The sequence below is a fragment of the Plantimonas leprariae genome (genome assembly GCF_008802405.1).
Taxonomy (GTDB): Bacteria; Pseudomonadota; Alphaproteobacteria; order Rhizobiales; family Rhizobiaceae; genus Plantimonas; species Plantimonas leprariae.
On sequence record NZ_VZDO01000014.1, the window covers coordinates 1 to 108306 of the forward strand.

The 108306-nt window shown below is 67.6% G+C and carries 121 protein-coding genes, 3 tRNA genes, 1 other RNA gene, 1 pseudogene and 2 riboswitches (1 of these 128 only partly in view); of the genes and pseudogenes, 68 read left to right on the top strand and 58 right to left on the bottom strand.

Going from position 1 to position 108306, the window contains the following annotated elements; all coding sequences use genetic code 11:
- Nucleotides 1-123: 123 nt before the first annotated feature.
- Nucleotides 124-378 carry a Trm112 family protein gene (locus tag F6X38_RS16170; RefSeq protein ID WP_425482873.1) on the bottom strand — a complete coding sequence of 85 codons (255 nt, stop codon included), beginning with the start codon at nt 376-378 and terminating at the stop codon, nt 124-126.
- Nucleotides 379-445: 67 nt separating this feature from the next.
- Between F6X38_RS16170 and F6X38_RS16175 the strand changes: the two genes are divergently transcribed.
- Together F6X38_RS16175 and F6X38_RS16180 are read left to right on the top strand one after the other, a co-directional pair.
- Nucleotides 446-2116 carry an AMP-binding protein gene (locus F6X38_RS16175; RefSeq protein ID WP_150971407.1) on the top strand — a complete coding sequence of 557 codons (1671 nt, stop codon included), beginning with the start codon at nt 446-448 and terminating at the stop codon, nt 2114-2116.
- Between the two features lie 92 nt (nt 2117-2208).
- Nucleotides 2209-2285 (top strand) — tRNA-Met (locus F6X38_RS16180).
- A gap of 345 nt (nt 2286-2630) precedes the next feature.
- Here the strand turns inward: F6X38_RS16180 and F6X38_RS16185 are convergent.
- Both F6X38_RS16185 and F6X38_RS16190 read right to left on the bottom strand, forming a co-directional pair.
- Complete coding sequence (locus F6X38_RS16185) at nt 2631-3875, bottom strand: recombinase family protein (RefSeq protein ID WP_246191388.1); 1245 nt, start codon at nt 3873-3875, stop codon at nt 2631-2633.
- A 31-nt stretch (nt 3876-3906) separates the two neighbouring features.
- Nucleotides 3907-5013, bottom strand: coding sequence for a tyrosine-type recombinase/integrase (locus tag F6X38_RS16190; protein WP_150971409.1), 1107 nt, complete (start codon nt 5011-5013; stop codon nt 3907-3909).
- A 170-nt stretch (nt 5014-5183) separates the two neighbouring features.
- On the opposite strand from F6X38_RS16190, the gene F6X38_RS16195 reads away from it, so the two are divergent.
- On the top strand, nt 5184-5597 hold the full coding sequence (locus F6X38_RS16195; RefSeq protein WP_202618000.1) for an FtsK/SpoIIIE domain-containing protein: 414 nt from the start codon (nt 5184-5186) through the stop codon (nt 5595-5597).
- Nucleotides 5597-5833, top strand: coding sequence for a sulfurtransferase TusA family protein (locus tag F6X38_RS16200; protein WP_150971413.1), 237 nt, complete (start codon nt 5597-5599; stop codon nt 5831-5833). Before F6X38_RS16195 ends, F6X38_RS16200 begins: the two co-directional genes overlap by 1 nt.
- On the opposite strand, the pseudogene F6X38_RS23440 reads toward F6X38_RS16200, so the two are convergent.
- Nucleotides 5830-6067, bottom strand: a pseudogene (locus F6X38_RS23440) (transposase); the annotation flags it as partial. The gene F6X38_RS16200 and the pseudogene F6X38_RS23440 sit on opposite strands and share 4 nt — an antisense overlap.
- Before the next feature lie 282 nt (nt 6068-6349).
- On the opposite strand from F6X38_RS23440, the gene F6X38_RS16210 reads away from it, so the two are divergent.
- The gene (locus F6X38_RS16210) at nt 6350-6604 is read left to right on the top strand and encodes a FitA-like ribbon-helix-helix domain-containing protein (RefSeq protein WP_150971417.1); all 255 of its coding nucleotides are present in this window, start codon (nt 6350-6352) and stop codon (nt 6602-6604) included.
- Entirely contained in the window at nt 6601-7023 is a 423-nt protein-coding gene (locus tag F6X38_RS16215) for a type II toxin-antitoxin system VapC family toxin (protein WP_150971418.1), read from the top strand. The genes F6X38_RS16210 and F6X38_RS16215 overlap by 4 nt, the downstream gene beginning before the upstream one ends.
- A 362-nt stretch (nt 7024-7385) precedes the next feature.
- Here F6X38_RS16215 and F6X38_RS16220 read toward each other — a convergent pair whose 3' ends face one another.
- The 4 genes from F6X38_RS16220 to F6X38_RS16235 all read right to left on the bottom strand — a co-directional run bounded on the left by F6X38_RS16220 (nt 7386) and on the right by F6X38_RS16235 (nt 11031).
- On the bottom strand, nt 7386-7820 hold the full coding sequence (locus F6X38_RS16220; protein ID WP_150971420.1) for a type II toxin-antitoxin system VapC family toxin: 435 nt from the start codon (nt 7818-7820) through the stop codon (nt 7386-7388).
- A complete protein-coding gene (locus F6X38_RS16225) occupies nt 7817-8074 on the bottom strand; it encodes a type II toxin-antitoxin system prevent-host-death family antitoxin (RefSeq protein WP_150971421.1) in 258 nt (85 codons plus the stop codon). Before F6X38_RS16225 ends, F6X38_RS16220 begins: the two co-directional genes overlap by 4 nt.
- A gap of 534 nt (nt 8075-8608) precedes the next feature.
- The gene (locus F6X38_RS16230; RefSeq protein WP_150971423.1) at nt 8609-9790 is read right to left on the bottom strand and encodes a CaiB/BaiF CoA transferase family protein; all 1182 of its coding nucleotides are present in this window, start codon (nt 9788-9790) and stop codon (nt 8609-8611) included.
- Entirely contained in the window at nt 9790-11031 is a 1242-nt protein-coding gene (locus F6X38_RS16235) for an acyl-CoA dehydrogenase (RefSeq protein WP_150971425.1), read from the bottom strand. Before F6X38_RS16235 ends, F6X38_RS16230 begins: the two co-directional genes overlap by 1 nt.
- Nucleotides 11032-11406: 375 nt before the next feature.
- A riboswitch (glycine riboswitch) is annotated at nt 11407-11497 on the top strand.
- A 4-nt stretch (nt 11498-11501) separates the two neighbouring features.
- A riboswitch (glycine riboswitch) is annotated at nt 11502-11599 on the top strand.
- Nucleotides 11600-11652: 53 nt separating this feature from the next.
- Between F6X38_RS16235 and F6X38_RS16240 the strand changes: the two genes are divergently transcribed.
- The 7 genes from F6X38_RS16240 to F6X38_RS16270 all read left to right on the top strand — a co-directional run bounded on the left by F6X38_RS16240 (nt 11653) and on the right by F6X38_RS16270 (nt 18125).
- On the top strand, nt 11653-12936 hold the full coding sequence (locus F6X38_RS16240; protein ID WP_150971427.1) for a D-amino acid dehydrogenase: 1284 nt from the start codon (nt 11653-11655) through the stop codon (nt 12934-12936).
- 85 nt (nt 12937-13021) lie between these two features.
- A complete protein-coding gene (locus tag F6X38_RS16245; protein WP_150971429.1) occupies nt 13022-13684 on the top strand; it encodes an N-acetylmuramidase domain-containing protein in 663 nt (220 codons plus the stop codon).
- Nucleotides 13685-13719: 35 nt separating this feature from the next.
- Nucleotides 13720-14463, top strand: coding sequence for a trehalose-phosphatase (otsB, locus tag F6X38_RS16250; protein WP_150971430.1), 744 nt, complete (start codon nt 13720-13722; stop codon nt 14461-14463).
- Nucleotides 14463-15890, top strand: coding sequence for an alpha,alpha-trehalose-phosphate synthase (UDP-forming) (locus F6X38_RS16255; RefSeq protein ID WP_150971432.1), 1428 nt, complete (start codon nt 14463-14465; stop codon nt 15888-15890). The genes otsB and F6X38_RS16255 overlap by 1 nt, the downstream gene beginning before the upstream one ends.
- 36 nt (nt 15891-15926) lie before the next feature.
- The gene (locus F6X38_RS16260; RefSeq protein WP_150971434.1) at nt 15927-16565 is read left to right on the top strand and encodes a bifunctional 4-hydroxy-2-oxoglutarate aldolase/2-dehydro-3-deoxy-phosphogluconate aldolase; all 639 of its coding nucleotides are present in this window, start codon (nt 15927-15929) and stop codon (nt 16563-16565) included.
- A gap of 16 nt (nt 16566-16581) precedes the next feature.
- A complete protein-coding gene (locus tag F6X38_RS16265) occupies nt 16582-17445 on the top strand; it encodes an alpha/beta hydrolase (RefSeq protein WP_150971436.1) in 864 nt (287 codons plus the stop codon).
- Complete coding sequence (locus F6X38_RS16270; RefSeq protein ID WP_150971438.1) at nt 17442-18125, top strand: GNAT family N-acetyltransferase; 684 nt, start codon at nt 17442-17444, stop codon at nt 18123-18125. Before F6X38_RS16265 ends, F6X38_RS16270 begins: the two co-directional genes overlap by 4 nt.
- 3 nt (nt 18126-18128) lie before the next feature.
- Here the strand turns inward: F6X38_RS16270 and F6X38_RS16275 are convergent, their stop codons facing one another.
- The 5 genes from F6X38_RS16275 to F6X38_RS16295 form a co-directional block, all read right to left on the bottom strand.
- Complete coding sequence (locus F6X38_RS16275) at nt 18129-18479, bottom strand: GFA family protein (protein WP_150971440.1); 351 nt, start codon at nt 18477-18479, stop codon at nt 18129-18131.
- 31 nt (nt 18480-18510) lie between these two features.
- Entirely contained in the window at nt 18511-18957 is a 447-nt protein-coding gene (locus tag F6X38_RS16280) for a hypothetical protein (protein WP_150971442.1), read from the bottom strand.
- A gap of 97 nt (nt 18958-19054) precedes the next feature.
- On the bottom strand, nt 19055-20029 hold the full coding sequence (locus F6X38_RS16285; RefSeq protein WP_150971444.1) for a 2-hydroxyacid dehydrogenase: 975 nt from the start codon (nt 20027-20029) through the stop codon (nt 19055-19057).
- Nucleotides 20030-20051: 22 nt separating this feature from the next.
- Nucleotides 20052-21062 (bottom strand): LacI family DNA-binding transcriptional regulator, encoded by a 1011-nt coding sequence (locus F6X38_RS16290; protein ID WP_150971446.1) that lies wholly within the window; start codon nt 21060-21062, stop codon nt 20052-20054.
- Nucleotides 21063-21164: 102 nt separating this feature from the next.
- Nucleotides 21165-21635, bottom strand: a complete 471-nt coding sequence (locus F6X38_RS16295; protein WP_150971448.1) for a MarR family winged helix-turn-helix transcriptional regulator — start codon at nt 21633-21635, stop codon at nt 21165-21167.
- A gap of 172 nt (nt 21636-21807) precedes the next feature.
- On the opposite strand from F6X38_RS16295, the gene F6X38_RS16300 reads away from it, so the two are divergent.
- Together F6X38_RS16300 and F6X38_RS16305 are read left to right on the top strand one after the other, a co-directional pair.
- Nucleotides 21808-22950 carry a CobW family GTP-binding protein gene (locus F6X38_RS16300; protein ID WP_150971450.1) on the top strand — a complete coding sequence of 381 codons (1143 nt, stop codon included), beginning with the start codon at nt 21808-21810 and terminating at the stop codon, nt 22948-22950.
- The gene (locus tag F6X38_RS16305; RefSeq protein ID WP_150971452.1) at nt 22950-23930 is read left to right on the top strand and encodes a WD40 repeat domain-containing protein; all 981 of its coding nucleotides are present in this window, start codon (nt 22950-22952) and stop codon (nt 23928-23930) included. The genes F6X38_RS16300 and F6X38_RS16305 overlap by 1 nt, the downstream gene beginning before the upstream one ends.
- Here F6X38_RS16305 and F6X38_RS16310 read toward each other — a convergent pair.
- A complete protein-coding gene (locus F6X38_RS16310; RefSeq protein ID WP_150971454.1) occupies nt 23927-24838 on the bottom strand; it encodes a class I SAM-dependent DNA methyltransferase in 912 nt (303 codons plus the stop codon). The two genes, F6X38_RS16305 and F6X38_RS16310, sit on opposite strands and share 4 nt — an antisense overlap.
- Nucleotides 24839-24987: 149 nt before the next feature.
- Here F6X38_RS16310 and F6X38_RS16315 point away from each other — a divergent pair, with 149 nt between their 5' ends.
- Nucleotides 24988-25779, top strand: coding sequence for an SDR family oxidoreductase (locus F6X38_RS16315; protein ID WP_150971456.1), 792 nt, complete (start codon nt 24988-24990; stop codon nt 25777-25779).
- Nucleotides 25761-26807 (top strand): ligase-associated DNA damage response exonuclease, encoded by a 1047-nt coding sequence (locus tag F6X38_RS16320; protein ID WP_425482875.1) that lies wholly within the window; start codon nt 25761-25763, stop codon nt 26805-26807. Before F6X38_RS16315 ends, F6X38_RS16320 begins: the two co-directional genes overlap by 19 nt.
- A 194-nt stretch (nt 26808-27001) precedes the next feature.
- On the opposite strand, the gene F6X38_RS16325 is transcribed toward F6X38_RS16320, so the two are convergent.
- From F6X38_RS16325 to gap, 3 genes are all read right to left on the bottom strand, one after another.
- Complete coding sequence (locus F6X38_RS16325) at nt 27002-28852, bottom strand: potassium/proton antiporter (RefSeq protein WP_150971458.1); 1851 nt, start codon at nt 28850-28852, stop codon at nt 27002-27004.
- Nucleotides 28853-28995: 143 nt separating this feature from the next.
- Nucleotides 28996-29562 carry a putative glycolipid-binding domain-containing protein gene (locus F6X38_RS16330; protein ID WP_150971699.1) on the bottom strand — a complete coding sequence of 189 codons (567 nt, stop codon included), beginning with the start codon at nt 29560-29562 and terminating at the stop codon, nt 28996-28998.
- A gap of 7 nt (nt 29563-29569) precedes the next feature.
- Nucleotides 29570-30583: a type I glyceraldehyde-3-phosphate dehydrogenase gene (gap, locus tag F6X38_RS16335; RefSeq protein ID WP_150971460.1), complete on the bottom strand. Its 1014-nt coding sequence runs from the start codon at nt 30581-30583 to the stop codon at nt 29570-29572.
- Nucleotides 30584-30801: 218 nt separating this feature from the next.
- Here gap and F6X38_RS16340 point away from each other — a divergent pair, with 218 nt between their 5' ends.
- The 3 genes from F6X38_RS16340 to F6X38_RS16350 all read left to right on the top strand — a co-directional run bounded on the left by F6X38_RS16340 (nt 30802) and on the right by F6X38_RS16350 (nt 32813).
- Nucleotides 30802-31086, top strand: coding sequence for a DUF4164 domain-containing protein (locus tag F6X38_RS16340; RefSeq protein WP_150971462.1), 285 nt, complete (start codon nt 30802-30804; stop codon nt 31084-31086).
- A gap of 3 nt (nt 31087-31089) precedes the next feature.
- Nucleotides 31090-31452: a cell division protein ZapA gene (locus F6X38_RS16345; RefSeq protein ID WP_150971464.1), complete on the top strand. Its 363-nt coding sequence runs from the start codon at nt 31090-31092 to the stop codon at nt 31450-31452.
- A 92-nt stretch (nt 31453-31544) separates the two neighbouring features.
- On the top strand, nt 31545-32813 hold the full coding sequence (locus tag F6X38_RS16350; RefSeq protein WP_246191389.1) for a chloride channel protein: 1269 nt from the start codon (nt 31545-31547) through the stop codon (nt 32811-32813).
- Here the strand turns inward: F6X38_RS16350 and F6X38_RS16355 are convergent.
- A complete protein-coding gene (locus F6X38_RS16355; protein ID WP_150971468.1) occupies nt 32795-33556 on the bottom strand; it encodes an ABC transporter permease in 762 nt (253 codons plus the stop codon). The genes F6X38_RS16350 and F6X38_RS16355 overlap by 19 nt on opposite strands.
- On the bottom strand, nt 33553-34527 hold the full coding sequence (locus tag F6X38_RS16360; RefSeq protein ID WP_150971470.1) for an ABC transporter ATP-binding protein: 975 nt from the start codon (nt 34525-34527) through the stop codon (nt 33553-33555). The genes F6X38_RS16355 and F6X38_RS16360 overlap by 4 nt, the downstream gene beginning before the upstream one ends.
- A 120-nt stretch (nt 34528-34647) precedes the next feature.
- On the opposite strand from F6X38_RS16360, the gene ssrS reads away from it, so the two are divergent.
- A non-coding RNA gene (gene ssrS / locus F6X38_RS16365) (6S RNA) lies at nt 34648-34806 on the top strand.
- 15 nt (nt 34807-34821) lie between these two features.
- Here ssrS and F6X38_RS16370 read toward each other — a convergent pair.
- Nucleotides 34822-35040: a ribbon-helix-helix domain-containing protein gene (locus tag F6X38_RS16370; protein WP_150971472.1), complete on the bottom strand. Its 219-nt coding sequence runs from the start codon at nt 35038-35040 to the stop codon at nt 34822-34824.
- Between the two features lie 72 nt (nt 35041-35112).
- Between F6X38_RS16370 and F6X38_RS16375 the strand changes: the two genes are divergently transcribed.
- Nucleotides 35113-35676, top strand: a complete 564-nt coding sequence (locus tag F6X38_RS16375; RefSeq protein WP_150971475.1) for a 5-formyltetrahydrofolate cyclo-ligase — start codon at nt 35113-35115, stop codon at nt 35674-35676.
- Here F6X38_RS16375 and F6X38_RS16380 read toward each other — a convergent pair.
- Nucleotides 35645-36202 (bottom strand): CAP domain-containing protein, encoded by a 558-nt coding sequence (locus F6X38_RS16380; protein ID WP_161992786.1) that lies wholly within the window; start codon nt 36200-36202, stop codon nt 35645-35647. The genes F6X38_RS16375 and F6X38_RS16380 overlap by 32 nt on opposite strands.
- Before the next feature lie 115 nt (nt 36203-36317).
- Here F6X38_RS16380 and F6X38_RS16385 point away from each other — a divergent pair, with 115 nt between their 5' ends.
- The 3 genes from F6X38_RS16385 to F6X38_RS16395 all read left to right on the top strand — a co-directional run bounded on the left by F6X38_RS16385 (nt 36318) and on the right by F6X38_RS16395 (nt 38944).
- Complete coding sequence (locus F6X38_RS16385; protein WP_150971479.1) at nt 36318-36935, top strand: glutathione S-transferase family protein; 618 nt, start codon at nt 36318-36320, stop codon at nt 36933-36935.
- Nucleotides 36936-37760 (top strand): TIGR00282 family metallophosphoesterase, encoded by an 825-nt coding sequence (locus tag F6X38_RS16390; RefSeq protein WP_150971481.1) that lies wholly within the window; start codon nt 36936-36938, stop codon nt 37758-37760.
- A 110-nt stretch (nt 37761-37870) separates the two neighbouring features.
- Nucleotides 37871-38944, top strand: a complete 1074-nt coding sequence (locus F6X38_RS16395; RefSeq protein ID WP_246191390.1) for a TerC family protein — start codon at nt 37871-37873, stop codon at nt 38942-38944.
- Nucleotides 38945-38961: 17 nt separating this feature from the next.
- On the opposite strand, the gene F6X38_RS16400 is transcribed toward F6X38_RS16395, so the two are convergent.
- Nucleotides 38962-39777, bottom strand: coding sequence for an MBL fold metallo-hydrolase (locus F6X38_RS16400; protein WP_150971483.1), 816 nt, complete (start codon nt 39775-39777; stop codon nt 38962-38964).
- 170 nt (nt 39778-39947) lie between these two features.
- On the opposite strand from F6X38_RS16400, the gene F6X38_RS16405 reads away from it, so the two are divergent.
- The gene (locus F6X38_RS16405; RefSeq protein ID WP_150971485.1) at nt 39948-40697 is read left to right on the top strand and encodes a YebC/PmpR family DNA-binding transcriptional regulator; all 750 of its coding nucleotides are present in this window, start codon (nt 39948-39950) and stop codon (nt 40695-40697) included.
- A gap of 12 nt (nt 40698-40709) precedes the next feature.
- Here F6X38_RS16405 and F6X38_RS16410 read toward each other — a convergent pair whose 3' ends face one another.
- Nucleotides 40710-41783: a serine hydrolase domain-containing protein gene (locus tag F6X38_RS16410; RefSeq protein WP_150971487.1), complete on the bottom strand. Its 1074-nt coding sequence runs from the start codon at nt 41781-41783 to the stop codon at nt 40710-40712.
- Between the two features lie 153 nt (nt 41784-41936).
- Here F6X38_RS16410 and ruvC point away from each other — a divergent pair, with 153 nt between their 5' ends.
- From ruvC to serA, 20 genes are all read left to right on the top strand, one after another.
- Nucleotides 41937-42452 (top strand): crossover junction endodeoxyribonuclease RuvC, encoded by a 516-nt coding sequence (gene ruvC / locus F6X38_RS16415; RefSeq protein ID WP_425482877.1) that lies wholly within the window; start codon nt 41937-41939, stop codon nt 42450-42452.
- A 65-nt stretch (nt 42453-42517) separates the two neighbouring features.
- Nucleotides 42518-42787 carry an AbrB/MazE/SpoVT family DNA-binding domain-containing protein gene (locus F6X38_RS16420; RefSeq protein ID WP_150971489.1) on the top strand — a complete coding sequence of 90 codons (270 nt, stop codon included), beginning with the start codon at nt 42518-42520 and terminating at the stop codon, nt 42785-42787.
- A complete protein-coding gene (locus tag F6X38_RS16425) occupies nt 42765-43190 on the top strand; it encodes a type II toxin-antitoxin system VapC family toxin (protein ID WP_150971491.1) in 426 nt (141 codons plus the stop codon). Before F6X38_RS16420 ends, F6X38_RS16425 begins: the two co-directional genes overlap by 23 nt.
- Nucleotides 43187-43801, top strand: coding sequence for a Holliday junction branch migration protein RuvA (ruvA, locus tag F6X38_RS16430; RefSeq protein WP_150971493.1), 615 nt, complete (start codon nt 43187-43189; stop codon nt 43799-43801). Before F6X38_RS16425 ends, ruvA begins: the two co-directional genes overlap by 4 nt.
- A gap of 12 nt (nt 43802-43813) precedes the next feature.
- Nucleotides 43814-44860, top strand: a complete 1047-nt coding sequence (gene ruvB, locus F6X38_RS16435; RefSeq protein ID WP_150971495.1) for a Holliday junction branch migration DNA helicase RuvB — start codon at nt 43814-43816, stop codon at nt 44858-44860.
- The gene (gene ybgC / locus F6X38_RS16440; RefSeq protein WP_150971496.1) at nt 44853-45314 is read left to right on the top strand and encodes a tol-pal system-associated acyl-CoA thioesterase; all 462 of its coding nucleotides are present in this window, start codon (nt 44853-44855) and stop codon (nt 45312-45314) included. The genes ruvB and ybgC overlap by 8 nt, the downstream gene beginning before the upstream one ends.
- Before the next feature lie 218 nt (nt 45315-45532).
- Nucleotides 45533-46258 (top strand): protein TolQ, encoded by a 726-nt coding sequence (gene tolQ, locus F6X38_RS16445; RefSeq protein ID WP_150971498.1) that lies wholly within the window; start codon nt 45533-45535, stop codon nt 46256-46258.
- A gap of 27 nt (nt 46259-46285) precedes the next feature.
- Nucleotides 46286-46738: a protein TolR gene (gene tolR / locus F6X38_RS16450; protein ID WP_150971500.1), complete on the top strand. Its 453-nt coding sequence runs from the start codon at nt 46286-46288 to the stop codon at nt 46736-46738.
- A gap of 12 nt (nt 46739-46750) precedes the next feature.
- Nucleotides 46751-47872 (top strand): TonB C-terminal domain-containing protein, encoded by a 1122-nt coding sequence (locus tag F6X38_RS16455; RefSeq protein WP_246191399.1) that lies wholly within the window; start codon nt 46751-46753, stop codon nt 47870-47872.
- A gap of 15 nt (nt 47873-47887) precedes the next feature.
- Nucleotides 47888-49219, top strand: coding sequence for a Tol-Pal system beta propeller repeat protein TolB (gene tolB / locus F6X38_RS16460; protein WP_150971504.1), 1332 nt, complete (start codon nt 47888-47890; stop codon nt 49217-49219).
- 228 nt (nt 49220-49447) lie between these two features.
- Nucleotides 49448-49972 carry a peptidoglycan-associated lipoprotein Pal gene (gene pal / locus F6X38_RS16465; RefSeq protein WP_150971506.1) on the top strand — a complete coding sequence of 175 codons (525 nt, stop codon included), beginning with the start codon at nt 49448-49450 and terminating at the stop codon, nt 49970-49972.
- Between the two features lie 218 nt (nt 49973-50190).
- Nucleotides 50191-51171 (top strand): tol-pal system protein YbgF, encoded by a 981-nt coding sequence (gene ybgF / locus F6X38_RS16470; protein WP_161992787.1) that lies wholly within the window; start codon nt 50191-50193, stop codon nt 51169-51171.
- Between the two features lie 115 nt (nt 51172-51286).
- On the top strand, nt 51287-52513 hold the full coding sequence (tilS, locus tag F6X38_RS16475; RefSeq protein ID WP_281353076.1) for a tRNA lysidine(34) synthetase TilS: 1227 nt from the start codon (nt 51287-51289) through the stop codon (nt 52511-52513).
- Nucleotides 52514-52642: 129 nt separating this feature from the next.
- Entirely contained in the window at nt 52643-54562 is a 1920-nt protein-coding gene (ftsH, locus tag F6X38_RS16480) for an ATP-dependent zinc metalloprotease FtsH (RefSeq protein ID WP_150971512.1), read from the top strand.
- Nucleotides 54563-54721: 159 nt separating this feature from the next.
- Entirely contained in the window at nt 54722-56071 is a 1350-nt protein-coding gene (gene glmM / locus F6X38_RS16485) for a phosphoglucosamine mutase (RefSeq protein ID WP_150971514.1), read from the top strand.
- Nucleotides 56072-56227: 156 nt separating this feature from the next.
- Nucleotides 56228-57064, top strand: coding sequence for an outer membrane protein (locus tag F6X38_RS16490; RefSeq protein WP_150971516.1), 837 nt, complete (start codon nt 56228-56230; stop codon nt 57062-57064).
- Nucleotides 57065-57266: 202 nt separating this feature from the next.
- Nucleotides 57267-58094: an outer membrane protein gene (locus F6X38_RS16495; protein WP_150971518.1), complete on the top strand. Its 828-nt coding sequence runs from the start codon at nt 57267-57269 to the stop codon at nt 58092-58094.
- A gap of 159 nt (nt 58095-58253) precedes the next feature.
- Nucleotides 58254-59432 (top strand): phosphoserine transaminase, encoded by a 1179-nt coding sequence (locus F6X38_RS16500; RefSeq protein WP_150971520.1) that lies wholly within the window; start codon nt 58254-58256, stop codon nt 59430-59432.
- Between the two features lie 26 nt (nt 59433-59458).
- Nucleotides 59459-59911, top strand: a complete 453-nt coding sequence (gene alaE, locus F6X38_RS16505) for an L-alanine exporter AlaE (protein ID WP_150971522.1) — start codon at nt 59459-59461, stop codon at nt 59909-59911.
- Between the two features lie 96 nt (nt 59912-60007).
- Nucleotides 60008-61600 carry a phosphoglycerate dehydrogenase gene (gene serA, locus F6X38_RS16510; protein ID WP_150971524.1) on the top strand — a complete coding sequence of 531 codons (1593 nt, stop codon included), beginning with the start codon at nt 60008-60010 and terminating at the stop codon, nt 61598-61600.
- A 13-nt stretch (nt 61601-61613) separates the two neighbouring features.
- Here serA and F6X38_RS16515 read toward each other — a convergent pair whose 3' ends face one another.
- The gene (locus tag F6X38_RS16515; RefSeq protein WP_150971526.1) at nt 61614-62579 is read right to left on the bottom strand and encodes an NAD-dependent epimerase/dehydratase family protein; all 966 of its coding nucleotides are present in this window, start codon (nt 62577-62579) and stop codon (nt 61614-61616) included.
- Nucleotides 62580-62713: 134 nt separating this feature from the next.
- Between F6X38_RS16515 and F6X38_RS16520 the strand changes: the two genes are divergently transcribed.
- Nucleotides 62714-64006, top strand: a complete 1293-nt coding sequence (locus tag F6X38_RS16520; protein ID WP_150971528.1) for an adenylosuccinate synthase — start codon at nt 62714-62716, stop codon at nt 64004-64006.
- A gap of 190 nt (nt 64007-64196) precedes the next feature.
- The gene (locus F6X38_RS16525; protein ID WP_150971530.1) at nt 64197-65930 is read left to right on the top strand and encodes a hypothetical protein; all 1734 of its coding nucleotides are present in this window, start codon (nt 64197-64199) and stop codon (nt 65928-65930) included.
- A gap of 73 nt (nt 65931-66003) precedes the next feature.
- Here F6X38_RS16525 and rpoH read toward each other — a convergent pair whose 3' ends face one another.
- Both rpoH and F6X38_RS16535 read right to left on the bottom strand, forming a co-directional pair.
- Entirely contained in the window at nt 66004-66906 is a 903-nt protein-coding gene (gene rpoH, locus F6X38_RS16530; protein ID WP_150971532.1) for an RNA polymerase sigma factor RpoH, read from the bottom strand.
- A gap of 211 nt (nt 66907-67117) precedes the next feature.
- Nucleotides 67118-68179, bottom strand: a complete 1062-nt coding sequence (locus F6X38_RS16535) for an RluA family pseudouridine synthase (RefSeq protein WP_150971534.1) — start codon at nt 68177-68179, stop codon at nt 67118-67120.
- Here F6X38_RS16535 and F6X38_RS16540 point away from each other — a divergent pair.
- Nucleotides 68178-68528 (top strand): hypothetical protein, encoded by a 351-nt coding sequence (locus F6X38_RS16540; RefSeq protein WP_150971536.1) that lies wholly within the window; start codon nt 68178-68180, stop codon nt 68526-68528. The genes F6X38_RS16535 and F6X38_RS16540 overlap by 2 nt on opposite strands.
- A gap of 109 nt (nt 68529-68637) precedes the next feature.
- Nucleotides 68638-68712 (top strand) — tRNA-Glu (locus tag F6X38_RS16545).
- A gap of 73 nt (nt 68713-68785) precedes the next feature.
- Here F6X38_RS16545 and F6X38_RS16550 read toward each other — a convergent pair.
- The 3 genes from F6X38_RS16550 to F6X38_RS16560 all read right to left on the bottom strand — a co-directional run bounded on the left by F6X38_RS16550 (nt 68786) and on the right by F6X38_RS16560 (nt 69699).
- Nucleotides 68786-68861: transfer RNA gene (locus tag F6X38_RS16550), tRNA-Arg, on the bottom strand.
- A gap of 36 nt (nt 68862-68897) precedes the next feature.
- Nucleotides 68898-69290: a hypothetical protein gene (locus F6X38_RS16555; protein ID WP_210248892.1), complete on the bottom strand. Its 393-nt coding sequence runs from the start codon at nt 69288-69290 to the stop codon at nt 68898-68900.
- A gap of 46 nt (nt 69291-69336) precedes the next feature.
- Nucleotides 69337-69699 (bottom strand): hypothetical protein, encoded by a 363-nt coding sequence (locus F6X38_RS16560; RefSeq protein ID WP_150971539.1) that lies wholly within the window; start codon nt 69697-69699, stop codon nt 69337-69339.
- A gap of 109 nt (nt 69700-69808) precedes the next feature.
- Here F6X38_RS16560 and F6X38_RS16565 point away from each other — a divergent pair, with 109 nt between their 5' ends.
- Nucleotides 69809-70012, top strand: coding sequence for a helix-turn-helix domain-containing protein (locus F6X38_RS16565; RefSeq protein WP_150971541.1), 204 nt, complete (start codon nt 69809-69811; stop codon nt 70010-70012).
- 19 nt (nt 70013-70031) lie between these two features.
- Nucleotides 70032-70379, top strand: coding sequence for a hypothetical protein (locus F6X38_RS16570; RefSeq protein WP_150971543.1), 348 nt, complete (start codon nt 70032-70034; stop codon nt 70377-70379).
- A 63-nt stretch (nt 70380-70442) separates the two neighbouring features.
- Here F6X38_RS16570 and F6X38_RS16575 read toward each other — a convergent pair whose 3' ends face one another.
- Together F6X38_RS16575 and F6X38_RS23955 are read right to left on the bottom strand one after the other, a co-directional pair.
- Nucleotides 70443-70790: a hypothetical protein gene (locus tag F6X38_RS16575; protein ID WP_161992788.1), complete on the bottom strand. Its 348-nt coding sequence runs from the start codon at nt 70788-70790 to the stop codon at nt 70443-70445.
- On the bottom strand, nt 70787-72094 hold the full coding sequence (locus F6X38_RS23955) for a PAN domain-containing protein (protein ID WP_246191391.1): 1308 nt from the start codon (nt 72092-72094) through the stop codon (nt 70787-70789). The genes F6X38_RS16575 and F6X38_RS23955 overlap by 4 nt, the downstream gene beginning before the upstream one ends.
- 186 nt (nt 72095-72280) lie before the next feature.
- Between F6X38_RS23955 and F6X38_RS16585 the strand changes: the two genes are divergently transcribed.
- From F6X38_RS16585 to F6X38_RS16595, 3 genes are all read left to right on the top strand, one after another.
- Nucleotides 72281-72913 carry a phosphatase PAP2 family protein gene (locus F6X38_RS16585; RefSeq protein WP_161992789.1) on the top strand — a complete coding sequence of 211 codons (633 nt, stop codon included), beginning with the start codon at nt 72281-72283 and terminating at the stop codon, nt 72911-72913.
- The gene (locus F6X38_RS16590; RefSeq protein ID WP_150971549.1) at nt 72910-73347 is read left to right on the top strand and encodes a hypothetical protein; all 438 of its coding nucleotides are present in this window, start codon (nt 72910-72912) and stop codon (nt 73345-73347) included. Before F6X38_RS16585 ends, F6X38_RS16590 begins: the two co-directional genes overlap by 4 nt.
- A gap of 288 nt (nt 73348-73635) precedes the next feature.
- Nucleotides 73636-75024, top strand: coding sequence for a calcium-binding protein (locus F6X38_RS16595; RefSeq protein ID WP_161992790.1), 1389 nt, complete (start codon nt 73636-73638; stop codon nt 75022-75024).
- 56 nt (nt 75025-75080) lie between these two features.
- On the opposite strand, the gene F6X38_RS16600 is transcribed toward F6X38_RS16595, so the two are convergent.
- From F6X38_RS16600 to F6X38_RS16655, 12 genes are all read right to left on the bottom strand, one after another.
- Nucleotides 75081-75353, bottom strand: coding sequence for a DUF3572 family protein (locus F6X38_RS16600; RefSeq protein ID WP_150971553.1), 273 nt, complete (start codon nt 75351-75353; stop codon nt 75081-75083).
- Nucleotides 75247-76059 carry an outer membrane protein gene (locus F6X38_RS16605; RefSeq protein WP_150971555.1) on the bottom strand — a complete coding sequence of 271 codons (813 nt, stop codon included), beginning with the start codon at nt 76057-76059 and terminating at the stop codon, nt 75247-75249. The genes F6X38_RS16600 and F6X38_RS16605 overlap by 107 nt, the downstream gene beginning before the upstream one ends.
- 260 nt (nt 76060-76319) lie before the next feature.
- Nucleotides 76320-76916: a hypothetical protein gene (locus F6X38_RS16610; protein ID WP_150971557.1), complete on the bottom strand. Its 597-nt coding sequence runs from the start codon at nt 76914-76916 to the stop codon at nt 76320-76322.
- Complete coding sequence (locus tag F6X38_RS16615; RefSeq protein WP_150971559.1) at nt 76900-77799, bottom strand: hypothetical protein; 900 nt, start codon at nt 77797-77799, stop codon at nt 76900-76902. The genes F6X38_RS16610 and F6X38_RS16615 overlap by 17 nt, the downstream gene beginning before the upstream one ends.
- Before the next feature lie 114 nt (nt 77800-77913).
- A complete protein-coding gene (locus tag F6X38_RS16620; RefSeq protein WP_150971561.1) occupies nt 77914-78597 on the bottom strand; it encodes a M15 family metallopeptidase in 684 nt (227 codons plus the stop codon).
- Nucleotides 78597-80777: a hypothetical protein gene (locus F6X38_RS16625; protein ID WP_150971563.1), complete on the bottom strand. Its 2181-nt coding sequence runs from the start codon at nt 80775-80777 to the stop codon at nt 78597-78599. Before F6X38_RS16625 ends, F6X38_RS16620 begins: the two co-directional genes overlap by 1 nt.
- On the bottom strand, nt 80777-82195 hold the full coding sequence (locus F6X38_RS16630) for a hypothetical protein (protein ID WP_150971565.1): 1419 nt from the start codon (nt 82193-82195) through the stop codon (nt 80777-80779). Before F6X38_RS16630 ends, F6X38_RS16625 begins: the two co-directional genes overlap by 1 nt.
- The gene (locus F6X38_RS16635; RefSeq protein WP_150971567.1) at nt 82195-82926 is read right to left on the bottom strand and encodes a hypothetical protein; all 732 of its coding nucleotides are present in this window, start codon (nt 82924-82926) and stop codon (nt 82195-82197) included. Before F6X38_RS16635 ends, F6X38_RS16630 begins: the two co-directional genes overlap by 1 nt.
- A 13-nt stretch (nt 82927-82939) precedes the next feature.
- The gene (locus F6X38_RS16640) at nt 82940-83437 is read right to left on the bottom strand and encodes a hypothetical protein (RefSeq protein ID WP_150971569.1); all 498 of its coding nucleotides are present in this window, start codon (nt 83435-83437) and stop codon (nt 82940-82942) included.
- A 9-nt stretch (nt 83438-83446) separates the two neighbouring features.
- The gene (locus tag F6X38_RS16645) at nt 83447-83974 is read right to left on the bottom strand and encodes a hypothetical protein (protein ID WP_150971571.1); all 528 of its coding nucleotides are present in this window, start codon (nt 83972-83974) and stop codon (nt 83447-83449) included.
- Nucleotides 83975-84205: 231 nt separating this feature from the next.
- Nucleotides 84206-84613: an OsmC family protein gene (locus F6X38_RS16650; RefSeq protein WP_150971573.1), complete on the bottom strand. Its 408-nt coding sequence runs from the start codon at nt 84611-84613 to the stop codon at nt 84206-84208.
- 178 nt (nt 84614-84791) lie between these two features.
- Nucleotides 84792-84935 carry a DUF1127 domain-containing protein gene (locus F6X38_RS16655; RefSeq protein WP_150971574.1) on the bottom strand — a complete coding sequence of 48 codons (144 nt, stop codon included), beginning with the start codon at nt 84933-84935 and terminating at the stop codon, nt 84792-84794.
- Between the two features lie 294 nt (nt 84936-85229).
- Between F6X38_RS16655 and F6X38_RS16660 the strand changes: the two genes are divergently transcribed.
- Nucleotides 85230-85829 carry a recombinase family protein gene (locus F6X38_RS16660; RefSeq protein ID WP_150971575.1) on the top strand — a complete coding sequence of 200 codons (600 nt, stop codon included), beginning with the start codon at nt 85230-85232 and terminating at the stop codon, nt 85827-85829.
- A 363-nt stretch (nt 85830-86192) separates the two neighbouring features.
- Here the strand turns inward: F6X38_RS16660 and F6X38_RS16665 are convergent, their stop codons facing one another.
- The 3 genes from F6X38_RS16665 to F6X38_RS16675 all read right to left on the bottom strand — a co-directional run bounded on the left by F6X38_RS16665 (nt 86193) and on the right by F6X38_RS16675 (nt 90093).
- On the bottom strand, nt 86193-86936 hold the full coding sequence (locus F6X38_RS16665; RefSeq protein ID WP_150971576.1) for an HNH endonuclease: 744 nt from the start codon (nt 86934-86936) through the stop codon (nt 86193-86195).
- Between the two features lie 13 nt (nt 86937-86949).
- Nucleotides 86950-89685: a DUF3987 domain-containing protein gene (locus F6X38_RS16670; protein WP_150971577.1), complete on the bottom strand. Its 2736-nt coding sequence runs from the start codon at nt 89683-89685 to the stop codon at nt 86950-86952.
- Nucleotides 89686-89769: 84 nt separating this feature from the next.
- Nucleotides 89770-90093, bottom strand: coding sequence for a helix-turn-helix domain-containing protein (locus F6X38_RS16675; protein WP_161992791.1), 324 nt, complete (start codon nt 90091-90093; stop codon nt 89770-89772).
- A 257-nt stretch (nt 90094-90350) separates the two neighbouring features.
- Between F6X38_RS16675 and F6X38_RS16680 the strand changes: the two genes are divergently transcribed.
- The gene (locus F6X38_RS16680) at nt 90351-90929 is read left to right on the top strand and encodes an SHOCT domain-containing protein (RefSeq protein WP_210248893.1); all 579 of its coding nucleotides are present in this window, start codon (nt 90351-90353) and stop codon (nt 90927-90929) included.
- 60 nt (nt 90930-90989) lie between these two features.
- Here the strand turns inward: F6X38_RS16680 and F6X38_RS16685 are convergent, their stop codons facing one another.
- Entirely contained in the window at nt 90990-92012 is a 1023-nt protein-coding gene (locus F6X38_RS16685; protein WP_150971581.1) for an AraC family transcriptional regulator, read from the bottom strand.
- On the opposite strand from F6X38_RS16685, the gene F6X38_RS16690 reads away from it, so the two are divergent.
- The 3 genes from F6X38_RS16690 to ligD all read left to right on the top strand — a co-directional run bounded on the left by F6X38_RS16690 (nt 91954) and on the right by ligD (nt 97176).
- Nucleotides 91954-93306: an MFS transporter gene (locus tag F6X38_RS16690; protein ID WP_150971583.1), complete on the top strand. Its 1353-nt coding sequence runs from the start codon at nt 91954-91956 to the stop codon at nt 93304-93306. The two genes, F6X38_RS16685 and F6X38_RS16690, sit on opposite strands and share 59 nt — an antisense overlap.
- Before the next feature lie 385 nt (nt 93307-93691).
- On the top strand, nt 93692-94615 hold the full coding sequence (ku, locus tag F6X38_RS16695) for a non-homologous end joining protein Ku (protein WP_150971585.1): 924 nt from the start codon (nt 93692-93694) through the stop codon (nt 94613-94615).
- Between the two features lie 5 nt (nt 94616-94620).
- Complete coding sequence (ligD, locus tag F6X38_RS16700; RefSeq protein ID WP_150971587.1) at nt 94621-97176, top strand: DNA ligase D; 2556 nt, start codon at nt 94621-94623, stop codon at nt 97174-97176.
- Between the two features lie 115 nt (nt 97177-97291).
- Here ligD and F6X38_RS23445 read toward each other — a convergent pair whose 3' ends face one another.
- The 4 genes from F6X38_RS23445 to F6X38_RS16710 form a co-directional block, all read right to left on the bottom strand.
- Complete coding sequence (locus F6X38_RS23445; RefSeq protein ID WP_161992792.1) at nt 97292-97462, bottom strand: hypothetical protein; 171 nt, start codon at nt 97460-97462, stop codon at nt 97292-97294.
- 251 nt (nt 97463-97713) lie between these two features.
- Nucleotides 97714-97962: a hypothetical protein gene (locus tag F6X38_RS16705; protein WP_150971589.1), complete on the bottom strand. Its 249-nt coding sequence runs from the start codon at nt 97960-97962 to the stop codon at nt 97714-97716.
- A 13-nt stretch (nt 97963-97975) separates the two neighbouring features.
- The gene (locus tag F6X38_RS23715; RefSeq protein WP_202618002.1) at nt 97976-98146 is read right to left on the bottom strand and encodes a hypothetical protein; all 171 of its coding nucleotides are present in this window, start codon (nt 98144-98146) and stop codon (nt 97976-97978) included.
- Between the two features lie 76 nt (nt 98147-98222).
- Entirely contained in the window at nt 98223-98564 is a 342-nt protein-coding gene (locus F6X38_RS16710; protein WP_210248894.1) for a hypothetical protein, read from the bottom strand.
- A 100-nt stretch (nt 98565-98664) separates the two neighbouring features.
- Here F6X38_RS16710 and F6X38_RS16715 point away from each other — a divergent pair, with 100 nt between their 5' ends.
- Nucleotides 98665-98931, top strand: a complete 267-nt coding sequence (locus F6X38_RS16715) for a hypothetical protein (RefSeq protein ID WP_150971593.1) — start codon at nt 98665-98667, stop codon at nt 98929-98931.
- A gap of 264 nt (nt 98932-99195) precedes the next feature.
- On the opposite strand, the gene F6X38_RS16720 is transcribed toward F6X38_RS16715, so the two are convergent.
- The gene (locus F6X38_RS16720; RefSeq protein WP_150971706.1) at nt 99196-99549 is read right to left on the bottom strand and encodes a thiol-disulfide oxidoreductase DCC family protein; all 354 of its coding nucleotides are present in this window, start codon (nt 99547-99549) and stop codon (nt 99196-99198) included.
- 527 nt (nt 99550-100076) lie between these two features.
- On the opposite strand from F6X38_RS16720, the gene F6X38_RS16725 reads away from it, so the two are divergent.
- Both F6X38_RS16725 and F6X38_RS16730 read left to right on the top strand, forming a co-directional pair.
- Nucleotides 100077-100880 (top strand): MipA/OmpV family protein, encoded by an 804-nt coding sequence (locus F6X38_RS16725; protein ID WP_150971595.1) that lies wholly within the window; start codon nt 100077-100079, stop codon nt 100878-100880.
- Nucleotides 100881-100926: 46 nt separating this feature from the next.
- Nucleotides 100927-101652 carry a polyamine aminopropyltransferase gene (locus F6X38_RS16730; protein WP_150971596.1) on the top strand — a complete coding sequence of 242 codons (726 nt, stop codon included), beginning with the start codon at nt 100927-100929 and terminating at the stop codon, nt 101650-101652.
- A 218-nt stretch (nt 101653-101870) separates the two neighbouring features.
- Here the strand turns inward: F6X38_RS16730 and F6X38_RS16735 are convergent, their stop codons facing one another.
- Both F6X38_RS16735 and F6X38_RS23450 read right to left on the bottom strand, forming a co-directional pair.
- Complete coding sequence (locus tag F6X38_RS16735) at nt 101871-102092, bottom strand: hypothetical protein (RefSeq protein WP_150971598.1); 222 nt, start codon at nt 102090-102092, stop codon at nt 101871-101873.
- Entirely contained in the window at nt 102089-102247 is a 159-nt protein-coding gene (locus tag F6X38_RS23450) for a hypothetical protein (protein ID WP_161992794.1), read from the bottom strand. The genes F6X38_RS16735 and F6X38_RS23450 overlap by 4 nt, the downstream gene beginning before the upstream one ends.
- 152 nt (nt 102248-102399) lie before the next feature.
- Here F6X38_RS23450 and F6X38_RS16740 point away from each other — a divergent pair, with 152 nt between their 5' ends.
- Genes F6X38_RS16740 through F6X38_RS16745 form a run of 3 tightly spaced genes read left to right on the top strand, consistent with a single transcriptional unit; the run spans nt 102400 to nt 103292 of the window.
- Nucleotides 102400-102615 (top strand): hypothetical protein, encoded by a 216-nt coding sequence (locus F6X38_RS16740; RefSeq protein ID WP_150971600.1) that lies wholly within the window; start codon nt 102400-102402, stop codon nt 102613-102615.
- An 11-nt stretch (nt 102616-102626) separates the two neighbouring features.
- On the top strand, nt 102627-102899 hold the full coding sequence (locus F6X38_RS23455; RefSeq protein WP_161992795.1) for a hypothetical protein: 273 nt from the start codon (nt 102627-102629) through the stop codon (nt 102897-102899).
- A 51-nt stretch (nt 102900-102950) separates the two neighbouring features.
- Nucleotides 102951-103292, top strand: coding sequence for a CsbD family protein (locus tag F6X38_RS16745; RefSeq protein WP_150971602.1), 342 nt, complete (start codon nt 102951-102953; stop codon nt 103290-103292).
- A gap of 64 nt (nt 103293-103356) precedes the next feature.
- Here the strand turns inward: F6X38_RS16745 and F6X38_RS23460 are convergent, their stop codons facing one another.
- Nucleotides 103357-103530 carry a hypothetical protein gene (locus tag F6X38_RS23460; protein ID WP_161992796.1) on the bottom strand — a complete coding sequence of 58 codons (174 nt, stop codon included), beginning with the start codon at nt 103528-103530 and terminating at the stop codon, nt 103357-103359.
- Nucleotides 103531-103733: 203 nt separating this feature from the next.
- Between F6X38_RS23460 and F6X38_RS16750 the strand changes: the two genes are divergently transcribed.
- Nucleotides 103734-104078 (top strand): hypothetical protein, encoded by a 345-nt coding sequence (locus tag F6X38_RS16750; protein ID WP_150971604.1) that lies wholly within the window; start codon nt 103734-103736, stop codon nt 104076-104078.
- A 12-nt stretch (nt 104079-104090) separates the two neighbouring features.
- Nucleotides 104091-104447 (top strand): hypothetical protein, encoded by a 357-nt coding sequence (locus F6X38_RS16755; protein WP_150971605.1) that lies wholly within the window; start codon nt 104091-104093, stop codon nt 104445-104447.
- A 119-nt stretch (nt 104448-104566) separates the two neighbouring features.
- On the opposite strand, the gene F6X38_RS16760 is transcribed toward F6X38_RS16755, so the two are convergent.
- The 3 genes from F6X38_RS16760 to F6X38_RS16765 all read right to left on the bottom strand — a co-directional run.
- Nucleotides 104567-107455: a response regulator gene (locus tag F6X38_RS16760; protein WP_150971607.1), complete on the bottom strand. Its 2889-nt coding sequence runs from the start codon at nt 107453-107455 to the stop codon at nt 104567-104569.
- Between the two features lie 185 nt (nt 107456-107640).
- A complete protein-coding gene (locus F6X38_RS23785) occupies nt 107641-107781 on the bottom strand; it encodes a hypothetical protein (RefSeq protein ID WP_210248895.1) in 141 nt (46 codons plus the stop codon).
- A 1-nt stretch (nt 107782) separates the two neighbouring features.
- Nucleotides 107783-108306, bottom strand: the final stretch of a protein-coding gene (locus F6X38_RS16765) for a putative bifunctional diguanylate cyclase/phosphodiesterase (protein WP_150971609.1). 1003 nt of this gene lie beyond the right edge of the window; the window shows 524 of its 1527 coding nt (coding positions 1004-1527); its start codon lies beyond the right edge, outside the window; it ends in the stop codon at nt 107783-107785.

The following is a 108306-nucleotide window of genomic DNA, read 5'->3' on the forward strand; positions in this document are numbered from 1 at the left end:
CCTCCCGATCCACCAAATCAACCCCCGAACCCGAAACCAAATCCCCTAAAAACGCCCCAATCCGACAACGGGAACGGTCGGCATATCTGTCTCGCGACTGGCACGACCGCGTACCGGACGGTTTCAGATTTTCTTGTCGTCGCCATCCAGCCGCCGCGCTTCGGACGGTACCAGGATCGCCACGCCGGCGCGGATCGGATAGGCGAGGGCGCCCTGCCGTGACACGAGCTCGTCCGACTCCGGAACATAGATCAGCGATGCGCGCGTCAGCGGGCAGATCAGGACGTCCAGCGCGCGGGTGTCGAACGCGGCGCGAGTGACGCGGCTTCCGTTGCGGTCTTTCCCAATCACCATCGAACTCCCGACCGCGTGACGCAAGTGACGTTCCGGCTTCTTTCCGGAGCGAACGATCGTATAACGAAGGACGACGATTCGGGGGGATCGAATGTCCGCGCCTTGGCTGGCGAACTATCCGCCGGGCGTTCCGGCAACGTTGCCCGGCGTCGCCTATCGCTCGCTCGCCGAACTCATGGACGAGGCGTTCCGTCGCCATGCATCGCTGGCGGCTTTCCGTTTCATGGGGCGGAACCTCAGCTTCACCGAGATCGAAGTGCAATCGCGATGCTTCGCGGCCTACCTGCAAACGCTCGGCCTCGAACGCGGCGCGCGCGTCGCGCTGATGATGCCGAACGTTCCGCAATATCCGATCGCGGTCGCCGGCGTCCTTCGCGCAGGATTCGTCGTCGTCAACACGAACCCGCTCTACACGCCGCGCGAGCTTCAGCATCAGCTGCAAGATTCCGGCGCCCGCGTGGTCGTGGTGCTGGAGAACATGGCGGCAACGCTCGCCGCCTGCATCGGGGCGACCGCGGTCGAGCACGTGATCGTCACACGTGTCGGCGATGCGCTTCGCTTCCCGAAAGGTGCCGTCGTCAACTTCGCGATCCGCCATGTGAAGCGGATGGTTCCGGCATATGACTTGCCGACTGCCATCTCTTGGAACGGCGCTCTTCGTGCAGGGGCAAGGGCGACGTTCGCGCCGCCGACGCTTCAACCGGGCGATCTGGCGGTCCTGCAGTACACCGGCGGCACCACCGGCGTCGCGAAGGGCGCGATGCTGACGCACGGCAATATCGTCGCCGCCGCTCTGCAGGCCGAGGCCTGGCATCGCCCCGCGCTGGACCTGATCCCGGAGGGCGAGCGGCCGATGACGGTCTGTGCGCTGCCGCTCTACCATATCTTCGGGTTCACGGTGAACATGATGCTGTCCATGCGCACGGGCGGCTGCAACCTCCTGATCCCCAATCCTCGCGATATCGCCGCGCTCCTCTGGGACCTGCGCTCGGTCCGCTTCCATAGCTTCCCGGCGGTGAACACGCTCTTCGCGGCGATCGCTCGCCACCCGCAGGCGAGCCGCGTCGACTGGTCGAGCCTCAAGCTTTCCGTCGGCGGCGGCATGGCGGTGCAGGCGAGCGTCGCCGAGCGTTGGCGGAAGGTGACCGGCAGCGCGATCTGCGAAGGCTACGGCCTATCCGAAACCTCCCCGACGATCGCCTGCAACCCGGTTCTGTCCGACACCTACACCGGGGCGATCGGGCTGCCGCTGCCTTCCACCGAACTTCGCGTCGTCGATGAGGACGGCTGTGAACTCCCGCTCGGGCAGCCGGGGGAACTCGCCGTGCGGGGGCCGCAGGTCATGGCCGGCTACTGGAACCGTCCGGAGGAAACGCGGGCGGTGATGACGGCGGACGGCTTCTTCCGCACCGGCGATATCGGCTTGATGGACGAGCGCGGCTGGTTCCGGATCGTCGACCGGAAGAAGGACATGATCAACGTATCCGGCTTCAACGTCTATCCGAGCGAGATCGAGGACGTGGTGCTGCGCCTGCCCGGCGTCGCGGAGGCCGCGGTCGTCGGCGTGCCGGACGCCGCCTCCGGCGAAGCCGTGAAACTGTTCCTCGTCCGCGGCGAGCCCGGCCTCACGGAAGCGGCGGTGCGGGCGCATTGCCGGGCGAACCTCACCAACTACAAGCGGCCGCGCGCGATCGAATTCCGCGACGAGCTGCCGAAATCGAATGTCGGCAAGGTGCTCCGCCGCGCCCTGCGGGAGGAATGAGCGAAACCGCCGTTCTTCCGCGTTTTCGGGCTTTTCATTCACGCAACTGTCGCATATATGAAGCGCGTCGAAGCCGAACGGTTTCGCGATGGCGCGGGGTGGAGCAGCCCGGTAGCTCGTCAGGCTCATAACCTGAAGGTCGCAAGTTCAAATCTTGCCCCCGCAACCACTGTTGTAGAAGCCCCTTTGCGAAGAGCAGCGGGGCTTTTTTCGTTGGTGAGGGCGAGGATGCCCGCGAGGTCGCCGACGAGTTCGATCTCCAGTTTCCCGTCCTGCGGAACGAGCCTGATCTGGCTGAGCAGCGAACGTAGCGAGCCGGCGGCCTCGTCGCGCAGCGCTTCGTCGTTCAGCACGTGGGAAAGCGCCTCCACCTTCTTGCGATAGATTTCCGAGATGCCGGGATGGAGCCTCGGCAACTCCTCGTCCGGCACCAGCAGAGACGCTTCCAGTTCCGCCTTGCGCTGCTCCAGGCCCTCGGCTTCGGCTTTCATCGATGGGACGTAGAAGCCGTTCTTCACGGCATCGATGATTCGGGCGAGCTGGCGTTTGATCGAGGCGAGCTCGACCGTGTCGCGGCTCCGGGCGGCATCCTCCTCGCGGCGCAGCCTGTTCCACTCCTTCCCGTACTCGGCCATGAAGGCGGCGAGGAGATCGGGGTGAGCGAGGTTCTTTCGAAGACCGGAGAGCACCGACTCTTCGAGGATGTCGCGCCGGATGGTGAGACGGTTCTCGCAGGTGCCGCGATTGCTGACGTTCGCGCAGGCGTAATGTCGCTTACCGCAGGCGACGTAGCCGCACCGCAGGCGCCGCACTTGAGCAGGCCGGAAAACAGATATTTCGGCCGTCGCGCTCGCTCCGGACGGATGTCGTCGTCTCGCATGATGTTGGTCCGCACGCCCTCCTGCCGTGTCTTCACGCGGCTCCAGAGTTCGTCGTCCACGATGCGCATGCCGGGCACATCTTCGATGATCCACTCTTCCGGCGGGTTCGGGATGGCTTGGCGACGGCCGGTCTGCGGGTCCTTCACGAAGCGCTGCCTGTTCCAGACGAGCCGGCCGACGTAGAGTTCGTTATTCAGGATGCCGGTTCCGCGACGCCAGTTGCCGTAGATGGTCGATGCGCCCCACGGAACACCATGCGGGCCGGCAATGGCCTGCTTGTTCAGCTCGGACACGATCGTTCGCGGGCTCTTGCCGGAAGCGAAGCTCGAGAAGATTTGCCGGACGATGTCCGCCTGCGCGTTGTTGACGGCGCGCTCGCCCGTCTTCGGCTGCCCATCGGCACCGATCGCGCGAACGATGTCGTAGCCGTAGGCAATTCCCCCGGCCGACAAGCCTTGCCGCACGCGCCCTTCGAGCCCGCGATGCGTCTTCTGGGCGAGGTCCTTGAGGTATAGGCCGCTCATGGTGCCCTTGAGGCCCACATGCAGCTCGTTGATCTCTCCCTCCGCGATGGTGATCAGCGGGATGCGCCGGAAACTCAGTTGCTTGTAGAGCGAAGCGATGTGCTCCTGATCGCGGGAAAGGCGGTCGATGCTCTCGGCGAGCACCACATCGAACATCCCCGCGCGAGCCTCTTCTAGAAGCTTCTGGTAGCCCGGCCGTAAATGCGACGCGCCGCTCATCGCGCGGTCGGAATAAACGGCAGTGAGCTGCCAGCCCTCCTGTTCGATGCGGCGTCGACAGATGCGGACCTGGTCCTCCACCGAAGTCCGGCTCTGCAATTCCGTCGAGTAGCGGGCGTAGATGACGGCACGCATGACGTTCTTCCTTTTCATGATTGCTGATCAGTCAGGTTTGGGTGCGACTTCCGCGCCGAAGGACGCGGGCGAAATTCATCTGCCGCTCGGACGCCGACGTTGAGTGACGCCTGTCGCGGATCATACTTTGGAAGGCGGAAGCGGCTGTCACGCCACTCGCCCGGTTGTAGTGCCGCTCGGACGTCGCCAGCGTGGCATGCCCGAGCAGGCTCGCTATGATGTTCACGTGTTCCGGGTCGTCTTCCGCGATCGACGTCGCCGCGACATGGCGGAAAGCATGGGGTCGAAGCGCTACGCCGAGGCCGCGCAGCGTGATGTCGTGAAGATGCTGCTGGAAGCCGTCACGGGAAAGCGGGGTGCCTCGCCGTGATATCCAGAGCTTGCCCGTTTCCGCCCCGCGGAGGAGTTCGGGCCGGTGCTCCGTCAGATAGCGGCTCATCGGACCAACGAGCCCAGCCGGCACGGAAAACGTGCGCGACTTGCGGTCCTTCATATCCTCCGGCTTGAATTGCAGCGTGAACCCATCGGCTTGGGCCGCCAAGTGCTTGCCGATTTCGATGTTGATGAAGGCGCGCAGCCGTACCGGGCGGGCAATCAGAAGGCCGACCATCAAGCCATCCCGAAAGCGGATCGAGCGCTCCCACCTCCCGTCGCTCTCCATCTTCTCCGCGGTGCCAATCTCTTTCAGCGCCCAGCGATAGATCTCACTGCTACTGACACCGGGGCGAGGCTTGAGCTGCGTAAGCTCCTGCCGCCGGCGGTAACGATCCGACACCATTCTCAGCCAAGCCCAGTCGGCCGCTGGATCGAGAGGTCGGGCTATCATGCAGAGATCGGCCAACTGCGAAGAGATGCTGATCACGGAAACACGCGCGAGCGTCTCGTTGTGGAAAAGCCGAACCGTATCGCGCGTGATCCTCTCCGCCGGAGCGCAGAAGAGGTCCAACTGGCCGCTTCGCGCCAGAAAGCTCAGCCAGTGCCCGTAAGTTTGTTCAAGCTTCGCGCGCGTGCCTGCCGACCAATGGGCACCACCGCCCGCATCGTCGAACAGGTCGCCTTTCACGAAGAGCATCGCCCAATGCGCGCGATCGATCTCCGGCCAGTTTTTCGGCTTCGTGATCAACGGAAGGGGGCTCATCCGCGACCTTTCCGCTTTGCCAGAACTACCTCATCGTACTGGCGGATGGCCCGCGCATTTTCCAATCGAAAAGCCGCTTCCTTTGGCGCAACGAGATCGCCATCGGTGCTGAAGCCGCCCGAGAAACCCTGCGGACGCTCGTCGAGGAGATGGACGATCGATACAAGCGAATGAGCGAGCTTGGGGTCAACAACGTGGGGGATCTCGCGCTGAAGGGCGTTCGGCTTCCCTACATTGTGGCGTGCGTCGATGAGCTAGCGGATCTCATCATGCAAGATCGGACAGTCGAGGCTGAAATCATCCGGCTTGCGCAATTGGCGCGGGCCGCCGGCATCCATTTGATACTGGCCACTCAGCGCCCGGATGCGAAAACGTTCAGCGGTCTGATCCGGAGCAATATTCCAGCCCGGATCGCCTTGACTGTTCAGAAGGCTTCAGAGTCCCAGATCATTCTGGACGAGGGTGGCGCACAGGACCTGCTCGGGCGAGGGGATATGATCGTCAAACTGGCGGGATCGCCGCTCGTACGAGCGCACGGCTACTATCTTACACCCGTCGACGTGGAAGACATCGTAACCCGCTGATGGAAACCTCGTTCGATCGCCTTCTCGATACGTCCGGGCTGAAATGCCCGCTGCCAGTGATCCGCGCTCGCAAGCTGATCCGGACTTTGCCCTTTGGAACACGTTTGAAGATCGTGTGCACGGATCCACTTGCCGAGATCGATATTCCGCACATGGCGAATAGCGATGGTCACCGTCTTATAAAAAAAGGTCGAGAAGGCGAGCAGCTTTGGTATTTACTTGAACTCGCATCCTAGAGGGTGTTGCGGACTGCGGCGAAGTCAGCGGCTCTGCGCAAGAGCAAGATAACGAAGGCGATGAGGTGGAGGCCTGCCAGGGTGACAGGCAAGCGCTCGTAGTCGCAGGCGAGTCGGCGGAAGCAGGCCATCCAAGCGAATGACCGCTCCACTACCCACCGGTAGGGGGAGCAGGACGAAGCCGCACTTGGCTTGGAGCAGCCGAATGACTTCCATCGCGATGCCATGCGTGGCAACGGCTTGCCGCGGCTACGCTCGTGGTCTGCATGATGGGCCCCATGCTGGCGCGGTGGGTAGTGCATCGAGCAACCCCACAGGCTCCAGCCTGATCCGCCTCGGGTTGGCCAAATCGCTGATATCGGTTCAGCCATCGCTTTCTGACCCGACTGATCAGCGAGCTAAGTCACCTCAAGGAGCGGCGAACCGCGCTCCGGTCAAGGCTGCCGTTGCTTGTGATGTGATGGCAATCTAGCTATGTTGATAGCAAAGCTATCATCCGACCGGAGTTGCAATTAAATGCCTGCCGTGACCATTCGCAATCTGTCGGAAGAAGCGCATCGCGCTCTCAAAGTGCGTGCCGCCCATCATGGCCGCAGCACCGAAGCCGAGATGCGCGACATTCTGGAGGCCACGGTCCGTCCTGCAAATCGTGTGCGGCTCGGTTCGGCGCTCTCGGCTTTGAGCCAGCGGGCAGGGCTCACCAATGCCGATTTCGATGCGCTCGACCAAACCCGCGACCGCAGGCCCGCCGATCCGATGGCGTTCGAGTGATCGTCCTCGACACGAACGTCGTCTCCGAGGCCATGAAGCCGGAGCCGAACCCCGCTGTCCGCGACTGGCTGGACGCGCAGGCCGCCGAAACCCTCTTTCTATCCAGCGTGACCATCGCCGAACTCTTGTTCGGCATCGGCGCGCTGCCCGATGGGCGACGCAAGCCGAAGCTCCGCCTGACGCTGGACGGGACTCTCGATCTGTTCGACGGCCGCGTCCTCCCCTTCGACACCGACGCTGCCCGCCACTATGCCGATCTGGCTGTCGCAGCTCGCAGCGCGGGCAGGGGCTTTCCGACGCCGGACGGCTTCATCGCCGCCATCGCCGTTGCCCATGGCTTCACGGTTGCGACTCGCGACGCCAGTGCCTTCGAGGCCGCGGGCATCGCAGTGATCGATCCGTGGAAGGTCGGGCGGTGAAGGTCGCGCCTGCGCTGGCGATGTACCGATGACGATCCTTCTGGAGAATGTCGGTCAGGACGGCAGGATCGTAGCTTGGCCTTAAAGCTTGAAGAGAGCATTCGAATCAATGGTTTGCCGTCGTCGGAACCATGCACCGAAGCCGCGTTGAACAACGCTGGCTGCGGACCCTCACATCCACGTTCCGACCTCCCGCGACGTCGCTCATCCGCTTTCTAGGACCAGAGCATCGCCATCCGCCCGCGACGGTTTGCAGCAACTGCGCGCTTTCGACTGAGATAGGTCGGTTTCGCAGGCATGTTCGGTTTCTCCAGCTTCGATGTTGGAGAAACCGAATTTACGTCCCGGCGGTGTCAATCCTCTCAGGGGCGCGGACCACTCGGCCGCACGTCATAGGGATTGAAGATCGCGACGCCGAGCGGCAGGAAATCCGCATCGTTCCGGGTGACGACAACGCAGTCGTGTGCGAGTGCCGACGCCGCGATCATCATGTCTGCGGTCAGCCTGCCGTTCGGAGAGGGCAGTCGCGCGCAGAGCAGCGCTTCGCCGACGCCGTAGGGCACGATGCGACCGTCGAAGTCGACGAGAAGCTGGTCCCGCCAGCGCGTCAGCGCAGCGGCGAACGGCGGGTTCGTGCGGTTCGAGTTGGCAATGCCCGCCCCGATTTCGCCGATGGTGACGGCGCTCAGGACGGTGGCGGACAAATCGACGTTTTCAGACCACCGCATGATTTCGGCCGACATGCGCTCGCGCCGGCGCAGTTCCGAGACGATGTTGGTGTCGAGCAGCAGGCTCACCACTCGATTTTCCGGCCGACGTCGGCACGCTCGATGACGAAATCGACATCGCCTTCCGGGCTGGTGTCGGCGATCTCGATCAGCTTGCGCTTAGGTCGCGCGTCCTCGACGAAGGAAGCGAACATCTCATAGGTCATCAGCACCAACGCGTCCCGGCCACGTTCGGTGATCACCACAGGACCGTCCATCGCCGCGCGCTTGGCGGCGCTCGGGTTCTGGTTGAACGTCTGTGCGGTGATCGTCGTGGTCTGCATCGCTCGGCCCGTGTAGTATGTTTTGCGAAGAATATACTACTCTTCCGACCAAGCCGCAACCGCGTCTCTGGGCTCGACAGTGTCGCCGGACCGACGAACGGGATCAGGCCGGTGTTGTCGACGTGGCGAGCACGACGCATGTAGGTCGAACGACAGGGCGGTAGGCACGCCGCAGGTCTAAAGCGAAAAGACCAATTTCATCATAGCCTTGGCGCAGTTGGAATAAGGCATCGAAGCCGCGTTGAACAACGCTGGCTGCGGACCCCCGCAACCATCTTCCCGTCCAGCATCGACGGGGCTTCTCCTAACTTCGATTGCTGTTGAAGCCGGCGTCCGGCGCTGCAGGCTTGTTCGGATTTGCCGAAGAGCCTCGATGGTTCCAGAGCGTTCTTGACATTCGCCAGCGTGAGCACCGAAGCTTAGATGCGTCGCGGAAGGCGTTTGACCGCCGCGTCCGGCCGCCTTCGGGTCGAGCCGCGACCCATTCCAAGCCTGTCGGGGGCTGCCTCGCCAGCGGCGGCGAAGCCAGGACCGTCATGCCGCCCGATCGTCCTCGCTGGATGAGGTGAACCGCCATTCGCCGTGGCCGAGGCAGGGGGCGGCGACCGCGAGCTCCAGCGGGCTGCGCGAGAACTGGATGGGCGTCTTCAGGCCCGGCAGGCCTTCCGGCGCGATCTGCAGGCCGCGCGCCGCGATCTGCGGGTCGGCGATCGCTTCCGCCACCGTGTTGATCGGTCCGCCCGGAACGCCCGCCGCTTCCAGCGCTGCGATCAGGTCCCCTTTCGTCCGAAGGCTCGTCCATGCCGAAATCAGCGCCGCCAGCGCGACGCGGTTGACGACGCGCGCCTCGTTGGTGGCGAAGGTCGGATCGACCGCGATGCCTTCGAGCCCCAGCACGGCGCAGAGCGCGGCGAACTGCCGGTCGTTGCCGCAGGCGATGATGAGGTGGCCGTCGCTCGACGGGAAGACCTGGTAGGGCACGATGTTCGGATGGGCGTTGCCCATGCGGCGCGGCACGGTTCCTCCGGCGAGATGGTTCATCGCCTGGTTGGCGAGCACCGCCACGCCAACGTCGAGCAGCGACAGGTCGATGTGCTGGCCGAGGCCGGACCGCTCGCGCTCGGCGAGCGCGGCCTGGATGCCGATCACGCCGTAGAGGCCGGTGAAGATGTCGATCCAGGCGACGCCGACCTTCTGCGGCTCGCCGTCCGGATCGCCGGTCAGGTCCATGATCCCGCACATGCCCTGGATCAGGAAGTCGTAGCCGGGATGCCCCGCGCGGGGGCCCGTCTGGCCGAAACCGGTGACGGAGCAGGTGACGAGGCGCGGGCTGCTGGCGGCGAGGCTCGCGTGGTCGAGGCCGAATTTCCTGAGGCCGCCGACCTTGAAGTTCTCGACGACGACGTCGGCCTCGGCGATCAGGGTCTTCAGGCGGGCGAGATCGGCGGCGTCGGCGAAGTCGCAGGTCACCGAGCGCTTGCCCCGGTTCGCCGCGTGGAAGTAGGCGGCCGTGCGCTCCGTGCCGCCGCGCCCGTCCGGCCGCTCGACGAAGGGCGGCCCCCAGGTGCGGGTGTCGTCGCCGCCGGGGCTCTCGACCTTGATCACCTCGGCGCCGAGATCGGCCAGCGTCTGGCCGATCCAGGGGCCGGCGAGGATGCGGGCGAGCTCGACCACCTTCAGGCCCGCGAGCGGCGCGCGGCCGGGCGCGGCTGGCATCAGAAGAAGGCCTGGATGCCGGTCTGGGCGCGGCCGAGGATCAGGGCGTGGACGTCGTGGGTGCCCTCGTAGGTGTTCACCGTCTCGAGGTTCTGGGCATGGCGGATCACGTGGTACTCGATCTGGATGCCGTTGCCGCCGTGCATGTCGCGCGCGGTGCGAGCGATGTCGAGCGCCTTGCCGCAGTTGTTGCGCTTGACGAGGCTGATCATCTCCGGCGCGAAGCGGTGCTCGTCCATCAGGCGCCCGACGCGAAGCGAGGCCTGGAGCCCGAGCGCGATCTCCGTCTGCATGTCGGCGAGCTTTTTCTGGAAGAGCTGCGTGCCGGCGAGCGGCCGGCCGAACTGCTGGCGGTCGAGCCCGTACTGGCGGGCGCGGAACCAGCAGTCCTCGGCCGCGCCCAGCACGCCCCAGGAAATGCCGTAGCGGGCGCGGTTGAGGCAGCCGAACGGTCCCGCGAGACCGGATGCGTCCGGCAGGAGCGCGTCCTCGCCGACCTCGACGCCGTCCATCACGATCTCGCCGGTGACGGAAGCGCGAAGCGACAGCTTGCCGCCGATCTTCGGGGCCGAGAGCCCCTTCATGCCCTTCTCCAGGACGAAGCCGCGGATCTTGCCGTCGTGCGCCTCGGACTTCGCCCAGACCACGAAGACGTCGGCGATGGGCGAGTTGGAGATCCAGGTCTTGGCACCCCGCAGGCGATAGCCGCCGGCGATCCGCTCGGCCCGCGTCTTCATGCCGCCGGGATCGGAGCCGGCATCCGGCTCGGTCAGGCCGAAGCAGCCGATCAGCTCGCCGGACACCAGACCCGGCAGGTACTTCCGCCGCTGTTCGTCCGAGCCGTAGGTGAAGATCGGGTAGATCACCAGCGAGGACTGGACGCTCATCATCGAGCGGTAGCCGGAATCGATCCGCTCGACCTCGCGGGCGACGAGCCCGTAGGCGACGTAGGACGCGCCCGCCGCGCCGTATTCCTCCGGCAGCGTCACGCCGAGGAGGCCGGCCTCGCCCATGCGCCGGAACAGGTTTGGATCGGTGGTCTCGTTGAGGTAGGCGTCCTGGACGCGCGGCAGAAGCTCGGCCTCGGCGAAGGCGGCGGCCGAGTCGCGGATCATCCGCTCCTCCTCGGAAAGCTGGTCGTCGAGGAGGAAGGGATCGTTCCAGACGAGCGTGTTCGGCTTGGCGACGCGTGGGCGGGCCCCGTCGCTGACCGCTTCGGCTTCGGCAAGGGCGTGGCTCATGGGAATCGTCCTCCTTCTCGGGCGCGAAGGCGATCGCCTCCCACCCGCAACGCTCGCCGCTGCGGACTACCCGCAAACCCCGCCTGTCCGGCGGTTCCTTCCCGGGTCCGGCTTCGCGCGGATGCCGAGAAGCCGCCCGCCGGCACGTCGCCGGCAGCGTGTTCGAACGACGTCTACCATTGGCACGGCGGCGCGACCAACGCCATTCGCGTTCGAGACCATGCATCGAGGGCGCGGGCCGGATGCTTCGGCATGAAGGAGGGGCTACGCCACGCTCGCCGTCCCGATGTCTCGCCGGCGCGGTGACGCTCCGTTGAGGATGAACCCGATCGCCCGCTTGCCGGGCGGCCCGGCATTTCCTATCATTGTCGGCAAGCGACGCATGCGGGAGAGACCGGCTTCAACGGCCGGCGCCGAAGGAGCAACCGCCCCGGAAACTCTCAGGCAGAAGGACCGCGCGCCGCCAAACATCCGGAGAGCGACGGCCGGACAACCGGGCCGTCCGCCGAAGGAGCAAGCGCCTGCGGAGCAGTTCCGCCGGCCGCGAAACTCTCAGGCCAGTGACGGAGGGGCGAGACGACTGAGCGAGCAAGCGCCTGCTTGCCGCCGAAAGGATCGTTCGTGGCCTCCTCCATCGCCGTCATCGGCGCCGGCATCACCGGCGTCACCACCGCCTATAAGCTGAACGCGCTCGGCTACGACGTGACGGTCTTCGACCGCGCCTCGCATGCCGGCATGGAAACCTCCTTCGCCAACGGCGGCCAGCTTTCCGCCTCGAACGCCGAGGTCTGGAACCATCCCTCGACCTTCCTGAAGGGCATCAAGTGGATGCTCCGCAAGGACGCGCCGCTGCTCGTCCACCCCACCCCGTCCTGGCACAAGCTCGCCTGGATGGCGGAGTTCGCCGCGGCGGCGCGGAACTACCGCGAGAACACGGTCGCGACGGCGCGGCTCGCCATCGCCGCCCGCGAGCACCTCGTCGCGATGGCGGCAGCGGAAGGCGTCGACTTCGATCTGGTGAAGCGCGGCATCCTGCACGTCTACGAGAGTAGGTCTGAATTCGAGCACGGCGAGAAGGTCAACGCCCTTTTGCGCGAGGGCGGCCTCGACCGGCGCGCCGTGACGCCGGAGGAGATCCACGTGATCGAGCCGGCGATCCAGGGCCGGTTCCACGGCGGCTTCTTCACCGAAAGCGATTTCACCGGCGACATCCACAAGTATTCGCGCGGCCTCGGCGACGCCTGCGCGAGACGCGGCGTCGTGTTCCGCTACGACGCCGAGATCCGCCGGCTCGACGCGGCGAAGGGCGTCAACGTCGAATGGCGCGGCGGCGGCGAGAGCCACATGCAGCGCTTCGACGCGGTGGTCGTCTGCGCCGGAACGCAGAGCCGCCGCTTCGCGGCGCAGCTCGGCGACCGGGTGAACGTCTATCCGGTGAAGGGCTATTCGGTGACGGTGAACCTCGACGACGAGGCGAGCCGCGCGGCGGCGCCGTGGGTGTCGATCCTCGACGACAAGGCCAAGATCGTGACGAGCCGGCTCGGGGACGACCGGCTGCGCATCGCCGGCACGGCCGAGTTCGCCGGCGAGAACCGCGACATCCGCATGGCGCGCATCCGCCCGCTGGTCGACTGGTGCCGCCACCGCTTCCCCGGCACCTCCACCGCCTCGGTGGTGCCGTGGGCGGGCCTCAGGCCGATGATGCCGAACATGATGCCGCGCGTCGGCGCGGGGAAGCGGTCGGGCGTCTTCTACAATACCGGCCACGGCCATCTCGGCTGGACGCTCTGCGGCATCACCGCCGAGATGGTGGCGAACGCCGTCGCGGCGGCCGACCGCCGCACCGCGGTTCCCGCCGGCAGGATCCAGCCGGAAGCGGTTCCGGGTCTCGTCCGCTCGGCCTGAACGGCGTGGATGCGGGCGGGGAACTTGTCCCCGCCGGCCGTGCCCACGGCATGATCCTCGCTTTCCCGAAGGAGGAGCGACGATTATGCCGGACAGCAACGCCATCGCGACGATAGTTGAGGCGGCGCGCGAGACCGAGACGCGGACCGGCGTGCGGGCCGCCGTGCTCCTCGCCGTGGCGAGCGTCGAAACGAATCTTGCGGGCTCGGCTTCCGTGGACGGGCGGCTCGAGCCGCTGATCCGCTTCGAAGGCCACTGGTTCGACAAGCTGCTTCCCGAGGCGAAGCGCCGCCAAGCCCGGGTCGCCGGCCTGTCGGACCCGCGCGCCGGGGCCGTCCGCAACCCGGCGACGCAGGCGGGGCGCTGGGTGCTCCTGGCGAGGGCCGCGGCGATCGATGCCGAGGCCGCCTATGCGGCGACGTCCTGGGGTCTCTGCCAGGTGATGGGTTTCCACTGGAAGCGCCTCGGCTTTCCGAGCGCCGCCGCGCTCGCCGCGGAAGCGCGGCGCTCGGCCGACGGGCAGTTCCTGATCGCCGCCAGATTCCTCAAGCTGGGCAATCTCGACCGGATGCTCGCCGAGCGCCGCTTCGCCGATTTCGCCAAGGCCTACAACGGTCCGGCCTTCGCCAAGAACCGCTACGACGAGAAGATCGCGGCGGCCTTCGCGGGCGCCGAGCGGCGGCTTTTGGCGGGCGCGGCGGCCGCGAAACCTTCGCCGGCCATCGGGAAGAAGACCGCGAAAGGGTAGGCTCGCCCGTCGCGGGGCCTATTTCCCGCGCGGCAATGCGATCTCCTCCCGCTCTCGACGCCGGCCGGCACGCGCTTTTTCTCGATTTCGACGGAACGCTCGTCGGCTTCGCGGACGATCCGGCGGCGGTCCGCTTGCCGTCAGTGGTGCGGGATCGCCTGATCGCTCTCCAGCGCGAACTCGGCGGCGCGCTCGCCGTGGTCAGCGGCCGGCGGATCGCCGATCTCGACCGCTTCCTCCTGCCGCTGAAGCCCGTGCTTGCCGGCGTCCACGGGCTCGAGCGGCGGGGCGCCTCCGACGAGGCGACGCGGCTCCTGATGACGCCGGACGCGCTGGACGCGGTGCGCGAGCGGCTGCAGGAAACCGTGCGGCTGGAACCGCGCCTCGGTCTCGAGGACAAGGGCACGGCGCTGGTCCTGCATTACCGGCGCGCGCCGGACCTCGCCGAGACGGCGGCGAGGGCGATGCGCGAGGCGGCGGGCGGCCGCGACGATCTCGTCGTCATGGTCGGCAACGCGATCGTCGAGGTGCATCCGGCCGGCATGGACAAAGGCCGGGCCCTCGCCGACTTCATGGCCGAGCCGCCCTTCCGCGGCCGGCAGCCGGTCTATCTCGGCGACGACACGACCGACGAGTTCGCGCTGGACCGCGTCAGGGAGATGGGCGGCGTGTCGGTGAAGGTCGGGCCGGGCGTGACGGCGGCGGAGTACCATCTCGCCGACGTCGCCGCCGTGCACCGCTGGCTCGGCGCGGGAAGCCAGGGGGAAGGAGCGGCTTGATGAGCGAGAAGCAAAGGCTCGTCGTCGTTTCCAACCGCGTCGGACCGCTCAGCGACGAGGGCAAGGCCGGCGGCCTCGCGGTCGGCCTCGCCGACGCGCTGCGCCGCCGCGGCGGGCTCTGGTTCGGCTGGAGCGGCGAGACCACGAAGGACGGCACGGCCGGCGAGGCGAGCCGCGAGACGGTCGGCGAGGTCGAGCTCGTCACGATCGACATGACGGAGGAGGAGCTTGCCGGCTTCTATCTCGGCTACGCCAACCGCGCGCTCTGGCCGCTGCTGCACTACCGCCTCGACCTCGTGCATTTCGACCGCGAGGCGGACCGCGTCTACCGGGCGGTGAACGCGCGGGTGGCGGAACGCCTGAAGCAGTTCCTGCGCGACGACGACATCGTCTGGGTGCACGACTACCACTTCTTCTATCTCGGCAACGAACTCAGGAAGCAGGGCTTCACCGGCCGGCTCGGCTTCTTCCTCCACATCCCGTTCTCGCCGCCGGAGATGTTCGCGGCGCTGCCCGGCGCGAACGACATGGTGCGGGCGATGCTCGCCTACGACCTCGTCGGTTTCCAGACCGCGACCGACCGGCGCAACTTCGCGAACTACGCCAAGCACGAGCTCGATGGCCAGAAGCAGCCGGACGACCGCATCCGCGTCGGCAACCGGACGATCACGGCCAAGGTCTTCCCGATCGGCATCGACGCGGAAGGCTTCGCGGAGTTCGCCCGCTCCGGCGAGGCGGAGGAGCACGCCGCGATGCTGCGCTCGAACGTCGGGCGCTCGCTGCCGATCGTCGGGGTCGACCGGCTCGACTATTCGAAGGGCATCATCGAACGGCTGCTCGGCTTCGAGCGCTTGCTGGAGCAGTATCCCGACCGCGTCGGCGGCGTGCAGTTCCTGCAGGTCGCGCCGCTGTCGCGCTCGGAGGTCGAGGAATATGTCGATCTGCGCGGCGAGTTCGAGGGGCTCGTCGGGCGGATCAACGGGCGCTTCGCGACGCTCGACTGGACGCCGGTCCACATCATGACGACGGGACTGACGCGGCGGGCGCTCGCCGGCATCTACCGCGCCGCGCGGGTCTGCATGGTGACGCCGCTCCGCGACGGGATGAACCTCGTGGCGAAGGAGTTCGTCGCCGCGCAGGACGAGGCCGATCCCGGCGTCCTCGTGCTGTCGCGTTTCGCGGGCGCGCGGGCCGAGCTCGGCGAGGCGCTGATCGTCAACCCCTACGCCACCGACCATGTCGCGAACGCCATCGAGCGGGCGCTCCGCATGTCGCTGGAGGAGCGGCAGCGGCGCTGGCGAGCGATGCGCGACAAGGTCTTCGCCAATACCGCCGCCGACTGGTGCCGCGCCTTTCTCGACGCTCTGGAAGCGGCCGAGCCGGACGGCGGCGTCGAGGCCTTGCTTCCGGAGCCGGACAGCCTCTAAAGCTGCGTTTCCACCAAGAGGAAGGCGACCCGAGCCATGCCGCAGAACGTCCAGGCGCTGTTGACCGTGCTCGAGGCGCAGCCGGTGATGCCCGTCGTCGCGGTGGGGAGCGCGGCGGAGGCCGTGGACCTGTCGCGCGCGCTCGTCGAAGGCGGCATAAGAGCGATCGAGATCACGCTCCGGACGCCCGCCGCGCTGGATGCGATCCGTGCCGTCGTGGCGGAAGTGCCGGAGATCGTCTGCGGCGCCGGGACGGTGCTTTCCCCGAAGCAGTTCGACGATGCGGAAGCCGCCGGCGCGAAGTTCGTCGTCTCGCCCGGCGCGACGATGGAAGTGCTCGACGCCGCGAAGGGCTCGCCGGCTCCGCTGCTGCCGGGCGCGGCGACCCCGAGCGAGCTGATGGCGATGCTGGAAGAGGGCTACGAGGTCCTGAAGTTCTTTCCCGCCGAACAGCTCGGCGGCGCGGCCTATCTGAAGGCGCTGGCACCGGTCTTCCCGCAGGTGCGCTTCTGTCCGACCGGCGGCGTCTCGCCGGCGAACGTGCGCGACTACCTCTCGCTGCCGAACGTCGTCTGCGTCGGCGGCTCGTGGATCGCGCCGAAGGATGCGGTGGCGGCGGGTCGCTTCGACGAGGTGACGCGCCTCGCGCGGGAAGCGGCGGGCCTGAAGGCTTAAAACCGAGCCCATATCCATGCGTTTCCTTCGCCCGCTGGCGGGCCTCGCCGCCTTGCTGGCGCTCGCCGGCTGCTCGGGCGCGAGCCTCCTCAACGCCGTCACCAGCCGGGCCGGCTACGCGCTGGAGCGGAACCTGCGCTACGCGCCGGGCGCGCGCGGGACGCTCGACCTCTACGTGCCGGCGGACGTCAGGCCCGACACGCCGCTGGTGGTGTTCGTCTATGGCGGCGCATGGGACTCCGGCTCGAAGGACATCTATCGTTTCGTCGGCCAGTCGCTGGCGAAGGCCGGGATCGCCGTCGCGGTGCCGGACTATCGCCTCTATCCGGAGGTCGTGTTTCCGCGCTTCGTCGAGGACGCGGCGAAGGCCGTCGCCGCGGTGGAGAAGGCGGGCCGCGAGGGCACCGAGGGACTTCCTGCCGGACGCCACCCGCTGTTCCTGATGGGCCATTCCGCCGGAGGCGAGATCGCGGGCCTGCTCGCGACCGATCCCCGGTATCTCCGCGCCGTCGGCCTGTCGAAACGGCGGCTCGCCGGCTTCATCGGCCTCGCCGGGCCCTACGATTTCCTGCCGCTGAAGGAGGAGCGCTACAAGCGCGTCTTCCCGGTCGAGACGCGCGAGGACAGCCAACCGGTGCATTTCGTCGACGGCACGGAGCCGCCGATGCTGTTGCTCGCCGGCAGCGATGACACGACGGTGAACCCGGAGAACACCCGCTCGCTCGCGCGCCACGTCGTCGCCAAGGGCGGGACGGCGGAAGCCGCGATCCTGCCCGGCGCCGACCATATCGCGGTCCTCAGCGGCCTCGCGACGGCGCTCCCCGTCGGCGAGCGCTCGGTGCGCGCCCGCGTCCTCGACTTCATCGGGAGGCATTCATGACGAGCGATCTTTCGCACTGGACGCCGCGCGCCTGGCCGGGGGACGCGCCGATCGAGGGGCGCACCGTCACCGTCGAGCCGATCCGCGACGACCGTCGCTTCGGCGAGCTGTTCGAGGCCTATCGCGGGTCCGCGGAGGCGATGTGGCGCTGGCTGCCCTATGGCCCGTTCGCCGACGAGGCAGCCTTCCGGCGTTTCGCCGAGGCGACCTATCTGGCAGGCGGCATCCTGTTCCACGCGGTGGTGCCGAAGGCGACCGACCGGGCGGCGGGCGTCGCGGCGCTGATGCGGATCGACCAGAGCAACGGCGTGATCGAGATCGGCCACATCGCGCTCGGCCCGGCGCTGCAGCGCACGGTCGCCACCACCGAGATGCAGTACCTGTTGATGCGTCGTGTCTTCGACGAACTCGGCTACCGGCGCTACGAGTGGAAGTGCAACGACCGCAACGAACCGTCGAAGCGGGCGGCGGAGCGGCTCGGCTTCCGCTTCGAGGGCACCTTCCGCCAGCACATGATCGTCAAGGGCGAGAACCGCGACACCGCCTGGTTCGCGATCACCGACGGGGACTGGCCGGCCTTGCGGACGGCCTTCGAAGCGTGGCTGGTGCCGGAGAACTTCCACGCGGAAGGCCGGCAGAAAAGGCCGCTGGAGGCGTTCAGGCGCGGCGCGGCAGCCTGAGCCTCAGAACGAGGCGCCGTCGACCTTCTGGATGCCGAGCGCGTCCAGGTCCGCCGCGGGGACGACGCGCAGGTTCACGGCGCGCACCGGCTCGCCGGTCGGGCCGGTGCCTTCCGCGAAGGGCTCCACCCCGCAGGTGGTGCAGAAGCGGTGGTGGATCCTGTGCGTGTTGAAGTCGTAGGTCGCGAGCTCCGCTTCGCCGCGGGTCAGCGCGAACTGCGACAGCGGTACGAAGGTGAAGAGGAAGCCCTTCCGCCGGCAGTGCGAGCAGTTGCAGCTCATCGCCTCGGCCGGCAGGTCGCCCTCGACCGTGAAGGCGACCCGGCCGCAGTGGCAGCTTCCCTCGTAGGCCATAGCTCCAACCCTCAGCTCTGCGGCGGACCCCTCAACCCCTCGCGGGGACGATGGTGATCAGCTCGTTCGACGGATAGACGCTTTCGTACATCACGCCGTCGCCCGGCGCGAATTCCAAGACTTTCCGTCCGCCGGCATCGGCCATCACCAGCGAGCCGTCCGGTTCCGAGCGCCAGTAGGCGATGCGCGACAGGCTCGGCGACTTGGCGCAGTCCGTGCCGAGCGGCGCGGCCTTCAGCCCGCCATCGGCCGGCGGCGCCTCGGTGCGGCAGGTCGCGCCAGCCTTCAGGTCGATGAGGCGGATGTCGCCGCTGGCGTCCCGCGGCGCGCTCGCCGCCGCGGCGATGCCTCCCGTCGTCATCGGATCGACGATCCCGCTCGCGGCGAGGTCGCCGGAGAAGGCGGGGCCTCCCTGCAGGCTCGCCGCGAGAAGGGTTCCGACGAGGCCGACGCCGGCCGTGATCGCGGCAAAGTTCATCACCGAATCCTCAATACACGTTGGACCAGGCTCCACTGTTAGGAAGGGAGGGTTAACCGAAACTTACCCGGAAAGCCGCGCAGAGGCTCTCCGGCGATCACGAATTCGGGTTCGCGATCCCGATCGTCTCCGGAACCGGCGAGAGCAGCGCCTCGCCTGCGAACCATGCCGCGAGGTTGTCGATCACCAGCCGGCCCATCGCCCGGCGCGTCGCGCGCGAGGCGGAGGCGACGTGCGGCAGGAGACAGGCGTTCGGGAGGGCGAGGAGTTCGGCCGGCACCTGCGGCTCCCGTTCGAAGACGTCGAGGCCGGCCGCCGCGATCGTGCCGTCCCGGAGCGCGGCGATCAGCGCGGGCTCGTCCACCACCGTGCCGCGCCCGACATTGACGAGGACGCCGTCGGGCCCGAGGGCCGCGAGGACCTCGGCGTTCACCGCGCCCTTGGTTTCCGCACCGCCGGGTGCCACGACGATCAGCGTGTCCACCGCCTTCGCGAGGTCGAGGAGCGTCGGATGATAGCTGTAGGCGACATCGGAGCGCGGCGAGCGGTTGTGGTATTCGACGGTGAGCCCGAAGGCCTCGACGCGCCGGGCGATGGCGAGACCGATCCGTCCGAGCCCGAGGATGCCAACGCGCCGGCCGCGCAGTGTGCGCTCGGTCAGCGGGTAGGCCGCCTCCTTCCACTGGCCGGCGCGCAGATGTTGCTCCGCCAGCGGGAATTCGCGCACGGTGTTGAGAAGGAGGGCGAGCGCGGTGTCGGCGACCTCGTCGGTCAGGACGTCCGGCGTGTTCGTCACCATGATGCCGCGCCGGGCCGCCTCGTCGGCCGGAACGCCGTCGTAGCCGACGCCGAAATGCGCGACGATCTCGAGTTTGGGCAGCGCTTCCATGTCGGCCGGCGTGAACCGCCCGGCGAGCGCGACGCCGCGCACGCGCTCGCGCGTTTCGGCCGGAAGCCCATCCACCGGCGCGCCGTGTCCCTCGATCACCTCGAAGGTCTCCTTCAGTTCCGCCAGCGTATCGGGATTGAGCGGACCCGGAACGAGGATGGGAATCGTCTTCAGGTCGGGCATGGAAGCCTCCCGGTGATGCCGGTCAGTCGAGACCGGACGAGTTGCGGATCTTCAGTTCCGGCAGGATCAGCTCGTCGGCGGCGGCGAAGGGCGTGCCGCCGAGCCGGGCGACCAGCGCGCTCGCCGCGCGGCGGCCGACCTCCTTCTGGCCGTTGGCGACGGTGGTGAGCGGCGGCACGGCGATCGCCGCCTCGTCGATGTCGTCGTAGCCGGTGACGGCGATGTCCCGCCCCGGGCGCAGCCCGGCGCGCGCCAGGCCATACATGAAGCCGAGCGCGACGAGGTCGGAGAAGCAGCAGACCGCGGTCGGGCGGTCGGAGAGCCGGAGGAAGCCCGGCACGGCGTCGAAGCCCGAATGGCGCGAGCGGGGGCCGGCGATCCGCCATTCCGGCCGGAACTCGATGCCGGCCTCGGCGAGCGCCCGGAGATAGCCCGCCTCGCGCAGGCGCCCCGTCGAGGTCGCCTCCGTGCCGCCGACCAGCGCGATGCGGCGGTGGCCGAGCTCCACCAGATGGCGGACGGCCATCTCCATGCCGACCGAGTCGTCGCCCCGGAAGCTCGGCGCGCCGGCGCCCTCGACCGTGCGGGCGATCAGCACCACCGGCAGTTCGTTGGTCTCGGCGAGTTCGAGGTCGGAGGCCGGCGTGCCGATCGCGGGCGACAGGATCAGCCCGTCGGCGCCGAGCTGCAGCATCGTGTCGATGAACGAGCGCTGCTTGGCGAGCGCGTCGTAGTGGTTGCAGAGGATGAAGGTCTGGCGGTGTCGGTCGAGCTCGTGCTCGATGGCGATCAGGATCTCGCCGAAGAACGGGTTCATGATGTCGTGGACGCAGACGCCGACGATGCCGGACTTCGACGTCCGGAGGCTCGCGGCCCGGCGGTTGTAGATGTAGCCGGAGGCCAGCGCCTCGGCCTTGATGCGCTCGCGCGTCACCTCCGCCACGAGCGGGCTGTCGCGCAATGCCAGCGACACGGTGGCCGTCGACAGGCCCAGCGCCTCGGCGATGGTGGAAAGCTTGACCTTCTGCGCCAACCTTAAGCGGCCTGCGCGGTTCGGGGAGCGGCGTTCATGGCCGTTCTATCGCAAAACCTGACGCGGACGGGAAGCGGCGGCATCCCGAAAACGGTTTCGCGCTCACTCTTCCTCGTCCTTTTCAGCCGGCAGCCCCGTCGCCGCGGCGGCGAGGTTGCGCTCGGCGCGCTGCAGCAGCTTGCGGAGCGCTTTCCGCTCGGCGTTCGAGAAGCCTTCGAGTGCGAGCTGCTCCACCCCCTTCTGCGCCGCCTTCACCTCGCGCACCAGGGCGCGGCCGCTCTCCGTCAGGAAGGCGTGGCTCTGCCGGGCGTCGGTGTCCGAGGCGCGCTTCTCGACGAAGCCCTGCGCGGACAGGCGCGCCACGGTCTTCGTGACGGTCGGCGGGCGCACGGTGAGCCGCAGCGCCAAGTCGCGCAGCGACAGGCCGTCCTGCCGGTCGAGCGCGAGGAGGACGGCGTCCTGGCCGGGATAGAGGTCGAGCCCGGCGAGGCGCACGGAAAGCGCCGTGCGGCCGGCGCGCGCGGCGAGAACGAGATGCGTCAGCGCCGAACGCTTCTTCTTGCCCCCGGCCATGCCACTCCGACGTTCCCGATCAGGTCGGAGCGGAGGATGCAGAAGCGCCCTGTCATTGTCCATGCCGCGGCGGCACCTGCCGGGCGACGGCGTTAACGCGGAAGACTTGCGAACCCCTCGTGCATTCGCGCGGCCGGGCGCCTATATCGGCCTCGCTGCAAGGAGGCATCCGATGTCCGACACGCCGTCCGTTTCCAACGACCAGATCCCCGTCACCGTCCTCACCGGCTATCTTGGCTCCGGCAAGACGACCCTCCTCAACCGCATCCTGTCAGAGGACCACGGCCGGAAATACGCGGTGATCGTCAACGAGTTCGGCGAGATCGGCATCGACAACGACCTCATCGTCGAGAGCGACGAGGAGATCTACGAGATGAACAACGGCTGCGTCTGCTGCACGGTGCGCGGCGACCTCGTGCGCGTCGTGGAAGGGCTGACGAAGCGCAAGGGCCGCTTCGACGCGATCCTCGTCGAGACCACCGGCCTCGCCGACCCGGTGCCCGTCGCGCAGACCTTCTTCATGGACGAGGACGTGCGCGCCAAGACCAAGCTCGACGCCGTCGTGGCGATGGTCGACGCCAAGCATCTGCCGCTGCGCCTGAAGGACTCGAAGGAGGCCGAGGACCAGATCGCCTTCGCCGACGTGGTGCTGCTCAACAAGACCGACCTCGTCTCGCCGGAGGAGCTCGGCCGCGTCGAGGCGACGGTGCGGGCGATCAACCCGAACGCGGTGATCCACCGGACGGAGCGGGCCGGGATCGATCTCCGCCGCGTGCTCGGGCAGGGCGCCTTCGACCTGTCCCGCGTGCTCGACCAGGACCCGGACTTCCTCGAAGAGGCCAAGGCGAGCCACGACGAGCACGTCTGCGGCCCGGACTGCGACCACGACCACCATCACCACCATGCCCACGATCACCACGGGCACGACCATCACGACCACGATCACGACCACGCGGGCCACGACCACGATCACGCGCACGAGCATTTCGCGCCGATCCACGACGTGACCGTGAACTCGATCTCGCTGCGCGGGGCCGAGATGGACGAGAAGAAGTTCTTTCCCTGGATCCAGAAGCTGACGCAGGAGCAGGGTCCGAACATCCTGCGCCTCAAGGGCATCATCGCCTTCAAGGGCGATCCCGACCGCTACGTGGTGCAGGGCGTCCACATGATCATCGAGGGCGACCACCAGCGCGCCTGGCGGGCGGACGAGAAGCGCGAAAGCCGGCTCGTCTTCATCGGGCGCGAGCTCGACCGCGCCGCGCTGGAGGCCGGCTTCAAGGGCTGCGCGGCGAAGGCGACCGTTTCCGCCTGATGCCGACGGTCGCGCCTTACGAATACGAGGGCTTCGTCGAGGCGGCGGGCTTCCTGAAAGGCGAGCCCGTCTTCGCGCTCGCCGACGGAACGCTGCGGTTCCCGGCAGGAGGCGAGGCGCAAGCGGTCGAGGCGCATCGCGGCGGCATCACCGCGGCACGCTTCGACGGCTTCGCGGAGCGCCTGCTCACCGGCGGCGAGGACGGCCGGGTCGTCGCCACGACTGGTCCCGAAGACTCGCGCGAGTTCGCCTCGACCGGCCGCCGCTGGGTCGATGGCGTCGCCGGCGGGCCGAACGGCGCGATCGCCTACCGATCCGGGCGAAAAGCCACCGTGCGCCTCGCCGACGGCAAAATCCACGAGATAGAGCACCCGCGCACCGTGGAGGACGTCGCCTTCGCGCCGAAGGGCCTGCGCCTCGCGATCGCCCGCTACGACGGCGCTTCGCTGTTCTATCCGGCGACGCAGAGCGCGCCGGCGCAGCTCGAATGGAAGGGCGCGCATACCGGCATCGCCTTTTCGCCGGACGGGCGCTTCCTCGTCACCCGCATGCAGGAGAACGCGCTGCACGGCTGGCGGCTCGACGACGGCAAGCACATGCGGATGACCGGCTATCCGGCGAAGGTGAAGAGCTGGAGCTGGTCGGCGCGCGGTCGCTATCTCGCCACCTCCGGCGCGCCGGCCGCTATCCTCTGGCCCTTCGCCGGCAAGGACGGGCCGATGAACAAGGCGCCGCTCGAACTCGGCACCAGAGGCAACGCGATGGTGACGAGCGTCGCCTGCCACCCGGACGAGGACATGGTCGCGATCGGCTTCAACGACGGCCTGATCCTCGCCGTGCGCTTCGTCGATTCCCGCGAAGCGGTGCTCCGGCGCGGGGGACAAAGCCCGATCGCCGCGATGAACTGGGACAAGGGCGGCCGCCGCCTCGCCTTCGGCTCGGAAAGCGGCGAGGCGGGAGTCGTCGACCTCGCGGGCTAGGTTCTCTCTGCCACGACGACGAGGCCGGCGACCGCTGCGCCGCGGTCCTCGCGCAAGCTCACCCGCTCGCATGCGCGGATCGCGAAGCCGGCGCCCGCCAGCAGCGCGGCCACCGCTTCGCCGGAATGCCGGTAGCGCATCGTCTCGGCGAGGACGAAGGGCTCCGATCCGCCATGCGCCTCGACGGTGAAGGCGAGGAGACCGCCCGGCCGCAGCCACGCCGCGCATTGCGCGAAGACCGGCGCGAGTTCGCCGAGATAGTTCAGGACATCGGCCGCCGCGACGAGGTCGAGCGAGCCCGGCTCCGCCTTGTATCCTAGGATGTCGCCTTCGCGGAGCGCGTCGTAGAGGTTCTTCGCCCGCGCCTTCGCGAGCATCGCCGACGACAGGTCGACGCCGTCCAGGCGCTCGCAGGAGGAGCGCAGCTTCTCGCCCATGAGGCCCGTGCCGCAGCCGAGATCGAGCGCGGCCTCGAAGCGCCGGTCCGGCGCGGCGTTCCGGATCGCCCGGAGCAAGAGGTCCGGCGCGCGATAGGCGAGCTTTCTCGTCAGATGCGCCTCGAACCGCTCGGCATACTGATCGAACAGCGTCGCGACGAAGGCGGGCGGCAGCGCCGCCGGAGCCGGCGCCCGGCCCATCGCCGCGAGCCTCGCGCCCGCCCCCGACGCGTCCGCCGGATCGAGCGCGGCGGCCCGACTGAGCGCCTCGGCCGCGGCGCCCGGCTCGCCGGACTGTTCGAGGTATTCGCCGAGCGCGTTCCAGCCCGCCGCCCAGCCGGGCGCGAGTTCCAGCGCCTGCCGCATCAGGTCGGCCGCCGCGGCATGGTCGCCGCCATCCGCGTAAGCCTTCGCGTAGTCGGCGCGCCGGTCGGCGATCGGATCCCCCGATGACAGCGCGCGTCCCACCATGTCCCGCGACTCCCTGCCGGCTTCCGATCCGCGCCTATCCTACGGGCGCGGGCGACCTGACAAGCGCCGTCTTTTCCGTCGGCGGGAAAGCCATAGGTTCCGCCGGGAGAACGGCCGGCGGCCCGCCGCCGTGCGAAGGGACCGACGCCATGCGCCTCTCCGGCAACACCATCCTCATCACCGGCGGCGGCTCCGGCATCGGCCGCGGCATGGCGGAGGAGTTCCACCGCCGCGGCAACAAGGTGATCGTCTCCGGCCGCCGCGAGGCGGCGCTGGCCGAGGTGGCCGCGGCCAATCCCGGCATCGAGACGATGACCCTCGACATCGCCGACGCCGCCGACGTCGAGCGCTTCGGAGCCGAGATCGTCCAACGCTTTCCCGAGCTCGACGCGGTCGTCCACATGGCCGGCATCATGCAGAACGAGAAGCTCACCGTACCCGGCTCAATGCTGGGTGCGGCCGAGGCCACCGTCGCGACCAACCTCCTCGGGCCGATGCGCCTCACCGCCGCGCTCCTGCCGCAGCTCCTCTCGCGCCCGCGGGCTGCGCTCCTCACCGTGACGTCCGGCATCGCCTACCTGCCCTTCGCGATGACGCCCGCCTATACGGCGACGAAGTTCGCGATCCGGGGCTGGACGGACGCCGTGCGCATCCAGCTCAGGGACACGCATGTCCAAGTGATCGAGATCATCCCGCCCTATGTCCGCACCGGCCTGATGGGCGACCGGCAGGCGAGCGACGCGAACGCCATGCCGTTGGACAAGTACCTCGCCGACACCTTCGCCATCCTCGAGAACCAGCCGGACGAGACGCAGGTCGTGATCGAAGGGGTGACCCCGCAGCGCTACGCCGAAGCGCGCGGCGAGTACAAGGAGCTCGTTGTCAAGCGCAACGAGATGCTGATGGCCGCCCGCAAGGCGGAATGGGACGCGCTCGGCTGAGCGCCAAGCCGGCGATGCCGCGCTTCGAGGACCTGCTCCGCCCGACGCCGAAGGGGCTCTACTGCCCGCCGGGCGACTTCTACATCGATCCCGTCCGGCCGGTGGAGCGGGCGCTCGTCACGCACGGCCATGCCGACCACGCGCGGGCCGGCTCCAGCCACGTCATGGCGACGCGCGAGACGCTCGACATCATGGCGATCCGCTACGGCGAGGATTTCGCCGCGACGCGGCAGGCGGCGGTGCTGGGCGAGGCGGTGCGGATCGGCGACGTGACGGTCTCGTTCCACCCGGCCGGGCACGTCCTCGGCTCGGCGCAGGTGGCGGTGGAACTCGGCGGCACGCGCATCGTCGCGAGCGGCGACTACAAGCGCCGCGCCGACCCGACCTGCCGGCCGTTCGAGCCGGTGAGCTGCGACGTGTTCATCACGGAGGCCACCTTCGCGCTCCCCGTCTTCCGCCACCCGGACACGGCCGGCGAGGTGCGCCGGCTGATCCGCTCCACCGAGCAGTTCCCCGAGCGGGCCCATCTCGTCGGGGCCTACGCGCTCGGTAAGGCGCAGCGCGTCATCCGGTGCCTGCGCGACGAGGGCTACGACCGGCCGATCTTCATCCACGGCGCGCTGAAGAAGCTCTGCGACTACTACGAGCGGGAAGGCATCGACCTCGGCGAGCTGCGCCCCGCGACGCTAGAGCGCGGCCAGAAGGCGGATTTCGCCGGCGCGATCGTGGTGGGGCCGCCGTCGGCCTTCGCCGACAAGTGGGCGCGGCGTTTTCCCGATCCCGTGTCGTGTTTCGCGTCGGGCTGGATGCGGGTGCGCGGCCGGGCAAGACAAAGAGGCGTCGAGCTGCCGCTGATTCTCTCCGACCATTGCGACTGGGACGAACTGACCGAGACGATCGACGAGCTTCGTCCGCAGGAGGCCTGGGTGACGCACGGGCGCGAGGAGGCGCTGGTGCGCTGGTGCGAGCTCCGCCAGATCCGCGCCCGCCCCCTCCACCTCGTCGGCTACGAGGACGAGGCGGAATGATGTGCATCAGGACAGGCGAGCGCCCTGCTGGTCCTTTTTCCACGACCTCCTGCAGCTTCAGGATGATGGAATCGAAGAAAGGGGTGATTGTTTCCCGGGTAATGCAATAGGGCGACTCACCGTTCGACCGTATCTCGCCACCTCGTCCGACCCAGGTGCCATCATGCGGGCGGCTCGGCGGACGGGGATAAGCCCTAACGCGGCAGGGGGTCGGCGGCGGGCGGCTCTTGCGCCGGCTCCGGCCCGTCGGGCGGCGGCGGGGCCTTGCGGGCGCGGAGGCGCTTCCACCAGCCGCGCAGATTCAGGAACAGCGGGATCTCCGCCTCGCGGTTCGCCTCCGGGTCGAGCGCGACGCCGGCCGCCGCGATCGCGCCGTCCTCGTCGGTGTCGCGCACCACGAGGTCGACCGGCCCGACCGGCACCCGGTCGCCGTACTCGGCACGGCCGCCGAGCGCCTCCGTCATCCATTCGCCGATCGGCCGGCCCGCGTCGTCCGGCGCGAGCGCCAGGTCGTAGGCGGAGGCCAGGAAACGCATCGGCCGCCGCGGGTCGACGGGAAAGTCGCCGAAGAACTCGGCGTCGTCGGGGCCGAGCGCGACGGGGCTGGCGAACAGGCGGTCGAGCAGGCGCGGATAGCGCGGCGAGACGAAGAGGTAGACGTAGTCGTTCGCCTGGAGGCGGCCGGCATACTGGAAGCGCATCGACTGGCCGTCGCGGATGACGAGCGAGGGCCGCGCCCAGCGCGGCAGCCGCTCGCCCCGCGCGACCGGGCTGCCCGGCACGACGCGGTAGGAGAGGAGCTCGTGATGCGCCGAGCCCGGCAGTTCCAGCTCCACCTTCTCCACCGGGCCGATGCGCGGCGGCACGAGGATGCCGAGCCATTTCGCGACGGGGCCGATCGTCCAGCCCTGCACGAGCAGCGACGCGAGGACGATGATGAAGGCGACGTTGAAGATCGTGCGGTCCGCGTCGAGGCCGTAGATCAGCGGCACGATGGCGAGGAGGATCGACACCGAGCCTCTGAGGCCCACCCACGAGATGAAGGCCGTCTCGCGCGAGTTGAAGTCGAAGGGCAGCATGCAGAACCAGACCGCGATCGGCCGGGCGACGAAGATCAGCACCGCCGCCAGCGCCAGGGCGGCGAGCGCGATCTCGCCGAACTGCGACGGCGTCGCGAGGAGGCCGAGTACCAGGAACATCACGATCTGCGCCAGCCAGGTCATGCCGTCGGAGAATTGCCGGAGCGTCGGGCCCGAGCGCACGCGGCTGTTGCCGACGACGAGGCCGGCGACGTATGCCGCGAGGAAGCCCGAACCCTCCACCGCGCCGGTCGCAGCGAAGAGCAGCATGGCGAGCGCCAGCGCGAAGATGGGGGCGAGGCCGCGTTCAAGCCGGAGGCGGTTCAGCGCCCGGGCGATCACCCAGCCGCCGCCGAGGCCCGCGGCGAGGCCGAGGCCCATCTGCTGCGCGAACAGGAGCGCGAGCTCCCATCCGAAGCCGTGGCCGCCGCTTTCGCCGAGGAGTTCCACCAGCGTGATCGTCAGGAAGATCGCCATCGGATCGTTCGAACCGGACTCGACCTCCAGCGTCGAGATCACCCGGTCGCGGACGCTGATGCCGCCGACGCGCAGGAGAAAGAAGACGGCCGCGGCGTCCGTCGAGCCGACGATCGCGCCGAGCAGCACGCCTTCGAGAAGCGGGAGGCCGAGCACGTAGCTCGCCGCGAGCCCGAAGATCGCCGCGGTGATCGGCACGCCGAGGACGGCCAGCGTCACGGCGGGCGCCGCCGACTGGCGGAAGGCGCGGAACGGCGTCTCGATGCCGGAATCGAACAGGATGATCGCCAGCGCGATCGAGCCGACGAAATAGGCGAGGCGCGCGTCGTTGAAGTGGAGGCCGAGCCCGTCCTCGCCGGCGAGGAGGCCGATGCCGAGGAAGAGCAGGAGCAGGGGAGCGCCGAAACGGGCGGCGAGCAGGCTGGAGAAGGCCGCGAACAGCACCAGGAGGGTGCCGACGAGGATCACGACGTACATGGATTCCAGCATGATCGCTTCTGCGGTCTCCTCGCGTCTCGAACGGCAGGCGGCGCGAAGCGCTTCCCGAGGGAATCACTTCTCCGGCCCGAGGTCCTGCGTCCGAACTCTATCCGGCGGTTTGGTGGCGCGCGAAGCGAAAACGCCCGTCCCGTTCAGAGCCGGCGGAACAGCGTCGGATAGTCGGTGACGAGGCCGTCCGCGTCGAGCGGCAGCTCCGCGACGAAGCTCCGGTCGGAAGCCTCGTAACGGCACAGCCGTCCGTCCTCGATCGCCGAGTAGCGTTGCGCGTCGCGGATCGGCTCCAGCGTGTCGAAGGGCACGTAGAGCATCGCGAGTTCGATGGCGCCCTGCGCTTCGGTCAGCTCGAGACGCCGGATCGGCAGGGTATTGGTGAAGGGCGTCGCGGAGAGGTCGATGTCGATGCAGCCGTCGAATTCGGCGCGGGCGCGGCCCTCGGCGTCCTGCCAGCGGCCGGGCTCGGGCGAGGTCATGGCGAGGCGGCGGCCGGTCGCGTCGCCCACTTCGAATCCGGCGACGCGCCAACCCGCGTCGCAGCGGATGCGGTAGCTCGCCCCGTAGGGCGAACCGCCGCGCTCGCCCACCACGACGGAGCGTGCCTCGATGCGTCCGTCGCCGAGCGCTTCGACGGTCAGGTGCTCCAGCCCCTCGCCCTCCGCCGGCCGCCAGCGGACGGTTCGGCGAACGAGGGGCCGGAACAGCCCCATGTCAGGCAGCGGCGAAGGCGACCGCCGTGTCGCACATGCGGTTCGAGAAGCCCCACTCGTTGTCGTACCAGGACAGGATGCGCACGAAGTTGCCGTCCATGACCTTTGTCTGGCCCATGTGGAAGATCGAGGAGTGCGGGTCGTGGTTGAAGTCCGACGAGACGTTGGGCGCGTCCGTGTAGCCGAGGATGCCCTTCAGCGGCCCGTCCGCGGCCTCGCGGACGAGGTTCTCGACCTCCTCCACCGAGGTGTTCCGCTTGGCGACGAACTTGAAGTCCACCACCGAGACGTTCGGCGTCGGCACGCGGATCGAGACGCCGTCGAGCCGACCTTTGAGCTCCGGCAGCACCAGCGCCACGGCCTTCGCCGCGCCGGTGGTGGTCGGGATCATCGAGAGGGCCGCCGCTCTGGCGCGGTAGAGGTCCTTGTGCATCGTGTCCAGCGTCGGCTGGTCGCCCGTGTAGGAATGGATCGTCGTCATGAAGCCCTTATCGATGCCGAGCCCTTCGTGGAGGACCTTAGCGACGGGGGCGAGGCAGTTCGTGGTGCAGGAGGCGTTCGAGATGATGCGGTCGTCGCCGTTCAGGGTCTTCTCGTTGACGCCGAAGACGATGGTCTTCTCGCCCTGGCTCGGGTTCGTCAGCGGGCCGGAGACCAGCACCTTCCTCGCGCCGGCTTCGAGATGGAGGCCCGCCTTCGCCGGGTCGGTGAAGATGCCGGTGCATTCCATCAGGACGTCGACGCCGACCTGCCCCCAAGGCAGCGCCTTCGGATCGCGCTCGGCATAGACCTTCATCGGCCCGCGGCCGACGTCGATCGTGTCGCCCGAAACCTTCACCTCGTGCGGGAAGCGGCCGTGCACCGAGTCGAAGCGGATCAGGTGCGCGTTGGTCTCGACGGGGCCGAGATCGTTGATCGCGACCACTTCGAGGTCGGTGCGGCCCGATTCCACGATCGCGCGCAGGACGTTGCGGCCGATGCGGCCGAATCCGTTGATGGCAACGCGCACAGTCATTCTCGCACCCTCCTTCGGGGATCGCGGGCAGGCCGGGCGGCGGACGGTCCGCCGCCCTCGGTCGCTCAGGCGCCTTCTTAAGGGTTTTCTCGGTCGCGTAAAGCCGACCGCGCCCATTCTCGGCCGGGCCGAGTTTAGCGGTTGAAAGCGTAGGCCAAATGCCGCAAGGCTCGGCGAGGCTCTTTCGTTTCCTCGTTCCGGTTCGCGTCGCCCGTCCCATGTCCGCCGACTCCCCCCTGCAAAGAGCGAGCGCCCGCCTCGAAGCGGCGCTCGGCCGTCTCGAAGCCGCGATCGACGTGCAGTCCGAGCGCGAGGGCGTGGTGAAGGGCGTCGAGGAGGAGATCCAGCGGATGACGGCGGATCGCGGCCGGCTGGCGGGCGAGCTCGACGTCGCCTTGTCGCGCACCGAGCGGTTGGAGCAGACGAACCGCGAGGTGTCGCGCCGGCTGGTCAGCGCGATGGAGACGATCCGCAGCGTCCTCGAGAAGCGCAAGGAGGGCTGAGGCGTGCCCCAGGTCGTCGTCAGCATCGACGGGAAGACCTTCCGCATGGCCTGCGCGGAAGGGGAGGAGGCGCATCTCTCGGGGCTGGCTCAGGAGGTGGATGCCCGCGTCAACGAACTGCGCAAGAGCTTCGGCGAGATCGGCGACCAGCGGCTGGTCGTGATGGCGGCGATCATGGCGACGGACGAGCTTTCCGAGCAGCGCCGGCGCGTCGCGGCGCTGGAGCAGAGCCTCGCCGAGACAGAGCGGGCGCACCAGGACGCGCTCCGGCGCGCCGAAGCCGGCGAGGAACGCCTCGTCGCCCATCTCGACGCCATCTCGGACGCCATCGACCGCGCCGCCGGGCGGCTCGGCGGCCAGTCCTGACACCCGCCGCCAGGCAGGACCGAACCGGCCCGCGATCCCGCCGCGGGCGGCGGCGCGTCCTGCTTTCGCGCCTCGTTTGGCGCCAGCGCATCGTGTTCCTCCTCGGCGCGCTGGCGGTCGGCCTCGTCAGCATCGCCTTCGCGGCCGCCGCCGACCGGTGCCAGGAGCTGTTCGCCGCCGCGGTCGGGCGCTTCGCCTGGCTGCCGCTCGTCGCGACGCCGACGCTGTTTCTCCTGTCCGCGCTGCTCGCCCACGCCTGCTTTCCCGGCTCGCAGGGCAGCGGCATCCCGCAGGCGATGGCGGCGCGGCAGTTGCGAAGCCGCCGCGAGCGCCGAGGCCTCCTGTCGCCGCGTCTCGCCGCCGGCAAGATCGCCTTGACGCTCCTCGGCCTCCTGGCGGGCGGCTCGGTTGGACGCGAAGGGCCGACCGTGCAGATCGGCGCCTCGATGATGCTGGAAGCGGCCCGGATCGGACGCCTGCGCGAGGCGCGCGGGCTGATCCTCGCGGGATCGGCGGCCGGCGTCGCCGCCGCCTTCAACACGCCGCTCGCCGGCATCGTGTTCGCGATCGAGGAGATGAGCCGCTCCTTCGAGCAGCGCACGAGCGGCCTCGTGCTCTACGCGGTGATCGTCGCCGGCCTCGTGTCGCTCGGGCTGCTCGGCAACTACAGCTATTTCGGCGACGCGGCGGCCACCGCCGCCTCGCCGCGCGACTGGGTGCTCGTCGTCGCGTGCGGCGCCTGCGGCGGCTTGGCGGGCGGCCTGTTCTCGCGCGCGCTGCTCGACGGCCTGCGTTTCGTCCGGCGGATCGCCGCCCAGCATGTGCTCGCCCGCACGCTCGTCGTCGCCCTCGGCTGCGGCCTCGTCGTCGCGCTGATCGGCATGGCGAGCGGCGGCGCGACCTTCGGCACCGGCTACCAGCCGGCGCGCGCGGCCGTCGAAGGCGCGGCGCCGCCGGCCTGGTTCTGGCTGGCGAAGCTCGCCGCGACGCTGGCGACCGCCCTGTCCGGCATTCCGGGCGGCATCTTCGCGCCCTCGCTCGCGGTCGGAGCCGGCCTCGGCAGCGCGCTCGGCGGCCTGTTCTCGGGCTCGCCGAGCCTCGCCGCCATCGTCGGCATGGCCGGCTACTTCTCCGGCGTCGTCCAGGCGCCGATCACCGCCTTCGTCATCATCCTGGAGATGACCCGCGGCGACGCGGCGGTGCTGCCGCTGATGGTGGCCGCCGTGCTCGGCTACGGGGTCTCGCGCCTCGTCTCGCCGCATTCGCTCTATCACGGCCTCGCCGCCGACTTCGTCGAGCGGGCGCGCCCGGAGCCGGCGGGCGGAGACGCGCCGGCAGAGGCTCAGCTCTTCAGCCGGTAGCCGGTGCGGAACATCCAGGCGATCACGGCGAGGCAGACGCCCATGAAGGCCAGCGTCGCGAGAAGGCTCCAGCCGACCGGCACGTCGGCCTGCCCGTAGAAGCTCCAGCGAAAGCCCGAGACGAGGTAGACCACCGGGTTGAACAGCGTCACGGTCTGCCAGAAGGGCGGCAGCATCGAGATCGAATAGAAGCTGCCGCCGAGGAAGGTCAGCGGCGTCACGACGAGCAGCGGCACGATCTGCAGCTTCTCGAACCCGTCCGCCCAGATGCCGATGATGAAGCCGAGCAGGCTGAAGGTCACGGCGGTGAGGACGAGGAACAGGAGCATCACGAGCGGATGCTCGATCCTGACCGGCACGAACAGCGTCGAGGTCACGAGGATGATCAGGCCGAGCGCGATCGACTTCGTCGCCGCCGCCCCGACATAGGCGATCGTCACCTCGACGAAGGAGACGGGCGCCGAGAGGATCTCGTAGATCGTGCCGGAAAAGCGCGGGAAGTAGATGCCGAACGAGGCGTTCGACACGCTCTGCGTCAGGAGCGAGAGCATGATCAGGCCCGGCACGATGAAGGCGCCATAGCTGACCCCATCGATCGCCTGCATCCGGGAGCCGATCGCCGAGCCGAAAACCACGAAATAGAGCGCGGTCGAGATCACCGGCGCGACCACGCTCTGGAACAGCGTGCGGAAGGTGCGGTTCATCTCGAAGCGGTAGACCGCCTTGATGGCTTCGGCGTTCACGCGCGTCGCTCCCCGATCAGCCCGACGAAGATGTCCTCCAGCGAGGACTGGCGCGTCTGGAGATCGCGGTAGCGCAGGCCCGCCTCCGAGACGTCGGCGAGGAGCCGCGTGATGCCGGTGCGATGCGATTGCGTGTCGTAGGTGTAGGTCAGCGTCGTGCCGTCGGCGGAGCGCTCCAGATGGTAAGGCTCCAGAGCCTCCGGCACGGCGTCGAGCGGCTCGGACAGGACGAGGAGCAACTGCTTCCGCCCGAGCTTGCGCATCAGCTCGGCCTTCTCCTCGACCAGGATGATCTCGCCTTTCGCGATGACGCCGACGCGGTCGGCCATCTCCTCGGCTTCCTCGATATAGTGGGTGGTGAGGATCACGGTGACGCCCGCCTCGCGCAGGCGCCGCACCAGCGCCCACATGTCCTGCCGGAGCTGCACGTCGACGCCGGCGGTCGGCTCGTCGAGGAAGAGGACGCGCGGTTCGTGGGCGAGGGCCTTGGCGATGAGGACGCGCCGCTTCATGCCGCCCGACAGCGTCACGATCTTCGCGTCGCGCTTGTCCCAGAGCGAGAGGTCGCGCAGCACCTTCTCGATATGGGCGGGGTTCGGCTTGCAGCCGAACAGGCCGCGCGAGAACGTCACGGTCGCGCGCACCGACTCGAAGGCGTCGGTGGTCAGTTCCTGCGGCACGAGGCCGATCAGCGAGCGGGTGCGGCGGAAGTCGGCGAGGATGTCGTGGCCGGCGACGCGCACCGTGCCGCCGCTCGGGTTCACGATGCCGCAGACGATCGAGATCAGCGTCGTCTTGCCCGCGCCGTTCGGCCCGAGCAGCGCGAAGATCTCGCCTTCGCGGATGGTGAGGTCGACGGAGCGCAGCGCGTCGAGGCCGCTCGCATAGCGCTTCGTCAAACCGGCGATCTCGATGATCGGCCGGCGCTCGCCGACCGCGGGAGGTCCGGCCGCTCGTTCGGCTTCATACATGCGTGGCGTCTCCGGCGGCACCGGCCGTGCCCGGCAGGCGGCTTCTATCGCATCCGACGATGAAAATGAAAATGCGCCGCGGGCTGGTGCGGCGCGCCGATCGGGCCTATCTTCCGTCCCGGCGGGCTGCGCGGTTCGACAGGGATAACTTATTCCCCGGGGCCTTACGCATCCCTTAGGGAGCTGTCCCTGACCCGGCCCCTGGGCCGGGACACACGGCGCCCACCTACTCTGTAGGTTCCCGGGATCGATCTTCTCATCGGCCGAGGTGGCTCGCCGCTTCTCCTCGCCGCCTCAGGCGGCGGGCTTCGGCGCGTCGGCGGCGGTCGGCAGGTCGACTTCTTCCAGGTTCTCCTCGACCAGTTCCTCCAGCATCGCGTCCTCGCGGTCGAGCGCCTGCAGGGCTTCCTGCACCACTTCGCTCGGCGAGGCATACTTGCCGCTGGCCATCCGCTCCTCCAGTGTTTGAGCTTCCTCGCCGAGATCGACGGTGACGGTTTTGGTATCGGACATGCTGCGGCTTGCGCTCCGGTGCGAGCGGCCCGATAGCGGCCGCGATATCAACGGGCTATAAGGCGAAAGGTGATGTCCGGTTCCTCCGACGAGAAGGCGCGGCTGCGCGGGGAAGCGCTCGCGAGGCGCGACGCGATGCCGGAAACGGCGCGGATCGAGGCGTCGCTGGAGGTCGCCGAGCGGGTCGTGGACGAACTTTCCTTCGACCCCAGCGCGGTCGTCTCCGGCTTCCTGCCGATCCGCTCCGAGATCGACCCGCGCCCGCTGATGGCGGCGCTTGCCGATCGCGGCGCGCGCATCTGCGTCCCCGCGATCGTCGAGGACAGGCTCGAATTCCGCGAGCTGGTGCGCGGCGCGCCGCTCGTCCCGCAGGGCTTCGGCACCTATGCGCCGGGCGAGGGCACCGCCGTCCTCCGTCCGACGCTGATGCTCGTGCCGCTCGCCGCCTTCGATCGGCGGTGTCACCGCATCGGCTACGGTCGCGGCTACTACGACCGGGCGATCGCGGCCCTTCGCCCGCTCGCGACCGTCGGCCTCGCCTTCGCATGCCTGGAGGTCGCCGCCGTGCCGGACGAGCCGCACGACGTCGCGCTCGACTTCGTCGTCACCGAATCTGCAATCCACCGAAGCGCATGACCGGCGAGCCATCGGCCGCGACCAGCGCGTCGAGGGACCCTACGCGCGGCCGGCCGAAGATCTGCGTCCAATAGATGCGGCCGGTCGTCTTGTCCTTCGCGGCGGCGAAGCCGGCCTCCGTCATCTTCGGGTCGAGGAGGTTGCGCCGGTGGCCGGCCGACTTCTCCCAGCCGACCATCGCCTCGTCGAAATCCTTCTGGCCCATCGCGATGTTCTCGGCCGCGGTCGAAAACTGGTAGCCGTAGCGCTTGATGCGCTGGGGCAGGGGGCCGTCGACATAGTGGTCCATGTCGGCCTTCGCCGCCATCGCCTTCGACTGCGCCTCGGCCGCCTCGACGAGGCGCGGCTCGGTCGTGAGCGCCCCGAGGCCGTTCGCGGCGCGGAAGGCGTTGACGCTCTTCAGCGCGGTTTCCTGGCTGAACTCCTCTGGTTCCGTTTCGCGCGGCGGGGTCAGCACCGACACCGCGTTGCATCCTGCCAGCGCCGCGCCGAGCGCCGCGACCGCCACCAACCTTCCGCTTCCCATGCCCCTCGCGTCCCCGCTCGCCCGCTCTAGCTCTTGACTGTCGCGCCCGAACCTCCCCCAAGGCTTGGGCCGGACGTGCCACAGCATCGAACTCTGGCGGAGGCAAGGCGGCGTGATGATCGAGCTCTATACCTGGACGACGCCGAACGGCGAGAAGCCCGTGATCATGCTGGAGGAGATCGGCCTCCCCTACGAGATGGCGCTGGTCGACATCTCGACCGGCATCCAGAAGCAGGCGGCCTTCCTCGAGATCAATCCGAACGGACGCATCCCGGCGATCTCCGACGACGGCGAGCGGGTGTTCGAGTCCGGCGCGATCCTGATCCACCTCGCCGAGAAGACCGGCAAGCTTCTGCCGAAGGACGGGCGCGAGCGGATGGAGGCCTTGTCCTGGACCTTCTTCCAGGTCGGCGGCACCGGCCCGATGATCGGCCAGCTCCACCATTTCCGCAACGCGCCGGAGAAGATCCCCTACGCGCTGAAGCGCTACGAGGACGAATCGCGGCGCCTGCTCGGCGTCTTGGAATCGCGCCTGCAGCGCAACGATTGGCTGTCCGGCGGCGACTACTCGATCGCCGACATCATGAACTTCTCCTGGGCGCGCTCCGGCCTCGACGCGGTCGACGGCCACGCGACCTTCCCGATGCTGGCGAAATGGGTGGAGCGGATCGGCGAGCGCGACGCGGTCAAGCGGGCGCTGGCGAAGCTGAAGGCGGCCAAGGCGGACCTCTAGATGCGCTTCCTGTTCCTTGGCGACATGGTGGGCCGCTCCGGCCGCGCCGCCGTCTTCGAGCGGCTGCCCGGCCTCGTTTCCGATCTGAAACTCGACTTCGTCGTGGTGAACGGCGAGAACGCCGCCGGCGGCTTCGGCATCACCGAGGAGATCTTCGCCGAGACCCTCGATGCCGGCGCCGACGTCGTCACCACCGGCAACCACGTCTGGGACCAGCGCGAGGCGATCGAATTCGCGCCCCGGCAGGAGCGGTTCCTCCGGCCGGCCAACTTCCCGCCCGGCACGCCGGGCCGCGGCTCGAACCTCTACGAGGCGAGGAACGGCGCACGGGTGCTCGTCGCCAACGTCATGGGGCGTGCCTTCATGCATCCGGCCCTCGACGACCCGTTCCGTGCCGCGGCGGCGATCGTCGAAGCCTGTCCCCTCGGCGTCGAGGCCGACGCGGTGGTCTTCGACTTCCACGCCGAGGCGACCAGCGAGAAGCAGTGCTTCGGGCATTTCCTCGACGGGCGGGTCTCGGTCGTCGTCGGCACCCACACGCACGTCCCGACCGCCGACCAGCAGATCCTCGCCCACGGCACCGCCTACCAGTCGGATGCCGGCATGTGTGGCGACTACGATTCCTCGCTCGGCATGGAAAAGGAGGAGCCGCTGAACCGCTTCCTCACCGCCGTGCCGCGCGGCCGCTTCGAGGCGGCGGGCGGGCCGGCGACGATCTGCGGCCTCGCGGTGGAGATTTCCGACCGCACCGGCCTCGCCGAGAAGGTCGCGGCGCTGCGGCTCGGACCGCGGCTGGAGGAGGCGCTGCCGGCCTTCTGGAGTTGAGCGTTGACGCTGCCGTAACGAAATCGTGGGGTCGGAAGGTTACAGTGTTGTAATCCTGTCCGCCGTCGCCATCTTCGCTCCGCCGTCGAAGTGGCGCGAAGGAGAAGTGCGTGGAGCAGGGGGTATCGGGCGCGACCGCGCAGACGGCGGTCACGGGGCTGGCGTCGGCCGATGCCCTGCCGACCTGGGTCTGGCTGGCGACGATCGGGGCCATCGCGGCGATCTTCGTCTTCGACTTCTTCACCCACGTGCGTAAACCCCACGAGCCGAGCTTCAAGGAATCGGCGATCTGGTCGACCTTCTACGTCGCCATCGCGCTCGTCTTCGGCGTCGGCGTCTGGTATTTCTGGGACCGCGAGCACGGCGTCGAGTACTTTGCCGGCTTCATCACCGAGAAGTCGCTGTCGGTCGACAACCTCTTCGTCTTCGTGATCATCATGAAGAGCTTCCAGGTGCCGCGCGAGTACCAGCAGCGCGCGCTGCTGGTCGGCATCGTGATGGCGCTGGTGATGCGCGGCATCTTCATCGCGCTCGGCGCGGCGGCCATCGAGCGCTTCTCCTGGGTGTTCTACCTGTTCGGCATCTTCCTGATCTGGACCGCCTGGAAACTCGCGGCGGAAAGCCTGGCGCACGGCGCGAAGTCGACCGACGACGCCTACGAGCCGAACGGCATCGTGAAGTGGTTCCAGGGCCACCTGCCGACCACCGACAAGTTCCACGGCGCCGCCTTCAGCGTGGTCGAGAACGGCAAGCGCTTCTTCACGCCGATGGCGATCGTCATCGTCGCGCTCGGCATGACCGACCTCCTGTTCGCGCTGGACTCGATCCCGGCGATCTACGGACTGACGGACGCGCCGTATATCGTGTTCACCGCCAACGCCTTCGCGCTGCTCGGCCTCCTGCAGCTCTACTTCCTGCTCGGCGGGCTGCTCGACCGGCTGGTCTATCTCGGCATCGGCCTGTCGCTGATCCTCGCCTTCATCGGCGTGAAGCTGATCGTCCATGCGGTCGAGGCGAACACGCTGCCGTTCCTCAACGGCGGCCAGCCGATCGCCGTGCCGGGCTGGCTGCACATCGACACGACGACCTCGCTTGGCATCATCGTCGGCATCCTCGCGATCACCACGGTCGCGAGCCTCTTGAAGAGCCGGTCGTCGGCCGAGCCGGCGAAGGAAACGCGCTGAGGCGAGCCGGCGGGGGCTCACACCCCGTCGAGGAGGATCACGGTCGGGCGTTTCGGCAGGCTTTTCGGCGACAGCGTCAGCGTCGGCCCGGCGATCCGCTCAACCGCGAAGTCCGGCAGTCGCCCGAGGAACTCGTCCATCCGGCCGCGGAAATTGTGCATCGGCAGAACGACGCGCGACTGCAGCCGCTCGACCATCGCCGCCATCGAGCCCTGGCTCATCGTGTAGCCGCCGTCCACCGGCACCATCACCACGTCGAGCCGGCCGATCGCGGCGAACTGCGCGTCGGTCAGCTCGAAATGCAGGTGTCCGAGATGGCCGATGCAGAGGCCCGCCGTCTCGAACACGAAGATCGAGTTGCCGTCCTTCTCCACCCCGCCGCCCCAGTTGCGGATGTCGCTCGGGACGTTGCGCACGAGCACGTCGTCAACGGAAAGGTTGTGGTGCGCCGCGCCGCCGGCGGGGTTCCAGCCGCGCAGGACGTATTCGATCCCCGGATCCGGATGGTTCGTATAGTGCGTCGAATGCGCCTTGTTCATCGTCGCGATGCGCGGAACCGTGTCGCCGGAAAAACCGGAATAGTCGGTCGCGATCGTCACGCCGGCCGGGCTGCGGATCAGGTAGGTCGAATGCTGGACGAAGGTGATCGCCACCTCGCCGGCATCCCGCGCGGCGAGCCAGGTCGGCGGCTCGACTTCGAGCGAAGCGAAGGTCGCCTTCGGGATCGCCTCGGCGATCGCCTGGCAGGTGGAAGGCTGCGCATCCTGCGCGCGCGCCGAAAGGCTCCAGAGCGAAAGAAGGGCGGCGGCGAGGAAAGCGAAGCGGCGCGGCATCGGGCGGTCTCCGGGCGAGGCGGGCGCGTTCGAGGCTAAAGCGGCCTAGGCCGATCCCCCGCATCATTTTCCCGGCATCGCTCGCGGCTCGGCACGGTTCTGGACGGCGCGGCGGCGATTTTTTATAGGAGCGGCACTTCCGGAAAGACGTTTCGATCCAAGGGTGCCTCATGGCCGGCCATTCGCAGTTCAAGAACATCATGCACCGCAAGGGCCGGCAGGACGCGGTGCGCTCGAAGCTGTTCTCGAAGCTCGCCCGCGAGATCACGGTCGCGGCGAAGACCGGCATGCCGGACCCGAACATGAACCCGCGCCTGCGCCTCGCGGTGAACAACGCCAAGGCCGAGTCGATGCCGAAGGACAACATCGACCGCGCCATCAAGAAGGCGCTCGGCGGCGATACCGAGAACTACGACGAGGTGCGCTACGAGGGCTACGGCCCGGGCGGGGTCGCGGTCATCGTCGAGGCCCTGACCGACAACCGCAACCGCACCGCATCGAACGTCCGCTCCTACTTCACCAAGGCCGGTGGCGCGCTCGGCGAGTCCGGCTCGGTGTCGTTCATGTTCGACCGGGTCGGCGAGATCGTCTATTCGGCCAAGGCTGGCGACGCGGACAAGGTGATGGAGGCCGCGATCGAGGCGGGCGCCGACGACGTCGCCTCGGACGAGGACGGCCACCGCATCACCACCGCCTTCGGCGATATCGGCGAGGTCTCGGCGGCGCTGGAAGGGCTGCTCGGGCCGGCGGACAGCGTCAAGTCGGTCTGGCGACCGCAGACCGGCACGCCGGTCGACGAAGAGAAGGCGCAGACCATCCTGAAGCTCATCGACAGCCTCGACGAGGACGACGACGTGCAGAACGTCTACGCCAACTTCGAGATCGACGAGGCGACGATGGCCAAACTCTCCGCGGCCTGATCCACACCCGTCTCAGCCGGCTGGGTCGGCCGGCGCTCCTGTTGCGGCCGGGACGGGAGCGGGAACGGGCCTGCCTGCCGTTTCGCCGATGATCTCGGCCACGATTCCGTGCAGCGCTTCCTTGTAGCCGGTGCGGGCAGACGGCGCGCCGTCGTCGGAGGTCATCGCGATCGTGAGGCCGAGGTCCGGCACGACGTAGATCATCTGCCCGCCGTATCCCCAGCCGTAATGCACGTCGTGGCCCTCGAGCCGCAGGCCGAACCAGCCGTAGCCGTAGTCGTCGCCGCTCCAGCGTGTCGTCGTGCGCTTTACGAAGGATTCGCGCACCCAGGCTTCCGGCACGACCTGCCGACCGTCCGGCGTCCGGCCGCCGTTGCGGTAGAGCTCGCCGAACCGGAAAAGCGAGCGGGGCGTCATCGCCATCTGGTTGCCGCCGAGATAGATGCCTTGCGGATCGCGCTCCCAGGCCGCGATCTCGATGCCGGCGTCCCCAAGCCATTCCCGCGCGAGCTGCAGCGTCGACCGGCCCGACGCCTTCGTCAGAATGGCGGAGAGGAGATGCGAGGAGCCGGTGGAATAGAGCATCTCCGCTCCCGGCTCGGCGACGAACGGCCGGGCGAGGGCGGCGCGCACCCAGTCGCGCGACGAGATCCAGGCGCCGTAGTTCGGCCCCGACGTGCGCTCCAGCCCCGCCTGCATCGACAGGAGGTTGCCGACCGTGATCTTCGCGAGGCGCGGATCCGGGTTCGGCGGCAGCTTACCCGCGAGAAGCGGCGCGACCGGCTGGTCGACGCCTTCCAGCACGCCCTTGTCGATCGCGATGCCGACGAGCGCCGAAACCACCGACTTCGACGCCGACTTGACGTTGGTCGGGCGGCCCGGCGAGCCGCCACGAAAGCCTTCCTCCACGACGACCGCGCCGTCCCGCCCGACGATCAGCGTCCGCAACGGCTGGAGGTCTCGTGCCCGCTCGACCACCGCCGCGAACGGTCGCGGCTCGTCGGGAGAGGACCGATCCTGCGCGTGTGCCGGAACGCAAGCGAGAACCCCGGCGACGATGATGGGCAGCAACGAAAGTTTGCTCATCCGGCGAAGTTAGTTCGCCCGCCCATCCTCGCCGAGCCGCCTCATGCGGTTGTGACCCCGGTGCGAGCATTCGGCTAATTTCACTCTATGTTTCACTTTTGTTCACTTTCCGTCTGCATCGTCCTCTGCGATTTGAGAGGAAGGCTGCAAGACATGCTGGCGGAGGCTCCCATTCGCGTCATCGGTATTGATCCGGGTCTCCGCCGTACCGGCTGGGGCGTGGTGGAGACCTCCGGCAATTCGCTCCGCTTCGTGGCGAGCGGCACGGTCACGTCGGACGCGGCGAACGATCTCGCGACGCGGCTGAAGGAACTCCACGACGGCCTGACCCGCATAATCCGGGCCTACGAGCCCGACGAGGCGGCGGTGGAGCAGACCTTCGTCAACAAGGATGCCGTGGCGACGCTGAAGCTCGGCCAGGCGCGCGGCATCGCCATGCTGGTGCCTTCGCTCGCGGGCCTCCCCGTCGCCGAATACGCGCCGAACGCGGTGAAGAAGGCGGTGATCGGCGTCGGCCACGGCGAGAAGCAGCAGATCCACCTGATGGTGAAGGTGCTGATGCCGAAGGCGACCTTTGACACCGACGATGCGGCCGACGCGCTGGCGATCGCCATCTGCCACACGCATCACCGCCAGTCGGCCGCCGCGAGACTCGCCTTCGCGGGCTGACGTTCTTGCAATGTTCCTCGCCGGATGCTAGGTAATACCGACATGGTATTACTAAAGGTCCGTACATGAGGCTGACCGAGAAGAGCCAAGTGACGATTCCCAAGCCCATCAGGGACCGTCTCGGCATCGGGCCGGGAAGCGAGATCGATTTCCTGGACCGGGGCGACTTCGTCGAAGTGGTGCGGAAGGCGGAGGACGAGACGCCGGCCGACCGTCGGCGACGCCTCGAAGCGCATCTTCGCGCCATGGCCGGAACCCTCGATCTCGGGGGAATGACGACCGACGAGTACATGGAAGAAATCCGAGGACCGCGTGACGATCTCGATCCTCGTTGACACCAACATTCTCATCGATCTCGTCGCCGTGAAGGCCGAGCCGGCGCATCGCGAATGGTCTTCCCGCCTGCTTCTCGATTCGGCCGAGGCCGGGCGCCTTGTCGTCAACACGGTCGTCTGGGCCGAGGCGACACAGGACTATCGGGACGAAGCGAGGTTACGCACGGTTCTCTCGCCGCTCGCCATCGCGGAGGAAGACCTCCCGTTCGCCGCCGCCTTTCCGGCCGGGCAGGCGTATCGCCTCTACCGCGAGCGTGAAGGCAAGCGCGACCGGACCCTGCCGGACTTTCTGATCGGAGCGCACGCGCTCGTCGCCGGGCATCGCCTGTTGACGAGGGACGGCCGACGCTATCGCACCTACTTCCCGGCGCTCGACGTCATCGACCCGGAGTCCCACCCGTGATCGGCAAGCTGAAGGGCGTCGTCGACGAGATCGCCGAGGACCACGTCGTGATCGACGTCGGCGGCGTCGGCTACGTCGCGTTCTGCGGCGCGCGGACGCTCCGCAACCTGCCGGCGGCGGGCGAGGCGACGGTGCTATTCATCGAGACGTTCCTACGCGAGGACATGCTGCGGCTCTACGGCTTCGGCTCGGAGGTCGAGCGCGGCTGGTTCCGCCTGCTCCAGAACGTGCAAGGCGTCGGGGCGCGCCTCGCGCTCGCCGTGCTCGGCACCCTGTCGCCGGCGGAACTCGCCAACGCCGTCTCGCTGCAGGACCGCGCGATGGTGTCGCGCGCGCCGGGCGTCGGCCCGAAGGTCGCGGCCCGCATCGTGACCGAGCTGAAGGACAAGATCCCGGCGCTGGCCGGCGGCATCGACCTGCCCGCCGCCGCCCTCGCGCCCGCCGCGGGCGGCGCCTCGACGCCGGTGACGGACGCGATCTCGGCGCTCAGCAACCTCGGCTACCCGCGCGAGCAAGCGGCTTCCGCCGTCGCGGTGGCGGTGAAGGATGCGGGCGAGGATGCCGCGTCCCCGACGCTGATCCGCCTCGCGCTGAAGGCCCTCAGCCGGTAAGGACGACGCGCCATGAGCCAGTCACCTCGTCTTCTGACGCCGGAAAAGCGCGGCGAGGACGCCGCCGACGCGACGCTCCGGCCGCAGCGGCTCGACGAGTTCGTCGGACAGGCGGCGGCGCGCGCCAACCTGAAGGTCTTCGTCGACGCGGCCCGCAACCGCGGCGAGGCGCTCGACCACACGCTGTTCGTCGGGCCGCCCGGCCTCGGCAAGACGACGCTGGCGCAGATCATGGCGAAGGAGCTCGGGGTCAACTTCCGCTCGACCTCCGGCCCGGTGATCGCCAAGGCCGGCGACCTCGCGGCGCTCCTGACCAACCTCGAGGAACGCGACGTCCTGTTCATCGACGAGATCCACCGCCTCTCGCCCGCGGTGGAGGAGATCCTCTATCCCGCGATGGAGGACTTCCAGCTCGACCTGATCATCGGCGAGGGCCCGGCGGCGCGCTCGGTGAAGATCGACCTCGCGAAATTCACGCTCGTCGCCGCGACGACCCGGCTCGGCCTCCTGACGACGCCGCTCCGCGACCGCTTCGGCATTCCGGTGCGGCTGAACTTCTATACGGTCGAGGAACTGGAATCGATCGTTCGGCGCGGCGCACGGATCATGGGCCTCGGCCTCGCCGAGGACGGCGCGCGCGAGATCGCCAAGCGCGCCCGGGGCACCCCGCGCATCGCCGGCCGGCTCTTGCGGCGCGTGCGCGACTTCGCCGATGTCGCCGGGGTGGAGGTCGTCGACCGCGAGATCGCCGACCGGGCGCTGACGCGGCTCGAAGTCGACAAGGCCGGGCTCGACCAGCTCGACCGGCGCTATCTCGATCTCATCGCGCTGAACTTCGGCGGCGGCCCGGTCGGCATCGAGACGATCGCGGCGGCGCTGTCCGAGCCGCGCGACGCGATCGAGGACATCGTCGAGCCCTATCTCCTGCAGCAGGGCTTCCTGCAGCGGACCCCCCGCGGCCGCGTGCTCACCGCCCACGCCTTCCGCCACCTCGGCCTTGCCGTGCCCGGCGGCTGGCAGGGGGCGCAAGGGTCGTTCTTCCCCGGCGACGATGAGTGAGACGGGCCTCGCCGGCCGGCTGACGGAATTCGGGCACGCGCAGAGTTTCCGCGTCTATTTCGAGGACACGGACTTTTCCGGCGTCGTCTACCACGCGCGCTACCTGCATTTCCTGGAGCGGGCGCGCACCGACTTCCTGCGCCTGAAGGGCATCGGCCACCGCGCGCTGATGGAGGGCGCCTTCGGCGAGCCGATGGCCTTCGCCGTCCGGCACATGGAGATCGACTTCCTCGCCCCCGCCCGGATCGACGACGTCGTCGTGGTGGAAACGCGGACGGTGCTGCTCGGCGGCGCGCGGGTGGTGCTCGATCAGAAAATATATCGCGGCGAAATCCTCCTCGTCGCGGCGCGGGTCAAGGTCGCGGTGATCTCGCCGGACGGGCGGCCGCGCCGCATGCCGCGGGCGGTCGCGGCGATCCTCGATCCGGCGTTTTCCGCGCCCAAGGGCGGCTGACGCGCTCCGCGGCAACCTTTGCTTAACCTTAATGCTGCTTGAATGCCGGCGACGATATTGCTGCCGGCCGCGCCATTCTTTCGCTTGATTCATCCCGTGAAAGAACAGCCGGGGTCTTCGGCAATTTAAGCGAACTGTACGAACGGGTTGCCGGCGAGCGGCCCGGCGGCGACGGGCGGATGGCCGGCCGCCTGCCGAAATTCGAGGGACAAGGAACGATGAACGAGATCGCGCAGAGCGCATTGGCGGCTCCGGAGGCGTCGCATTCGCTTTGGAGCCTCTTCATGCAGGCCGGCTTCGTGGTGAAGCTGGTGATGATCGGCCTTCTCGCCGCTTCCGTCTGGACCTGGGCGATCATCATCGACAAGACGATGCGCTACGGCCGCTTCCGCCGCCAGCTCAACAATTTCGAGAACAACTTCTGGAGCGGCCAGTCGCTGGAGGAACTCTACCACACGCTGTCCGACCGGAAGACCAGCGGCATGGGCTCGCTCTTCGTCGCCGCGATGCGCGAATGGAAGAAGAGCTTCGAGAAGGGCGCGCGCTCGCCGCTCGGACTCCAGACCCGCATCGAGAAGGCGATGGACGTGACGCTCGCCCGCGAGATGGACGACCTCGAGTCCCGCCTCGGCTTCCTCGCCACCGTCGGCTCGGCCGCGCCCTTCATCGGCCTGTTCGGCACGGTGATCGGCATCATGACCTCGTTCCAGGCGATCGCGGCCTCGAAGCAGACCAACCTCGCGGTGGTGGCGCCCGGCATCGCCGAGGCACTGCTCGCCACCGCCATCGGCCTCGTCGCGGCGATCCCGGCGGTCATCGCCTACAACAAGCTGACCTCGGATGCCGGCAAGCTCGGCCTTCGCCTCGAATCCTTCGCCGACGAGTTCTCCGCGATCCTGTCGCGGCAGATCGACGAGCGCTCCGCCGCCAGCGCGGCGCGCTGATCCCGGGCCCGGCAGGAGACGACCGCGATGGGCATGTCCATGGGTTCCGCGGGTGGCGGAGGCGGCAGGCGCCGCGGCCGCCGCAGGCACCGCGCGCTGAACAGCGAGATCAACGTGACGCCGATGGTCGACGTCATGCTGTGCCTCCTGATCATCTTCATGGTGGCCGCGCCGATGCTGACCGTCGGCGTGCCGCTCGACCTGCCGGAAACGCAGGCGAAGGCGTTGAACGCCGAGACCGAGCCGCTGACGGTCTCCGTCCAGAAGGGTGGGTCGGTCTTCGTTCAGGAAACCGAGATTCCGGCCGAGGAAGTCGTCGCGAAGCTGCAGGCCGTCGCCAAGACCGGCTATGACCAGCGCATCTTCGTGAAGGGCGACCGCGCCGCCGATTACGGCACGATCATGAAGGTCATGGCGCTGATCTCGGCCGCCGGCTACAAGAACATCGGCCTGATCACCGCCCCCGAGACGACGAGCTGACCCGTGACGCAGATGCGCGCCGGCGTCGTCTCATCCGCCGTCATCCATGCCGCCCTCTTGACCTGGGGACTCTGGTCGCTGGGCACGCCGAAACCGCTCGACGCGCAGTATGCCGAGGCGCTGCCGGTCGAAGTGATCATGTCCGACAAGTTCGAGGGTGTGAAGGGCGAGAAGGACGCGCCGCTGAAGGAGAAGCCCGCCCCGACGCCGACCACCAAGCCGAAGACGCTGCCGATGGAGGCGAAGAACATCGGCGACAACGAAGTCGACCTCGACACGCCGCCGATCCCGAACGAGAAGCCGGTGAAGGAGGAGGCGAAACCGCAGCCGAAGGCCGCCGATCTGCCGCCGCCGACCCCGAAGCCGGAAGAGAAGCCGGTGGAGAAGGTGACCGAGAAGGCGCCGACGCCGCCCGAGCCGAAGCCGGAGCCGAAGGTCGCGGAGAAGCCGCCGGAGCCGAAGCCCGTGCCGAAGCCGCCCGAGAAGCAGCCGGAGCCGCCGAAGATCGACCCGCTCGCCGAGGCGATCGCCAAGGCCGAGGATATTCCGGACCCGAAGCCCGAGGTGAAGCCGGAGCCGAAACCCGAGGTGAAGCCGGCCGTGAAGCCGGTGCCGCCGAAGACCGAAACCGCGGAAGCGACGAAGCCCGCCGCCGAGCCGAAGAAGACGGACTCGAAGGCGAAGGACAAGCCGAAGAAGGACGTCGCCGACAAGGCGTCCGACAGCGACAGCCAGTTCAACGTCGCCGACATCTCGGCGCTGATCAACAAGAAGAAGGCGGCGGGCGGCGGCGCGAAGCGCTCGACCGAGATGGCGTCGCTCGGCTCGAAGGTGACGACGGGCACGCAGCTTTCGCGCTCGGAGAAGGAAGGGCTGCAGGAGCAGCTGGCGAGCTGCTGGACGCTGCCGGCCGGCGCGGAAGGCGGTGAGGCGTTGAAGACCTCGGTCCGCTTCAGCCTCGACGGGTCGGGCAAGCTGGCAGCGCGGCCGACGACCGACGCCAGCAGCGGCAACCGCGCCTTCGACGAGAGCGCGATCCGCGCCGTGCAGAAATGCGATCGCGACGGGCTGCGCGTGCCCCCCGACGTCAACGACGAGTTCGTCGTGAATTTCGATCCCCACGAGATGTTCTGATTGATGAAAACCGCAATGATCGCCGTCACGAAGCTGCGTCGCCCCGGGCGTTGGACGAGGATCCTCGCCTCGGCCCTCGCGTGCTCGCTGTTCGCGTCGGTCGCGGTCGTACCTGCCGCCCGGGCTGAGATCCGGCTCGACGTGACGCGCGGCAATGTCGAGCCGCTGCCGATCGCGATCCCGTCCTTCGGCGGCAACAAGCTGGCGAGCCAGATCAGCGACGTGGTCGAGGCCGACCTCAAGCGCTCCGGCCTGTTCGCGCCGATCGACCCCTCCGCCTTCATCCAGAAGGATGTCTCGCCGGACGCGACGCCTAGGTTTCCCGACTGGACGGTGATCAACGCGCAGGCGCTCGTCACCGGCAAGGTCGGGCAGGAAGCGGACGGGCGGCTGCGCGCCGAGTTCCGGCTCTGGGACACCTTCGCCAACGGCCAGCTCGACGGCCAGCAGTTCTACGCGACGCCCGACAACTGGCGGCGCGTCGCCCACATCATCGCCGACGCGATCTACGAGCGGCTGACGGGCGAGAAGGGCTATTTCGACACCCGCGTCGTCTTCGTCTCCGAGACCGGGCCGAAGCAGAAGCGCGTCAAGCGCCTGGCGATCATGGACCAGGACGGCGCGAACGTCTCGTACCTGACGCGCGGCGACGACCTCGTGCTCACCCCGCGCTTCTCGCCGAACCGGCAGGAGCTGACCTACATGAGCTTCGGCAACGCGGAGCCGCGGGTCTATCTCCTGCAGCTCGAGACCGGGCAGCGCGAGGTGGTCGGCAACTTCCCCGGCATGACCTTCGCGCCGCGCTTCTCGCCGGACGGCTCGCGGATCGTGATGAGCCTCCAGCAGGAGGGCTCGGCCAACATCTATTCCATGGACCTTCGTTCGCGCGCGACGACGCGGCTGACATCGACCTCGGCGATCGACACCGCCCCGTCCTTTTCGCCGGACGGCTCGAAGATCGTCTTCGAGTCCGATCGGGGCGGGCGGCCGCAGATCTACGTCATGGGTGCCGATGGCTCCGGCCAGAACCGCATCTCCTTCGGCTCCGGCTCCTACTCGACGCCGGTCTGGAGCCCGCGCGGCGACCTCATCGCCTTCACCAAGCAGACGGGCGGGCAGTTCCAGATCGGCGTGATGCGGCCCGACGGCTCGGGCGAGCGCATCCTGACCTCGTCGTTCCACGCGGAAGGCCCGACCTGGGCGCCGAACGGCCGCGTCCTGATGTTCTTCAAGGACGCCGGCCCCGGCCCGCAACTCTATTCGATCGACCTGACGGGCCGGAACGAGCAGCAGGTGCCGACGCAGGGCTACGCGTCCGATCCCGCCTGGTCGCCGGCGCGTGAGTAGCTTCGCGTTCCGAAAATCGTGGCGCGGCGGCAACAGGGCGGTCCGGAAACGGGCCGCCCTTCGCGTATCGCGGCCTCGGTCAAGCTTCCCGCCCGAGGATCGTCCCAATCCGGCGTCACCCGAACGCCGCACCGACGTGTCGAACTGCCATTAATCTTTACCCCGTCTTAAGACCGGACAGGGTAAATGCTTGATTGAACGAACCAATCGCAATCGAAGGAGAAGGCCATGAGCCGGATCGCTGTTTTGGCTCAGAGCCGCGTCGCGCTGGCGCTCGTCGCCGCGCTCGCCGTCGCGGGCTGCGCGAAGAAGAACGGGGGCCTCCCCGACAACGCCGCGGGCCTCGGCCTCAACGGCGCGAACGGCGGGCGCGGCTCGTCGGCCCCCGGCACGCCGGGCGACTTCACCGTCAATGTCGGCGACCGCATCTTCTTCGACACGGACTCCTCCGTGGTCCGCGCCGATGCGCAGCAGACGCTCGCCGCCCAGGCCCGCTGGCTGAACCAGTACCGCCAGTACTCGATCACCGTCGAGGGTCATGCCGACGAGCGCGGCACCCGCGAATACAACCTCGCGCTCGGCGCCCGCCGCGCCGCCGCGACCAAGGAATACCTTGCCTCGCAGGGCGTCGCCGGCAACCGCATGCGCACGATCTCCTACGGCAAGGAGCGTCCGGTCGCGGTCTGCGACGACATCTCCTGCTGGTCGCAGAACCGCCGCGCGGTCACCGTCTTGAACGGCGCCGGAAGCTGATCGAACCGAATTTCGGGAATGAAGCGGGGCGGTCCTTCGGGGCCGCCCTTTTTCGTTTCCAGCGGTCCGCCGGCAACTCCTGTGCTCCGGCCTCCTTGCGGTTTCTGGTACTTGCGGCCAAACAAATGCCGAAAACCCTTCGTCCATGCGGGAACGGGGTTGATGCGGCTTCGTCGAGCGGACCAACGGCGCGACGCGGCGAACGGCGGGGAATGGACTTGAAACGCAAGCATCTGGGTACGGCCTTGCGCGCCGCGGCGGTCGGCGCGCTGCTGGCCGGCAGCCTTTCGCCGGCGGCGGCGCTGAACCTGCCCTTCGGCCTCGGGGCGGGCAAGGAACGGGCCGCGAGCGAGCGAGCGGCCGAGCCGCCGGTGCAGATGGCCCAGCTCGGCGACAGCGGCCAGCGCATCAGCCAGCTCGAGGAAGAGAACCGCCGCCTGAACGGCAAGGTCGAGGAACTGTCGTTCCAGGTGCTCCAGATGCAGGAGCAGATGCGCAAGATGCAGGAGGACAACGACTTCCGCTTCCAGGAAATCGAAGGCGGCGGTGGGGGAGGCGGGGGCGCTGCCGCGAAGCCGCCCTCGAACGCGCCGGGCAAGCGCTCGGAGGCCGCACCCTCGCTCGACCCATCGGCCACGGCTTCCGCCGGTGGCGGGGCGGCCGGCCCGCCCGCCGCCCCTGGCGAAGGCGACCAGATCGGCTCCTTGATCGGCGGTGGTGAGGGCGGCGGCGCCACGCCGACCGGCCAAGCGCCGGCAGCGGGGGGCGCCGGAGCGGCCCCACCGCGTTCCGGCACGGTCGCCTCGATCCAGACCAAGAACGCCGGCGAACTTTACGGCCTCGCCTACAACTACCTTCTCGCGGGCGACTACGGCCTCGCCGAAAGCTCCTTCCGGCAATACGCCCAGACCTATCCCGACGCGAAGGACGTGCCCGACGCGCGCTACTGGCTCGGCGAAAGCCAGTTCCAGCAGGGCAAGTACGCCGATTCCGCCGAGACCTTCCTGAACGCCCAGAAGGACTATCCGAAGAGCGCCAAGGCGCCGGAGATGATGCTGAAGCTCGGCATGTCGCTGGTGAAGCTCGACAACCGCGACACGGCCTGCGTCACCTTCAAGGAAGTGACCCGGCGCTATCCGCAGATGAGCGCCACGGTGAAGAAGAAGCTGCAGACGGAGTCGCAGGCTGCGAAGTGCTGAAGGCCCCCGCGACCCGAACCTGACTGCCGCGCTCGCCGCAGCCGAAGCCTGGCCGCTCTTCGCCGACACCCTCCGCTTCCTGCCACCCGCTCCCGAGAACCGCGCGCCCCGTCCGCTGCTTCTCGCCGTATCCGGCGGTCCGGACTCCCTCGCTCTCCTGCTCCTCGCCAGCGCCAGCCGCGGCCGGCTGCGTGCCTCCGGCTTTTCCATCCATGCCGCGACGGTGGACCATGCGCTCCGGCCTGAATCCGCTGCGGAAGCCGCAGCCGTCGCCCGCCTCTGCGAAAACCTCGACGTGCCGCACGCGACCCTCGTCTGGCGGGGCGCGAAGCCCATCGGCAATCTCGCGGCGGCGGCGCGGGAAGCGCGCTACCGGCTCCTCGCCGATCATGCGGAAACGCTCGGCGCGCCGGCCGTCCTCACGGCGCATCACGAGGACGACCAGATCGAGACGCATCATATGGCGATGCTCCGCCGGGCCGGCGACCGGGGCCTCGCCGGGATGCGGAGTGCGCGGGCACTGAGCCCGAGCGTCCTGCTGCTTCGCCCGCTGCTCGCCGTAGCCGGCGCGCGGCTGAAGGCGGCGGTCGCGGCGCACGGCCTCGCGGCGGCGGACGATCCCTCGAACCGCGACGTCCGCTTCGCCCGCGCCCGGCTTCGTGCGGCGCTCGGCGATTCGCCGCGGGAACGGCATGCGGTCCTCGCCCGCATCCGCGTCCATGCGACGCGGCGCGATGCCGAAGATGCCGAACTCGCCGCCTGGATGCGTGATCTGCGCCGGGACGAGGGCCTCGCCGTCGACGCGGCCGGCATGGTGCGCATCGCTTCGAATGCTTTTCGCGACAGGTCGAAATCAGCGCTGGCGGAATCGCTGCTCGGCCGCGTTCTCCAGGCGGCCGGCGGCAGTCTTCATCCGCCGTCGCGGGACGCCGTCCGCCGGCTGCTGCAACGCCTGCGCGGTCCCGGCTTCGCCGGCGGGACGCTCATTGGCGCGGTGCTGGAGCGAGGTGGCGACGGGGGCTTGACCGCCTTTCGGGAATACGGGCGGGCGGGACTGCCCGCCGTGGACGTATCCGGCGCTTCCGCCATCCTGTTCGACCGCCGACTGCGCATCGTGGCGCGGACAAGCGATGGCTTCCCACGCGAATCCCGTCTCGCGGCCTTCGGCGCGACGGGGCGCGGCAATGCGCGCGAGAAGGTGCTGCCGGTCCTTCTCGGCCCGGATGGATCGCCGCGTGCCGCTCACCCTCTGCTTCTCGCCAAGCTGCCGGCGGCGACCGCGCTGCTCGACGCACGCGAGGAGATTTCGTTCAGACTGGGGGCGGATTTGCCCGTGGTTTGAGCCGTCGGCCTTGTCGAGGCGGCAACCAAATTGCCGCAAATCGGCCGGATGCTGTTGGCAAGGCTTTTTCGTCTGCCTATCTTCGGACCGCGCCTTTCCGGCGCTGGCGTCCGACGCCCGGGATCGACGATGAACCAGAATTTCCGCAATTTCGCGCTTTGGGCGATCATCGCGCTGCTCTTGATCGCGCTGTTCCAGCTGTTCTCCAACGGCGCGCAGAACGGCAACTCGACCGAAGTGCCGTATTCCCAGTTCCTGTCGGACGTCGATTCGGGGCGCGTGCGCACGGTCACGATCCAGGGGCCGCGCATCACCGGTAAGTACAACGACGCGGCGACCTCGTTCCAGACCTACTCGCCGGGCGACCCGAACCTCGTCGGGCGCCTTGAGGGCAAGAACGTCCAGATCAACGCCTCCGCGCCGTCGGACAACACCAACCCGATCTGGTCGATGCTGCTCTCCTTCGGCCCGATCCTCCTGATCCTTGGCGTCTGGATCTTCCTGATGCGCCAGATGCAGGGCGGGGCCGGCGGCAAGGCCATGGGCTTCGGCAAGTCGAAGGCAAAGCTCCTGACGGAGGCGCACGGCCGCGTCACCTTCGCCGACGTCGCCGGCGTCGACGAGGCCAAGCAGGACCTCGAGGAGATCGTCGAGTTCCTGCGCGAGCCCCAGAAGTTCCAGCGTCTCGGCGGCAAGATCCCGCGCGGCGTGCTCCTCGTCGGTCCTCCCGGCACCGGCAAGACGCTGCTCGCGCGCTCGGTCGCCGGCGAGGCGAACGTGCCCTTCTTCACCATCTCGGGCTCCGACTTCGTCGAGATGTTCGTCGGCGTCGGCGCCAGCCGCGTCCGCGACATGTTCGATCAGGCGAAGAAGAACAGCCCCTGCATCATCTTCATCGACGAGATCGACGCCGTCGGTCGCCATCGCGGCGCCGGCCTAGGCGGAGGCAACGACGAGCGCGAGCAGACGCTGAACCAGCTCCTCGTCGAGATGGACGGCTTCGAGGCGAACGAGGGAATCATCCTCATCGCCGCGACCAACCGGCCGGACGTGCTCGACCCGGCGCTGCTGCGTCCCGGCCGCTTCGACCGGCAGGTCATGGTGCCGAACCCGGATGTCGGCGGCCGCGAGAAGATCCTGAAAGTCCATATCCGCAACGTGCCGCTGGCGCCGAACGTCGACCTGAAGACCATCTCGCGCGGCACGCCGGGCTTCTCCGGCGCCGATCTCGCCAACCTCGTCAACGAGGCGGCGCTGATGGCCGCCCGCCGCTCGAAGCGCCTCGTCACGATGCTCGAGTTCGAGGACGCCAAGGATAAGGTGATGATGGGCGCCGAACGCCGTTCCATGGCGATGACCGAGGACGAGAAGACGCTGACCGCCTATCACGAGGCCGGCCACGCCCTCGTCGGCATCCACGAGCCGTTCAACGATCCGTTGCATAAGGTGACGATCATCCCGCGCGGCCGGGCGCTCGGCGTCACCATGAATCTGCCGGAGCGCGACCGCTACGGCATGCGCAAGAACGAGATGGAAGCGCGGCTCGCGATGATTTTCGGCGGCCGGGCCGCGGAGGAGATCATCTACGGCCTCGACAACGTCACGACCGGCGCGTCGAACGACATCCAGCAGGCCACCAACATGGCGCGCGCTATGGTGATGGAATACGGCATGAGCGACAAGCTCGGGCGCCTGCGCTACCGCCAGAACCAGGAGGAGATCTTCCTCGGCCATTCGGTGGCGCAGCAGCAGAACATGTCGGAGGACACCGCCCGGCTGATCGACTCCGAGGTGCGCGGCATCATCGAGACGGCCGAGAACAAGGCGCGGCGCATCCTCAACGAGCACATCGACGAGCTGCACGCGCTCGCCAAGGGCCTGCTCGAGTTCGAGACGCTGTCGGGGGACGAGGTGCGCGACCTTCTCGCCGGCAAGACGCTTGCCCGCGACATGGGCGACGACACGCCGCCGTCCCGCGGCTCGACCGTGCCGAAGACCGGCTCCTCGCCGCGCCCGACCGGCGGGCTCGAGCCGCAGCCCTCGACCTGACACTATCGGGTCTTCAAATGACGAAGGGCGGCTCGCGGGCCGCCCTTTCGCGTTTTAAGGCTAGGCCTTCCGGTACGGTTAAGCGGCTGACACTCTTTTTTACTTTCGCCGCTATCCTCGTCTGATTAAGCGTTGCTCGCTGAACGGGCAGGGGAGCCGATGGGCAAGAAGTATTTCGGGACGGACGGCATCCGCGGCCGCGCCAACTCCGCGACGATGACCGCCGATCTCGCGATGAAGGTCGGCATGGCGGCCGGTATCGCCTTCCGGCGCGGCGATTACCGCCACCGCGTCGTGATCGGCAAGGACACGCGGCTGTCCGGCTACATGCTGGAGCCGGCCCTTTGCGCCGGGTTCACCTCGGTCGGCATGGACGTCCTGATGCTCGGCCCGATCCCGACGCCGGCCGTCGCCATGCTGACGCGCTCGATGCGCGCCGACATCGGCGTGATGATCTCCGCCTCGCACAACCCGTTCGAGGACAACGGCATCAAGCTCTTCGGGCCGGACGGCTACAAGCTCTCGGACGAGATCGAGGCGGAGATCGAGGATCTTCTGGCTGAGGACCTGTCGCGGCATCTCGCCGGCGGCGAGCGGCTCGGGCGTGCCAAGCGCTACGACGACGGCGGGCGCGACCGCTACGCCGAGTTCGCCAAGCGCACCCTCAACCGCAACCTGACCCTCGACGGCATGCGCGTCGTGATCGACTGCGCCAACGGCGCTGCCTACAAAGTCGCGCCGGAAGTCCTATGGGAACTCGGCGCCGAGGTGGTGAGGCTCGGCGTCGATCCGAACGGCACCAACATCAATCTCGACTGCGGCTCCACCAGCCCGGCCGCGCTCTGCGCCAAGGTGCGCGAGACGCGCGCCGACATCGGTATCGCGCTCGACGGCGACGCCGACCGGGTGATCATCGTCGACGAGCGCGGCGAGATCGTCGACGGCGACCAGATCATGGCGCTGATCGCCGAGTCCTGGCTGGAGGACGGCCGGCTCGCCGCCGGCGGCATCGTCGCCACCATCATGTCCAATCTCGGCCTGGAGCGCTTCCTCCAGGACAAGGGCCTGCAGCTCGCCCGCACCAAGGTCGGCGACCGCCACGTCGTCGAGCACATGCGCCAGCACGGCTACAACCTCGGCGGCGAGCAGTCCGGCCACATCATCCTGTCCGACTACGGCACCACCGGCGACGGTCTCGTCTCGGCCCTGCAGGTGCTGGCGGTCGTGGCGAAGAGCGGCAAGCCGGTGTCGGAGGTCTGCCGCAAGTTCGAGCCGGTGCCGCAGATCCTGAAGAACGTCCGCTTCTCCGGCGGCGAGCCGCTGGAGCGCGAGCCCGTGCGGCTCGCCATCGATTCCGGCCGCACCCGGCTCGGCAATGCTGGCCGCTTGGTCATCCGGCCGAGCGGCACCGAGCCGCTGATCCGCGTCATGGCGGAGGGCGACGATCCGTTGCTGGTGCGCACCGTCGTCGACGACATCGTCGGCGCCCTGCAGCAGGCCGCGGCCTGAGAGCGAAGGTCTTCGAGGGGAGACTGGATCCACATGGTTTCTGGTCTCTTCTCCGGCGCGGGGGCGCTTAAACGCTTCTTAACCTTAACGCGCCAATAATCCCGGCATCGAGTGGTCGGCGAGGGGCCGACTTGCACCGGAGTCGGGAAGCCACCCATGTTGCGCAAAACCGTTCTTGCCTTTGCGGCAGCCGTCCTGTTCGGCGCACCCGCCTTCGCGGCGGACCTCATCGAGGAAGTGCCGCCGGCCCCGATCCCGCTCGCGACCTCCGGCTGGTACCTGCGCGGCGACGTCGGCTACGTGTTCAAGTCGAACAACAACGGTCACTGGGATTTCTGGAACCAGTTCCCCGGCGTCGAAGGCGTCGACGACACATTCTACTACAAGGACTTCGATCTCGACGACGCGGCGAGCTTCGGCGGCGGCGTCGGCTACCGCTTCAACGATTTCCTGCGCACCGACGTGACGGCCGACTACTTCAGCCCGGACCTCGACGGCCGGCGCGGCTGCCCGTCCTATATCGCCGCCACCCAGTACGGACAGGCCGCGCCGGACATCACCTGCAAGTACAAGGACTCGGCCGACGTCGATATCGTGACGGTCATGGCGAACGCCTATGTCGACCTCGGCACCTACTCGATCTTCACCCCCTATATCGGCGGCGGCCTCGGCGCGGCCTATGTCGACTACGGCAACCTGAAGGTCGAGCAGTGCGGGACCAGCGACTGCGGTGCTTCCCCGAACGATAACGTCTTCCACAACAAAGGCGAGGACAGCTGGCGGTTCGCCGGTTCTCTCATGGCAGGCGTGACGATGGACGTCACCGGGCCGCTGAAGCTCGACGTCGGCTACAAGTACACGCACATCACCGACGGCGACGCCTTCGGCTACGACGCGGCCGACCGGGCGACGGGCGCCAAGGGCGCGCAGATCAAGGACGACGGCTTCGACCTGCACACGATCCGCGCCGGCCTGCGCTACGAGTTCTTCTGATCCATCCCTAAAGGTTTCGAAGCGGCGCGTCCGGGCAACCGGGCGCGCCGTCTGCGTTTCGGCCCGACGATCTTTCGCCGCGCAGCGCGGATCGGCGAAAAGTCAGGGTTAACCGGGACTTAAGGGTTAACGTTTATGGTTTCCGGCAGTTGAACGGCCGGACCCGCGATGGGCGGGAGGGGCCGTGAGGAAACGCACGGTCATGAGCACCCTTCGCAAGACCATCGCTCCGCTCGCGGCCGGGATCGCCCTCGCGCTCGCCGCCGGCTCCGCCTACGCCGCCGACCTCATCGAGCAGGCGCCGCTGGTGCCGGTCGAGGTCGGCTCCGGCTGGTACCTGCGCGGCGACCTCTCCTACGACTTCAAGAGCGACCTCGATGCCGACTACGGCATGAAGTACGAGGACAAGTTCGGAACGAAATATTCGAAGGACGACAAGTTCGACGACTACGGCCTCGACGACAACATCGATTACGGCGCCGGCTTCGGCTACCAGTTCACCGACTACTTCCGCGGCGACCTCACGGCGCACTACTGGAAGACCGACCTGAAATACGACGGCAAGGACCTCGGCGACACGCTCTGCCTGTCGACCGCGATCGCCGGCTACGCCTGCGACGACAGCGGCGATGCGAACGCCAAGGCGTGGGAACTGATGGCCAACGCCTACCTCGACCTCGGCACCTTCGCCGGGTTCACGCCCTATGTCGGCGGCGGCGTCGGCGCGGTCCACGTCAAGTACGACGACATCAAGGTCGCCGGGCACTGCTCCGTCGGCGGCGTCACCTGCGGCCGCGACGTCGACTTCGGGCTCGAAGGTCAGGGCGACTGGCGCTTCGCCTACGCGCTCACCGCCGGCGCAGCATACGATCTGACGCAGAACCTCAAGCTTGACGTCGGCTACCGCTACCTCGACGTCGACAGCGGCGACATGTACCGCACCAGCCTCACCGGCGGCGACTACACGCAGAAGGACGGCGGCTTCCACCGCCATACGATCCAGGCGGGCCTGCGCTACTCGCTGTTCTGATCCCTTTCCCAGCGAGGGGATGATGCGGCGGGGTCACGGTGCCCCGCCGTTTCGCGTTTTGCGACATATTCCGGCTTGACGCCGACATCGGGCTTGCATAGCACCCACGGCGGGACACGCCTCCCCAACGAGGCGCTTCTATCTGGAAGGGTAGCATCGATGAGCGTCATTCCGCGGCCGGACCGGCGTCCGGCGGTTCCTTATTTTTCATCCGGCCCCTGCGCCAAGCGTCCCGGCTGGTCGCCGGACGCGCTCCGCGACGCGGCCCTCGGTCGTTCCCACCGCGCCAAGCTCGGCAAATCCAAACTCCAACAGGCCATCGACGACACCCGTGAGGTGCTCGGCGTTCCTGCCGACTATCGCATCGGCATCGTGCCGGCGTCCGACACCGGCGCGGTGGAGATGGCGATGTGGTCGCTGCTCGGGGCCCGCGGCGTCGACATGCTGGCCTGGGAAAGCTTCGGCTCCGGCTGGGTGACCGACGCGGTGAGGCAGTTGCGCCTCGCCGACGCCCGCGTCCTCGAAGCCCCCTACGGCGAGATCGTCGATTTCGCCACCGTCGATTTCGACCGCGACGTGGTGTTCACCTGGAACGGCACGACCTCGGGCGTCCGCGTGCCCAACGGCGACATGATCCCGGCCGACCGGCAGGGCCTCACCATCTGCGACGCGACCTCGGCAACCTTCGCGCAGGACCTGCCCTGGGACAAGCTCGACGTCGTCACCTACTCCTGGCAGAAGGTGCTGGGCGGCGAGGCGGCGCACGGCATGCTGATCCTGAGCCCCCGCGCGGTCGAGCGGCTGCTCACCTACAAGCCGGCCTGGCCGCTGCCGAAGATCTTCCGCCTCACCTCCGGCGGCAAGCTGTCGGAAGGCATCTTCAAGGGCGAGACGATCAACACGCCCTCCATGCTCTGCGTCGAGGACTATCTCGATGCGCTCGGCTGGGCGAAGCGCATCGGCGGCCTGCCGGCGCTGAAGGCGAGGGCGGATGGCAATCTCGCCGCGATCGAGCGTTTCGTCGAGGCCAATCCGTGGCTGGGTTTTCTGGCGGCGGACAAGTCGATCCGTTCCAACACCTCCGTCTGCCTCGTCTTCACCGATCCGGCCGTCGCCGGCACGACCGACGACGCCCGCCAAGCTTTCGCCAAGAACGTCGCGGCGCGGCTGGAAAAGGAAGGCGTCGCACTCGACATCGGCGCCTATCGCGACGCGCCGGCGGGCCTGCGCATCTGGTGCGGCGCGACGGTGGAGACCGCCGACGTCGAGGCTTTGATGCCTTGGCTCGGCTGGGCCTACGAGGTCGAGAAGGGCTCCGCCGCCGCCAGGGCCGCCTGACCGGGCGGCGACGGGGAGAGGGTTCGGTGGAGCTTTCGATCGCCACCCGGAGCTTTCTCGCCGATACGCTCGCCCTCGTCACGTTCTTCACCGTCACGAGCGGGCTGAACGAGCGGTTCGTAGTGGGCATGGCTTGGGAGCAGGTGCTGGTTTCGCGCTCCATCGGCGCCGTTCTCATGCTCCCGAGCGCCCGGCCCTACGGACTCTGGCGAAACTGGTTCCTGGCGAAAGCGCGGCCGTCGACCTGGTTGGGGTATCTGCTGGCCGACAGCGCGGCGCTGCTTCTGTTCCAGGTGCCGATCTACTTCGGCATCGTCCTGGCCGGCGGCGCCGATCTGCGGTCCGCTCTCCTGGGCTCTGCGAGTTTCGCCGTGCTGGTGCTGGTCCTCGGCCGCCCTTACGGCCTCTGGCTCGAGTTCGTCCGTCGGCGTTTCGGCCTCGACGGGCCCGGGCGCAAACCCATGTCGCTCGGCGGCTGATTGCCGGCGGGTATCCGGCGGGCCGCCCCATGCGACCCGCGTCGTCTTTCGGCTCCGGAGCCGCAGCGCTCCGCCAGCCACTTTCAGGAGGCCGTCATGGCACCCCGCGTTCTCGTTTCCGACCAGCTTTCCCCGACCGCCGTCCAGATCTTCAAGGATCGAGGCGTTGAGGTCGACTACCTGCCGGACCTCGGCAAGGACAAGGACGAACTTCTCGCCGTCATCGACAAGTATGACGGCCTTGCGATCCGCTCGGCCACCAAGGTCACCGAGAAGCTGATCGGGGCGGCGGCGAAGCTGAAGGTCGTCGGCCGCGCCGGCATCGGCGTCGACAACGTCGACATCCCGGCGGCTTCCCGCCGCGGCGTCGTCGTGATGAACACGCCGTTCGGCAACTCGATCACCACCGCCGAGCACGCCGTCGCGATGATGTTCGCGCTCGCCCGCGATCTGCCCGCCGCCGACAGGTCGACCAAGGCCGGCAAGTGGGAGAAGAACCGTTTCCTCGGCGTCGAGCTGACGGCGAAGACGCTCGGCATCGTCGGCTGCGGCAACATCGGCTCGATCGTCGCCTCCCGCGCCGTCGGCCTTCGCATGAAGGTCGTTGCCTTCGACCCGTTCCTGTCGGCCGAGCGCGCCCTCGAAATGGGCATCGAGAAGGTGGAACTGCCGGAACTCTTCCGCCGGGCCGACTTCATCACGCTCCACACGCCGCTGACCGACCGGACGCGCGGCATCATCGACGCCGCCGCGATCGCTCAGATGAAGGACGGGGTGCGGATCATCAATTGCGCGCGGGGCGGTCTCATCGTGGAGGCGGATCTCGTCGAGGCGCTAAAGAGCGGCAAGGTCGCGGGCGCCGGCATCGACGTCTTCGAGACCGAACCCGCGAAGGAATCGCCACTCTTCGACATCGAGACCGTGGTCTGCACGCCGCATCTCGGCGCGTCGACGGAAGAAGCGCAGGAGAACGTCGCCCTGCAGGTCGCCGAGCAGATGTCGGACTATCTCGTCCACGGCGCGGTCTCGAACGCCCTCAACATGCCCTCGATCACCGCCGAGGAGGCGCCGATCCTGACGCCCTTCGTCAAGCTCGCCGAGATCCTCGGCGCCTTCGTCGGCCAGGTGACGGAGGACCCGATCAAGGAGATCGAGATCGTCTTCGACGGCAACGTCGCCGCGATGAACACCCGGGCCCTCACCAGCGCGGCCGTCGCCGGACTCCTCAAACCCCTCGTCCAGACGGTGAACATGGTCTCCGCACCGCTGATGGCGAAGGAGCGCGGCATCCGCATCTCCGAGGTCCGGCGCGACAAGAGCGGCATCTTCGACGGCTACGTCATGCTGAACGTCAAGACCGAGCGGATGGCCCGCTCGGTCGCCGGCACCTGCTTCGCCGACAGGAAGCCCCGCTTCATCCAGATCAAGGGCATCAATCTCGAGGCCGAGGTCGGGCGGCACATGCTCTACATCACCAACCGCGACGTGCCGGGCATGATCGGCGCGATCGGCACGGCGCTCGGGCGGAACCGCGTGAACATCGCGAATTTCCATCTCGGCCGCGACCGCGAAGGCGGCGACGCGATCGCGATCATCTATGTCGATGAGCCGGTGGCGGAGGCGGTGCTGCAGGACTTGCGCTCCATCGATGGCATCGTCCAGGCGAAGCTGCTCTCGTTCGAACTATAGGGGCGAAGCGTAGCTACAGGGCAGGCGCGGCGATCTTGCCGGCGGCGATCAGCGCCCGCACCGCCTCGTGAACGGCGGCAAGGCTCGAATAGCGCGGCCGGTAGCCGAGACGGCTGCGGCTTTTCTCGATCGAGTGGGAGGAGGAGCGGACGACGTGGCCGCGGGAGGCCGCTGCGTCGGTTTCCGTCAGCCCCTCCAGCCACTCCTCGAACGGCTTGAAGGCCAGGCGCGGCTCGCGGCCGAACCAGCGATAGACGGTTTCCGCGTAGCCGCGCAGCGTCACCGCCTGCTCCGAGACGGTGTTGAAGACCTCGCCGATCGACGCGGCGCGGTTCTCGATCGCGCAGACGATCCATTGCGCGACGTCCTCGGCATGGACGTGGTGCACCGTCTCCAGACCGAGATTCGGCAGCACGAGCTCCTCGCCGCGGGCGATGCGCGAGAAGACGTCCGGGTTCACGTTGCCGAGCGGGTTGATCGGGTTCCAGCCCTCGCCGACGATGTGGCCTGGACGGAAGCTCGTTGCCGGAAACCCGGCGACGCGCGCCTCCCGCATCAGCCACGCTTCGCTTTCCGCCTTGCCGCGCCCGTAGTCATCGATCGGGTTCGGCGGCTCGGTCTCGGTGGAGGGAACCGCGACGAAGCTGCCGTAGACCCAGATCGAGCTGCAGAACAGGTAGTGCTCGATCCTGCCCCGCAGCGCCTCGGCGAGATGCCGCGTGCTTGGCAGGTCGAACGAGATCATGTCGACGACCACGTCCGGCCGGAACTCCGCGATCCTCGCGCCGAACCGCCCGGCCTTCTCCTCGGCGACCCGGTCGAGCGTGCGGTTCTCGACCTGCTCCCAGGCGAAGTGCGGCCGGTAGGGCTTCGCCGCACCGCGGCTGACGTTCACCACCTCGTGGCCGCGCTCGGCGAGCATCGGCACGAGATAGGTTCCGACGTGGCCGCTGCCGCCGATGACGATGATGCGCGACATTGGTTCCTCCCATGCGGATCGGAACGGCTCCATATCGGCCGCTGCCGCAGCAATATCCAGCCGCACCGCTTTCCGTTCGCCGCCGCGCCGGATAAAAGGCGCCGAAAACGCGCTCGGAAGACCGGAATCCGCTCATGGCAAACGTCGTAGTCGTCGGCTCGCAATGGGGCGACGAAGGAAAGGGCAAGATCGTCGACTGGCTGTCGGAGCGCGCCGACGTGGTGGTGCGCTTCCAGGGGGGGCACAATGCCGGCCACACGCTGGTGGTCGACGGCGTGTCCTACAAGCTCTCGCTGCTCCCCTCCGGCGTCGTGCGGCAGGGCAAGCTGTCCGTCATCGGCAACGGCGTCGTGTTCGACCCGCACGCCTTCGTCGCCGAGCGCGACCGGCTCGTCGCGCAAGGCATCTCGATCACGCCGGAATCCTTGCGCATCGCCGACAACGCCGCGCTGATCCTGTCGCTGCACCGCGAGCTCGACGCGTTCCGCGAGAACTCGAATAGCGGCACCCGCATCGGCACGACGCGGCGCGGCATCGGCCCGGCCTACGAGGACAAGGTCGGCCGCCGGGCGATCCGCGTCATGGACCTCGCCGAGCCGGCCGTCCTCCCGGAGCGGATCGAGCGGTTGCTGGCGCACCACAACCCGCTGCGCCGCGGCCTCGGGCAGGACGAGATCTCGGCCGAGGCGATCCTCGCCGAGCTGACCAGCGTGGCGGATGCGATCGTGCCGCATATGGACCGGGTCTGGCAGCTTCTCGACAAGCGCCGGAAGGCGGGCGACCGCATCCTGTTCGAAGGCGCGCAGGGCACGCTCCTCGACATCGATCACGGCACTTATCCCTTCGTCACCTCGTCGAACACCGTCGCGGGACAGGCGGCGGCCGGCTCCGGCCTCGGGCCGTCCGCGGTCGGCTTCGTGCTCGGCATCACCAAGGCGTACACGACACGCGTCGGCGAGGGGCCGTTCCCGACCGAGCAGCAGAACGAGATCGGCGAGTTCCTCGGGACCAAGGGCCATGAGTTCGGCACTGTGACCGGCCGCAAGCGCCGCTGCGGCTGGTTCGACGCGGTGCTGGTGCGCCAGGCCGTCGCGGTGAACGGCCTTACCGGCCTCGCGCTCACCAAGCTCGACGTGCTCGACGGGCTGGACGAGATCCGCATCGCCACCTCCTACCGCCTCGACGGCGAGGCGATCGACCATCTGCCGGCCAGCTCGGATGCGCTTTCGCGCCTGGAGCCGGTCTACGAGACGTTCGAGGGCTGGAAGGAGACCACCGCCGGGGCGCGGAGCTGGGGCGCGCTGCCGGCGCAGGCGGTGAAATATGTCCGCCGGATCGAGGAACTCGTCGGCTGCCCGGTGACGCTGCTCTCCACCTCGCCGGAACGGCAGGACACGATCCTCGTCCGCGATCCGTTCGAGGATTGACCGGGACTGGAGCCGGCGGGCCCGGAGCGCTTCCGGTGCGGCGCGGAATGCGGTATTCGGTCGGGTCTGGAATTCGACATAAAAGCATAGGCTTCTGCCGCCGCCGTTCCGGCCGGACGGCTGGCGGAGGGGTGGCGGCGCCGGGGAAACCCTGAGCATCGCCGCGCCTTGCGAAAGGTGACACCGATCCATGGCGGATTTGAGCGCGGTTCTGCGCAAGACGATCGACGGGCTGCCCAACGCGACGCCGGAGCTTCGCGCGCGCGTCTACGACAAAGCGCGGGCGGCGATCCTCCGGCAGATCGAGAACGCCAACCCGCCGCTGTCGGACGACGACGTCGCGGTGCGGCGCGACGCCCTGGAACGGGCGATCGAGGCGACGGAAGCGCATTACGCCGAGGGCGAGGGCGAGTCGGCCCAGCCGCCGACTCCGGAACCCGCGCCAGTCCCGTCCGCCGCCGCCGCCGCGGCCGCGCCGCAACGGCCTGCACCCCCCGCCGCCCCGGAAGCGCCAGCCGCGCGCCCGGCCTGGGCCCGCCGAAACGAGGAACAGCCGCCGCAGCCATCTCCCCCCCGCGAGGCGGAGGACGCGCCGCGCATGCCGCGGGCGGACGCGAACTTCGCCGCGCGTCCCGCCGCGGAGCGTGCGACGCCGCGGCCGCCGTCGGTGGAAGGCGGGCCGCGCCGGGCAATCCCCGACGGCGACCGGCGCGACGAGCGTTTCGAGCCCGCCGCGACGGAGCCGGAAGGCGGCTTCGACATTCCGGACGCCGACATCAGCGCGCCGCGCTATTCGGGCGGCGCCCGCCGCCCCCGCAAGAGCCGGGGCCCGCTGCTCGCCGGCGTCGCGGCGGTGATCGTCATCGCCGCGCTCGGCACGGGCGGCTACCTTTATCGCGACGAACTGGCTGGCATGCTCGGCTCGGGCGATGCGCAGACCGCCGGCAACGCCGCGCCGACGACGACGCCGAACGGCGCGGCGGGCAGCGGCGGCGGCACCACGCGCGGCGGCGACGTCGCCGCGCTGCCTCCGGCGACGAACGGCGGCGGGCAGAGTGCGACGCCGCCGGCCACCGGGACCGGCAATACCACGGAGCCATCGCCGAAGCGGCGGTTCACGCAGCGCCTGATGCCGGACGGCAGCGAAAGCGACGCGGGACCAGGACCGAGCAACGCCAACGCCTTCGACGAGGGCACCAACATCGCCGCGGCGACGCCGGAGCCGACGCAGATCGCGCCCCCGGCTGGCAGCCCGCCCGCGACGCCTCCGGCCGGCGGCGCGACGCCGCCCGCCGCGACCAACAATGGCGCGACACCGCCGCCGAGCCAGCCGACGCAGGCACCGCCGCCGTCGAACAACGCCGCCGTTCCCGCCGTCGCGCAGAAGGCGATGTTCTACGAGGAACGGACGGCGACGCTGCAGGGAACGCAGCAGACCGGCAGCGTCGTCTGGAGCAAGGTCAGCGAGCCGCCCGCCGAAGGCCAGCCGCCGGAGCCCGCGATCCGGGCCGTGGCGAGCGTGCCGGCCGAGAACTTCCGGATGACGATGACCATTCGGCGGAACCTCGATCCGACGCTGCCGGCGAGCCACGTCATCGAACTGCAGTTCGACGTGCCGCCCGGCTTCGCGGGGGGCCAGGTGGCGAACGTCCAGCGCCTCGCGCTCAAACCCAGCGAGGAAGCGCGCGGCGAGCCGCTGATCGGCGTCGCCGGCAAGATCTCGGACGGCTTCTTCATCATCGCCCTGAACAATCTCGACAAGGCGACCGAAACCAATCTCGGGCTGCTCGGGCGGCAGGAATGGATCGACATCCCGATCGCCTACGCGACGGGGCGCCGGGCGCTGATGTCGATCGAGAAGGGCGTGCCGGGCGACCGCGTCTTCAAGGAAACGCTCGACGCCTGGGCCGCGGCGAAGACCTGAACCGGACATGCGAACGGCCCCGCCTGGGGTGGCGGGGCCCCGTGTCTTTCCAAAAGCCGGGAAAGGCTGAAATTCAGGCGGCGACAGGCCGCAGAGCCCGGCGCGCCGCCTCAGCCGTATCCCGCACCGCCTTCTGCACCTTCTCGAAGGCGCGCACCTCGATCTGGCGCACGCGCTCGCGGCTGATGTCGAACTCGCCCGACAGCGCTTCTAGCGTCAGCGGCTCGTCGGACAGGCGGCGCGCCTCGAAGATGCGCCGCTCGCGATCGTTGAGGACGCCCATCGCCTTCGCCAGCATGCCGCGGCGCTGGTCGAGTTCATCCTGCTCGGCGATCAGCGTTTCCTGCGTGTCCGACTGGTCGACCAGCCAGTCCTGCCACTCGCCCGACTCGCCCTCCGTCGCGCGGATCGGCGCGTTCAGCGAGGCGTCGCCCGACAGGCGCCGGTTCATCGACACGACTTCTTCCTCTGAAACGCCCAGCGAGGTCGCGATCTGGCTCACCTGATCGGGGCGGAGGTCGCCGTCGTCGAGCGCCTGGATGCGGCTCTTCATCTTGCGCAGATTGAAGAACAGCCGCTTCTGGTTGGCGGTGGTCCCCATCTTCACGAGGCTCCACGAGCGCAGGATGTATTCCTGGATCGAGGCCTTGATCCACCACATCGCATAGGTCGCGAGGCGGAAGCCGCGGTCGGCATCGAAGCGCTTCACCGCCTGCATCAGGCCGACATTGCCTTCCGACACGACCTCGCCGATCGGCAGACCGTAGCCGCGATAACCCATCGCGATCTTCGCGACGAGCCGAAGGTGGCTGGTGACGAGCTTGTGCGCCGCCTGCCGGTCGTCGTGTTCGGCGTACCGCTTGGCAAGCATGTATTCTTCCTGCGGCTCCAGCATCGGAAAGCGGCGGATTTCCTCGAGATAGCGGCTGAGGCCGCCTTCGCCCGACGCGATGCTCGGCAGGTTTGCCTGGGCCATGATGCACCCTCCTTACATGGATTCGGCCGCCTCGTTCGAAGCCGGCCGCAGCAAGGGTCGCGAATACGCCCACCCCCGCGAAGCTTCAGATGGGCATCGCCCCGTCAAATTACGAGTGCCCTCGCGCCGTCGTTTCGTGAACGTGGCGTTCAACCGAATGCGTGCCGCCAGCTATGCGCCTTCCGGCTCAGGCGTGCACGTGAAGCTTTGTTCACCCGAGAAGCCCGAGCGCGGCGATAAGTTCCCGCATGTCGGCCGGCGGCGACGCCTCGAAGCGCATCCGCTCGCCGGTCACCGGGTGCTCGAAGGCGAGCAGCGCGGCGTGGAGCGCCTGCCGGCCGAAGGCCGTCACCACCTCGGCCGCCGCGCCCTGCAGCCGCCGCGCCTTGGTGCGGAAGGCCGCGCCGTAGAGGTCGTCACCGATCAACGGATGGCCGAGATGCGCCATGTGGACGCGGATCTGGTGGGTACGGCCGGTCTCCAGCACGCAGCGCACCAGCGACGCCTCGCCGCCGGGCGCGCGGGCCAGCACCTCGTAGCGGGTGAGGGCGTGCCTCGCGTCGGCTCTTGCGGGCGGCACGACCTGCCGCTTCGTCCGGTCGCTCGTCGAGCGGCCGAGGGGCGCGTCGATCGTTCCCGCCCGCCGGGCCGGCACGCCCCAGACCGCCGCGAGATAGGCGCGCTCCATGCGCCCGTCGCGGCCGTGCGCCGCGAACTGCGCCGAAAGGGAGCGGTGCGCTTGGTCGTTCTTCGCCGCCACCATGACGCCGCTCGTGTCCTTGTCGAGACGGTGGACGATGCCGGGGCGCTTCACGCCGCCGATGCCGGACAGCGAGGCGCCGCAATGGTGGAGGAGAGCGTTCACCAGGGTGCCGGTCCAGTTGCCGGCCCCCGGATGCACGACCAGCCCGGCCGGCTTGTCGATCACGATCACCGCCGCGTCCTCGAAAAGGACGCGGAGCGGGATCGCCTCCGGCTCGGGGGCCGGCTCGGCGGGCTCGGGCGCCGTGAACGAGACGACGTCGCCGCCCGCGACCTTGCGGTTCGCGGTCAGGGCGGTCCGCCCGTTCACCCCGACGCCGCCCGCCGCGATCACGGCCTGGATGCGGGAGCGCGACTCCGCGCCGCCGAGCGCTTCGGTCAGGAAGCGATCGAGCCGGGTGCCGGCCGCGTCCGGTGGAACGGCGAGGCGCCTTGCTTCCCCGCCTCCCGCCCCTGTAGGACCGGGCGCGATATCGTCGTCGTCTTCGGGGTCCGGCAGGTCAGCGTTCATGGGAAGAGGGGGATTCGACGAGGACGAGGAGAAGCCGCTGGATCCGGCAGCCGAGCGGTTGCGGCGCAAGATGATCCGGCTGCTCGCCGTTTCGATCGGCACGATGCTGGTCGCGGTTATGGCGGTGCTGGGAGCGGTTGTCTACAAGGTCGCCGGCCCGCGCCAGCCGACCGCGGCCACCGCCGCGACGCTCGACCTGCCGGCGGGCGCTTCGGTCGAGGACATGGCGCTCAGCGGCGGCGAGGCGCTGCTGCGGCTGCGGCTGCGCGAGGGGGAACGGGAGCGCCTCCTGCGCGTCGACATCGCGACGGGACGGGTCCTCGGAACGCTGGACCTGCGCCGCCCCTAGGTCGTGGCGCTTCCCGCTATGCCCGACGAACCGGGTATTTGAACCGGCTCCTCATGGATCGGCGCTTGCCAGCGCGGTTTCATGCGGCTATATCGGCCTCACTGGTTCTGCGCCCATCGTCTAGCGGTTAGGACGGCGCCCTCTCACGGCGCAAACAGGGGTTCGATTCCCCTTGGGCGTACCAGTCAAATCAGACACTTAGCAGTTAGTTCGGTTTGATCCCACACGAGCGTCCCACAGAACGGGACGGGCGGGAGTGGTGGCCCCGGCAGGACTCGAACCTGCGACCGTCGGCTTAGAAGGCCGGTGCTCCATCCGCTGAGCTACGGGGCCGAGGCGCGCCGACCGGGACCGACACGCTGGTTTCGTTCAGGCGAATGCGCCCTCCAACTTGCGGGACCCGTCGCCGAGGACTTGATCCACCGATGGGGAAGCCCGAAACGGCGTGCCTGGCGAATGCTGCGCGTGGTCGGCCTCTCGGGTGACGTCGCGCACGTGCACGAGGTTCGTCACGCTGATGCCGCGAGCGATCCCGTTGACCTCGTCCTCGTCCCAGAGGACGTAGACGATGAAGCCGACGCTCGGCGCGAAGCCGATGACGGTTCCCCGACCTCTGCAGTACCGCGACACGCCCATGGCGCCGGGGCCGAGAAGTTCGCCGGGGATCAAGCTGCGAGGACGCCGCCGTTTGCCGGACTCGCGGGGAGGTTCGCCGCCGAAGTTCTCGGTCCCGAGGTTGCGGAGAAGGCGAGCGGACATCATGACGCGATCCCCGTGCTCGAAGACCGCATTTTCGTCAGCGACCATCTCAGGCGCGTCCCGTCCGCAGGAACGCCAGCGCCGCCGCGACGAGCGCCTCCTGGAAGCCGCCGAACTCGTTCTCCAAGCTGTCGGCGGCGAGCCGCAGCGCGGCGATCGCGCCCTCGGCCGTGTAGATGGGCGGCGTGTGGTGCTTCAGCCGATCGTGCAGCCAGAAGAAATGAGCGCCGGCGCGCTCGTCGTCCTTGTCCTCGGACGCGTTGTAGGCGGCCCGCTCGGCCTCGTAGGCGCGGATGAGCGTCAGCATGGGATCCGCGGCGATGCGGGCGCGCTCTGCGGCGGGAGTGTCGATCAGGATGGATCTCGGGTCGGACATGGCTTCGCCGGTCGGCCCATTGGGGACGTTCTGCATGCTCGTATCCTTGCAACGATTTCGTAACTTGGATACGAATATGGAGAAGCAGGCGACATGTCAACAATTTTCATAACATGGTAACGATATGCTGCCGGTGCAGTGTAGGATGGCAAGAGCTGCGCTCGGGCTCGGCGTCCGCGAACTGGCGAAGGCGGCCGAGGTTTCACCCGATACGGTCGCGAGGCTTGAGCGGGGTGAGGAACTGAAGGAACGTACCGTCGCCGCGATCCAGGCGGCACTGGAGGCGGCCGGCGTCGAGTTCATTGCAGAGAACGGCGGCGGGGCCGGCGTCCGGCTGCGGAAGCCGTAGGGTCAGAGCGGACGGCGACATGGACACGACGGACGCAGCCTCGGAGAAGCACGCGACGCCCGCCCGGCGGCCGCGGAAATGGACCCGTCGGCGGCTTGCCGCGGCCGCCCGGCATTCTGTGGCCTACCGCGAGCGGCAGCGGGCGAAGGGCATGCCGACCGGATCGGACATCGACGCGATGATCGCGCGGGTGTTCGTCCAGAACATGATGCGGCACGAGGGCCTGCGGACCGGCGCCCGCGATCTGCCGAAGCTCTGCGAGCTCGTCGCCAGGCGGTTCGACATCGCGGAGGAGATGGAGGAAGAACTGGAGCGCCGCGTCGCGCTGCGCGTCGAACGGCTGCGCGCTGCGCATGCCACCGAATAGCTTTTCCCGACAACTGCACCCAAGCGGACGGCTCGCTATGGACTGTCGGCCACGATCGACGGATCAGTAGCCGCGCGCTCGCCGGTTGAAGGTCTCCACGGCCTCGTTGAATTCCGAAATCGCCTTCGTGTTCTCCTGCGCCGCCTCCTCGATCTGGCGGTTTGCCTCTTGGATCTTACGCTGTTCGTCCTCTGCTGCGCTTCTCTGGCACTCCGAGTAGCTTTCGACCTCCGATTTGTAGCTGTCCATCTGCCGCTTGCATCGCTCGAAGTCGTCTTCGTCGTCGAACGGGCCGTAGCGTGAAGCGCATGACGGCGCCGACGCTTCGCTACAGTAGGTGGACGCGACCGCCGGTGTGATGGCGCTGATCGCGAAGACGACGGTCAGCGTCTTCGCGCATCTCGAGATCAATTGAGGCTTACCGTGTTCGGGGCGAACGTCATCGGCGTCTTCGCGCCGCTGACGGCGCCTGTCATCACACGCGGCTGACCGACGCCGCTCTTCAACCAGCATTCCTTTTTCGGCTTGACGAAGGTGAAGGCGGCGCAGCGTCCTTCCTTGACGCAGGCCATGCGGCAGTCGAACTGCCTCTTGGCGCTGGCGAACGGCTTTCGCGACAGGTCGAAGCCGGGAATGTCGACGTCCTTGTATAGGTTGGTGTTCGGGTCGATCGCGCCGAAGTGCATCGTTTGTGGATCCGCCTCGGTGCGGGTCAGCAGCAGACCGGAGATCGCTGCCGAGTTGCCGTCGAGATCGCCCTGGCTGTTTTTCAGGAAGCAGTTCGGCCCGCGCCCGACCGGCGTCTTGACGTTGAACGTGAAGGCCCGGCACGATTTGTCGGAAAGGCACTGCATCGCGCAGGATGGGGCGTCCGACACGACGACGCTGGCAATGTCGCGGCCAAGGAAGTCGAGCCCGCCGTAGAGCGCCATGCGGTTCGGCCGACGCGCGTAGTCCTCGATCGCCGACAGCGTCTGGTTCGCCTCCTCGCTCGGCATCGCAGAAGGCAGCGGCGAGGGTGTGGCGGACGCGACGGCCGGCAGAGGGCTCGGCATGATCGGCGTCAGGGCCGGGACGGGGGCAGGCGTGGCCGCAACCTGCGGGGACGCCGGAGCCGGAACGATCGGCGTTGCTGCCGGCGGCGGATCGCCCGCCTTGTGGTTCAGGTGGTAGGCGGCGATTTCCTCCGTCGTGAACGCGTGCATGTTGTTCGCAGGCGTGCGGAACATCACCGTCAGCACCTCAACCGGCGTCTCGAAGCGGTTCAGGACGTCGATGATGTCGGAGATCGACAGCTGCGCACTGGTCAGGTCCGGAATGTCGGCTGAAATCTGGTGGACGCCCAACTTGCCATCGACCTGCCGCTCGGCGCCGGCGAAGTAGAGGAACGAGCAGGCCGACATGCATTCCGCACCAGCCGGGATGAATGTCGAAAGCTTGCGCTGGTGGATGTCGTCGGCGATCAGCAAACCGGCTGAGACGAGCCCACCAGGGCTGTTGAGCACCACGAGCTTGGCGTTCGGTGTGGCGAGCAGCGCCCGGCGGAAATCAAGCGCCGTCCCCTCCTCAATCCGCCCATTGAGTTCGATCGCCTCTGGCCGGTCGGTGTCGACGCGGAAGGGACCGAACGTCTTCATCGCAGCCCCGGCCGTTACGACGGAACAGAGCAGCAAGACAGTCGCAACGGCACAGTTCCAGAACGCACGACCAGCCATTGCCCGCCCTCCCGAATGTGGCGACTTCTTGGCAAAGCAACTTACGGGTGTCTGCGGGAAAAGGAAGAGCATGTTTGCGTCGCGCTGCTCTACCAGTACGGTTTATCTTCGCTCGCTTTAGGCGGCCGGCGTCGAGTTCATCGCCAAGAACGGTGGCGGCGCCGGCGTCAGCCTGCGGAGATTTTGATGTCGCATTCGAACGCCGAGCCCGACGATCTCGAGGATCTGGATCGACAGGTCGCCGAACGGGCGGCGCGGCGGCGACATCATCCCGTCATCCGTGCCCTCGGCTGGATCAGCGAGATTGCCGACCAGCCGCAGTTGGCCGCCGTCTGCGGCGTGACCGCGCTCGTCGGGATCGTCCGGGGCGATCGGCGTTTGGCCGGAACCAGTGTCCTGATGCTGGCGGGACATGGTCTGGCGACCTTCGCCAAAAGCATCCTGAAGCGCAGGATCAACCGCACCCGGCCGCATGTCGCCGTCGAGGAAGGGCGTTACGAGATGGGCCCTGGACGGAGCCAAAACAGCGACGACCAGTCCTTCCCGTCCGGGCATACCGCAAGTGCCGTAGCCGTGGCGGGGATCGTGTCGGTCCGCTATCCCGCCGCGGCGCTGCCGGCTTCGGCCCTCGCGGTGGCCGTGTCGGCAATCCAGGTGCCGCGCGGCAAGCACTACCCCGGCGATCTTGCCGCCGGCTTGGCGATCGGCATCGTCTCTGCTGGCCTCGCGCTTGCGCTCGGAAAGGCTGCTCGCACCAGCGTCGCGCTCGTCGCCAAGAACGGCGCCGGCGTGCGGCTACGGAATACTGGCAGCGAATGAGCGAAAACGCAGCCTCGATCCACCACATCCGCGAGGAGATGCGGTTTGAAGCCGACGTACTCAACGGCCGCATCAACGCGCTGATCAGCGCCGAAGCGTTTCTGACGATTGCCTTCACGATGGCCTTAGGCAATCCGGGCACCGGCCATGTTGCACTGATCCTGTCAGTAATCGGCTTTGTGCTCGCCGTCCTGTCCTGGCCGGGCGTGAATACGGGCATCAGGATCATCAACGAATGGAACACGCTGCTGATTGCGTCGCTCGAAGCTGCCCCGGAAGCGACCCGTTTGATGTGGCGCCCTTCGATCTTCAGCGAAGCCGCGGGACGTTCGGATCGCGCTCACCGCAGAGGAATGGTCTTCGCACGCTCCATGCCGATCGTATTCGCGCTGGCATGGTCGCTTTTCGCCGGCATCGCCGTCGTCAGGCTCTGAGCGGCCGGCTGCGACGTACTCGAGCTGATTTGAAACGGAGAGATACGGAGGATCAAAGCGAACCTTCGACCTACGCACAACCTGCGCGGATCGTGAAACAGCGGATCGCCGAGGCGAAGGATCCTGACTGCGTTCGGCAAGACACACCGTCTCAAGCCCGTCGCCGATAAGGTTACTGAGCACTTTCTTCTTGCCCGCCTCGGTTGAATATGGCTGAAGAGGGCAACGGCTGGTCCAGCGCGGTAGCTGCGCATGCGACGGTCGCTCAGTGCCAAGGGAGAGCATGACATGGTGACGCTGACGGTTGCGTCGAACTATTCGTTCGACACGGACGATGTCGACTTCAACGATCTGTATTGGGCCGACAGGTACACGTCTTCGCCGACGGTCTTTCGCGCTACCTACGATGACGGCAGCTTCTCCGAGCTGCGCGGCACCGGCTTCACCTACGATCAGTACGGCACACCGGTCGGCGGAACGATCAGCAGCTATCTCATCGGGGAGACCAACGGGGCACCGCTCGTCACCGTCACCGGTTTCAACGTGTCCGTCCAGGCATTGGTCCAGGTTGCCGAGACGTACTCGACGGACGACGACTACAGCCTGCTGGAAGCTGTCTTCTCCGGATCCGATCAACTGACCGGCGGAAACAACGACGATTACCTGCATGGTTTTGCCGGCAACGACGTCCTGCGCGGCAATGGCGGCGACGATGTCCTGCATGCCGGGTCGGGGAACGACATCGTCTACGGCAACACCGGAGCGGACTACCTCTTCGGTGAAGAAGGTAACGACATCCTCTTCGGTGGCACAGACGGCAACTATCTCGACGGTGGCGCCGGCAACGATACGGCGTCCTACGCCGATCTTGACGGGCTGGTTGTCGCCAACCTCAGCAACAATTGGGCGAACGCGGGGCTTGCCGCTGGCGACGAATTCACGTCGATCGAGAATTTGACTGGCAACCGTTTCAACGATACGCTGACCGGCGACAGCTTCGCCAACGTTCTCGATGGCGGCCGCGGGGTCGACCGTCTCATCGGCGGGGGCGGCAATGACACCTACCTCGTGGACGACATTCGTGACGTGGTGATCGAGGCGGTCGGAGGAGGCGGGGATACCGTCATTACCACCGTCAGCTATGGTCTCGGTTCCGGCCAGGAGATCGAAGCGCTGCAGGCGGCGGGCAGTGCCGACCTGAAGCTGAACGGCAACGAGGGCCGCAACTGGATCTACGGCAATGCCGGCAACAATTTCCTGGTCGGGCGCGACGGCAACGATACGCTGATCGGTGGAGCTGGCAACGATCGGCTGTTCGGTGGCAAGGGCGTCGATGTCCTCGATGGCGGCGCGGGCAAGGACATTTTCGTCTTCGCCGAGACGCCGGGCGCGGCAAACGCCGACAGGATCAAGAGCTTCGTGGCCACCGACGACACGATCTGGTTGTCCAAGGCGGTATTTGCGGCGGCCGGGCCGCTGGGGGCGCTGGCGGCGGACGCGTTCTACGCCAGCCTATCGGGCGTGGCGCACGACGCTTCCGACCACATCCTCTACTCCAGCCGGACGGGCGACCTTTCCTACGACGCCGATGGCAACGGCGCGGGCGCGGCGGTCGTCTTCGCCCATCTCGACCCGGGTTTGCGTCTGACGAACAACGACTTCGCCGTCATCGCTTAACCGAGACGCAGAAGCTGCCCGAGCCTGTCTATTGCAGACAGACTCGGGCGATCACATTAGCCTTGCGCCAGTGCGTCCCGCGCCCGTCCGATCTTGGCCGGATCCAGCCCGGCGGCACCGGCGAAGTCGATCAGGTCCGCTTCGTTCGCCAGCAGGAAGTCGAGCAGTCCGACGAAGAACGCCGGCTTGGTAGCCTCGGCCTGTCGCGACGGTAGGCGCTGCTCAGAAGCGGTAGCTGATCCCGACCTTCGCCTGATGCAAGCGCGTGTCGAACTTGGCGTCGGCCTCGGTTCCGTCTTCGAAGGTGAACTCGTAGCGCTTGCTGCCAAGGTCGGTGTAGTCGTATTCCCCCCGGACGATCAGATGTTCGGTGACGGCCATCGCAAGTCCGCCGCCGACCGTATAGCCAACGGCCGTGTCGGTGTCGCTGGCTTCGGCCGATGCGTCGGTCGGCAGCGTCGTGAGGTACTGGACGCCCGCTCGTCGGGTGACGGTCGAACTGGCGCTGTAGGAGGTCTCGACGCGGCCGACCGCCAATCCTCCGGTCGCGAACGGCATGAACGCGCCGAGTTCGTAGCCGAGCCGCGCCTTCAGCGCGCCGTGCTCCTTCAGGTCGTGCTCGAAGCGCTCTTGCAGCGTGACGGTATAGTCGGTCAGCACGCGGACTGGATTACCATTTGGCCGGATGATCCGGCCAACGGCCTCCACCGTCTGGCCGATACTCTCACCGGCAACGTTTTCGCTGCCGAGAAACCCCTGCAACTCACCCTCAAGGCCGAGATATACGCTTCCGAGCGACACGCCGTACCCGGCGTGAGCGCCAAGCAATCCGCCTGTCGTGTTCGGATCGCGACCGTCCGCCAAGCCGACATCCGAAGAGAACCGACTGTCGAAGAACCCGGCACCGCCTTGCACGCCGGCATAGAAGCCGGAGAAACGGGATTGATCGAACTGAGCTTCGATCGGGTCCGCCGCCCAAGCGATGTTGACGCCGGCAAACGAGAACGCCAGCGAAAGGATATGCCGCAACGCCATGATGGCCCCCTAGGAACGATCCCCTGTAGCAGTGAGCCGCTGCTGCCCGCTATGCTGGCAATGCCACAGCCCGATCGTATTCGGCCGGCACCGATCCTCTTCATACGCTGACGATGCGGCTGCGCGGCCTGGTCGCGATCGTCGAGGGCTGGCGCGGATCGCGCTGGCTGATGCTGACCGGGACGGCGCGCCGGATGATCGCAGATGGGTTCGCGGAATGATCAGCGAAAGCGAATAGGCTGTGACCAGTGTTAGTTGTATTAAGCCTTCCGTATCGACGATACATTCTGAGCTTGGTCTTTTCCTCTCTCTTCCAAATATAAAGCTTTATACCACACAATGTCGTGCATTAGCGTAACAGAACCAGTTGCTTGACGAATAGCGTAAATCGAGAAGAATATCGATGATGCGAAAGATACTTGGTGCATCCACATTGGAAATACCGTAATCAACGAGACGATCAAAGCTAAGCCGGTCGCAAGGACAGCTGCGATTTGAGAGGCGTGAATATAACCCACGTGAAAAAGGTAAACGTTTAGCATCTGATGCTTGCGCAGAAATTCATAAAATCCGGGGGCAAACATCGCATCGTAAATTCGCGAGAATGCTGACCAACTCAAAGCAAGCAACAACGCATCAAGGGCTAAGACGCCGCCGTACAACGTCGCCGTAACAGACGGTTCCGCGAGCACCTTGTCCTGAGATACCAGCGTGGCAGCGCAGGTAGAAATGCCGAGAATCAGCGCCAACCAGTAAGGTACGACCGCACGAGCGCCTTTCGTGGCGACGTCGTCTCGAAGCGCTTCGAACCACAATTCCAGCAGTGAGGGACGACTTCTGTTAGGGTTCGTCGCCATAAAACTCGATGAGCGCTTTCGCTACCTCGTTGGCCTCCAGATCGAACGTACGCTGCGGCTCGACCGAGACACGCAAAACTTGCGGATCTGCTTGGCGCTGTTGGATTTTTTTCCTATCGTCCGAATATGGTGATTTGACGATAGCGGCTTCAAGGCCTCCTTCGGTGACGCCGCGTAGCCCGTATGTTCCGTAACCGCTGTCAGCCAAGCCGACTGCCTCGGTGATGTAACCTTCATCGAGACGCATCGATGAGCCTTCTTTCGGAACTGCATAGCCCGAAAGTTTTCCAATTCGTTCGTTTTCCAGCAGTTCGCTCAACTTGCGTCCAGGATCGCTGGGATGAGGATTGAATGGCCGTATCGTGAAGTCGAACCGTTTGAGGTCCCATGTCTTGAGCGCCCGTTGCCGGTCCTGCGGGCTAGCAGCTGGTCGCACAGATACGTCACCGCCATCCACCGCCTTGCGAAACACGCTCTTGAACCTCGCAATACCGGCTCTGGCGCCAATGAATGGATCGCCGCTGCGGTCACAGACACCAAGGACCCCAAGTTCCGGCAGTGCCACAAACGGCGCATAACGAATGCCGTCGCCTTCCTCGATGCGAACATCAACCTCGTCGTCTGCATCGTTGTAGTTCGCGATGGTGCGCTGCGTAATCTGGTACCCGACAGCCCAAGTGAGGAGGAAATGATTGTTGAGCTGCCGGTGCTTCGCACGCATCGCAAACGTGTGGCCTTCGTCTTCGTCGGCATCCGGCTGGCGATGGGTCACCATTTGCCCGCGGATTTCTGCAAGCGCGTCGTGCTGCTCTGAACCGCTTAGCGGCATCTCATTGATTGTCAGATCATACCGGCAGAAAAGATAAGGGATCGTACGCGCCATAATTCCTCCGCGGCAGGCGACGGAATTGATGCATACGGAAGGGGATAGTCAATCACTCCAACCCTCTCAGGTTGTTTCATGCACTGCCGTTGCAGTCTCAAAACTTCGCTCGGGTCATCGGTAGACCCCGAACGGCCCGCCGCCGAACAGCGCGGCCCGCCGTTCCCGATCCGCGGCTTCGCGCTGGTCCTGTTCTTGCCTGTAGCGCTGACGCGCCTGCATCTGGCCGGCGAGGAGATCGCCGAACGACGGGGCCGGATCGATCGGCACGGTGCGGACGGGCGTCTGCCCGACGACGTCGCCGAACACGGCCGGCGCGGGGCCCTGCGGAGTGAACCGGTTCGCCAGCGGCTCGGGCGACGTCAGGGCTGCCGACGGGGTCGACACCGTCGAGGGTGCGCCCTTGCCGCCTCGGGCGCCGGCGAGCTCGACGTGCCAGGGCTCGTAGCTCATCGGGAACGACAGGCCGTAGGCGCCGGCGTTCTGATGCACCCAGTCGCGCGCGGCGGCCGAGGCCTTGTCCAGCCGCAGCCCCGACGCGGACAGGTCGGCCGCGTCGCCGTGGTTGTGCCGCGAGCCGCCCGGGCGCGCCACCATGCGCCCGCTCTTGTCCGAGGCTTCCCAGAGCTGACGCTGCCGCTCGACGGAGCGGTAGCCGGACCCGACCTGCAGCCCGAGCTCGGGCGGCGCCGCGATGAACATGCGCTCGAGCGCCTCGCGGAACTCCGGCCGCATACCGGTGAAGCTGTCCGGGCGCGTCGCGCCGCCGACGGCGTAGCGGGACCAGTCGAACGCCATCAGCGGCCCGCCCCCGCGTAGGCCAGCGCCCCGCCGGAGAGGATCGCGCGCATCATCCCTTCCGTCGCCGCGCCGCGGTTCGCCGCGGTCTGCCGCCGCTGCCCGTAGCGCATGATAGCGTCGATCAGCTCGTCGCGCCGCGCGCCCTGGCGCGAGACGGCATCGCCGAACTCGCCGCGCATCTCCTCGGCCGAGCGGACGGCGCGGCCGTCCATGACGCTGTCCGCCAAGCGAGCGAACGTGCGCTTCGTGTCGCCCCAAAGGCCGCTTGCCGGATCGAACGCGGCGCGCGCCGCACCCTTCTGCCCGTTGTACTCGCCGGCCCGCTCCAGGCGCCGCGCCGAGGCGCTGTTGCCGGTGATCGCCTGCCGGCTGTTGGCGAAGCGCGTCTCGGCGCCGAGCTGGTCAAGGAACTGCGCGGCGCGCTCGTCGTCGCCGAGCACCAGCCCGAGCTTCTCGCGGTTCCAGCCCGTCTCGAACTTCGCCCGGGCCGCGCCGGCGTCGTTCCGCGCCGTCCCCATGATCTCGGACAGCTGGTCGCGCGCGCCCATCGCGAAGGCGTCGCGCTCGTCCTCTGTCATGCCGGCAAGGCGCTGGCGTAGCTGGTCGGGCCGCGTCGCGTTGTCGAACACGTCCTGCCCGAGGCTGAGCGCGTCGCGGACGCGCGTCGGGCCGGCGAAGAGACGTCGTGCCTCGGCATAGCGTGGGTTGGCGCCGTCGAGCGCGTCCAGGAACGAGCGCTGCACGGCGTTGATCGCCCGGCCGCGCGTGTCGAGCTGCAGCCGACCCGTGGTCGGGTCGCGATACGCCTCGATGATGTTGTCGAGGCCCTGCTTGGCGGCGTGGAGCGTGCGCATGTTCGGCACGCCGGTGACGATCGGCTCGCCGGCCTCGTTCGTACCGGTGATCGCGAAGTCGAGCGGGTTCCAAGGCTCGTTCGCCGCCAGCGCGTCGAGGCGCTGGATCTCGACGCCCTCGCGCAATCCCTTGCGGATGACCGGGTCGTCGATGAACTGCTGCAGCCGGTCGTTCCATTCGATCGGCGTGCCGAGCGCGTCGCGATAGGCCGGGCCCGCTTCGGCGGTGCGGCGGGCGATCAGGTCGTCGACCGTCTCGGCCATGTTCGCTTGCGGCCCGAGTGCCTCGTCGGCGGCATCGGTGATCCGCTGCGACGCGCCGGCCGCGCGTTCGCGCAGCCGATCGCGGATCGTCCGGTTGCCGGCGCCCGGCGCGTTGGCGACGGCTTCCGCGCCGCCGGAAAGGTTGTCGCCAGCGTCGAGCAGCATCGCGTTCGGCCCTAGGCGCTGCGCTTCGGCGCGCGCGGCTTCGGGCGTCAGGGCGTCGCGCTCAAGCTCGCGGCCGAGCTGGTCCGCGGTGCGCCGGCCGATGCCGACCGACGGCAGGATCTCACGCGCCGCCCGTGACGTGCCGTAGGCTCGCACGCCCGCGCCGACCGCGGCGCCCGCCAGCGGCACAGCGCCGCCGACCGCCGCGCCGATGCCGCCATTGGCGATCAGATCCTCGATGCGACCGGAGAAGCCGCTGCCGCCGCCGAAGCCGGAGGCAGCGCCGCCGGCGGCACCCGCCGCAGCGCCGCGTAGCGCGTTGACGGCGAGGCCCGCACCGGACGCGAAGACGCGCGGCGCGGCCGCAGCGCCCGTCGCGAAGCCGCCGGCGATCTCGCTGGCAAGGCTCGTCACGGGCGCCTCGGCGCGGCGGCGGTCGAGTTCCTGACGCTGGAACTCCTGTCCGTAGTCGTAGGCATCGCGGAACGAGCCGCCGGTCGCCGCGCTGCCGGCGCCGAAGATCGCCGAGATGATTTCGTCGCCGTAGTTCAGGCTCTGTCCCTGCGTGAACGGCTGCCCGGCCCGAGCGACGTCGCCGAGCGGGCCGGCAGTCGCGCCGCGCGCCTTCAACGCCTGCATCTCGACGGCCTCGTCGCGCGAGCCGGCCGGCGCGGTGCGCGCGACGCTGATCTCGGGATGGTCGGCGACGAACGACTTGCCGTCCAATCCGTGGATGATCGCGCCGGGCGGCGGGGCGGAAAGCGGGAAGTCGTCGTAGGCCGGTGCGACGCTCGCGGCGACGGGCGCGGCCGGCGCGACGAAGTCCGCCCACGGATCGACCTTCGGGCGCGCCGCGGGCGTGGGGTTCAGGAAGTCGGCCCAGGGATCGGCCATCACGGCACCTTTCCGATGCGCCCGTCGGGCAGTTGAATCGCCGTGCCGGACGGCAGGCGGCGGGCTTCCTCGGGCGAGGCGACGCGCACCGGGGCGGCCGACGCTGCCGCGGCGGGCCGCGCGGTCGCGCCCGCGCCGGTCTCGACGCCGCCGCCGTTGCCGGCCGCCTGGCGCAGCGAGGCGAAGGCGTCGGGCAGGTTCTGCAGCGCGGTCATGCCCTCGGCGCGGGTGATCTCGCCGTTGACGACCGACGTGGCGATGCGGGCCTGCTCCTCTCGCGCCTGGGCGAGGCCGCGCAGCGTGTCGGAGACGATGCGCCGGCCCTCCGGCGTCTGGCTGAGACTCGGCAGGCTCTGCTTGAAGAGGTTGACGTCGCGATCGGACGCGGCGCCCGGCATGCCCTGGCGCGCCGCCGGCACCAGCCGCGCGATGATCGCGTTCGCCGCCTCGACGTTCGAGGCGTTCGGCCCGAGCTTGATCCCGTAGCCGCTGGCGATCGACTGCAGCCCGCCGAGCATGCCGCCGGGCAGGTCGCGGGTCTGCTCGTCGAGCCGGTCGAGAAGGGCGCGATCGTTGCGCGCGTCGACGCCGTCGGTGGCGAGATCGATGAACAACCCGGCCTGCTTCTCGCCGATCGTCTTGTCGAACGCCCCTTCGCCCCCGCCGTTGTTGAACACCGCGGACGGCGACTTCGGCGCGGGCTGCGCGCCGGTTCGGATCGCGGCGCCGGGCGACATGAACGTCGGCTTCCCGCCCGGCCCCAATGCCTCGACGGGCGCTTTGTCACCCGTGATCGCGTCGATTAGGTCCTGATCCGTGAGAAGGCCGCGGCCGCGTAGATCCTGGCGCTCGGCGCCCTTTACTTCCGTCTCGGACATCGGCGAGCGTCGCCCTTCGGCGGCCGGCAGATCGCCGCCGGGACCGCCGAACAGCGTCATGAGCTGCGAGGGTACGGCAGGCCGAACCTGATCCTTGCCGAGTGGCCCGAAGAAGCCGGCGAGGCTCGACAGCTTCGTCTGACCGATGGCGCGCTCGTTGTCGGCTTGGTTCGTCGCGAGCGCCCGTTCGTTGTCGGCCGCGTTGTTCGCCGCGCTGGTGCGGGCGCCGACGTCCACGCCGTAGCGCCGATCGCTGGATTCCATGTCCTGGCCGCGGCGCGTCGTGGCGTCGCCCATGTCGACCGCATGATAGCTCTGCGTCGGCAGGAACGTGCCCGAGGCGACGCCGAACTGATCAATTAACGCCGGCGTCGCGCCCTTCGCCGTCATCCGCGCATAGGCGTCGGCCTTGCGGGCCGCCTCGGCTCGCATGGCGTTGGCACGTGCCCATCCAGCCGCCTCGTCGCCCGACGGCGGCGCGAACAGCTTCATCAGGTTGTCCACGCCCTGCTGGAAACCGGGATTCGAGTAGACGGGCATCAGTTTCCTCCGAACAGCGGGCCGAGGCGGAACTCCATGTTCTCGCGCGGAATGGTGTTCTTCCCGACCTTCCGCGCATAGGCCCACGGATCGGCTGCGGTGCCGACGTCCTTGGCGACCCAATTGCCGCCGGCGCCGGAAAGCCCCGCCGTGATGCCGATCTGCCCGGCCGCGCCGAGCAGATCGCCGAAGAGGCGGGCGCCGGCGCCCTTCTGGGAAGCGGCCTCGAGCTCATACGGGAGCACGCCGGACGATCCTTGCATGAAACCGCCGATCTGTCCGATCTGGCCGGCGTCACGTGCCTGCTTGCGGCTGACGTCGCCGAGGACGTCGCCGAAGGCCCGCATGTGCCCGAGCGCCGTGCCCTGCCGATCGGTGAACGCCTTGGCCGCCCCGCGCTGTTTCGCGTCTTCCTGGACCGTGATGTTCGAGGACGACACGGGGAGCGACGACGCGGCGTTCGCGTCCTGCCCAAGCGGCGAGGCCGACTGCCCGGTGAAGTAGTCCGCGAGCTCCTTGCCGCGTGCATCTTCTTGCGCTCCGAAGTCCTGATAGCGGTCCTGGCTCTGCGTGTTGATGGCGTTCGCTTCCTGCTGCAGCGCGCCCTGACGGCGCGTTTCTGCGGCGAGCGCATGGTCGCGCGCCTTCGCCGCCTTCGACGCGCCGACGGCGTTGGCCGCGTAGGAAGCGCCCGTGAGGGCGACGCCGGCAAGCGTTATGGGGTCACACATGGCGCCGGCCCTCCTAGTTCAGCAGCGCGCCGGGCGGCGCGGCGTCGGGATGGTCCGGCTCGACCTGCGCGGCGATCTCAGCGAGCGTGGCGCTTTCGATCTCGTTCGCCAGCACCGTGACGCTGGCGCCACGGCCGCGCAGCAGCGCGTCGGGGATGGCCTCGAGCTCGGCCCACGGGCGACCGATCATGCCGGCGGACGCGACGGCGGCCGTCATGCCGGCGTCGATCCGGGCCGCGGAGATGGAACCGCCGAAGTCGCGGTGCAGGGCGGCGCGGTGCCGCTCGATCAGCTCCGCGAGACGCTGCCCGTCGGCGGGAGGGAGGCGTTCCAGATCGTAGCGGAAGGAGATCGTCACGATGTCGCGCAGGAGGAGAGGCAGCGCGCGGCCCAGGCCCTCGGCGTCCAGCGTCTCGGCGAAGGACGTGGCGGCGTCGCGGACCCGCGCGGTTTGCCACTCGATCGCGGAAGCGAACTGCTTCGGGGGCAAGAAGATCGTCTGCGCGAACATGGTTGGCCTCTACTGGCGGATGGCGTGGGTGCCGTCGTCGGCGACGGCCCGGCGGATGGCGATGTCGCGACGGAACGGCTCGCCGCGGCGGGCGATCGCCCGGCGGCGCAGATCGGCGTCGAGAACGTCCGCGATCAGCAGCCCGTGGTCGAGGCAGTCGGCGACGACGGCGGTGGTCGTGCGCTCGCGGTTCTGCGCCGGAGTGAAGCCGAACAGCGAGGCGAGGTTCAGCGCGGCCGTCATGCCGAGCATAACGCTTTCGGGTTGCACGCCGGCGCGGGCCTCGTCGATCACGGTGTTCATGGCGCCGCAGATCGCAGCGACGACCGCGTCGGCGCCGTTCGGCTCCGCTTCGCCGGTGATCAGGCACGGCGCCTGCGCCAGGGCGCGAAGGCCGAGCACTGCGGCGGGAACGGCGTCGGGGCCGGGAATTGCGGCGCGCGCGAAATGGCCGGCGACATCGCGCAGGGCTGCGGCCAGCGGCGACGGCGTGGCGGCCTGCGGTTCAAGAGCGTCGAAAGTCGATTTCGTCTGCATCGCAGACGATGCTACAAATCACAGCCAGAATGTCAACTGGATTTCAGTCAAGTTTCATGTATTTCCGGCAAAGAGTTGCCATTCACAAGTATTGTATGTCGTTTGTAGTACGGTTCGATTTTCAGGCGGCAAATTTATACGAGAGCTCAGGGCGATTTCCAGGAACGCGTCCGGACTGGGTGCCGGGGCCCGGGTCCGGGGTCCGGCCGGATAGCGGCCGCGCCCCGGCGTCTACGTCGACGAGCGGATTTCGACAGGGACGCCCTTCGGCAGCGAGTTCGCGACCATGCACGTCGCCTTGGCTTGATCGACGATCGTCGCAGGGTCGGAGCCGTCCAGCGTCTCGCATGACACCGTCATCGTGGCGCCGGTCGCCAGCAGCGGCTCGCCGTCGAGCTCGACCGTCACGCTAACCGCGATCCTGCCGAGGCGGACGCCGGCCGCGTGTGCGGTGTAGCGCAGGTCGTTGCAGAAGCAGCCGCCGATCGCGAGGGCGAGAAGCTGCGCGCCGTTGAAGCCGAGCCCCATGCCGCCGGCTTTGCCTTCGGGCCGGTCCACGACGATCGTGTGGCCGCCGGCCCAGCCGAGCGCCGCTTCGGTGCCCTCGACGTTCCGCAGTTCGACCGTCATCGCGACCATGCAGCAACCTCCAACGGATGGCTGCCGGTAGCCTACGCGATACGATCGGAACGCAAAACGCCCGCCGGGGGAGGACCGGCGGGCGCTGCATGTGGCCTAGCGGCTGGGAGGAGGATGCCGCCGGCCTGTCCGCGTCGGTCCTGGGAGGATGATGGACCGAGGCGAAGCTGGAAAGCTGTTAGCGGATCGACTGGCGGGCAACCGTCGGGATCTCGGAGCGGGCGATGCCGAGATCGGCAAGCTCGCGGTTCGACAGGCGGTCGAGCTCGTTCACGGTCGAGCGGTAGGAGCGGTAGCTGCGGAGGGCGCGGGTGATGTTCATCGTCTTGTCCTTGGGTTCGAACCGCTCGTCGGTGGCGGCGTGTTCTTCGTTCTTTCGACAACAGGAATGTAATCGGCCGCCCCGCCGCGCAGTAGCGCGGAGTTCGCACAGGAGCCGTGCAACCCTCCGATATCTCGCTGGCGCGCGGCAGCCATGCGTTGCTGCGGCGTTCCGCAGGGCTTGCTCCAGCGGGCCGTTCCACGGAGCATCTATTGTCGTTCCACAAAAATCGTTGTTGACTTCTGGAACGCATCCGCTCTAACGTTATAGACATCATTGGAACGGATGGACGTCATGTTGATCGGCTACGCCCGCACATCGACCTTGGAACAGGAAGCCGGGCTTGAGGCGCAGATCCGCGACCTGTCGGCGCTCGGCTGCGAACAGATCTTCTCCGAGCAGGTCTCGTCGATCGCCAGGCGGGAGCAGCTCGAGGCGGCGCTGACGTTCGCCCGCAAGGGCGACACGTTGGTCGTCACGAAGCTCGACCGCCTCGCCCGCTCGGTCCTGCACATGGCCGAGATCGCCGGCCGCCTGGATGCGAAGGGCGTAGCGCTGCGCGTGATCTCGATGGGTGGCGGCGAAGGCGGGCTCGACACGTCGACCGCGACGGGCCGCCTGATGCTGAACGTCGTGATGTCGGTCGCGCAGTTCGAGCGCGAGATGATGCTGGAGCGCCAGCGCGAGGGAATCGCCAAGGCGAAGTCGCTCGGCCGGTACACCGGCCGCAAGCCGACCGCGATGGCCCAGGCCGAGAAGGTGAAGGCGCTGGCCGCGAAGGGCTTGTCGATGGGGCAGATCGCTGCCGAGGTCGGAATCGGCAAAGGCAGCGTGCACCGGATCCTGACGGGAAAGCCGAAGGCGCTCGCAGCGGTCGAAAGCGCCGCAGCCTAGACCGCGATCCCGCGTGGTCGGTCGTGGCACATGGGCTGCCGCTGCGGGCGGCTCGGCAGCGCGATGATTTCGCCGCGCATGTGTCTCGGGGCGCCCTGGGGGTGCCCCCTAGTAGGCAAATCTGCGCAGTAACCCGAATTGCACTAGTAAAAACAATGGCTTGGCTCAACTAGGTTTCAGCCAATTCCTTGCGGCTGCTTCAAATGGCGGGACAGATTGTCCCAAACCAAGGTTTCGCGTCGCCGTGCGGACAAATCTACGGCGCGCGGACATACAGGGGAAAACGACACGAGTCGGGATGAAAGTTCAATCAGAACAATCTGTTATGTCGAATGCAGTCGATGTATTCTCTGCCTGACGCCGTCAGGCCGCCCGATCATTCGAAGACGCAGCGATCAGCGCTTCCCGCGCTGCATAGGCGCGCTGGAATGCTGCCCCGGCTTCTTCCTCGGACTGAAACGCACCAAGATACTTCTGCCGGCCGCTGATCGTGATGGCGGACCACCAGATCCCGCGACGATCATCCCGGTAGGCACCCGTGGCGTACTTTCCCACACGCGGGATTGCCAGCGTCAAGTCGCGTGCCGTGACGGCCTCAAGGTTCGCGATGCTGATGTCCGTCCGGTCGCCGTTTCGGAAACGCAACAGCGTTCGGGGCGGTTGCCCGTAATGCAATGCCCAAACGACGCGATCGGCTTCAAGGTAGTGCGCCACGCCATCGATGGTGATGCAGCTACGCCGCGGCTTCACGCCCTTGTAGCTGCAGGTGAATGCGGGCTTGCCGGCGAACCTTGCATTCCAGGCACGAGCGCTTTCCTCGCTCAAGAAGTGCGACGCCGGCCGCTGCTTCCAAGTCAACCGCCCGGTCAGCGGATCGTAGTCAAGGCAGGAACGAAGGAACTCGACGTCCGGCAGGTCGACTAGGAACGCTTTCTGCCTGCTTTGCCCCTTGCGGACATTGCGGCATGTGCGCGCGCGAAGACTAGGTCCGATCGTATGGGTAGTAGGAGGGGGGTCGAAGGCAAACTCTATCTCGTGCGCGCATGCCGCAATGTCCGCAGAATGCGTGCCGGGACATCCTGTCTTTTGCTGGTTTTCCGTCCGCATTGTCCGCAAATCCCTAATCGAACGCCGATTCTAGTTGTTGATCGCTGGCTGCCAGCGATTGGCCGTTCGCCCATCGCCTCGCCTCACGTGCGGCCTGCAGGCGCTGCTGGCTTTCTTCCCGGGCCGCCCGCACGCGCTTCGCATGTTCGGGGAAGAGTGCGTGGATCGTCGGGTTGATGTCCCAGATGTCCTTGTCGCTCGGATCCTTCCGGGGGCGTGCCTTGACCCAGTTCGCCGTCTCGAGATCCAGCATCGCGGCGATCAGCTTCTTGTGGCCGCGCATGCCGCGGAAGCTCTTCTGCGCGTCGTAGATCTTCCGCTTGTCGACGTGTGAGAGTTCGGGATGCGCTAGAAGGAACTCGGCGATCCATTCGGCCTCCGAAGCGATGTCGCTCCGGCCGACGTACTCGCGGTAGAATTCGAGGCTGTGCCGCATCAGGAAGGCTGCGAAGGTGATCGCCCTCTCGACCGTCGCGACCGACACGACGTCTCTGACGTCGACCCCGCCGGACCGTTCCACCTGTTCGATGCAATGGAAGGTCAGGATCAACCGGGCGACGAACTTGCCGTATTTCTCGACGTGCCCCTGCAGCGTCGGACTCGTGCCGAAAAGCCATTTCAGCGACCGGAGGCGCTCGAGGCCTGCTTCCCTCAGACGGGCCGCCTCGGGGCTCAATCTGATCGTGGCGCCGCGGTCGTGCTCCATTGTCGCGAGGCCTCGCACGACGCGCGCGTACCGCTGGCAAGCGGCGGCGTCCGGCGCCTCGTCCAGGCCGGTGCGCTCGCGCCGGTCGTGCACGACGAAGAGGAAGCGCTGTAGGAAGCCGTCGCCGGCCAAGCCGTTGGCGAGCTCGCCGATCTTGTCGGGCTGGCTGCTGGCGACGATGCCGAGAAGCGCGCTCTCAGCGTAGAGCGTTCCGCCGCCGACCCGGTCCATCATCGCGTCGCCGCCGTCGAAGAAGCGCAGCATCAGTGCCCGGTCGCCGTCGCCGGAGCGTTTGTAGGCGCCGATGTTGCCGAGGGCCCCGACGAGCTCGTCCGTCGTGTTCAGGAGGCCGCGCGGGTTGTCGGCGAAGATCCGCAGCGCCTTCTCGCTCGTGTAGTTGTCGATCACGATGCGGCGGAACGTCGGCTCCGGTCCTGGATCGACGGCGTCCTTCTTTCGGCGCCGGAAAGCCTCGGCCGCTTTCGACCAGTCGTCGTGCAGCGGCTTCCAGAGCTTCCGGTTGGCCGTCTCGAGATCACGAAGCGGCTTCGACGCCTCGCTGATGATCGCGGACTTCGTCGAGCCGGGCGGCGCAATCAGCGTGACCCAAAGGCTGGCGGGTTCGGTCCAGCCGGTATCGAACTGTCGGACCTGCAGGCGAATCGAGTTGCCGATCGCCGATGCCGCGACGGCGATCGCCGAGGCGGCCGCGAAGGCTTCGCTGACGCCCTTGCGACGCGCTTCGGTCCGCACCCAAGCAGCGATCGACGCGGGAAGGGCGTCGGCGGGCGGAGTGCCGAGCTCGGCCGGATCGCCGTGGCCGAAGATGTCGATGACCTCGGACAGGCGGGGCGTCGGGTCGGTCTTGCCATTGACCGGTTCGGTAGCAGCAGCTCGAACGGCTATCGCTTCGTCGAACCAGCGAGCCACAAGCCGCCCGGCTGCAGCCTCTCGGCCCGCTTCGCCGCCATGATCGCGCGACTTGTCGAAGATCCACGCCGCACCGATCTCGTGCGGGCTGCGGAACGAAGCCCATTCCTTGTCCCAGACGTCCGGATCGTAGTCGCCGCCCTCCCAGCGCTCGCCCCATTCGTGGAACATCTCGCGGCCGGCGTCGGGATCGTTCGCGCTGGCGGCGTGGAGCGCCATGCCGACGCGGATCATGTCGGCCCGGCGTGGGAACAGCGCCGTTGTGTTCGGTAGAGCCCGCATCGCCTTCTCGAGCTCTGCGACGTCGCCGACGAGATCGGCCTGCGCGACGACCTCGGCGCTGCGTGTCGTCGCCCCAAGCGGCGGCACCGCGGCGCGCAGATCTTCGGGATCGTAGGACCGGGCCGTTGGATGCGTGATGCGCGCCAAGCGCGGAATCCGGCCCTTCGCGATCTTCTCCGCAGTCGGGACGTTCAGCGTGCCGGGAAGCCGCATGATGCGGTCGATGTTCTGGACGGCGTCGCCGCCTAGCTCCCTCGCTAGGCCGCGCCCTTGCGCTTCGGCCCATGCGATATACTCGGCCGGATCAAGCTTGCGGCTGAGCCGCCAGACGAACTGCGCGCCGCCCCCCGTGTCGATCGTGACGGTCGGCGCCCAGTCAGCACACTGCAGAACTTCTGCCTTCGCGGCGATCTCGCGCCGCTCGTCGTCGAGCGGCTTCGCGCCACGCGGGTCCACGTCGGCGACGATGGCGCGGAGTGCGGCGATGTCGCGTTTCGTCAGCTTGTCGTCGGGTGCGCCGGCCGCCGGCTCGTTGACGCTGTAGTAGATGTTCCAGCGCCCGGCGCGCTCTTCGATCCAGTCGCTGATCGCGTTCCAGTCGTTCGGCTCGAACGTCCTACCTACGACGCGCTTCGTTTCCGGGTGAATGGCGACGAGGTTGTGCCGGCCGTTCGCGTCGAGCGTTTCGAGAAACGAGATCGCCGCATCGGACGCGAAACCCTCGGCTGTTGCGGGGACCTCAACGATCTTAGGGACGCTGGCGACGAAATATCGATCGCGAACGACCGCCCACGGATTGTTAGTGTCAAGCGAAGACGCTATATTTCCCACGAGAAAGCATCCCGACGGCGTTTCCGGTGTCTGCCAAGATCCCCGGGGCGCCGTTTTCTTTTGGAGAGAACGGAAGGGCGGAGCTCAGTCGGCCCAGGCAGCGCGGGAACGCTCGGCCCGGGCGGCGACGGCCTTCCCGTTCCGATCCGACGGCGTCCACGCCTCGGCCCCGTCCAGCGCCGCGGCGAGGCTGGACGTCTCGGCCATCGTGCGGCCGGCGAATTTCCGAAGCTTGAGCTTGCCGCGCTGCGCCATGAGGTAGAGCGACGCCTGCGAGACGCCGGCGATGCCGGCTGCCTCCTGCATCGTCAAAAGCGGGCGCTCCCGCCACGGGACGGCGGACGAGTTGTGGGAAGGCGCCGAGGACGTGTCGGCGGACTGGGTCTGGGCTGCGGTTCGGGTCGACATGACGAAATCCTGAGAGGCGAGCGCGCCGAAGCGATCACGCAAGGTGTCATCGTTAGATCATCGGCCCTCCAGCCCTCCGTTTTCCCAGTTCTCGATTGGAATATGCTTCGCTGCGTCGTCTGCGTCAAGCGATACCCTTAATTTTTATTTTAGATCGCAAGTTGTACCACAAACGACATACAAACGTTGCTTGCCGGTTGGCGGTAACGAGGGCGGCGATATCGTCTGGATCGCGGACTTCGCCATGACCTGGCATGATGACGGAAACGAAGCAGGAGCCCGACATGCCCGATCCGCAGTTCTCCGCCGAGGAGATGGAAAAGGTCCGCCATATCGCGGAGCGGCATGGGTTCGGCGAGGACGCCGGCCGCGTCATGGCGCTGGCGATCGCCGCTGGCGGCGGCTCGATGGCGCAGTTCAACCACCCCGAACTCGGCGGCATGGGGCAGTGGACGCGCGGCGGCATGCTGATGATCGGTGCGATGTTCGACGACGCGCTGAAGGCGCGCGTCCGGGCGCTCGCCGATGCACTGGCCGATGCGACGACAACAGGTGATTTGCCTGATCGCCCCGCCGGCGAATCCTCCGCTACCCGCGGCGACTGGTGGCCGAGCGAACTCGGGCGGCCGGCGTCGAGCGGCGCGCAGGACGGTTGCCGCTATGCCGTGTTCCCGAACCTGCGGCGCCTGGCTGTCGAGCGGGACGGGCGAACGAGCGTCTACGACACGGGCGACCATCGGATCGGCGGCGCCTCGCAGCAGCAAGGCTCCGGATCAGATCTGAGTTTTACCGGTCAGTACGGTACTGTGCGGCTCGAAGATCTCCCGATCGTTTGAGCGTCTGACGTCGGGCCACTGCGGCTCAGGAAGTCTGCCGGCGGTGGCCACCGCTTCCGTCTACGCAGCCCGGTCGCGGGCAGTCACCCCCGGAGACGTCGTCGTCGGCAACCCGGTCGCCGAGGCCGTCGTTCGCGCCCTGAATTGCACTGGCGGCGCTCCGATGATGCGCTTGAAGGCACGGCTGAACGTCGCCTCGGACTCGAACCCAAGCCGGCGAGCTGCTTCGGACACCCGCACACCATCGCGCGACAGCCATTGCCGAGCCTGATGCATCCGCACCTGCGCGACGTATCGCGCGGGCGACTCGCCGACAACGGCCGCGAACTTGGCCGCAAACCCAGAGCGCGACGCGCCCATCAGCTTCGCCAGTTCCGTAACGGTCCAGTCCCGCTCCGGCGCCGCGTGGACCGCGGCGATGACGCGGCCGAGATCGGGATCGCGCATCGCCGCGATCCAACCCGTCGCGTCGCCGCAGCCATGCTCGATCCAGGCCCGGATGATCTTCGCGGCGAGGACGTCGGCGAGCCTTGCGAGGATGCCGCCGGCCCCGATGCGGCTGAGGCACATCTCCGCGTTCATCGCCTCCAGGAGATGCGGGATGGCCGGTTCCTTCAGCAGCATCTCGTCCGCCCGCATGATCTCCGGCATCATGCGGAGCAGCGGATGCAGCGGATCCAGGCTGACCCGCATCGAGCCGCAGAACAGGACCGTGGCGTCGCTGTCGCTCCCGGACTGGAAGTCGAACACGTCGTCGCAGATGCGGTGGCACTCCCAACGCGGAAACAGCTGCAGCGGCACGTCGGGAGCGCTGGCGAGGGCATGCTCGGCACCTCGCGGAACTAACATCGCGTCGCCTTGCCTCAATTGGATCCACGCTCCGTCGGAAGCGCGCAGCCAACATCCTGCCTGCGCGACGAAATGAAAGCGCGTCTCTGCCTCCTGGGCGGCGAAGAGGTAGCCCCAGTCGCCGGCCATCCGGCAGCGGCCGTATTCGACGCCCTCGAAACGAAGGCCGCGAAGGATGGCGGTCAGCGGATCGGCGGGCGAGAGCTCTGGGAAGTCGGAGGAAACGTCAAGCATTTCGGCTTTTACAGCATGGATACTCCAAGCCGACAAGGCCATCTTCGCGCTCCCTACGACCGGAGTTGCGAACGTGACGGATTGTGCCTGCTCTTCCGAGGGCGCTTCATACGCCTCGATTGAAGGTTCGGAGGCCGGCCGCGCCAACTGGCCGGCGGTCGCCTCGCTGTCTTTCGGCGTGTTCGGTCTCGTGACGGCCGAGTTCCTGCCGGCCAGCCTCTTGACGCCCATGGCGCTCGACCTTGGCGTCAGCGACGGCGCAGCGGGCCAAGCGGTTACGGCAACCGCGGTGGTAGCGGCGATCGCCGGGCCGGCGGTTGTCATTGGCACCGGGCGCATAGATCGCCGGTTCGTGGTCTGGGCGCTGAGCGCGTTGCTCGTCGCGTCGAACCTTGTCGCGGCGCTGTCGACCAACGTCGCCATGCTGCTCGTCGCCCGGATGGGGCTCGGTATCGCGCTCGGCGGCTTCTGGTCGCTGGCGGCGGCGCTGGCGCTGCGGCTGGTGCCGGCACCGCTTCTGCCCCGAGCGATGGCGCTGATCTTTACGGGTGTCTCGATCGCGACCGTCTGCGCCGCGCCGCTCGGCGCCTACCTCAGCAGTCTCTGGGGCTGGCGGCTGACCTTTGCCGCGGCGGCCGGCTGTGGAGTGCTGGCGCTCCTCGCGCAACTTCTCAGCATGCCGAAGCTGCCGCCGGCCGCCGCGCCCGGCCTCGGCAGCTTCGCCGCCGTCCTGAAGCGTCCGACGATACTGCTCGGCCTCGTGACCGTTCTTCTCGTCGTGTCCGCCCATTTCGCCGGCTTCACCTACATGCGGCCGTTCCTCGAGCGGGTGTCGAGGCTGGACGTCGCCGGCCTTTCGCTGGCGCTCCTCGCTTTCGGCGTCGGTGGGTTCTTCGGCAACATCGCGGGCGGCGCGCTGTCGGAGCGCAGCGGTTCGCTGGCGGTGGGTATCGCATCGCTGCTGATCGCGGTCGCGGCCGCCGCCCTTTTCGTCGCCGGCGCGTCGGAAGCGCTGGCCTATGCCGCGACGGCCGCCTGGGGCTTCGCCTTCGGCGCGTTCCCGGTCTCGATTTCGGCCTGGAACACGAAGGCCGCCGCGGATCATGCGGAAAGCGCCGGCGCGCTGCTACTCGTCGCGTTCCAGATCGCGATCGCCGCCGGGGCCGTCATCGGCGGCGTCTTGGTCGACGCCGCCGGACCGAGCACGGTCATCGGCTACGCCGCGATTGCCGCCGCCGCCGGCTCAATGCTGATCCTTGGGCTGGCACCTATCGTGCGGCGCAACCGAGGATAATCCTAAACTCTCCGCTCGCAACTTCTGAGCCGTTCCACTTGGATTGCCGCTACTGCCCGGCCGCTTCGGCCGGCGGCGAGTGCGCTTTCGAGTTCGCTGGCCCGTGTTGCATATGTTCGTTTTGGAATGCATCGGGAATCGGCAGAATTTCTGACGTCCCCAATATCAGCACGAGCAAAAAGAGACGGCTGTTCCCGCGGGGGACTCGGATCCCTTTCAGAGTCAAGTAACCGCTCGTAAGCCATCCACAGGATCGGAGGAATATCCACTTTTTTACTTCCGGAACGACTCGTGAGCGAGTCCATTCGATTCACCGGCGGGCGCGAGCGACTCATCGCCGAGTCCTCGCGTCGCGGTTTGCAAGTATCGTGTACGGGAGTTTCCGATGCCGGCTCGGCCGACCTGGAAGGGTTACTTGAAGCTGTCGCTCGTGTCCTGCGCGGTTGGGCTCTATCCAGCGACGACATCGACCGCCCGCGTCGCCTTCCACACGATCAACAAGGCCACCGGCAACCGGGTGAAGCGGCAGTTCATTGATGCCGAGAGCGGCGAGGTGGTCGACAAGGACGAGCAGGCGAAAGGCTTCGAGGTCGGCAAGGGCTCGTTCGTCGTGGTCGAGGACAAGGAACTCGACGCGATCAAGATCGAGTCGACCCACACGATCTCGATCGAGAGCTTCGTGCCACGCGAGCAGGTGGACGAGCGCTACCTCGACGCGCCGTACTACCTGGCGCCCGAGGACAAGGTCGCGCAGGAAGCCTTCGCGGTGATCCGCAACGCCATGCAGGAGAAGGGCAAGGCCGGCGTCGCCCGGATCGTCCTGTCGAACCGCGAGCGCATGGTGCTGCTCGATCCGCACGGGAAGGGCGTCCTCGCCACCGTCCTGCGCTATCCGTACGAGATCCGCCCCGACGAGGCGTTCTTCGAGAACCTGCCGGACGTCGAGCTGCCGCGGGAGATGCGTGAACTCGCTGTCCACATCATCGACAAGAAGGCCGGCGACTTCGACCCGACCGCGTTCGAGGACCGCTACGAGCAGGCGGTCCTCGATCTCGTCGCCTCGAAGCAGAAAGGCAAGGCGCCGAAGGTCGGCAAGGTCCGCGAGAACTCGTCGAACGTCGTCAGCCTGATGGACGCATTGAAGAAGAGCATCGCCGCGGAAGGCGGCAAGGGGGGCGCGACGAAGACTGGCGGCAAGTCTGCCGCGTCGAAGAAGCAGTCGGCGTCCTCCGCCCCCGCAAAGTCGAAACGCTCGGCGAAGGCATCGACGCCGAAGAAGACCGAGGCGCCGCTGCGTAAGGCGAGCTGATCGCCGTGGCGCCTGCGGCTGTCGCGAGGAAAGAGGGGCCAGCGGCTCGGTCGACCGCCGCCGGGAAGCTCTCAGCCTACAAGGCGAAGCGCGACTTCACGAAGAGCCCGGAACCGGCGGCCAAGCGCAGCCGCGCTGTCGGGCATCGCTTCGCGATCCAGCGGCACGATGCGCGCCGTCTGCACTTCGACCTGCGCCTCGAACTCGGCGGCGTCCTGAAGAGCTGGGCGGTGACGCGAGGCCCGAGCCTCGATCCCGCCGACAAACGCCTGTCGATCCATACCGAAGACCATCCGCTCGAGTACCTCTCCTTCGAGGGCGTCATCCCGGACGGCGAGTACGGCGGCGGCACGATGATCGTCTGGGATCACGGCACTTGGACGCCCGATGGCGACGCCGAGGCGGCGATCGCCAAGGGGCATCTCAGCTTCACGCTTGCAGGCGAGCGGCTGCGCGGCGGCTGGCATCTGATCCGGATGCGGCCGCGGGCGAAGGAGAAGAAGGAGCAGTGGCTGCTGGTCAAAGTCGATGACGAGCACGCTCTCGCAAGCGTCGGCGGCAAGCAGCTGGTCGACGCGGAACTGACGTCGATCCTGACCGGTCGAACCAACGCGGAACTCGCTGCCGGCGGCGCGATCCGGAAGGACCATGCGGCACGCCGGAAGGTGGCCGCGGCGAAGCCGTCATCGCCGCGTGCGAGGGTGCCGAAGGCGAAGAAGGCGCTGCTGCCGGTCTTCCTGGAGCCGAGCCTCGCCACCCTCGTCGAGAAGGCACCAGCGGGTCCCGAATGGCTGCACGAGATCAAGCACGACGGCTACCGGCTGCAGGCGCGGATCGACGGGCATTCGGTGAAGCTCCTGACGCGCAAGGGGCTCGACTGGACAAGCAAGTTCGGCGCCGTCGCGGACGGCTTGAGAGAGCTGAAGCTCGGCTCCGCCTTGATCGACGGCGAGGTCGTGGTGGAAGCCGAGAGCGGCATCTCGTCTTTCTCGTTGCTGCAGGAGGCGATCAGCGCCGGTCGATCCGACCGGATGGTCTTCTACGCGTTCGATCTGCTCTACGTTGACGGCTCGAGCCTCGAGGCGACGCCGCTCGTCGAGCGGAAGACGCAGCTCGCCGCACTGCTGGACGACGTTCCCGCAGGCGGTTCGGTCCGCTTCAGCGAGCACATCGACGACGACGGCGTCGCGATGGCGCGGCACGCGTGCCGGCTCGGTCTTGAGGGTATCGTCTCGAAGCGCAAGGACCAGCCCTACCGGCCAGGACGCGGGACGCACTGGCTGAAGACCAAGTGTATCGAGCGCCAGGAGTTCGTGATCGCCGGCTTCGTTCCCTCGACGACATCGCCCAAGGCGGTCGGCTCGCTGATCCTTGGGGACTACGAGAACGGAAAGCTCGTGTATGTCGGCCGGGCGGGAACCGGGTTCACCGATCGGGTCGCACGCGAGCTCTGGGCAGCCCTCGACCCGATCAAGCGGACAACCGCACCGTTCGCGGCGAAGCCCTCGGTGGATGCGGCCCGCGGCGCGCGCTGGGTCGAGCCGCGGCTCGTCGCGGAGGTGGAGCTGCGCGGCTGGACCGCCGATGGGCTGCTGCGGCATGCAGCATACAAGGGCTTGCGCGAGGACAAGGACGCCGTCGATGTGATCCGTGAATCGCCGAAGGCGAGTGCTAGTGCCGCAGCGAAGGCGCCGTCGCCCATCGCGTCGCATACCTTCGATCTGACGCATCCCGACCGTGTGCTGTGGCCGGACGTCGGGCTGACGAAGCAGGGGCTCGCCGAATACTATGCCGAGGTCGCCGACTGGATCTTGCCGCACGTCGTCGACCGGCCGCTGTCGCTGCTGCGCGGACCGAACGGGATCGGTGGCAAGTGCTTCTTCCAGAAGCACGCTTGGGACGGCATCGGCGAGGCTGTCCAGCGCCAGACGATTGCAGGTGAGGAGATCTTGTCGATCCGCAACCTCGACGGTCTCGTCGCGCTGGTGCAGGCCGGGTCGCTGGAGATCCACCCCTGGGGCTCGAAGCTGAAGGATATCGAGCACCCGGACCGGATCGTCTTCGACCTCGATCCAGATGAGGGCCTGACATGGGACGCCGTCGTGGAAGGCGCGTTGGAGGTGCGGGAACGACTGCGACATCTCAAGCTGGAGAGCTTCGTGAAGACCTCGGGCGGCAAGGGCCTGCACGTCGTCGTGCCCGTTGCGCCGAAGGTCGACTGGGCGACGGCGAAGGCGTTCGCAAAGCACGTCGTCGAGGCGATGGCGAAGGACAGCCCCGACCGCTACACGGCAAACGTCGCGAAGCGAGCGAGGGCGGATCGCATCTTCATCGACTACCTGCGCAACGGTCGCGGCGCGACGGCGGTGGCGCCGTACTCGACCCGTGCCCGCGCCGGGGCGCCCGTGTCGGTGCCGATCGGCTGGGATGAACTCACGGCAGGCATCCGCCCGAACCAGTTCGACGTCCAGACATTGCCAGCGCGCCTGCGTCATGCCGAGCACGATGCCTGGGCCGGGATTGGCAAGCTGCGACAGCGTATCGACCTAATTCGAGGGTAGTCCTACCAACACCCCCACGATCAGCACTTCGACGCGGATGCAGGTGGCGATTGAACTTCAGGCTTCGGCCGGAGGTCGATCCGGTCTTTGCGCTGCTCAGGCGGCGTGTACGTGATCAGCATGGCAGATGGCGGGAATGGATAGCTTGGGCGACCAGATGCGGAGCCAGTTCGAGTACGGCTCGCCGATAGAGATCGTTCAGGTCATCCGCCATCGCCTGCTCAATCGCCTCGTCTTCGGTGATCAGGCTGCGTTCGAACGCGGATATCGTCTCGGCTGCAGTCACGACGGTGTCCTCCCTGGATCGAAGGGCGAATCCGTCAGCCAGCGAAGGGTTCCTAATTTCGACTGAGCGAAAGCGGCGCCGCTGGTCGTGAAACAGCGGCACCGCTCGACGCGGCCTGGCGGTGTTCGGGACGCAGGCCGCGGTGGGGGGATAGCCTACGCCGAAGCTGACGTTGCGCGACGCGACACGATGTCCGGCAATGGAGGCGATGCCGGCAACTCAGATCCTTACCATCCGCAGTGCAAAACTGCTCAGCGCCTCGCCGATAACCGTTCTGCTTCAGCCAACAGATCGTCGGCTTCATGCTGCTGCCGGTCGGCGACCTCTTTCAGCGCCGCGACGAACTCGCCGAGCGAGAAGTCGGGCACGTGCTCACGCAACCGATCCTCCAGATCGCCGGGCTGCTTCAGCATGTCCCGGATGTCCTCGATCGGTATCGCCATCAGGTAGGTGACGATCGCCGCATGTCGCTGTGACCGACTGCCCAGGGCGTCCGTCATCACCCGCGGTCCGTCAGCGCTTCTTCCGCTCCGCTTCGACGCTTGCCGCGCCTTTGGAGAGGATGAGCCAAGCGTTCTCGACCTCGCGCAGGCGTTGGCGGACGGTCGGATCAAGGGTTGTCGCGGCCTCACGCGCGGTATCGGCAGCGCGCTCGCGGTAGAACTGGCTGTTCGGCATGTTCATGGGCGTCCCTTCCCATCAAATGCGTTCAATGGACTATCTACCGGCGGCCGCCAGTTCGCGATGCAAAGGTCAGTGATCAGGCCGCGAACCGGGCGAGCGTCACCTTCCGCGTGCCGTGCTGGTACGGACCGACGTCGAACGCCTCGCCGCTCTCGACCTGATCGGCCATCGTCTGCCCCATCGGACCGCCGACGGCGACGAGGGTCCGCCCCTCGCAGTGCCGGGCGATCTGGAGGCCGAGGCTACGCATGTGGGCGCGAGCGAAGCAGTAGACCGCCAGAGCGGCGCGCTGGCCGCCGGAAAGCTGCCGGACGATCTCCGCGACACGCGCCTCTTCCGAGCGCATCAGCAGCGACAGGACATCGAGCGGGACGGGACTGGTCGGCTCGTTCGGGCGGTAGCGGCTCGTCATCGTCATTCTCGCAGCGGGTCTGCGCTGAGGGTACCGTTGCCGACTGTTCCGATGCTTGAGTGCAGGTTCGGCTCGAAGGGCAAGGCCTAGGCGTCCTGACGATCCCGTGATCCGTCCCGCACACCGCGGCCGCATGCACTGGGAACGAAGGCTTCGCCGTTCGATTGCGTGGGAAGCAACGGAGATAGAAATGGGCGATCCCAAGGATACCACGAAGGTCGTGCCGGGCGCCTTTCACGGCGAAGGCGATGCTGACGCCGGCGTTGTCACCGAAACGGTGGTCGGCAGCGACGAGGCCGAGGACATCGAGGAAAGCGAAGACGCGGACGTGTCACGGATCGAGAAGAACGAAAAGCCCGAACCGGGTCCGTGATAGGCTTGTTGCGGCTCTGCATTCGCAGCGGCAGCAATCCTCAGACAATGGGATCTGAGTGTCGGATGCCGAAGATCCGCACCATCCGGCCGACGCTCCGCACCCTCGACCGCCGCACCGTCCGCCCGGCGCCGAAGCAGGCCGACGCGCACTAACAGTCCGCCGAGCACAAGGCATGGCGCCTCACCGTGATGCGGGCGGCCGGCATATGGGAACGATCGGTTCAGCGGATAGGCGCGTTGCGAACAGCGCTATCTGTTCAAGTTATGGAAAGCGGGCAACAAACTCTTGCAGCCACGGCCGAACCCGCGGGAAGTGAACGTAGCCGCGCTCCAGCAACCGCAGCACCAGTGGATAGCGTGCCGCGAGACCGAGAGGACGCAGCAGCGGGATCGTACGCCACATGGCTGCAAATGCCGCCGCACCTGACAGCATCTGTCCGTTCTCCTCGGCATGGAAGCGGGCGAGCAGCTCGGCGCGGTCCAGCGGGCAGGCTGCGTCGTCGCTGGTGGCGTCGACGAAGCGGATGCGCCTGCGCCAGTCCAGCTTCCGCATCAACGCGATTTCGCGACAGCAGAGCGGGCAGGATCCATCGTGCCAGACGGTGACGGCTTGCATCGGGTGGACGTAGTGCGAGCTTCTTCTCGCGCGACGGTGCCCGATCGTCGCTACTTCTTGGGTTTGGGCGGTGCCGCCGCGGCGCCTTTGAGGCTTGGCTGCGAAGCGTTCGGTTTCGGCGGCTGTGCTTTCTTCGGTTTGCCTTTGCTTTCCTTCATCGGACCCTCCCCAGACGGCGCGTATCGCCACCGCGGCATGATGCCCAGACGCAGGTTGGCTTAGCCAATCACGTTTCGCAAAATCGATGCTGAGGCTCTTTGTTCGTTGCCGCAGATTATCGACTGATCGGCTTCGTCAGCTGCAATTCTTGAAGCGCCTCGCATCCTGCCGCCGTTAGCTGGAACCATCACGGATAGCGCCAGCCCAGCTGTCCAACGGACGTGCAAGTCGTTGAGCAAGCGCGCAAGCCGACAGGCCGCACATTTCGAAATGCCAACGCAACGCTGGCGGTTGGTTGTTGGTAGGAGGTTCCTGCGAGAGTGGCCGTCTGGACGAGTAGCCACAGTCAGCTTCGTCGGAGAGTTCGCATGTCTAGAACGACCTTTGTCCTTTGCACGCTTGCGGTTCTTGGCACCGGTGCCGCGGCTGCGGCTGACCTCGAAGGCAATGCAGCTCCAAAAGCAGGTGACACAGACGTCGTCATCGAGCTCGGCGCCGGCGGCGGTGTCGTGCCGCAGTACGAAGGATCGAAGGACTACCGGTTCAGTCCGTTCCCGATCGTCAACCTCGACTACCTCAGCGTCCCGGGTTTGTTCTCCTTCGGCAGCATAGATCCGCAGCGCGGCGGCTTCTCGATCGGTCCCTCGTTCGGTTATGTCGGCAAGCGCGACTCCGGCGACTACGACGAGCTCGAAGGATTACGGGACGTCGATACGACCTATCAAGCCGGCGTCCGTCTCGGCTACGAATGGAACTACGCAGAGATCTACGGCGCGGCACGCTACGCCTTCGGCGGCGCGGAGGGTATCGTCGGCGACCTCGGCGCCAGCCTCGTGGCCCGCCCGTTGCAGACGCTGCAGGTGAAGGCCGGTCCGGTCGCGACCTTCGCCTCGGGCGAATATATGAACGACTACTTCGGCGTTTCGCCCGCCGAATCGATTGGCTCCGGCGGCCGCTTCGATGACTACGATCCGAAGAGCGGCTTCAAGACCGTCGGCGCCGCGGCGTCGGCTCGCTACGAGTTCCGCCCGGCCTGGTTCGTGAATGCCGACGCGTCCTGGAATCGCTTCGTCGGCGACGCGAAGGACTCGCCGATCGTGAAGGCTGGCGACGAGAACCAGTATACGTTCGGTCTCGGCATCTCGAAACGCTTCCAGCTCGATCTGTTTTGAGCGTTGGTACGCAAAGAAAGTGGCATGCGAAGCGGAACGACCGAACGTGCTTCCCTGGATCTGCCTTGATCGCGCCGCGGTGCCCGGCAGCCGCAACGAACTGCGGTTGATGCAGCGGGGCACCGAGTTCTCGATCATGCTCGGCGCCAACGAGTTGATGAACAGCCGTTTGAGCGGGTCCGAGGAGGCGCTGGCGACGCTGGCCTGCGAGCGTCTCACGCGTCGGCCGCGACCGCATGTGCTGATCGGCGGCCTCGGCATGGGCTTCACGCTGCGTGCCGCGCTCGCCGCCCTCGGCGACGATGCCCGCGTCACCGTCGCCGAACTGGTGCCGGCGGTGATCGGCTGGGCGCGAGGGCCGATGTCGAGCGTGTTCGCGACAAGCCTCGTCGATCCTCGTGTCATCATCCATGATGGTGACGTCGCTGGTCCTATCGCTGCGGAACGCTCGAGCTTCGATGCGATCCTCCTCGACGTCGACAACGGGCCGGACGGTTTGACGAGTTCGGCGAACGACGCGCTCTACGGTTCGTTTGGACTTCAGCAGGCGCGACGGGCGCTGCGTCCCGGCGGCGTCCTGGCCGTATGGTCTGCCGCACCGGACCCGAGTTTCACCGCACGGCTCGAACGGGCCGGGTTCGCCGCCAAGACCGCTCGCGTTTGCGCCAACGGCAAGCGCGGCGGCGCTCGCCACGTCGTCTGGTTGGCGACGGCGACCACTAGCACGCGCGACGGGCAGGGCAGCCGACCCCCTCTCTCCGCGCAGGATTAACTCTCGCTTAACCTTGACCCTCCAGCATCACGGACAGCGAAACGACTGCAACGGAGGTTCCAATGCATTCGCCAAACCGCTCGCCGTCGCTCGGCATCCTCGCCGGGACGATGCTCGGGATGATTGTGATCGCCACGCCTATCGCCGTGGTGATGTTCGGCTGAACGACAGGGCCGCTGGAACGGGTGCCCCACCTTCCAGCGGCCACCTTCGCAGCGCTATCCTCTCGTCGCCTGCAGCGCCTTTCGCACCATCTCGACCTCCGGCGAATGTCCGCCGCGCTCCAGGAACTCATCGACCGGCATGACGCTCTCCTGCCCGCCGGAGGACGCGTTCGGCCGATGCACAACGCTCATCTTGCTGGTTTCAGGGTCAGTGCGGATCAGCCAGTCGTCGCCATTCGGCGAGCGGAAGATCGGGTCGTCCTTAATCGTCGTCATTTCGGCCTCTTCGGTTGCGTTTGCGCCGGGCAATCGGCCGACGCCGCGGCTTCTTCCCAACCCTGGCGCCATTCGAGCCAGCGCTCGGCGCTGCCGGCGTAAGGATTTATTTCCAGCGGCGTACCGTGCCCGAACGCCGCGGCGCCTTCCTGCATTACGTTCCTGCTCAACGGTCAGTTTTCCCCACATTGGCCATCACTGGACGTGCGCCACATCCAGCGAAGTCGAGTGAACACTTCCGGCACAGTTGCGTTGCAGCATCCGGCATCTGGTTCGCTCTCGACCCAGTTCAGCCAACGACATCGCCATGGGACTCGACTACCGCATGCCGCATCGACGCTACCTGATCCGCCGCTTTCACGCCGTTGGAGCCGGCCGCGCCATCGAGGACGTGTCGATCACCGGCCGAGCGGAGGCGATCCATGCCGCCGAGCATCACGCTCAGGATTGTCTGGGCGTTCTGGTTCTTGATACGGACGAGCGTGTCGTGGCGCGGTTCGGCGACGTTCCAGCGTCGTCCTGAGAGTCATAGGGATGGGCGACGCGGGTTTTGCAGCAGCACGACGAGCCGGGCGCTTCGTTGGATCAGCGCTCGACTGCGGCGCCTGGATGTGTCCGATACCACCGGGCCGACACCAGCGCCAACGCGACGCCTGGATGCTCGGCTTCAGCGAGGGGCGGATCGCGCGGCTGCGGCTTAGCAACACCCACTGGCCCGAAATCGAGATCTCGCTCGCGGCATTCAAACGGGCTGTCGAGCAGGTATATGGCAACAACTACTCCGGCGAACCATTCCGTCGGATCTGAATTTTCGTCCTGAGCGTTTGGCGATTTGCCGCCGCGATAGGAGTATCGAGCTTGGACAAGAACCGTCTTGAAGGGGCCGCGAAGGAATTCGGCGGCAAGGTGCAGGGAGCCTACGGCGATGCTGTTGGCTCCGATGAGAATTCCGCCGAGGGCCGCCTTCGGGAAGCGGAAGGCAACGCGCAAAACCTTTACGGCCAGGGCCGCGATGCCGTCCGGCAAGCGGCGAATGAAGCTGGGCGATATGCCTCTGATATCTATGGTAACGCCGGCGCCTATGCTCGCGACGGTGGCGAAGCGGTACGCCGGCAGGTGCACGACAATCCGCTTTCGGCGCTGCTGATTGCGGGCTTCGTTGGCTTCGTTCTCGGCCTGAGCGTCCGTGATCGGCACTGAAGCGCTCTAGATCTCGATCATCAAGTCCTGCGGGCGGCATGCTCGCCCGCAGGGTCGCTTTGCGTCAGACCGGCCTTTCCAAGCCGCCGTCCGGATGGCCGTTGACGATCTCCGGTTCCGGCAGGTCAGCCCCGACTCCACTCTCTTCGTCCGGCACGCCGACGAGATCGTCGTCATATTCCTCCTGCGGAATCGGCTCCGCGACGTCCGCGTCCGGCAGCGTCGGTGTGTTCGACATCGTCGTGTCCTCCGTGATCACCGTGGAAGAAAGCCAATCGTAGTTTTGGCGTTCCCGCGGCATCGTGGTCGACCGGGGACGGCTGCGACCGCAACAGGCGGGTGCAAGCCGTCCGTGGCATGGTTGCGCCACGTTTTCCGCAGGTACCGCTCATGCTACCCGAACGATCGACCAGGGTTCGCCGCCTCCTCACCGTCGCCGGGATGACGTCGCTAGCCCTGGCCCTCGCGTCGCCGGCACGAGCGCAGGAAGGTGCCGACCTCGACCTGAAGCCGACCGACTTCGTGACGGAGGAACCGATCGCGATCCGCGTCGACAACATCCTGCCCGGCAAACAGGGCTCCGACGTTGCTGTGACCGTGCTCAACAGGACGAAGAAGGACGTTATGGCGACGGTCGAGTGCACGCTCGCCGATGCCGATCGTGAGGATCTCGGCGTCGCGACGGGCGAAGCGGTTAGAATTCCTGCGGGCGAGCGCAAGACGACGACTGTCACTGGCGCCGAGGCGGCGAAGTTCGCCGAATGCCGCGTGCGGGACGCGAACTAACGACGGCGGATCTTGGAAGCCTGCATCACAATGGAGATGGATATGCTGCCCGTAAACGATGGCGACCGCTACGAGACCACCAGCTTCCGATCGCTCGGCTGGCTGGGCGCGTTTCTGTTCACGTTTGCCCCGCCGATCTTCTTCTACCAGTACTGGCTGGTGTTCTATACGACGGCTGTCGAAGAGAACCCCAGCATCGGTCCGGTCATGGCGATCAGTTGCGTCGCCATGTTCGCCAGCATCCCGATGATGATCGCAGGCCGCAGCAAGACCGTGTCGGCGACCCGCTCGGTTGAGGCGCTACGCATGCCCTCGATGCGCCGCCGCGATCCCCGGATCGTCATGGAGCCCGGGCAGGCGCCGCAATAAGCTACGGAGTGGGCCGGCATGGTCATGTTCCATGTCCGGCCTGCCATTTCATTGGTTGCGCTCTGGCGAAGCAATGGCCGCCGATCACGAACATCCTGTCGATCGTGACGCAGTTGCCTTCAGGCCGAAACGTGCTGTCTCGACACGATCTCACGTATCCTCGTCGCGAGTTCCCGCATTGATGCCTCGCTCTTGGCCAGGATCTGGTCGGCGGCACCCTCCAGCGTGCTCCGCTCGGCGCGAGTGAGATCCTTCGAGGACAGCACCACCACCGGAATGTCCTGCCACCCCGGTTCGGTACGCAGCTCCTTCAGGAAGTCGAAGCCGTCCATCACCGGCATGTTAAGGTCGAGAAGGATCAGATCGGGCTTTCGTTCACGGACCCGGTCGAGGCCGAGCCGGCCGTTCGTCGCCGAAACGAAGGCGAAGCCCTGCTTCTCGATCATCGTGGCGTATCGCGACAGCGTGTCGACGTCGTCATCGATGGCGAGCACCATGCCGGAGCCGTCGGCACGGAAGCGGTCCATGACCTCCTTCAGCTTGTCCCATTCGACAGGCTTCAGCAGGTAGTCCGAAGCGCCGAGCGCGAAGCCGAGCCGCTGCTCGTCCATGATGGTGATCATCACCACCGGGATCGCGGTCAGCGCCGGATCCTCCTTCAACTCCGCCAGCACCGACCAGCCGTCCTTCTTTGGCATGGTCACGTCGAGCAGGATCACGTCCGGTACCAGCGCCCGCGCCATCTCAAGACCCGCGACGCCGTCAGAGGCGGTGCGGACCGCAAAGCCCTCCTTCGACAGGAAGCGGGTCACCAGTTCGCGGGCGTGCGGATCGTCGTCGATCGCCAACACCGTGCCTGCCGGCCCGCCCGCGAGGGTCCCCGCCGTAGCCGGCAGCGGCTCTTCGACGACTGTCACCTCCGCCGGGATGCGGATCGTGAACGTCGTTCCCTCGCCGAGGACGCTCGTCGCGCCGATGTCGCCGCCGAGTAGGCGACAGAATGCTTGGGTGATCGCGAGGCCGAGCCCCGTTCCCCCGAACTTGCGGGTCGTCGAGGCGTCCGCCTGCCGAAAGCGCTCGAACAGTTGCTCGACCTGTTCCTCCGTCATGCCGATGCCGCTGTCGGTGACGGCCAGTGTGATCCAGTCGCGGTCGCCATCGCTCGTTCGCTCGCCGCGAAGCTTGATCGTGCCGTTCTCGGTGAACTTCGAGGCGTTCGACAGAAGGTTCAGCAGGCACTGGCGCACCTTCACTTGGTCGGTGTGCACCTTTCCGAGCGCCCCGTCGTGCTCGATGCGCAGCGTGTTGTTCTTCTTGGCTACCAGCGAGCCAACGGTCGAGGCGACCTCGTCCATCACCGTCGCGAGGTCGAACGTCTCCGCATAGACGTCCATTCGCTCGGCTTCGATCTTCGATAGGTCGAGGACGTTGTTTATGAGGCTGAGGAGGTGCCGCGCGTTGCCCTCGATCTTCTTCAGATCGGCGAGAAGGTGCGTCTCGCCGAGGTCCTCGACCTCTTCTTCAAGCAGTTCCGCGTAGCCGATGACGGCCGAGAGCGGCGTCCTCAGCTCGTGGCTCATGTTGGCGATGAACTGGCTTTTGGCGCGGTTGGCGTTGTCGGCGTTGTCCTTCGCCGCCAGCAATTCCTCCTCGATCGCCCGCTGCTCGGTGACGTCGGTATTGGTGCCGAACCAGCGCAGGATCGCGCCGTCGGCGTTCCGGATCGGGATGGCGAGGCTGAGGAACCAGCGGTAGGTCCCGTCGACGCCGCGCAGGGGGAACGTGTCCTGCCAAGGCTCGCCGAGGGCAAAAGCACGCTTGTAACCGTCGACGACGCGCTCGACGTGATCGGGGTGATGCAGCTTCTGCCAGCCGAAACCGCGCATCTCTTCGAGCGTCGTGCCGGTGTAGTCGAACCAGCGGCGGTTGTACCAGAAGATCTCGCCGTCCGGCCGAGCCGTCCAGGCGAGCTGCGGAATGTTGTCGGCGATGGCGCTGAGCTGGCCGCTCGCCTCGTCGAGGGCCGCCGTCGCCCGCAACTGCTCGGTCGTCTCGAGCACGAGGAGGCCCATGCCGCCTCGGTTGCCGGACGCCCCTCGCGACGTCGGGAAGGCGGACGCGAAGGCCGTTCTCGCTTCGGCGTTGCCGAACCGATAGTCCGTATCGACGACCGGTCGCTCCGTGCCGCCGACCTTCGCAGTCAGTGCCGAGAACCAGCCACCTTTCGCGTCGGCCGAGGCGATGCGCTCGAACTCCGCGTTCGAACGCATCAGTGCACCGTCTGAACCGTAGAAGGCGATGCCGATCGGCGCGACCGACATCAAGTCGGTCAGAAGTTCGGCGCTTGCCCGGACCTGGCGTTGGCGACGGCGCGCCACGAAGGACAAGGCCAGCGCGGCGATCGCGGCGAAAGCGAACATCGCGGTCTGAGCCAAGGTCAGCAGCCGCTGCGCCTTCGTGTTGCCGATGACGACGCTGCGACCGGCAAGGCGTTCCGCGCGAATGACGGTCCGACGCTGGTCGAGAACCTGCTTGCTGCGGTTCTCAACAGCCGAGGCGGTGGCCGCTTCGTAGCCGCCGTTACGCCGCAAGGCGATAACCTCTTCGTTGAATGCGACTTCGCGCTCGATCGCGCCGGTCACTGCATCGACGCCCGCCGCATCTGCATCGGCTTGTGCAGCCACTTCCTGCAGCGCGCGAACGTTGCCGTCGAGGTCAGCCTTCGCGTCCCGGTAGGGGTCGAGAAGGTTCTCCGACCCGGACAGGACGTAGCCGCGCTGACTGCTTTGCATCGTCGCCATGGTTGCGGCGACATCCTCCAGGGCAGCCAGCAACCGGTTCTGCGCCTCGGTGGAACGCGAATACCCGAAGCTCGACCACAGCGACCACGCGAAGGCCAGGACAGTGAGGGCGAAAAGTATTCCTACAAGCCCGAGGAAGAGGTTCGAGCGTCGACCCGATATGGCATGCCGGCTTCCCGTTCCGCCGAGCGTTGCAGACGTCGTCATTCGGCCCTCGGGCTTTGATGGGGATGCGCTGTCCGCTGCTTATGTAGGCCGATGTCAGCAGGGTTCCCCTGCAGTCGCTTCGTTTGATGGTGGCCTCCGGTTCTTCAGACCATCGAATGGTGTCGCCCGGCGCTCAACGCGGCGTCTCCAGGGCGTGGTCCTTAAAACGGCCGACTTTCCATCAATCACAGCCCTGCACCGATCAATAGCATTGTGCGCCAATCGACTGTCTCTGCCAACGCGAGTACGACCAATACCGCGAGCACGATCAGCATGGCGTACTCGCCTAACTGCGCGAAACGAGCCTTTTGTTGATCGTCTGTCATGTCAGCACGGCACCAGTTCGTCGCGAGCATCCACGGGCGGAGCGTTGTCTACTATCCGCTGGGCTGCCTGATTGGCCGGTACCGGCTTCCCGAACAGGTAGCCTTGACCAAGGGTGCAGCCGGCGTTCCGCAGGAAGTCCGCCTGCTCTGTCGTCTCGATCCCTTCCGCCACGACTTTCATTCCCATCCTGTTGGCAATGCCGATCAGACCCTCGACGATGGCGACGCTGGAGCGATCGGACGGCAGGTCGCGCACGAACGACTTGTCGATCTTGACGATGTCTACCGGGAAACTTTGCAGGTGCTTCAGCGAGGCGTAGCCCGTGCCGAAGTCGTCGAGTGCGACCAGCAGCCCTTGATCGCGCAACTTCCTGATCTCGGCCGCGATACCGACGCTGTTGCCGTCGAGGTAGACGGTTTCGGTCACCTCCAGCACAAGATGGCCGAGCGGCACGCCGTGATCGCCGAACGTCCTCGCCAGCCGCTCCGACAGGTCGGCGTTCGTCAGGTCGGCCAGCGACAGAT

Excerpts from the sequence above, each read along its gene's own strand:
- F6X38_RS16175 (WP_150971407.1), top strand. The coding sequence starts at position 446 with ATGTCCGCGCCTTGGCTGGCGAACTATCCGCCGGGCGTTCCGGCAACG.
- F6X38_RS16185 (WP_246191388.1), bottom strand. The coding sequence starts at position 3,875 with ATGCGTGCCGTCATCTACGCCCGCTACTCGACGGAATTGCAGAGCCGG.
- F6X38_RS16190 (WP_150971409.1), bottom strand. The coding sequence starts at position 5,013 with ATGAGCCCCCTTCCGTTGATCACGAAGCCGAAAAACTGGCCGGAGATC.
- F6X38_RS16195 (WP_202618000.1), top strand. The coding sequence starts at position 5,184 with ATGAGCGAGCTTGGGGTCAACAACGTGGGGGATCTCGCGCTGAAGGGC.
- F6X38_RS16200 (WP_150971413.1), top strand. The coding sequence starts at position 5,597 with ATGGAAACCTCGTTCGATCGCCTTCTCGATACGTCCGGGCTGAAATGC.
- F6X38_RS16210 (WP_150971417.1), top strand. The coding sequence starts at position 6,350 with ATGCCTGCCGTGACCATTCGCAATCTGTCGGAAGAAGCGCATCGCGCT.
- F6X38_RS16225 (WP_150971421.1), bottom strand. The coding sequence starts at position 8,074 with ATGCAGACCACGACGATCACCGCACAGACGTTCAACCAGAACCCGAGC.
- F6X38_RS16230 (WP_150971423.1), bottom strand. The coding sequence starts at position 9,790 with ATGCCAGCCGCGCCCGGCCGCGCGCCGCTCGCGGGCCTGAAGGTGGTC.
- F6X38_RS16235 (WP_150971425.1), bottom strand. The coding sequence starts at position 11,031 with ATGAGCCACGCCCTTGCCGAAGCCGAAGCGGTCAGCGACGGGGCCCGC.
- F6X38_RS16245 (WP_150971429.1), top strand. The coding sequence starts at position 13,022 with ATGCCGGACAGCAACGCCATCGCGACGATAGTTGAGGCGGCGCGCGAG.
- otsB (WP_150971430.1), top strand. The coding sequence starts at position 13,720 with ATGCGATCTCCTCCCGCTCTCGACGCCGGCCGGCACGCGCTTTTTCTC.
- F6X38_RS16255 (WP_150971432.1), top strand. The coding sequence starts at position 14,463 with ATGAGCGAGAAGCAAAGGCTCGTCGTCGTTTCCAACCGCGTCGGACCG.
- F6X38_RS16260 (WP_150971434.1), top strand. The coding sequence starts at position 15,927 with ATGCCGCAGAACGTCCAGGCGCTGTTGACCGTGCTCGAGGCGCAGCCG.
- F6X38_RS16265 (WP_150971436.1), top strand. The coding sequence starts at position 16,582 with ATGCGTTTCCTTCGCCCGCTGGCGGGCCTCGCCGCCTTGCTGGCGCTC.
- F6X38_RS16270 (WP_150971438.1), top strand. The coding sequence starts at position 17,442 with ATGACGAGCGATCTTTCGCACTGGACGCCGCGCGCCTGGCCGGGGGAC.
- F6X38_RS16275 (WP_150971440.1), bottom strand. The coding sequence starts at position 18,479 with ATGGCCTACGAGGGAAGCTGCCACTGCGGCCGGGTCGCCTTCACGGTC.
- F6X38_RS16280 (WP_150971442.1), bottom strand. The coding sequence starts at position 18,957 with ATGAACTTTGCCGCGATCACGGCCGGCGTCGGCCTCGTCGGAACCCTT.
- F6X38_RS16285 (WP_150971444.1), bottom strand. The coding sequence starts at position 20,029 with ATGCCCGACCTGAAGACGATTCCCATCCTCGTTCCGGGTCCGCTCAAT.
- F6X38_RS16295 (WP_150971448.1), bottom strand. The coding sequence starts at position 21,635 with ATGGCCGGGGGCAAGAAGAAGCGTTCGGCGCTGACGCATCTCGTTCTC.
- F6X38_RS16300 (WP_150971450.1), top strand. The coding sequence starts at position 21,808 with ATGTCCGACACGCCGTCCGTTTCCAACGACCAGATCCCCGTCACCGTC.
- F6X38_RS16305 (WP_150971452.1), top strand. The coding sequence starts at position 22,950 with ATGCCGACGGTCGCGCCTTACGAATACGAGGGCTTCGTCGAGGCGGCG.
- F6X38_RS16310 (WP_150971454.1), bottom strand. The coding sequence starts at position 24,838 with ATGGTGGGACGCGCGCTGTCATCGGGGGATCCGATCGCCGACCGGCGC.
- F6X38_RS16315 (WP_150971456.1), top strand. The coding sequence starts at position 24,988 with ATGCGCCTCTCCGGCAACACCATCCTCATCACCGGCGGCGGCTCCGGC.
- F6X38_RS16320 (WP_425482875.1), top strand. The coding sequence starts at position 25,761 with ATGGGACGCGCTCGGCTGAGCGCCAAGCCGGCGATGCCGCGCTTCGAG.
- F6X38_RS16325 (WP_150971458.1), bottom strand. The coding sequence starts at position 28,852 with ATGCTGGAATCCATGTACGTCGTGATCCTCGTCGGCACCCTCCTGGTG.
- gap (WP_150971460.1), bottom strand. The coding sequence starts at position 30,583 with ATGACTGTGCGCGTTGCCATCAACGGATTCGGCCGCATCGGCCGCAAC.
- F6X38_RS16340 (WP_150971462.1), top strand. The coding sequence starts at position 30,802 with ATGTCCGCCGACTCCCCCCTGCAAAGAGCGAGCGCCCGCCTCGAAGCG.
- F6X38_RS16360 (WP_150971470.1), bottom strand. The coding sequence starts at position 34,527 with ATGTATGAAGCCGAACGAGCGGCCGGACCTCCCGCGGTCGGCGAGCGC.
- F6X38_RS16370 (WP_150971472.1), bottom strand. The coding sequence starts at position 35,040 with ATGTCCGATACCAAAACCGTCACCGTCGATCTCGGCGAGGAAGCTCAA.
- F6X38_RS16375 (WP_150971475.1), top strand. The coding sequence starts at position 35,113 with ATGTCCGGTTCCTCCGACGAGAAGGCGCGGCTGCGCGGGGAAGCGCTC.
- F6X38_RS16380 (WP_161992786.1), bottom strand. The coding sequence starts at position 36,202 with ATGGGAAGCGGAAGGTTGGTGGCGGTCGCGGCGCTCGGCGCGGCGCTG.
- F6X38_RS16385 (WP_150971479.1), top strand. The coding sequence starts at position 36,318 with ATGATCGAGCTCTATACCTGGACGACGCCGAACGGCGAGAAGCCCGTG.
- F6X38_RS16390 (WP_150971481.1), top strand. The coding sequence starts at position 36,936 with ATGCGCTTCCTGTTCCTTGGCGACATGGTGGGCCGCTCCGGCCGCGCC.
- F6X38_RS16400 (WP_150971483.1), bottom strand. The coding sequence starts at position 39,777 with ATGCCGCGCCGCTTCGCTTTCCTCGCCGCCGCCCTTCTTTCGCTCTGG.
- F6X38_RS16405 (WP_150971485.1), top strand. The coding sequence starts at position 39,948 with ATGGCCGGCCATTCGCAGTTCAAGAACATCATGCACCGCAAGGGCCGG.
- F6X38_RS16410 (WP_150971487.1), bottom strand. The coding sequence starts at position 41,783 with ATGAGCAAACTTTCGTTGCTGCCCATCATCGTCGCCGGGGTTCTCGCT.
- ruvC (WP_425482877.1), top strand. The coding sequence starts at position 41,937 with ATGCTGGCGGAGGCTCCCATTCGCGTCATCGGTATTGATCCGGGTCTC.
- F6X38_RS16420 (WP_150971489.1), top strand. The coding sequence starts at position 42,518 with ATGAGGCTGACCGAGAAGAGCCAAGTGACGATTCCCAAGCCCATCAGG.
- ruvB (WP_150971495.1), top strand. The coding sequence starts at position 43,814 with ATGAGCCAGTCACCTCGTCTTCTGACGCCGGAAAAGCGCGGCGAGGAC.
- ybgC (WP_150971496.1), top strand. The coding sequence starts at position 44,853 with ATGAGTGAGACGGGCCTCGCCGGCCGGCTGACGGAATTCGGGCACGCG.
- tolQ (WP_150971498.1), top strand. The coding sequence starts at position 45,533 with ATGAACGAGATCGCGCAGAGCGCATTGGCGGCTCCGGAGGCGTCGCAT.
- tolR (WP_150971500.1), top strand. The coding sequence starts at position 46,286 with ATGGGCATGTCCATGGGTTCCGCGGGTGGCGGAGGCGGCAGGCGCCGC.
- F6X38_RS16455 (WP_246191399.1), top strand. The coding sequence starts at position 46,751 with ATGCGCGCCGGCGTCGTCTCATCCGCCGTCATCCATGCCGCCCTCTTG.
- tolB (WP_150971504.1), top strand. The coding sequence starts at position 47,888 with ATGATCGCCGTCACGAAGCTGCGTCGCCCCGGGCGTTGGACGAGGATC.
- pal (WP_150971506.1), top strand. The coding sequence starts at position 49,448 with ATGAGCCGGATCGCTGTTTTGGCTCAGAGCCGCGTCGCGCTGGCGCTC.
- ftsH (WP_150971512.1), top strand. The coding sequence starts at position 52,643 with ATGAACCAGAATTTCCGCAATTTCGCGCTTTGGGCGATCATCGCGCTG.
- glmM (WP_150971514.1), top strand. The coding sequence starts at position 54,722 with ATGGGCAAGAAGTATTTCGGGACGGACGGCATCCGCGGCCGCGCCAAC.
- F6X38_RS16490 (WP_150971516.1), top strand. The coding sequence starts at position 56,228 with ATGTTGCGCAAAACCGTTCTTGCCTTTGCGGCAGCCGTCCTGTTCGGC.
- F6X38_RS16495 (WP_150971518.1), top strand. The coding sequence starts at position 57,267 with ATGAGCACCCTTCGCAAGACCATCGCTCCGCTCGCGGCCGGGATCGCC.
- F6X38_RS16500 (WP_150971520.1), top strand. The coding sequence starts at position 58,254 with ATGAGCGTCATTCCGCGGCCGGACCGGCGTCCGGCGGTTCCTTATTTT.
- serA (WP_150971524.1), top strand. The coding sequence starts at position 60,008 with ATGGCACCCCGCGTTCTCGTTTCCGACCAGCTTTCCCCGACCGCCGTC.
- F6X38_RS16515 (WP_150971526.1), bottom strand. The coding sequence starts at position 62,579 with ATGTCGCGCATCATCGTCATCGGCGGCAGCGGCCACGTCGGAACCTAT.
- F6X38_RS16520 (WP_150971528.1), top strand. The coding sequence starts at position 62,714 with ATGGCAAACGTCGTAGTCGTCGGCTCGCAATGGGGCGACGAAGGAAAG.
- F6X38_RS16525 (WP_150971530.1), top strand. The coding sequence starts at position 64,197 with ATGGCGGATTTGAGCGCGGTTCTGCGCAAGACGATCGACGGGCTGCCC.
- rpoH (WP_150971532.1), bottom strand. The coding sequence starts at position 66,906 with ATGGCCCAGGCAAACCTGCCGAGCATCGCGTCGGGCGAAGGCGGCCTC.
- F6X38_RS16540 (WP_150971536.1), top strand. The coding sequence starts at position 68,178 with ATGGGAAGAGGGGGATTCGACGAGGACGAGGAGAAGCCGCTGGATCCG.
- F6X38_RS16535 (WP_150971534.1), bottom strand. The coding sequence starts at position 68,179 with ATGAACGCTGACCTGCCGGACCCCGAAGACGACGACGATATCGCGCCC.
- F6X38_RS16555 (WP_210248892.1), bottom strand. The coding sequence starts at position 69,290 with ATGATGTCCGCTCGCCTTCTCCGCAACCTCGGGACCGAGAACTTCGGC.
- F6X38_RS16560 (WP_150971539.1), bottom strand. The coding sequence starts at position 69,699 with ATGCAGAACGTCCCCAATGGGCCGACCGGCGAAGCCATGTCCGACCCG.
- F6X38_RS16565 (WP_150971541.1), top strand. The coding sequence starts at position 69,809 with ATGGCAAGAGCTGCGCTCGGGCTCGGCGTCCGCGAACTGGCGAAGGCG.
- F6X38_RS16570 (WP_150971543.1), top strand. The coding sequence starts at position 70,032 with ATGGACACGACGGACGCAGCCTCGGAGAAGCACGCGACGCCCGCCCGG.
- F6X38_RS23955 (WP_246191391.1), bottom strand. The coding sequence starts at position 72,094 with ATGGCTGGTCGTGCGTTCTGGAACTGTGCCGTTGCGACTGTCTTGCTG.
- F6X38_RS16585 (WP_161992789.1), top strand. The coding sequence starts at position 72,281 with ATGTCGCATTCGAACGCCGAGCCCGACGATCTCGAGGATCTGGATCGA.
- F6X38_RS16590 (WP_150971549.1), top strand. The coding sequence starts at position 72,910 with ATGAGCGAAAACGCAGCCTCGATCCACCACATCCGCGAGGAGATGCGG.
- F6X38_RS16595 (WP_161992790.1), top strand. The coding sequence starts at position 73,636 with ATGGTGACGCTGACGGTTGCGTCGAACTATTCGTTCGACACGGACGAT.
- F6X38_RS16605 (WP_150971555.1), bottom strand. The coding sequence starts at position 76,059 with ATGGCGTTGCGGCATATCCTTTCGCTGGCGTTCTCGTTTGCCGGCGTC.
- F6X38_RS16610 (WP_150971557.1), bottom strand. The coding sequence starts at position 76,916 with ATGGCGACGAACCCTAACAGAAGTCGTCCCTCACTGCTGGAATTGTGG.
- F6X38_RS16615 (WP_150971559.1), bottom strand. The coding sequence starts at position 77,799 with ATGGCGCGTACGATCCCTTATCTTTTCTGCCGGTATGATCTGACAATC.
- F6X38_RS16620 (WP_150971561.1), bottom strand. The coding sequence starts at position 78,597 with ATGGCGTTCGACTGGTCCCGCTACGCCGTCGGCGGCGCGACGCGCCCG.
- F6X38_RS16625 (WP_150971563.1), bottom strand. The coding sequence starts at position 80,777 with ATGGCCGATCCCTGGGCCGACTTCCTGAACCCCACGCCCGCGGCGCGC.
- F6X38_RS16630 (WP_150971565.1), bottom strand. The coding sequence starts at position 82,195 with ATGCCCGTCTACTCGAATCCCGGTTTCCAGCAGGGCGTGGACAACCTG.
- F6X38_RS16635 (WP_150971567.1), bottom strand. The coding sequence starts at position 82,926 with ATGTGTGACCCCATAACGCTTGCCGGCGTCGCCCTCACGGGCGCTTCC.
- F6X38_RS16640 (WP_150971569.1), bottom strand. The coding sequence starts at position 83,437 with ATGTTCGCGCAGACGATCTTCTTGCCCCCGAAGCAGTTCGCTTCCGCG.
- F6X38_RS16645 (WP_150971571.1), bottom strand. The coding sequence starts at position 83,974 with ATGCAGACGAAATCGACTTTCGACGCTCTTGAACCGCAGGCCGCCACG.
- F6X38_RS16650 (WP_150971573.1), bottom strand. The coding sequence starts at position 84,613 with ATGGTCGCGATGACGGTCGAACTGCGGAACGTCGAGGGCACCGAAGCG.
- F6X38_RS16655 (WP_150971574.1), bottom strand. The coding sequence starts at position 84,935 with ATGAACATCACCCGCGCCCTCCGCAGCTACCGCTCCTACCGCTCGACC.
- F6X38_RS16660 (WP_150971575.1), top strand. The coding sequence starts at position 85,230 with ATGTTGATCGGCTACGCCCGCACATCGACCTTGGAACAGGAAGCCGGG.
- F6X38_RS16665 (WP_150971576.1), bottom strand. The coding sequence starts at position 86,936 with ATGCGGACGGAAAACCAGCAAAAGACAGGATGTCCCGGCACGCATTCT.
- F6X38_RS16675 (WP_161992791.1), bottom strand. The coding sequence starts at position 90,093 with ATGTCGACCCGAACCGCAGCCCAGACCCAGTCCGCCGACACGTCCTCG.
- F6X38_RS16680 (WP_210248893.1), top strand. The coding sequence starts at position 90,351 with ATGACGGAAACGAAGCAGGAGCCCGACATGCCCGATCCGCAGTTCTCC.
- F6X38_RS16690 (WP_150971583.1), top strand. The coding sequence starts at position 91,954 with ATGGCGGTCAGCGGATCGGCGGGCGAGAGCTCTGGGAAGTCGGAGGAA.
- F6X38_RS16685 (WP_150971581.1), bottom strand. The coding sequence starts at position 92,012 with ATGCTTGACGTTTCCTCCGACTTCCCAGAGCTCTCGCCCGCCGATCCG.
- ku (WP_150971585.1), top strand. The coding sequence starts at position 93,692 with ATGCCGGCTCGGCCGACCTGGAAGGGTTACTTGAAGCTGTCGCTCGTG.
- F6X38_RS16705 (WP_150971589.1), bottom strand. The coding sequence starts at position 97,962 with ATGACGGACGCCCTGGGCAGTCGGTCACAGCGACATGCGGCGATCGTC.
- F6X38_RS23715 (WP_202618002.1), bottom strand. The coding sequence starts at position 98,146 with ATGAACATGCCGAACAGCCAGTTCTACCGCGAGCGCGCTGCCGATACC.
- F6X38_RS16710 (WP_210248894.1), bottom strand. The coding sequence starts at position 98,564 with ATGACGATGACGAGCCGCTACCGCCCGAACGAGCCGACCAGTCCCGTC.
- F6X38_RS16720 (WP_150971706.1), bottom strand. The coding sequence starts at position 99,549 with ATGCAAGCCGTCACCGTCTGGCACGATGGATCCTGCCCGCTCTGCTGT.
- F6X38_RS16725 (WP_150971595.1), top strand. The coding sequence starts at position 100,077 with ATGTCTAGAACGACCTTTGTCCTTTGCACGCTTGCGGTTCTTGGCACC.
- F6X38_RS16735 (WP_150971598.1), bottom strand. The coding sequence starts at position 102,092 with ATGACGACGATTAAGGACGACCCGATCTTCCGCTCGCCGAATGGCGAC.
- F6X38_RS23450 (WP_161992794.1), bottom strand. The coding sequence starts at position 102,247 with ATGCAGGAAGGCGCCGCGGCGTTCGGGCACGGTACGCCGCTGGAAATA.
- F6X38_RS16740 (WP_150971600.1), top strand. The coding sequence starts at position 102,400 with ATGGGACTCGACTACCGCATGCCGCATCGACGCTACCTGATCCGCCGC.
- F6X38_RS23455 (WP_161992795.1), top strand. The coding sequence starts at position 102,627 with ATGGGCGACGCGGGTTTTGCAGCAGCACGACGAGCCGGGCGCTTCGTT.
- F6X38_RS23460 (WP_161992796.1), bottom strand. The coding sequence starts at position 103,530 with ATGTCGAACACACCGACGCTGCCGGACGCGGACGTCGCGGAGCCGATT.
- F6X38_RS16750 (WP_150971604.1), top strand. The coding sequence starts at position 103,734 with ATGACGTCGCTAGCCCTGGCCCTCGCGTCGCCGGCACGAGCGCAGGAA.
- F6X38_RS16760 (WP_150971607.1), bottom strand. The coding sequence starts at position 107,455 with ATGACGACGTCTGCAACGCTCGGCGGAACGGGAAGCCGGCATGCCATA.
- F6X38_RS23785 (WP_210248895.1), bottom strand. The coding sequence starts at position 107,781 with ATGACAGACGATCAACAAAAGGCTCGTTTCGCGCAGTTAGGCGAGTAC.